82 protein-coding genes, 3 tRNA genes and 2 pseudogenes are annotated in these 97,932 nt (G+C 41.4%); 43 read left to right on the top strand and 44 right to left on the bottom strand.

Annotated features, from left to right (window positions below; translation table 11 throughout):
- On the top strand, positions 1-417 hold a 417-nt coding region (locus tag AC5JL8_RS18075; protein ID WP_495881073.1), incomplete at its 5' end, for a WGxxGxxG-CTERM domain-containing protein.
- A 172-nt stretch (positions 418-589) separates the two neighbouring features.
- Here the strand turns inward: AC5JL8_RS18075 and AC5JL8_RS18080 are convergent.
- The 6 genes from AC5JL8_RS18080 to AC5JL8_RS18105 form a co-directional block, all read right to left on the bottom strand.
- On the bottom strand, positions 590-1,273 hold the full coding sequence (locus AC5JL8_RS18080; RefSeq protein ID WP_495881074.1) for a DUF2834 domain-containing protein: 684 nt from the start codon (positions 1,271-1,273) through the stop codon (positions 590-592).
- Positions 1,274-1,313: 40 nt separating this feature from the next.
- Entirely contained in the window at positions 1,314-2,066 is a 753-nt protein-coding gene (locus AC5JL8_RS18085; RefSeq protein WP_495881075.1) for a DUF4142 domain-containing protein, read from the bottom strand.
- A gap of 915 nt (positions 2,067-2,981) precedes the next feature.
- Positions 2,982-3,989, bottom strand: a complete 1,008-nt coding sequence (gene arsS, locus AC5JL8_RS18090) for an arsenosugar biosynthesis radical SAM (seleno)protein ArsS (protein ID WP_495881076.1) — start codon at positions 3,987-3,989, stop codon at positions 2,982-2,984.
- Between the two features lie 205 nt (positions 3,990-4,194).
- Positions 4,195-5,163 (bottom strand): arsenosugar biosynthesis arsenite methyltransferase ArsM, encoded by a 969-nt coding sequence (gene arsM / locus AC5JL8_RS18095; RefSeq protein WP_495881077.1) that lies wholly within the window; start codon positions 5,161-5,163, stop codon positions 4,195-4,197.
- Positions 5,164-5,314: 151 nt separating this feature from the next.
- Entirely contained in the window at positions 5,315-6,016 is a 702-nt protein-coding gene (locus AC5JL8_RS18100; RefSeq protein ID WP_495881078.1) for a response regulator transcription factor, read from the bottom strand.
- 188 nt (positions 6,017-6,204) lie between these two features.
- The gene (locus AC5JL8_RS18105; RefSeq protein WP_495881079.1) at positions 6,205-6,492 is read right to left on the bottom strand and encodes a Mo-dependent nitrogenase C-terminal domain-containing protein; all 288 of its coding nucleotides are present in this window, start codon (positions 6,490-6,492) and stop codon (positions 6,205-6,207) included.
- A 470-nt stretch (positions 6,493-6,962) separates the two neighbouring features.
- Between AC5JL8_RS18105 and AC5JL8_RS18110 the strand changes: the two genes are divergently transcribed.
- Positions 6,963-7,583: a class I SAM-dependent methyltransferase gene (locus AC5JL8_RS18110; RefSeq protein WP_495881080.1), complete on the top strand. Its 621-nt coding sequence runs from the start codon at positions 6,963-6,965 to the stop codon at positions 7,581-7,583.
- Between the two features lie 326 nt (positions 7,584-7,909).
- Here the strand turns inward: AC5JL8_RS18110 and AC5JL8_RS18115 are convergent, their stop codons facing one another.
- Positions 7,910-8,374 carry a GNAT family N-acetyltransferase gene (locus tag AC5JL8_RS18115; protein ID WP_495881081.1) on the bottom strand — a complete coding sequence of 155 codons (465 nt, stop codon included), beginning with the start codon at positions 8,372-8,374 and terminating at the stop codon, positions 7,910-7,912.
- A 41-nt stretch (positions 8,375-8,415) separates the two neighbouring features.
- Here AC5JL8_RS18115 and AC5JL8_RS18120 point away from each other — a divergent pair, with 41 nt between their 5' ends.
- On the top strand, positions 8,416-8,739 hold the full coding sequence (locus tag AC5JL8_RS18120) for a sensor histidine kinase (RefSeq protein ID WP_495881151.1): 324 nt from the start codon (positions 8,416-8,418) through the stop codon (positions 8,737-8,739).
- Positions 8,740-9,037: 298 nt separating this feature from the next.
- Here the strand turns inward: AC5JL8_RS18120 and AC5JL8_RS18125 are convergent, their stop codons facing one another.
- From AC5JL8_RS18125 to AC5JL8_RS18185, 13 genes are all read right to left on the bottom strand, one after another.
- Positions 9,038-9,841 carry a GNAT family N-acetyltransferase gene (locus AC5JL8_RS18125; RefSeq protein WP_495881082.1) on the bottom strand — a complete coding sequence of 268 codons (804 nt, stop codon included), beginning with the start codon at positions 9,839-9,841 and terminating at the stop codon, positions 9,038-9,040.
- Between the two features lie 585 nt (positions 9,842-10,426).
- Positions 10,427-11,347, bottom strand: coding sequence for an NAD(+) kinase (locus AC5JL8_RS18130; RefSeq protein ID WP_495881083.1), 921 nt, complete (start codon positions 11,345-11,347; stop codon positions 10,427-10,429).
- Between the two features lie 6 nt (positions 11,348-11,353).
- A complete protein-coding gene (gene nuoK / locus AC5JL8_RS18135; RefSeq protein WP_006199065.1) occupies positions 11,354-11,659 on the bottom strand; it encodes an NADH-quinone oxidoreductase subunit NuoK in 306 nt (101 codons plus the stop codon).
- Positions 11,660-11,716: 57 nt separating this feature from the next.
- Complete coding sequence (locus tag AC5JL8_RS18140; protein ID WP_495881084.1) at positions 11,717-12,328, bottom strand: NADH-quinone oxidoreductase subunit J; 612 nt, start codon at positions 12,326-12,328, stop codon at positions 11,717-11,719.
- A 248-nt stretch (positions 12,329-12,576) separates the two neighbouring features.
- On the bottom strand, positions 12,577-13,161 hold the full coding sequence (ndhI, locus tag AC5JL8_RS18145) for an NAD(P)H-quinone oxidoreductase subunit I (protein ID WP_495881085.1): 585 nt from the start codon (positions 13,159-13,161) through the stop codon (positions 12,577-12,579).
- A gap of 185 nt (positions 13,162-13,346) precedes the next feature.
- Positions 13,347-14,465, bottom strand: coding sequence for an NADH-quinone oxidoreductase subunit NuoH (gene nuoH, locus AC5JL8_RS18150; RefSeq protein WP_495881086.1), 1,119 nt, complete (start codon positions 14,463-14,465; stop codon positions 13,347-13,349).
- Positions 14,466-14,900: 435 nt separating this feature from the next.
- Positions 14,901-16,037, bottom strand: coding sequence for a citrate synthase (locus AC5JL8_RS18155; RefSeq protein WP_495881087.1), 1,137 nt, complete (start codon positions 16,035-16,037; stop codon positions 14,901-14,903).
- A 112-nt stretch (positions 16,038-16,149) separates the two neighbouring features.
- Positions 16,150-16,644 carry a phosphohistidine phosphatase SixA gene (gene sixA, locus AC5JL8_RS18160; RefSeq protein WP_495881088.1) on the bottom strand — a complete coding sequence of 165 codons (495 nt, stop codon included), beginning with the start codon at positions 16,642-16,644 and terminating at the stop codon, positions 16,150-16,152.
- Positions 16,645-16,658: 14 nt separating this feature from the next.
- Positions 16,659-16,859, bottom strand: a complete 201-nt coding sequence (locus AC5JL8_RS18165) for a hypothetical protein (protein ID WP_495881089.1) — start codon at positions 16,857-16,859, stop codon at positions 16,659-16,661.
- A 93-nt stretch (positions 16,860-16,952) separates the two neighbouring features.
- Positions 16,953-17,288, bottom strand: coding sequence for an HNH endonuclease (locus tag AC5JL8_RS18170; protein WP_495881090.1), 336 nt, complete (start codon positions 17,286-17,288; stop codon positions 16,953-16,955).
- 147 nt (positions 17,289-17,435) lie between these two features.
- Positions 17,436-18,176, bottom strand: coding sequence for a hypothetical protein (locus tag AC5JL8_RS18175; protein ID WP_495881091.1), 741 nt, complete (start codon positions 18,174-18,176; stop codon positions 17,436-17,438).
- Between the two features lie 387 nt (positions 18,177-18,563).
- Positions 18,564-19,847 carry a DHH family phosphoesterase gene (locus AC5JL8_RS18180; protein ID WP_495881092.1) on the bottom strand — a complete coding sequence of 428 codons (1,284 nt, stop codon included), beginning with the start codon at positions 19,845-19,847 and terminating at the stop codon, positions 18,564-18,566.
- A gap of 867 nt (positions 19,848-20,714) precedes the next feature.
- A complete protein-coding gene (locus tag AC5JL8_RS18185) occupies positions 20,715-21,212 on the bottom strand; it encodes an HNH endonuclease (protein ID WP_495881093.1) in 498 nt (165 codons plus the stop codon).
- A gap of 628 nt (positions 21,213-21,840) precedes the next feature.
- On the opposite strand from AC5JL8_RS18185, the gene alr reads away from it, so the two are divergent.
- From alr to AC5JL8_RS18225, 8 genes are all read left to right on the top strand, one after another.
- Positions 21,841-23,028, top strand: a complete 1,188-nt coding sequence (gene alr / locus AC5JL8_RS18190; protein WP_495881094.1) for an alanine racemase — start codon at positions 21,841-21,843, stop codon at positions 23,026-23,028.
- Between the two features lie 218 nt (positions 23,029-23,246).
- Positions 23,247-23,328, top strand: a tRNA-Leu gene (locus tag AC5JL8_RS18195).
- Between the two features lie 705 nt (positions 23,329-24,033).
- Positions 24,034-25,104, top strand: coding sequence for a response regulator (locus AC5JL8_RS18200; protein WP_495881095.1), 1,071 nt, complete (start codon positions 24,034-24,036; stop codon positions 25,102-25,104).
- Positions 25,105-25,157: 53 nt separating this feature from the next.
- Complete coding sequence (locus tag AC5JL8_RS18205) at positions 25,158-25,535, top strand: response regulator transcription factor (RefSeq protein WP_495881096.1); 378 nt, start codon at positions 25,158-25,160, stop codon at positions 25,533-25,535.
- Positions 25,536-25,540: 5 nt separating this feature from the next.
- On the top strand, positions 25,541-26,038 hold the full coding sequence (locus AC5JL8_RS18210; RefSeq protein ID WP_495881097.1) for a chemotaxis protein CheW: 498 nt from the start codon (positions 25,541-25,543) through the stop codon (positions 26,036-26,038).
- A 61-nt stretch (positions 26,039-26,099) separates the two neighbouring features.
- Positions 26,100-28,940 carry a methyl-accepting chemotaxis protein gene (locus AC5JL8_RS18215; RefSeq protein ID WP_495881098.1) on the top strand — a complete coding sequence of 947 codons (2,841 nt, stop codon included), beginning with the start codon at positions 26,100-26,102 and terminating at the stop codon, positions 28,938-28,940.
- Positions 28,941-29,041: 101 nt separating this feature from the next.
- Positions 29,042-32,125: a hybrid sensor histidine kinase/response regulator gene (locus AC5JL8_RS18220; protein ID WP_495881099.1), complete on the top strand. Its 3,084-nt coding sequence runs from the start codon at positions 29,042-29,044 to the stop codon at positions 32,123-32,125.
- A 472-nt stretch (positions 32,126-32,597) separates the two neighbouring features.
- Positions 32,598-33,218, top strand: coding sequence for a Crp/Fnr family transcriptional regulator (locus AC5JL8_RS18225; RefSeq protein WP_495881152.1), 621 nt, complete (start codon positions 32,598-32,600; stop codon positions 33,216-33,218).
- A 200-nt stretch (positions 33,219-33,418) separates the two neighbouring features.
- Here AC5JL8_RS18225 and AC5JL8_RS18230 read toward each other — a convergent pair whose 3' ends face one another.
- Positions 33,419-33,703, bottom strand: coding sequence for a DUF427 domain-containing protein (locus AC5JL8_RS18230; RefSeq protein WP_495881100.1), 285 nt, complete (start codon positions 33,701-33,703; stop codon positions 33,419-33,421).
- Positions 33,704-33,818: 115 nt separating this feature from the next.
- Between AC5JL8_RS18230 and AC5JL8_RS18235 the strand changes: the two genes are divergently transcribed.
- The 5 genes from AC5JL8_RS18235 (at position 33,819) to AC5JL8_RS18255 (ending at position 40,275) form a co-directional block, all read left to right on the top strand.
- Positions 33,819-34,094: a hypothetical protein gene (locus AC5JL8_RS18235; protein WP_495881101.1), complete on the top strand. Its 276-nt coding sequence runs from the start codon at positions 33,819-33,821 to the stop codon at positions 34,092-34,094.
- 206 nt (positions 34,095-34,300) lie between these two features.
- Positions 34,301-36,463 (top strand): DNA helicase RecQ, encoded by a 2,163-nt coding sequence (recQ, locus tag AC5JL8_RS18240; protein WP_495881102.1) that lies wholly within the window; start codon positions 34,301-34,303, stop codon positions 36,461-36,463.
- 963 nt (positions 36,464-37,426) lie between these two features.
- A complete protein-coding gene (locus tag AC5JL8_RS18245) occupies positions 37,427-37,594 on the top strand; it encodes a hypothetical protein (protein WP_495881103.1) in 168 nt (55 codons plus the stop codon).
- A gap of 217 nt (positions 37,595-37,811) precedes the next feature.
- Positions 37,812-39,788: an AMP-dependent synthetase/ligase gene (locus AC5JL8_RS18250; RefSeq protein WP_495881104.1), complete on the top strand. Its 1,977-nt coding sequence runs from the start codon at positions 37,812-37,814 to the stop codon at positions 39,786-39,788.
- A gap of 37 nt (positions 39,789-39,825) precedes the next feature.
- A complete protein-coding gene (locus AC5JL8_RS18255) occupies positions 39,826-40,275 on the top strand; it encodes a YlqD family protein (protein ID WP_495881105.1) in 450 nt (149 codons plus the stop codon).
- Positions 40,276-40,399: 124 nt separating this feature from the next.
- Here the strand turns inward: AC5JL8_RS18255 and AC5JL8_RS18260 are convergent, their stop codons facing one another.
- Positions 40,400-40,954 carry a hypothetical protein gene (locus AC5JL8_RS18260; RefSeq protein WP_495881106.1) on the bottom strand — a complete coding sequence of 185 codons (555 nt, stop codon included), beginning with the start codon at positions 40,952-40,954 and terminating at the stop codon, positions 40,400-40,402.
- Positions 40,955-41,091: 137 nt separating this feature from the next.
- On the opposite strand from AC5JL8_RS18260, the gene AC5JL8_RS18265 reads away from it, so the two are divergent.
- The 4 genes from AC5JL8_RS18265 to AC5JL8_RS18280 all read left to right on the top strand — a co-directional run bounded on the left by AC5JL8_RS18265 (position 41,092) and on the right by AC5JL8_RS18280 (position 45,510).
- Positions 41,092-41,304 (top strand): hypothetical protein, encoded by a 213-nt coding sequence (locus AC5JL8_RS18265; RefSeq protein ID WP_495881107.1) that lies wholly within the window; start codon positions 41,092-41,094, stop codon positions 41,302-41,304.
- A 164-nt stretch (positions 41,305-41,468) separates the two neighbouring features.
- Positions 41,469-42,785 (top strand): dihydrolipoamide acetyltransferase family protein, encoded by a 1,317-nt coding sequence (locus AC5JL8_RS18270; RefSeq protein ID WP_495881108.1) that lies wholly within the window; start codon positions 41,469-41,471, stop codon positions 42,783-42,785.
- A gap of 220 nt (positions 42,786-43,005) precedes the next feature.
- On the top strand, positions 43,006-44,061 hold the full coding sequence (locus AC5JL8_RS18275) for a patatin-like phospholipase family protein (RefSeq protein ID WP_495881109.1): 1,056 nt from the start codon (positions 43,006-43,008) through the stop codon (positions 44,059-44,061).
- Between the two features lie 267 nt (positions 44,062-44,328).
- Positions 44,329-45,510, top strand: coding sequence for a patatin-like phospholipase family protein (locus AC5JL8_RS18280; protein ID WP_495881110.1), 1,182 nt, complete (start codon positions 44,329-44,331; stop codon positions 45,508-45,510).
- Positions 45,511-45,550: 40 nt separating this feature from the next.
- On the opposite strand, the gene AC5JL8_RS18285 is transcribed toward AC5JL8_RS18280, so the two are convergent.
- Complete coding sequence (locus tag AC5JL8_RS18285) at positions 45,551-46,831, bottom strand: ATP-binding response regulator (RefSeq protein ID WP_495881111.1); 1,281 nt, start codon at positions 46,829-46,831, stop codon at positions 45,551-45,553.
- Positions 46,832-47,890: 1,059 nt separating this feature from the next.
- Complete coding sequence (folB, locus tag AC5JL8_RS18290) at positions 47,891-48,259, bottom strand: dihydroneopterin aldolase (RefSeq protein ID WP_495881112.1); 369 nt, start codon at positions 48,257-48,259, stop codon at positions 47,891-47,893.
- 219 nt (positions 48,260-48,478) lie between these two features.
- Between folB and menD the strand changes: the two genes are divergently transcribed.
- The 3 genes from menD to AC5JL8_RS18305 all read left to right on the top strand — a co-directional run bounded on the left by menD (position 48,479) and on the right by AC5JL8_RS18305 (position 51,591).
- Entirely contained in the window at positions 48,479-50,293 is a 1,815-nt protein-coding gene (menD, locus tag AC5JL8_RS18295; protein WP_495881113.1) for a 2-succinyl-5-enolpyruvyl-6-hydroxy-3-cyclohexene-1-carboxylic-acid synthase, read from the top strand.
- A 181-nt stretch (positions 50,294-50,474) separates the two neighbouring features.
- Positions 50,475-51,086 (top strand): 2OG-Fe(II) oxygenase, encoded by a 612-nt coding sequence (locus AC5JL8_RS18300; protein WP_495881114.1) that lies wholly within the window; start codon positions 50,475-50,477, stop codon positions 51,084-51,086.
- Between the two features lie 136 nt (positions 51,087-51,222).
- Positions 51,223-51,591, top strand: a complete 369-nt coding sequence (locus AC5JL8_RS18305) for a Dethiobiotin synthetase (protein WP_495881115.1) — start codon at positions 51,223-51,225, stop codon at positions 51,589-51,591.
- 206 nt (positions 51,592-51,797) lie between these two features.
- Here AC5JL8_RS18305 and AC5JL8_RS18310 read toward each other — a convergent pair whose 3' ends face one another.
- From AC5JL8_RS18310 to AC5JL8_RS18320, 3 genes are all read right to left on the bottom strand, one after another.
- Positions 51,798-52,409 (bottom strand): hypothetical protein, encoded by a 612-nt coding sequence (locus tag AC5JL8_RS18310; protein ID WP_495881116.1) that lies wholly within the window; start codon positions 52,407-52,409, stop codon positions 51,798-51,800.
- Between the two features lie 283 nt (positions 52,410-52,692).
- Entirely contained in the window at positions 52,693-53,721 is a 1,029-nt protein-coding gene (locus tag AC5JL8_RS18315; protein ID WP_495881117.1) for a zinc-dependent alcohol dehydrogenase, read from the bottom strand.
- A gap of 183 nt (positions 53,722-53,904) precedes the next feature.
- Complete coding sequence (locus AC5JL8_RS18320; protein WP_495881118.1) at positions 53,905-54,090, bottom strand: hypothetical protein; 186 nt, start codon at positions 54,088-54,090, stop codon at positions 53,905-53,907.
- 552 nt (positions 54,091-54,642) lie between these two features.
- On the opposite strand from AC5JL8_RS18320, the gene xth reads away from it, so the two are divergent.
- The 4 genes from xth (at position 54,643) to AC5JL8_RS18340 (ending at position 59,148) form a co-directional block, all read left to right on the top strand.
- Positions 54,643-55,428: an exodeoxyribonuclease III gene (gene xth, locus AC5JL8_RS18325; RefSeq protein ID WP_495881119.1), complete on the top strand. Its 786-nt coding sequence runs from the start codon at positions 54,643-54,645 to the stop codon at positions 55,426-55,428.
- 347 nt (positions 55,429-55,775) lie between these two features.
- Positions 55,776-56,003, top strand: coding sequence for a hypothetical protein (locus AC5JL8_RS18330; protein ID WP_495881120.1), 228 nt, complete (start codon positions 55,776-55,778; stop codon positions 56,001-56,003).
- 600 nt (positions 56,004-56,603) lie between these two features.
- Positions 56,604-57,479 (top strand): SDR family oxidoreductase, encoded by an 876-nt coding sequence (locus AC5JL8_RS18335; protein ID WP_495881121.1) that lies wholly within the window; start codon positions 56,604-56,606, stop codon positions 57,477-57,479.
- A gap of 172 nt (positions 57,480-57,651) precedes the next feature.
- A complete protein-coding gene (locus AC5JL8_RS18340; protein WP_495881122.1) occupies positions 57,652-59,148 on the top strand; it encodes a beta-barrel domain-containing protein in 1,497 nt (498 codons plus the stop codon).
- Between the two features lie 297 nt (positions 59,149-59,445).
- Here the strand turns inward: AC5JL8_RS18340 and AC5JL8_RS18345 are convergent, their stop codons facing one another.
- Complete coding sequence (locus AC5JL8_RS18345) at positions 59,446-60,954, bottom strand: S8 family peptidase (RefSeq protein ID WP_495881123.1); 1,509 nt, start codon at positions 60,952-60,954, stop codon at positions 59,446-59,448.
- A 788-nt stretch (positions 60,955-61,742) separates the two neighbouring features.
- Between AC5JL8_RS18345 and AC5JL8_RS18350 the strand changes: the two genes are divergently transcribed.
- Together AC5JL8_RS18350 and AC5JL8_RS18355 are read left to right on the top strand one after the other, a co-directional pair.
- A complete protein-coding gene (locus tag AC5JL8_RS18350; protein ID WP_495881124.1) occupies positions 61,743-62,501 on the top strand; it encodes a YebC/PmpR family DNA-binding transcriptional regulator in 759 nt (252 codons plus the stop codon).
- 98 nt (positions 62,502-62,599) lie between these two features.
- Positions 62,600-63,247 (top strand): Uma2 family endonuclease, encoded by a 648-nt coding sequence (locus AC5JL8_RS18355; RefSeq protein WP_495881153.1) that lies wholly within the window; start codon positions 62,600-62,602, stop codon positions 63,245-63,247.
- Between the two features lie 42 nt (positions 63,248-63,289).
- Here AC5JL8_RS18355 and metH read toward each other — a convergent pair whose 3' ends face one another.
- Together metH and AC5JL8_RS18365 are read right to left on the bottom strand one after the other, a co-directional pair.
- Entirely contained in the window at positions 63,290-66,832 is a 3,543-nt protein-coding gene (gene metH, locus AC5JL8_RS18360; protein ID WP_495881125.1) for a methionine synthase, read from the bottom strand.
- Between the two features lie 86 nt (positions 66,833-66,918).
- Positions 66,919-67,812 (bottom strand): alpha/beta fold hydrolase, encoded by an 894-nt coding sequence (locus tag AC5JL8_RS18365; RefSeq protein ID WP_495881126.1) that lies wholly within the window; start codon positions 67,810-67,812, stop codon positions 66,919-66,921.
- A gap of 891 nt (positions 67,813-68,703) precedes the next feature.
- Between AC5JL8_RS18365 and AC5JL8_RS18370 the strand changes: the two genes are divergently transcribed.
- From AC5JL8_RS18370 to AC5JL8_RS18385, 4 genes are all read left to right on the top strand, one after another.
- Positions 68,704-69,258 (top strand): thioredoxin family protein, encoded by a 555-nt coding sequence (locus tag AC5JL8_RS18370; protein WP_495881127.1) that lies wholly within the window; start codon positions 68,704-68,706, stop codon positions 69,256-69,258.
- 70 nt (positions 69,259-69,328) lie between these two features.
- A complete protein-coding gene (gene pyrH / locus AC5JL8_RS18375; RefSeq protein ID WP_495881128.1) occupies positions 69,329-70,057 on the top strand; it encodes a UMP kinase in 729 nt (242 codons plus the stop codon).
- Entirely contained in the window at positions 70,044-70,592 is a 549-nt protein-coding gene (gene frr, locus AC5JL8_RS18380) for a ribosome recycling factor (RefSeq protein ID WP_495881129.1), read from the top strand. The genes pyrH and frr overlap by 14 nt, the downstream gene beginning before the upstream one ends.
- Before the next feature lie 186 nt (positions 70,593-70,778).
- On the top strand, positions 70,779-71,900 hold the full coding sequence (locus tag AC5JL8_RS18385; protein WP_495881130.1) for a geranylgeranyl reductase family protein: 1,122 nt from the start codon (positions 70,779-70,781) through the stop codon (positions 71,898-71,900).
- An 18-nt stretch (positions 71,901-71,918) separates the two neighbouring features.
- Here AC5JL8_RS18385 and AC5JL8_RS18390 read toward each other — a convergent pair whose 3' ends face one another.
- A complete protein-coding gene (locus AC5JL8_RS18390; protein ID WP_495881131.1) occupies positions 71,919-72,797 on the bottom strand; it encodes a CPBP family intramembrane glutamic endopeptidase in 879 nt (292 codons plus the stop codon).
- Positions 72,798-72,997: 200 nt separating this feature from the next.
- The gene (locus AC5JL8_RS18395) at positions 72,998-73,438 is read right to left on the bottom strand and encodes an AbrB family transcriptional regulator (RefSeq protein ID WP_495881132.1); all 441 of its coding nucleotides are present in this window, start codon (positions 73,436-73,438) and stop codon (positions 72,998-73,000) included.
- A 1,412-nt stretch (positions 73,439-74,850) separates the two neighbouring features.
- Here AC5JL8_RS18395 and AC5JL8_RS18400 point away from each other — a divergent pair.
- On the top strand, positions 74,851-75,858 hold the full coding sequence (locus tag AC5JL8_RS18400; RefSeq protein ID WP_495881133.1) for a succinate dehydrogenase/fumarate reductase iron-sulfur subunit: 1,008 nt from the start codon (positions 74,851-74,853) through the stop codon (positions 75,856-75,858).
- A 146-nt stretch (positions 75,859-76,004) separates the two neighbouring features.
- Here AC5JL8_RS18400 and AC5JL8_RS18405 read toward each other — a convergent pair whose 3' ends face one another.
- The 4 genes from AC5JL8_RS18405 to psbX all read right to left on the bottom strand — a co-directional run bounded on the left by AC5JL8_RS18405 (position 76,005) and on the right by psbX (position 78,479).
- Positions 76,005-76,529: a TolB family protein gene (locus AC5JL8_RS18405; RefSeq protein WP_495881134.1), complete on the bottom strand. Its 525-nt coding sequence runs from the start codon at positions 76,527-76,529 to the stop codon at positions 76,005-76,007.
- A 74-nt stretch (positions 76,530-76,603) separates the two neighbouring features.
- Positions 76,604-77,173: a TolB family protein gene (locus AC5JL8_RS18410; RefSeq protein WP_495881135.1), complete on the bottom strand. Its 570-nt coding sequence runs from the start codon at positions 77,171-77,173 to the stop codon at positions 76,604-76,606.
- Between the two features lie 30 nt (positions 77,174-77,203).
- A complete protein-coding gene (locus tag AC5JL8_RS18415; protein ID WP_495881136.1) occupies positions 77,204-78,106 on the bottom strand; it encodes a Ycf66 family protein in 903 nt (300 codons plus the stop codon).
- A gap of 253 nt (positions 78,107-78,359) precedes the next feature.
- Complete coding sequence (gene psbX, locus AC5JL8_RS18420) at positions 78,360-78,479, bottom strand: photosystem II reaction center X protein (protein ID WP_086681980.1); 120 nt, start codon at positions 78,477-78,479, stop codon at positions 78,360-78,362.
- A gap of 255 nt (positions 78,480-78,734) precedes the next feature.
- On the opposite strand from psbX, the gene AC5JL8_RS18425 reads away from it, so the two are divergent.
- Positions 78,735-79,028 carry a YggT family protein gene (locus AC5JL8_RS18425; RefSeq protein WP_495881137.1) on the top strand — a complete coding sequence of 98 codons (294 nt, stop codon included), beginning with the start codon at positions 78,735-78,737 and terminating at the stop codon, positions 79,026-79,028.
- An 84-nt stretch (positions 79,029-79,112) separates the two neighbouring features.
- Here the strand turns inward: AC5JL8_RS18425 and accC are convergent, their stop codons facing one another.
- Positions 79,113-80,456, bottom strand: coding sequence for an acetyl-CoA carboxylase biotin carboxylase subunit (gene accC / locus AC5JL8_RS18430; protein WP_495881138.1), 1,344 nt, complete (start codon positions 80,454-80,456; stop codon positions 79,113-79,115).
- A gap of 368 nt (positions 80,457-80,824) precedes the next feature.
- Here accC and AC5JL8_RS18435 point away from each other — a divergent pair.
- The 4 genes from AC5JL8_RS18435 (at position 80,825) to ccsB (ending at position 85,383) form a co-directional block, all read left to right on the top strand.
- Positions 80,825-80,905, top strand: a tRNA-Leu gene (locus tag AC5JL8_RS18435).
- A 190-nt stretch (positions 80,906-81,095) separates the two neighbouring features.
- Positions 81,096-81,719 carry a chorismate lyase gene (locus tag AC5JL8_RS18440; RefSeq protein WP_495881139.1) on the top strand — a complete coding sequence of 208 codons (624 nt, stop codon included), beginning with the start codon at positions 81,096-81,098 and terminating at the stop codon, positions 81,717-81,719.
- A 741-nt stretch (positions 81,720-82,460) separates the two neighbouring features.
- Entirely contained in the window at positions 82,461-84,206 is a 1,746-nt protein-coding gene (locus AC5JL8_RS18445) for a DUF3352 domain-containing protein (protein WP_495881140.1), read from the top strand.
- A gap of 130 nt (positions 84,207-84,336) precedes the next feature.
- Positions 84,337-85,383: a c-type cytochrome biogenesis protein CcsB gene (gene ccsB / locus AC5JL8_RS18450; RefSeq protein ID WP_495881141.1), complete on the top strand. Its 1,047-nt coding sequence runs from the start codon at positions 84,337-84,339 to the stop codon at positions 85,381-85,383.
- A 230-nt stretch (positions 85,384-85,613) separates the two neighbouring features.
- On the opposite strand, the pseudogene AC5JL8_RS18455 reads toward ccsB, so the two are convergent.
- The 3 genes and pseudogenes from AC5JL8_RS18455 to sufR form a co-directional block, all read right to left on the bottom strand.
- Positions 85,614-86,674, bottom strand: a pseudogene (locus AC5JL8_RS18455) (IS630 family transposase).
- Between the two features lie 94 nt (positions 86,675-86,768).
- Positions 86,769-87,029, bottom strand: coding sequence for an NDH complex assembly factor CRR9 (locus AC5JL8_RS18460; protein ID WP_495881142.1), 261 nt, complete (start codon positions 87,027-87,029; stop codon positions 86,769-86,771).
- A gap of 103 nt (positions 87,030-87,132) precedes the next feature.
- Complete coding sequence (gene sufR / locus AC5JL8_RS18465; protein WP_495881143.1) at positions 87,133-87,828, bottom strand: iron-sulfur cluster biosynthesis transcriptional regulator SufR; 696 nt, start codon at positions 87,826-87,828, stop codon at positions 87,133-87,135.
- Positions 87,829-88,071: 243 nt separating this feature from the next.
- On the opposite strand from sufR, the gene sufB reads away from it, so the two are divergent.
- The 4 genes from sufB to AC5JL8_RS18485 all read left to right on the top strand — a co-directional run bounded on the left by sufB (position 88,072) and on the right by AC5JL8_RS18485 (position 93,087).
- Entirely contained in the window at positions 88,072-89,511 is a 1,440-nt protein-coding gene (gene sufB / locus AC5JL8_RS18470; protein ID WP_495881144.1) for a Fe-S cluster assembly protein SufB, read from the top strand.
- A 77-nt stretch (positions 89,512-89,588) separates the two neighbouring features.
- A complete protein-coding gene (sufC, locus tag AC5JL8_RS18475; RefSeq protein ID WP_495881145.1) occupies positions 89,589-90,377 on the top strand; it encodes a Fe-S cluster assembly ATPase SufC in 789 nt (262 codons plus the stop codon).
- Positions 90,377-91,798: a Fe-S cluster assembly protein SufD gene (gene sufD / locus AC5JL8_RS18480; RefSeq protein WP_495881146.1), complete on the top strand. Its 1,422-nt coding sequence runs from the start codon at positions 90,377-90,379 to the stop codon at positions 91,796-91,798. The genes sufC and sufD overlap by 1 nt, the downstream gene beginning before the upstream one ends.
- Positions 91,799-91,818: 20 nt before the next feature.
- Positions 91,819-93,087 (top strand): SufS family cysteine desulfurase, encoded by a 1,269-nt coding sequence (locus AC5JL8_RS18485; protein WP_495881147.1) that lies wholly within the window; start codon positions 91,819-91,821, stop codon positions 93,085-93,087.
- A 333-nt stretch (positions 93,088-93,420) separates the two neighbouring features.
- Here AC5JL8_RS18485 and AC5JL8_RS18490 read toward each other — a convergent pair.
- The 4 genes and pseudogenes from AC5JL8_RS18490 to glyQ form a co-directional block, all read right to left on the bottom strand.
- Positions 93,421-93,505, bottom strand: a tRNA-Ser gene (locus AC5JL8_RS18490).
- A gap of 285 nt (positions 93,506-93,790) precedes the next feature.
- Positions 93,791-96,148: a ComEC/Rec2 family competence protein gene (locus AC5JL8_RS18495; protein WP_495881148.1), complete on the bottom strand. Its 2,358-nt coding sequence runs from the start codon at positions 96,146-96,148 to the stop codon at positions 93,791-93,793.
- A 158-nt stretch (positions 96,149-96,306) separates the two neighbouring features.
- Positions 96,307-96,782 (bottom strand): annotated as a pseudogene (locus tag AC5JL8_RS18500) (DUF4079 domain-containing protein).
- Positions 96,783-96,894: 112 nt separating this feature from the next.
- Positions 96,895-97,800 carry a glycine--tRNA ligase subunit alpha gene (gene glyQ / locus AC5JL8_RS18505; protein ID WP_495881149.1) on the bottom strand — a complete coding sequence of 302 codons (906 nt, stop codon included), beginning with the start codon at positions 97,798-97,800 and terminating at the stop codon, positions 96,895-96,897.
- Between the last annotated feature and the right edge of the window lie 132 nt (positions 97,801-97,932).

A 97,932-nucleotide genomic window follows, 5' to 3' on the forward strand; every position in this document is an offset into this window, starting at 1 on the left:
ACCACAGGTACAACAGGCACAGGTACTGGCACCACAGGTACAACAGGCACAGGTACTGGCACCACAGGTACAACAGGCACAGGTACTGGCACCACAGGTACAACAGGTACAGGTACTGGCACCACAGGTACTGACAGCTTTGGTACTGGTACTACTGGTACTACCGGCACGGGCACTACAGGCACAGGTACCACAGGTACAACAGGTACTGATACTACAGGTACAGGCACCACAGGTACAACTACAGGTGGCACTACATTGCGAGGAACTAACGATGTGAGGGGCGATCGCGGTTCCAGTTGGGGTTGGCTAGGTTTGCTGGGTCTAGCTGGTTTAGCTGGTCTAGTTCCTAATCGTGAACAACCAAAAGCTTATCGTGACCCTAATCAAACAACAGGTTCTGGGTCTAGATATTAAATCGCTGAAGTTTTTTGATTAGCCTCTAGAAATGAGGCGATATTGGCTTGTTACTCCCATCTGCAAAGCCCTCACTGTACAAGTACAAGTGAGGGCTTTACTTATTGAATTATTATTAGTAGGTGCGATCGCCTGTGAAGTTTTAAAATGTACTAAGCCGCCGAAATTTTAATTAAGCATAAGAAGTAACTTTACCTTCGTATTCTTTTTGGGCAGTTTCTGGTAAAGACGGACGCAGGCACAGATAAATTAATGGGCCAAACAAAGGGATAAGCGCTACTGCCCAAAAAATGCGGCTGTCCTTGAGACCTCGACGTGCCATATCATCATCAAATAATGAAGTCACTGGAAATATCAGGCACATTAAACAGAAGTCCAGGCTGATGAGGTGAACAAAAGGCCTAGAAAAAAATTGCTGAACGTAGTCTTCCCAGTTTCCGGCAATTCCTGCATAAGCCAGTAGGCAAATTGTAGCAAATAAAAGGTTAATTCCTGTGCTTCGCTGCTCCAGAATGGAAAGCCACTTATCTTTTTTTCCATAAAATTCTTGATTGGATTTACGGAAAATTAAATAGGGCAAAAGGCAAATTACCCCCGTGAAATTTGACCCAATAAAATAGGGCCAAGCACGAAAGTTTTGCATTCTGCCATCAACAAACATCAGACAAGCATAGATCATAGGCCAGATACCCATCAGCCAGAAAATGGCCAGGATGATGGCATTGATTCTTCCCCATTGGAACGTTAACAGATCTCGTCCCAACGACCATGTATCAGGTTGATCCAATGGAGCTACCGATATGGTGTAGGCGACAAATCCTAACCAAATTAGCCACAGAATGAGTTTTCTGACCATGACCGCAAATTGCATATGCTGTTTAAAACTTTAGTAATAGTTAATGTCTTGCTGTCATCTTTTGAGCCATCTGTAAGTGATCGGCTACAATTGGTTGATTCTGACTTGCAAACGCTCTCAACTGTTGGTCTCTTCCCTGTTGTAAATACCTTTGGTACTCAGCCAGAGTTCTGGCATGAGCTTGAATTTGTCCTTGCATATATGCTTGGTCAAAATTACTACCATATAGTCCAGTCAGTTGCGTTAACAGAGCTTTGTTTTCTGGGCCAATATCTTTCGGTAGAGCGAAATTTTTAGCTTTCGCTATCGGTGCCAATCTTTTGGTGGAATTTGTATGCTCTTCAATCATCCGCCGCGCAAAGTTACGAACAGATTGGTTTCTAGACCGTCGAAGTGCCAACTGACTTGTTTGGATTTCTGTCAGGTCACTTTGCGCTGCCTTAGTCATGAATTCTGTATCCAGCTGTCTCGGTGAAACATTAGGATTTGCGGAGTCTGGAGTAGAAGTCGGATTTGCGGAGCCTGGAGTAGAGGTTGGATTTGCGGAGCCTGGAGTAGAGGTTGGATTTGCGGAGCCTGGAGTAGAAGTTGGATTTGCGGAGCCTGGAGTAGAGGTTGGATTTGCAGCAGGACTAGATGTATTCTGAGCAACAATTAACCGACTGGAACTGTTGGCAAAACCAGAGTTCAAGTTGGCTTGTGCTAGTCCTGGGAAACTGATGAAAGCACTTGCGCTAGCAACGCCGAGAAAGCTGCCGACTAACTTTTTAATTGCCTTTGTCTGATAGAGCATATTTGTTAATACTTGTCTGTTTGAAACTTTAAAGGATGGTTCTGGTGACAAAACAAGCTTGCCTTTAGCGGATATCCTCAACTAAGTATTTTTGTTGAATCGATGACTCGTACTTGACATTGGATATTGAAGGCAGAGTTGATCTGTAATTGCTTCTAATCAAAAAGTTAACTACTATAGTTGGTGTAAAACTTCTGTCGCAGGAATAGCCTCTCCTTCCATCTGCGGAGAGACTTTAAGGCTATAGATAATATCTCTTCAAAACTTGACTGGCTTGCTGAAGGCAGAAATCACAAACTATTTTTTGCTGATATCTGGCAATCTGTCGCTCCGCGTCTATGCTCTTGCATCAGCCTAAAAAAAAAGCCCGTGAAACATAGAGTTCCACGGCTTTTTGTGTGGTGTGAGGAGTTAACTACATATCATCATAAAGTAACTAACGAGTAGCAATGAGCTTGTAACAGTTTTGGTAACAGAATATTTACTGATGACACCACTATAAATTTTTCTAGCAGCCCTCGGAACTTAATCTGTATGCACCAACTTCTGGGGTACCAAAACCAATAACGATGGTATATATCCTCTAAGGTACGCTTATATTTATTTAACAATGTATTAAAAATTAGCCAGGACACTTGCTCTTGTTAGCTTCAAGCCCAAGTTAAATTTTTGATTTTGAATTGCTGTTTTGATATTTAATTTTTGATTACAAAAAAAAACCGTGGAAACTTAGAGGAATCCACGGCTTTTTTGTGTGGTGTGAGGAGACTTAACTAATGTCATCATAAACCTATCTGACAATGAGTGAGACAGGGATAAAAGGTTTTGTAACAAAATTGTTCTTTGATGACATAGAGGCGATCGCGTAGTGCGCGAGCGATCGCACGTCTATTCAAAATTAAAAATTAATAAACTTTACAATAAAGCACCTCCACAGCTAGAACCGCACCCAGCCGTACAACCATAACAATAGGCAGCAGTTTGTACCTCACTAATCAAGTCTAAATTACCGACTTCTAGTAACTTGGCAATTGTCAGGGTTTCACCGTTACGAGTTTTTGCAGGTAGATTCATCATTTGATTAAAGTCGCAATCATAGACATTACCGAGATAGTCGATAGATAACTCATCGCGGCACATTAAATGCTCAACTGTACTAGCATTAAAATGCGATTCTAAAAACTGCAAATAGCTTGTATACAGTTTTTTTCGTTCTAAATGCATTTTAGTTCTGCCAACTGGTAGATTCGTAATAGTGAATAGGTTGTTAAAAACAATGCCAAAATGTTCTTGCAAGAACATTTTGTAATCTCGTTCTAGATTTGTCTGTTCAGGAGCTAAAGAAAATTTTTCAGATTGGGGCAACTGGGGATTATATATCAAGTCCAAAATCAAATCTGGTTGTTGCCCATAGCCAAGCCGATTTAACCATTGCAAAGCTTTGATTGAAGCATCAAAAACACCCGTGCCGCGCATTTTATCTACATTATCTACTAGGTAGCACGGCAGAGAAGCAACTATTCTAAGTTTATGTTTAGCAAAGTATTCAGGTAAATCATCAAATCCTTCTTCAAAATAAATAGTCAAATTTGACCGGACTATCACTTGTTTACCTGTTGCCCTTGCTGCTTCTACAAGTGGTTTAAATCCATAATTCATTTCTGGTGCGCCACCAGTTAAATCCACAATCTTAATTTCAGGAAATCTATGAATTAGCGCAATCAACTGTCCGCAAATTTCTGAAGAAAGTTCTTCTGTACGTTTAGGGCCTGCTTCGACATGGCAGTGTGTACAGGCAAGGTTACAGCGTTTACCTAAATTGATTTGTAAAACATTGATTTCCTTCTTTGTCAAAGAGTAACTTAGTTTATCTTTGAATGGTGTTACTTTTGAATTGGCTGTATTTATGGGTTTAGTCTGCATTGCTTCTTCCTAAAGAAATCCAAATAAATATAAAAATTAGCTTTATGATTATAATCTGAAAAAATATTTAAGTTTTTATAAAAAATCATATGTGGTACAACTAATTTAAATAAACAGTTAATTCGTTCATGCTCAACTGTAGGGTGGGCAATGCCCACCTACGTGATTTCAAAACATAAACTATCAAGAAAACTTGTAATTTAGCTTAACAGCAACCACCACCGTTATAATGCCAAGTCGAATCAGTGATAATTATTTGGGCTGGTTTTAAAACTGCTAGCTTTGCAGCAGTTTTATCACACACGGCTGCGGGTATACCACGCTGCAAAAGATGACCTGCTGAATCATCAAAAAATGGTTCTTTACCAGCATAAATTGCTGTTTTTCCAGTGAATATACAGGCTCCATCTTCAGGTATAGCAACCTTGAAAGAAACCGAATCAAGGCTTTCAAGAAGCAAATTTTCCTCTAAATTATATGTCAATGAATCTAGCAGACGATAAGGGCGGCGAGCACGAATTTCAACTTGGCCAAAGCCAGCATTTACGATCAGTTGAGTATATTCTTTATAGGTGAGTGCGCCTGATAAACACATAGCTCTTAGCCGCTCATCTTGTTGTAGATGTGTAGGAATTGGACGAGTGGCAATGGGATCGCTCATTTGCAATCTTCCGCCTGGTTTTAAGACGCGAAATGCTTCTTTTAAAGCACGATTTAAATCTTCTGGTTCAAATATATTGAAAAGGCAATTTTGTGCCACCACATCTACAGAAGCATCAGCAATCGGTAAGTTAAAGGCGTCGCCTTCTCGAATTTCTACAAAGCTGGTGTCAAACCAGGAATTTTCTTGAGCAGCAATTTCCAGGTTACGTGTAGCGGCTTCTCGCATCGCTTCAACCGGTTCAACGGCAATTACAGCACCTGCACGGCGAGAAAAATAAGCGAATTGTAAAGCTTCTAAGCCACCGCCAACGCCGACATACAGCACGGTAGGTTGGTTTGCCAGTTCGGTGGGATGAACAGTGGTACCACAACCATAGTTCATTTCCTGCATTGGCAAAGGTATTGTTAGTCCAGGTAGTTGCAGGGGTGTACTTTGGACACAACAAAGTCCAACTTGCGGTGTTTGTGCAACTTCGCGGTAGAATTGCGCCGCTGTTTCTAAATAGGTCATTACAATCCTAATGTTGTGTGTTCTTCAGTCTAGCCAACTTTGTGGATCGTAATATAACTAACTCTCCATTGCATGAGTTTTTGTTGAGAACACAAGAACCCCCAAACCCCAGTAAGAAAGGGGAGTTTAGGAGTTTAACGTTAGCTGTAATTTAATCACGCAAGACGTAGCCGACACCGCGGACGGTTTGAAGAAGGGGTTTTTCGTTATTAGCTTCGAGCTTTAAGCGCAAATAGCGAATATAGGCTTCAATGCTATTGGAATCGCCCATGAAGTCATAACCTAAGACTTCTTTTACAATACGATCGCTTGTCACTACCTGCCGCGAATTGATGAGTAAATATTCCAGCAAATCAAATTCTTTGGCAGTTAAATCAATGAGCCTTTGACCCCGATGTACTTCTCGCGTGCGACGATTTAAACTCAGGTCTTCAAATTCTAAGATATCTGCGGCTTGTGTTGCTTTGTTTCTTCGCACCTGGGTATGAGCTTTGGCTAATAATTCTTCGATACTGAAGGGTTTAACTACATAGTCATCAGCATCGGCTTCTAAGCCTGCAACGCGATCGCCTTCGGCAGTGAGCTTCACGCAATCGCTCACTTCATCTTTGATAGTTAATAAAATTATCGGTACTCTATCACCAGTACTTCGTAAGCGGCGGCAAATTTCTATCCCCGATAAATCTGGTAATGTCCAATCTAAGATTACTAAATCTAGATGTAAATTCTGTGCTGCGATGATTGCAGTTAATCCATCGTAGGCAACGCTGACTTGATAGCCTTCATAATTCAGTTCTAATTCTATAAATCGTGCTAATTTGACTTCATCTTCAACCAGTAAGATGTGCGTCATAGATAATGTTGATGATTTCAGCAGAGTATGGTAGGCAGAAACACAGATTAAGAAAATTCTAGATAGGTAATAGCTACTATATAGCTAAACATCTAATGATTTCTACGTTAGCTTAGTATACTTACAATTAAGTAACAATAGTAAATCTGCGGTCACCCATTGCTGCTGCATCACAATATCATGACAATTTAGCAATAGGCTGTGACATCTTCGCCGCATTCATCAGCAAGATAGCATAAAGCTTTAAACCGCAAACTAACAACTTGTTCGTAAAGAGGATTCAATTTACACATTGGAGGAATGTGTAATAGTTTCCGACCAAATATAGTGATATCTCGCTCAAATGGACATTGAGCTGGAATAGCCTTGCACAAGAAATGAGCTAAATGACAGTTATGAATTTCGATTTTGTCCAACCATTCGCGGACTGGGTAGAGTAGATCGTAGTGTAAAAGTATTTGAGTAAAGCAGGCCATACTTTTTCTCCTTGAGCTAAGTTATTTGAGTATTAATTCCTATACATATGTACATTTGGTTATTTAGTTTTATGCAATGATTACAATGTTTGGTTGATTCCAATATCAATGCTGCATTTGGGAAAAGTAAACGAGCTAAATTTAGATTTATTTCTCGTTTCTAGACACATTTAACTACACATTCAAATATTTGCATTCCAGATAATTTGCTTATGCGATCGCCCTTGAGCGCACTGCACTCCGCGCAATCGCCCGTATCGCTATCCTATTTCTTCGCTGCACACTCGGCTGTTTATTAGACGTTTCCTAATGTCGCAATGTTTCTTAACTTACGAGCCTTTATACAGGAGTGTTAGCTTTAGGGTAGATATGAGCAAAGTAAAACGAAATTGCCTGATTAATCAATTGTTGGAGGCGCAGCTTCAATTTTGCTAACTGAGGCGGAAAGTTTAGGATAGCTGCGAAAATTTATGACACGAGACTTTATAAGTAACAAAAAACAAGTTTTTGACCGTTGGGCACCGAGTTATGACTGGCTACTTCCTTCCGTATTTTACCAAACCGTCCACAAACGGCTGTTGGAACACGTCGATTTACCACCTCAACCAAAGGTACTTGACTTAGGCTGTGGTACTGGTCGCCTGCTTGATCGGCTTGCAGCTAAGTTTGCTGATTTGCGTGGTACTGGGTTAGATTTATCTCCTGAGATGTTGCGGGTAGCAAGACAAAAAAACCGCCATCATCCACGTTTAATTTATATTGAGGGTAAAGCTGAGTCTCTTCCCTTTGCCGATGGTCAATTTAATGCTGTTTTCAACAGTATAAGTTTTTTGCACTACTTGGAACCTAAACAGGTTATGAGTGAGGTAGCACGGGTGCTTTCTCCCGGCGGACGCTTCTATTTGGTTGATACAAGTTTGAAAAGTAAGGCAGAATCGCAACTGACGCTGGCTGGTCTTGGCAAAATTAGATTTTATAGTCCTCAAGAACGTGAGAGTTTAGGAGCTTCTGCTGGGTTGGTGTGTGCAGGACACTATTATTTATTAGGCCCTGTCTTGCTGACGATTTTTACTAAACCACCCTTAAGTTGACGCCTGTTGAACTTACATTTCTAGGGCTTACGCAGTGATAACGGAAAAACGAACCGCATAGACGCGGAGCGGTGAGACAGTGCGTTGGTGAGGCAGCGACGGGTACGCAGGGGGTTTCCACGCCACTTGCTACAACGCGGGAAACCCGCGCAACGCAGTGGCTCCCCATGAGCGACTACCGAAAGGGTTAAGCGACTTGTAGACACCCAAAGGGCTTCCCGCACGCAGGGTAGGACACAAAGAACACGAAGTAAAGAGAGTTTCAGAGAAATCCTGCGTAAGTCCTGGTTTTATCTGGATTCTGCTGTCAGAAAAATTTTTTTCGCTTATCTTTCTTGATATTGCATAAACACTACAGGAACTCGAATCAGCTTTTTAGCTAATTCAGACAAGCCAAACTTATTTTTGAGCGATCGCGGTAACTCCTCAAAGGAAATGGGCACAAACCCGAATTGGCTATAAAAGTGTGCCAGTCGCTGTCCCAGACATTCTAGATATAGTGGCTGAGTTGCTGTATGAATTAGATACTGTGTCAAAAAACTAGCCAACCCCCGACCTCGCCAAGCTGGTGTAACCACCAAACTACCGAGTTCTTGTGCTTCTGAAAAGTTACGCAGTTGTCCGCAAGCAACTAAATTTTTATCGCATTCAATCACCCAAAATTGTTCCCAACGTAACTGAGTCGGGTCAAGTTTAGCTGAGAATACCAATAACTTAATTTGCCAGCTATCCGCAGATTTTGCTCTACGCAAAACACATCCAGATGGTAAAAATAAATTGTTTGTTTTCACTATTTTTATTTATATATTTGATACTTTATAAATTTTAAATAATACACGATTTACAAGAACCATTGCACGCTATAGCAGGCTATAGCCAATTGTTTGAACAAGAATATCAAAACCGTTTAGACAAGGCTGCCCAGGAATACTTAGCTTATATTGTGGATGGGGCCGTGCGGATGCGGCAGTTAATTCAAGATTTATTAGCTTATTCCCGTGTTGGTACTCGTGGTCAAGTGTTGTCTTCTATTGACTCTAATGTTGCGCTCAATCAAGCATTAAGTAATTTACAAGTAGCGATCGCCCAAAGCAATGCCATCATTACTCATGACCACTTACCCACTTTACTCGCAGACAAAACCCAACTGGTATAGTTATTTCAAAATTTGATTGGTAACGCCATATTACTATTCAACGTTTAGTTCGTACCATTCGTTCGGAGTAAGTTGGAGATGGCGGCGAAATGGCGCATAAGCAAGCTTTCCTAGAAGTTAAGCAAACTTCTCTTTTATTAACTCTGGGAATAATTTATTAAGTTTGTATCAAAGGCATCAAATCTAGCTTTATGTTTTCGTTAGAAATCCGAATGATAAATTAAACTTCTGAATTTAAGATAAATGCTATTATCAGAAATCAAGTTGCTTAATCAACAAACTATCTAATCAAAACTGCCTACCTTCTTAAAGAAAGTTCCGAATTCCATTTGACAAAATCTTCGATATTCGACATAGTTAAAAAATCAATGGTTTTGAACTGTTTATCAATAGCTGGAAGGCTACATATTTTCGCTCCGATATTTAAGTATGCTTGCAAAATATTAGGAATATTAACATTACAAGCATCGGGACATTGTTGCGCAAGTTCTATAGAGTATTGTGCATTTGGATACACTAAAATGCTAGGATGCATCAAATTATTCTGGCGAAAATAATGATAAGCACAACTACCTAGCCAATAATTCTGCGTTAGTAGTGATGCACAACCAAAAAAATATTTGCTTCCAGTCCAGATAAGATAATTTGCTAGCCCCTCCCATAGTAAAAAAAGTGCTTGGCTGTTGCGATATTTCTTAGCTATACATGCACGTCCAATTTCCACAGACTTCTGAAGTACAGAACCAGGAATCTGATTGAGATTAAAGATGTCAGCTGCATCAAAACCTAAGCCTTGTGAAGCCATGATATAGGTTTGCATCCGATAGGTTCCAATCGCTTTACCAGTCAGTTTGGAAATAAGCATCAAATGATGGCAAATCGCATCAAATCTATCTTGATCCATTTGAGTAAGGCTAGAAGTCGAGAAACCCAGACCAAGTTCAAGATTAAAAACTTCAAAGCGCAAACGGAAGATAGATTCTAATTCTTCTTCAGTCGAGGCAAGGCGTAAGATATAATTTTTGCTTTGAAGAACTGGAAAATCTGTAAATAGTGAAGCAGGACTAAGTAAGTAATCGGTTTGGCGGCAAGAAATTTCCATCTATCTTCCTACTTGGAATGGAGAAAATATCCTAATAGGATTTATGCACGATGCAAATCCAATGAACTCTGTATTAACGTATTAAAGCGCTATTGGCTGGTTTCTATAAAAATCCTTTTACAGACAGTATTGTTTTAATAAATCCTCCTTTAATCTCATGTGAGATTGATGAATTAGGATGAGTCCAAAATCCATCTTTAACTATCTATCCTCTAATGTTCAAATAAAGTTTAAATAATTAGAGAAGTTAGAGATGGTATGCTTTTATTATGAACATGACTTCCGAAAAAAATCTGGTAATAAGATACAAAATTTTGCTCTTATACCAATTTTCCCAAATAGGGTTACAGATACGAAGAAAGGACACACAGATTTAATCTGACTTTCCTGATTACGAATTGGTATTATGCTCTTTTATGGCTAAACCAGTCACAATAGAGGCAGAAAGCCCACGGATTATCCGTGGGCTTGCATAATTTTGCGTTCTAAAATGCAGAAAGTGTAACTTTGGTACTTGGTAAATGGATGATTTTTCAATTATCAGTAACTCTCGGTCAGTAGATTTCAACACCTGACAACTGACAATTAATTTCGATGATTATTACTGTAGCGAACCCTAGTACCTGCCCAAAGTAACTTCTCTCGCAGCGTCTGATAATATGAATTGTTTTCGCGCAAAATAATAAATTTAGCCCGACACTCAGCCATTCGCACATCAACGCGGTGTCCTGGCCAAATCGAAGTAGCTAAAACCCCATCTGTCCACAGCTTGGTACTCAAATCGTAATCCCCCAAAGGCCAAATACTAACCACAGAACCAGGAGGTAAAACGAGCGGACGGCTAGAAAGGCTCATGGCACAAATGGGAGTGATGGTAATTGCTTCCATACCATCGTGCATAATTGGGCCATTGGCAGAGACAGTGTAACCTGTAGAACCTGTGGGAGTCGAAATAATTAATCCATCCCCAACATATTGATCGACTACCTCACCGTCAATTTCCATTTCCAAAATTGAGGTAATCATGCGATCGGCAGAAGCGGGTTTGACACAGAATTCATTCAAAGCAAGGTAGCGTTCAGTCACTGGTTCTAAATTTGAGCCATGACCCTCAAACACTGCCGCTTGCAACATCATCCGCCGCTGAATAGCATAACGATCCTCAAACAGTCGATCCCAAACTTTTTCCGTATCTTGAAACTCTTCCACCGACTCAGTTAAAAACCCCAGATGACCTCCCACATTCACTCCCAGAATGGGGATGCCAGCTGGAGCTAAATGTCTGGCACCAGTTAAAACAGTACCGTCACCGCCAAGTACCAAAGCTAGATCGATTGGTTGACCTACCGAAGCCAAAAAAACCGGGTAAGGGTTATCTTTTGGGCCGCTAGGGCCTATCAAAACCTGGCACTGGCGATTTTCTAGTTGTTTAGCACAGATTTCTGCCCAGCGTTTACTCTGGGCATCTCGTGCTTTATAAGCAATGATTACCTGCTTGAGTTGCACACACAATTACCACTTCAGGAGATTAAACTGCTCCATATCGACGGTATCGCGGTTGCGATAGATGGCTAGCACGATCGCTAAACCCACCGCCGCTTCGGCTGCGGCCACGGTAATCACAAACACGGTGAAAACCTGACCTTTAATTAATGTTGAGTCTAAGAAGTTGGAAAATGCCATTAAATTTAAGTTAACAGCATTGAGCAGCAACTCAATTGACATCAGCACCCGCACGGCGTTGCGGCTGGTAATTAAACCATAAATGCCGATACAGAACAAGGCTGCTGCAAGTAGTAAAAAGTACTGGAGTTGCATGAATCTCTGTATTCCTTCTGAAAAAATTTGGCTTTTTACCTGCAAATGCAGTAGTAATTACTCTTCTGTTTCGCTGCCTGCCGATACTAGTTCTCTGGGGCGTTCTGGCAAAGTCAACACAGTCTGCGGCAGGCCGGAAGGCGTCACTTGGTCTGGTAAATACTCACGACGCGCCAAAATAATTGCTCCCACCATCGCCATTAGCAACAAAATGGAAGCCAGTTCAAAAGGTAGTAGAAAGTCACTAAAGAAATGTTCGCCAATCAAAATTATGGAAGGTTCTATAACCACAGGAGTAGCTGAGTACGCCCAAGGAGTTGCCAAGATCATTGTACTCAAAAGGCCAAATAATCCTATGCTGACTACACCTGTCAATACTTTCCGCAGCCAAGCGCTGGGAAAAGGCGTAAAATCCTGCCGCTTGTTGACCAGCATAATTGCAAACAAGATCAGCACGTTTACTGCCCCAACATAAATCAGCACTTGTGCTGCTGCTACGAAGTCACCATTCAACAACAGGTACATCCCAGCTATGCTGATGAATACACCTCCAAGCAAAAAGGCAGAATAGACGATGCTGGAGGACAGCACTACACCTAGCGCTGCCCCAATCATCATTACAGCCAGTATGCCAAAGGAAACAACCTGTACTCCTTCTGCTAGATTCACTGTTTTTTATCCTCAGTCTGTTGTGAGTCAGTACGGTGAGGCAGTACGGTCTTGGGGTTTCCCCAAGTAGAGTAACTGCCGAACCCATAAGGGTCTTGGGGGTTTCACCCATGAGTAACTGACGTTCCCCGTAGGGGTTCTCGCAGAGTACCCGAAGGGTCAGTCGTCAGTTGTCAGTTGTCAGTTGTCAGTGCTATCTATTATTTTTTGCTACTGATTATTGACCGCTGACCATTTGCTACTATGATTTATTTTTCTGCTGGTTCCACCAGGTCTTCTGGACGTGCACCAGGACGAGGTGCATCGGCACGCAAATCATGGGGTTCCATGACACCCTTGGGCAGGTAAACTAGTTCGCGTAGTGGTGTAACCATTGGGTCATTTGTTACCTTGTAAGGCAGACGTCCCAACGCTACGTTGTCAAAATTCAATTCATGGCGATCGTAAGTGCATAGTTCGTAATCTTCTGTCATCGATAGACAGTTAGTCGGGCAATATTCCACACAGTTACCGCAGAAGATACAAACTCCAAAGTCAATACTATAATGATTGAGCTTTTTCTTCTTGCTGGCTTTGTCGAATTCCCAATCCACTACAGGTAGATTAATTGGGCAAACGCGAACACAAACTTCGCAGGAAATACACTTATCAAACTCAAAGTGAATTCTTCCACGAAATCGTTCACCAGGAATCAGTTTTTCGTAAGGATACTGTACAGTAATCGGACGTCGCCGCATATGGTCAAAAGTGACAGATAATCCTTGACCAATGTAACGGCCGGCTTGCACTGCTTCTTTGGCGTAATCACCAACTTGCTTGAGGAACTTTAGCATTTTGTGTGTCTCTCTCTTTTGTCAGTTGCCAGTTGTGAGTCAGTGCGGTCTTGGGGAGCCACTGCGTTGGACGGGTTTTTTGGCTTCCTCAGTGGCGTGGTTCCCCCCAGGAGCAACTGACGTTACCCGTAGTTTTCATTGGTCATTTGTCAGATTACTAATGACAAATGACAAATGATTAATGACTAACCACCGAAGGCGACGGGAAAGGCTAATTTCAGGGCCGCAGTTAATAGGAGATTAACTAAACCCACCGGTAGCAAAAACTTCCATCCTAAATCTAGCAATTGGTCAATCCGAACCCGTGGTACTGTCCAGCGCAACAGGATGGCAACAAATACTAGTAAGTAGGCTTTGAGTACGGTCATGATAATACCCAAAGAAGCAGTGACTATCTGCAATACAGGATTTGCTTCACTGATTCCCAGCCAACTAGCGATCATATTGATGGGAATGGGAAAATCCCAACCGCCTAGATACAAAATTGCCACCAGCAGGCTAGAAAGTATCAAGTTAACGTAGGAACCCAGGTAGAACAGGCCAAATTTCATCCCCGCATATTCGGTTTGATAACCTGCCACTAATTCTTCTTCCGCTTCAGGTAGGTCAAAGGGCAAGCGTTCACATTCAGCAAGGGCTGCTATCCAAAAGATGAGAAAACCGGCTGGTTGCCGCCAAATGTTCCAGCCCAGGATACCGTAGCCAGATTGCTGATTGACAATATCAACAGTGCTGAGACTGTTAGACATCATAGCGATCGCTAACACGCTCAACGCCAAAGGAATTTCGTAACTGATAGACTGTGCTGCTGCCCGCAAGCCCCCTAAGAGGGAGTATTTATTATTAGAAGCGTAACCAGCCATCAACAACCCAATTGGCTGAATACTAGATAAGGCAATCCATAAGAAGACCCCCATCCCTACATTCGTGATGACGATATTCTGCCCAAACGGGACAATCAAAAATGACAAAAACACCGGAATCACAACAATGATTGGGCCGAGAGTAAATAGCCAGGGGTCAGATTGTGCTGGCACTACATCTTCTTTAAATACAAGCTTCAGACCATCCGCGACCGGCACTAGCAACCCAAAAGGGCCCATGTATTCTGGGCCAATCCGTTGCTGTGCTGCTGCGGAAATTTTCCGCTCAAGCCAAGTGGCAACTAGTACCCCCACGGTTGCCCCAATGAGCATCAGTATCATTGGTAGAGGCATCCAAATAGCTTTGGCTGCATCTGGTGGTAGTCCTAAATCCGTAAGGGATTTAATAAAAGTTCCTTGGAGGTCTATTCCTGAGTTCATGTTTCCGCTCTTTAAGTCAACTGAAGTGTGAAGAATGAAGAATGAAGTGTAAAACTTCAGCCTTCATCCTTTAGCCTTCATCCTTTATCCTTTAATGATGACGCCTGATTGAAGATTTTTTGCGAATTCCCATGCCTAGTATATCGTTGGATGGTTTTGACCCTCCTTAAACAGAACACAAGTTCTACTTATGGAAAGTATCGAGATCCACGATTTAAAACCCCCAGTTACCTGGTGGAAACAAAACTTAGCAAATAAACGTCTCACATCGGAAATGGAAAAGCCATGAGCTTCTGAAGTCTGGAGGCAACATCCATAGATTGTGAACTTGGCAACACAAAACTTTCGCCTTCGTTGTGGCAACGCTTCCATTGTTTACAAGTTTGATGATTTTCCAGGGCTAGGGGCTGGTATCACTAACAACCTAACTGTTAGTTAGCGTTCTTCAATGGGGACATAAGTAATGTCGTGGCGACCGTTGTAAATTTGAGTAGGACGGAAAATCCGGTTTTCTTCCAGTTGTTCTTTCCAGTGGGCTAACCAACCAGCAACACGGGCGATCGCAAATACTGGTGTAAACAAGTCTGTGGGAATACCCATCTTCCTATACACCAAACCGGAATAGAAGTCAACATTAGGATAAATTCCTTTGTGACCAAGTTTTTCCGCTACTACCCGTTCCATCTCTTGGGCAATTTCGTAGTATTTGTCGTCCCCAAATTTGGAAAACAACTGTTCCGCCAAGTTCTGCAAAATGGTGGCTCTGGGGTCTTTTACCTTATAGACACGATGCCCAAAGCCCATAATTTTAGCTTTGCGTTGCAGAAGATCCTCGACATAGGGACGCACATTGTCTACAGAGCCAATGTCTTCTAGCATTTGAATTACTTCTTCATTGGCTCCACCATGTAGTGGCCCCCCTAAGGTTCCCACCGCACTAGCAACGACAGCATAAGGATCTGTTAAGGTAGAAGCCGTCACCCTGGCACTAAAGGTGGAAGCATTCATCGTATGCTCGACATGAAGTATCAAGCAGACATCAAAAATTCGTGCCGCCAAAGCGTCCGGTTCTTTCTCATCGAGCATGTACAGAAAGTTGCCGGAGTAGTCTAAGTCATCGCGTGGGCGTATAGGGTCATTGCCTTTACGCATTAACTGAAACGCCGCCACCATCGTTGGAATGGTTGCTATCAAGCGAACCACTGCATCTCGAATGTAGGCAGGATTATGTAAATCTCGACGCGAGTAAAACAAGCCTAATGCAGCAGCAGAGGCTTGTAGAGCATCCATTGGGTGACCGCTTTCTGGAAAGCATTTCATCATGTCCCGGATGCGATATTTTATTCGCCTGTGGTGGCGAACTTCATCCTCAAATGCTTCCAGTTCTTCTTTGCTTGGCAGTTCACCCCAGATCAACAGATAAGCAGTTTCCAAAAATGTACTTTTTTCTGCTAATTCCTCAATCCGGATGCCGCGATATTCTAGTATTCCTTTTTGCCCGTCAACATAGCTGATACTGGATTGGGCAGCAGGAATACCTTCCAAACCGGGCTTGTATTCGCACACCGACATGGCAACACCATCTGCTTTGTAAAAGATTTGCTCAGGCTAACTTACCAGAAATCGTTATCGCAATAACAGTAACAGTTATAACCTAAGTTCTTTCATAACTGTGAAAAAACCGTTAGAGCAGGTACTTGGGTGGTGTCAACCAAAACATCTGACTACGACCCAGAGGAGAGCCTATTTCTGGTAGTTTTATTCCGATCATACCTGCTTTTTTCAAGACTAAGCTTGCTTTGGCTTCCCCCCAAAGAAGAATTTCTGCCCACTCACTCAAACAAGGCTCATGTCCCACAAGGGCAATTTGGGTATTTTGGGCATAATTTCTTGGCTCTAGCCAGTCTTTCAACCAACTATGAATATTACCATCAGGTGCAAGGTGATTAGATTCCTCCATCTGAGAGCTTAGTCCAGTTTCTCTGAGGATTTCTGCTGTTTGGCGCGCCCGTACTAGGGGACTTGTGACAATCAAATCAAAGTGCAAATCCAGCTGAACGAGTCGTTGGGCAACTTTGTCTGTCTTTTGCCGCCCCTCTTTAGTGAGAACTCGCTCCTCATCTTTGATGCCAGCAGCTCTCTCTTGGGCTATACCATGACGAATTAGATACAGTTCCATCGCACGTGTTAGGCTTACTCATTTTCTCGAACACTACGTACCCAAGCAGTACTATCAGCTAAATCTTGGCAATGTCTACGACGGGCTACGCCTACGCCCCACATCCCAATAAAACTATCATTTATTAAATCAAAATCCGGTAACTCAGAGGCAGGTTCAATTACTGCATATCTTTTCTTTGTGGCAAAAAAGCAATAAACTCCATTACTTGACACTGTGCTTCAGCAGAAGGGATAAAAACTCATTCAATAACTCTTGCTGTGTCATTCTTATGCCTATTAAAAAATGAAAGGGTTTGCGATTGATTTTTAAATATCTTTACACCATTTACACTGCTCGAACCGCTGTTTCAAAAACTGTTGGTTGGGACGGCACATTCCATCTTTTGGAACTCGTAGCTTTATCCCGTCAATTACTCGATATTCAGTTGTTTGGAGAGTAGGCGAAATATATACCGTCATTGTTTCTGGATGGATGGCAATAAGGTTTAAGTCAAATAAAGTATGCAAATCTGCACGTAATAATAAACCATTTGATGGATGATTATTTTCGGTTTCAATGTATAAAATTATGTGAGCAGCTTCGAGCGCGGCCTCAGCATCAAAATTGGTAATTGCACACTTACAAGAATATGCATCCAGCAAAGACTGACGAAACTTTGATTGCCCCTGCCTCCTAGCTATTGATACTGTAATTTTTTGTCGTGCCTCGGCATCGCTCTCAGCACTGAAGAAGTTTTCTTTATCAAGTTTTTCTCTAGCTAGTAATAGTTCATTCGCCTCTGGCGATAGTTAAAGATGCTGCGGCTCTACCGCTGATTTTGGATACTGATATATATCCCTTTTTCTATTTATAATTGATTCCCAATTTTGAATTCTATTAATTGCCTTTCCGTATTTTAAATCAACTTCTAAAGCTAATTTATAAGCATCTATTGCAGCTTGATATTCATTCTTTTGCTTAAAATATTCTCCCTGCTCAAAGAAGATATCAACAAGACTACGTCCTCTTCCTTGCCTTTGTTGTATTAGGGAATGCTTCTCCCATTCTGAATCTAACGAGGAAGCAGCTTTACTATTGAATCTACAACCGCTTCCTCCGAAATTGAAATTTATTCCTTGAAATGGAGGCAAGTTTTTTAAATATTTTTGTTCCAAAGTAAAATCAAAGTCTACAACTGAATCTATCTGTAGGTTAACAGCAAAATATCCATCATAATCGAATATGTATGCTTCACTTAAATTTGTATATTTGCTGCCAAAAAGCCTTGATTGTTTATCTTCTGGTGCAGCTATAACATAACCAGCAGCAATAAAGCCACTAGGTTGATTGCCATTATTGCCACTCCTCTGAAGATAGGCTCTATCTCCAACTTGTATCAATTTGGAATTGCCACAACTCCAGGATGTTCTATAGTAATCACCTGATGAAATTACTGATTTTATTAAGCTAGGCAGCTCTCTATTTTTAATAATTCCTTTTTTACTGTAGTATTCTGCTTCACCATTGCAAAGAAAAACTATAGTTTCCATCAGATACAACATTGAGTAATCATGATCCTCATGATATTAGCTATTTAGTATATAAAAAGTTTGCGTATATTTAACTAATTTGCGAATCACAAAGATTCACCTGGAGTTTCAGAACAATTTGCTGTGTTTCAGGATCTAGATGAAAACCAAGAGCATTTATTCTGGTGCTACCTTGAGAGCCAATATAGTTTCTTCTGGAATAGTCAATGTGAGTTGGTACATAATAATCCATACATTGCTTAATAGTTCAGAGACCAAAAGTAGATAAAACGCCAAGAAATAAATTTCTTGGCTCAAAGCTAAATTCAGTTAAAGCTGAATTATTAACATTTTCTAGTCGTGTTTAATGAACTTTCCCTATCGATGGTCTGAATTTTAATCCAAGGTTTATTCTGACTGAATTGGGTTGTCTTTGGGATTAACCAACCTAAGCAATTTTTGCTTGATTTGGGTATCAAATACTTCCCATTTCATTTTTGCATAAGCCGAATTTTCGTTACCACCAGATAAGAAACCCATTGGAATCTCAAAGCCGCCCGCACTTGTGCGCCCACCGCCAAAAAAGCGCCCTGTACTATCTTGCCCAAAGGCTTCTTTAATGAATTCATCAGGGTCAAGGGTAAGTTTGGTGGTTCTTAGGGAGCCAATAACTACTTCTAGTTCATCATCTTCGTCGTGAACAATACCGTAAACCACGGCAGTGTGAACGTTTTCTTCTGTAACTAAAAAATCTGCCGCTTGGGGGATGGCATCGCGGTCATCGTAACGTAAGTAACCAACACCAGCTATAGAAAAGTTATTTTGCACGATGCGGTTTTTGAGCGCTCGCTCAATCACATCCATCACCCGCTTGGAACGATTCGCTTCTAGAACCGCGTTCAGCAGTTGGGCGTCATAAAATCGACTTAGATAAGCAGCGGCCATAAAATCTTCCTCTTGGGCTTGCATCAGTCGATTTGTATCCGATCGCAAGCCATGCATCAAGGCCGTGGCACATTTAACATGTTGATTGATGCTGCTATCTAGTGTCAGTAATCCCGCCTGTAGGTACTGGGTAAAAATCGTTGCTGTTGCTCGTACATGAGGACGGACATCAACAAACTCTGATTTCAGATCTGCCTGTAAACTGTGATGGTCGATAACTGCTACTAAGGGCATTCCTGCTTGCTGCAATGCTGACAGTAGCTGACTTGTAGTTCCTTGGTTATCAATTAATACAAAACCTTGATAAAATGACAGGTCTTTACCCTTGAGGGTTTGTAGTGTCCAGCGCTGGGCAGGTAAATTAGTGAGCTTAACTAAGGCAATATTCTCTTGGTGGCTTAGAGTACCAGCATAAATAATTTCACATTTAATATCATATTGCTGTGCAATTAACTGGTAAGTCCAAGCACAAGACAGGGCATCAGGGTCAGGAAAATCTTGCAGAATTATCAACTGACGCTCGTGCCGGTGTGCCAGAAGTGTCTTTTGCAGTTCTTCTGACTTTTGAGACGCCAGAGAATTACCACGCTGAAGTATGTAAACACCTCCATCATTTGTTGATGGCGGTATGGAGGTTTTGCTAAGAGGCACTTCAACTGGCATTGTGTCTATTTCAGCATCCTCTTGGTTCGACTCTGTAGTCAATGAAAAACTCTCAAACTGCGTCAAGGAAGGGTTCAATTGCATAGGAAATATTTTTGTAAGCGTGAAGCTCTATTGATTTGTTAAGAAATCTTACAATCAGCAGTTCACTGATTTAGCCACGCATTATAATTTTCGCAAAAATATAGAAACGTGGCACTCTATATCTCGGCCTATTTTTTTCGAGTAAACTAATCAACCATCTGCCGAATTCTACTAAATTACATAATAGAAGGTGGTAATTCTTACACTTGAAATTGTGTAATACATAGCTAATAAATGCAGCTTTTTACTTTCTTTTTCTCTTCAATAGCGAAACAATAGAAAATTCAGTTTAATCTAGTACCTTATAGCTAGCCTAGAAAGGCTCTAAGGTTTTGCGTGTAAAATTTGCAGTTACACGGCTTTCCTATGCCAACTGTGCTGCTAATAATAGATTTTTGGTTCTTTCTTTTTCATTTTTTAAATTTCTACTTGTGTGGTAAAATTTTTATTTCATATTTAACTGTTAATTGTTAAGTTAGACAGCTTTTTAGCTCATAGTCTCATCCTAATAAGTAATGAGCAATTAACAATTATTTTTATTGTTAAGTAAAACTGTTCTTTTATTATCTACTTTAACAATTCTGAAAATTTAACATATGCAATTCAGGTTTTACTCTGCCATGAGATATAATCAAAGATTGGCAATTAATTGATATAGATTTTTTAATGCAGTTCTCCTGGCTTATGCTCTGATAAGCCAGGAGGAAGCATGAGCAAATACACAGCAAGTCATAACTCTGTGTTGAGGCGTGTTAAATCAAGCTGAAGCTTCTGTTGAGACGCAATAAAATACTGTCTTGTTCAGCATCAACTAAGAGCAATTAGAGGTGATAATCTATTGTGTTTTACAGGCTAGAATTTGTAATTTTAAAGTCCTATAACATATTTTTGCCACTCTTGGTGGAGTCCGCTCTTGAGATGCTTGCTAACCTCAAAATAAAGACTGCTGTAAGGTTGACGGGGGGGATGACGCAAAAGCATGTGGGCTTCGTGGGGCGTGCGGTTACCTTTTTTAACATTGCAACGCACACAGGCTGTAACAATATTCTCCCAGGTATCACCCCCGCCGCGCGATCGCGGTATCACATGATCTAACGTTAACTCATCACCGATATAACCGCAGTATTGACAAGTGTGTCCGTCACGGTGCAGGATATTTCGGCGAGTCAGAGGAATTTCTTTGTAGGGAACGCGCACATAATGACGCAACCGAATCACGGTTGGTAATGGAAAATCCGCATAAAGGAATTTACCGTTGTGTTCAACGCGTTCTGCCTTGCCTTTAATTAACAAAACCGCAGCGCGACGCCAGCTCGTTATGTTAAGCGGTTCGTAAGAGGCGTTAAGGACTAAAACCTTACCCATTGATAAGCGCTCAAGGTATTAGTTTTACATATATTAACACAAATATACTCTGATTTGAAGATGAGAATAAATTATACTTTAGCCATATTTACCAATTAAATTATTTAGTGCTGGTTTATCAGCTCTCACAATGTCTACAGGGTAAAAGTCACTTCAATTGACCACTTCTGGTGAGCAGAAGAGGGCAAGAAGACTAGGGGACAAGGGGAAAGAACTATGAATAATTTTTGCCCCTTCCAATTGCTCTATGTCCTCCATCCTGTTCTTGTCAGGGCGGTAACACCCAAGAGTTTCAAGCCCCCTAGATTCATCTGTGGGATCTTCAATTTTGAATGAGTGAATTTTGAATTCCCCGTACCCCTTCGCTTAAGGAAGCTACGCGTAGTCTTGCAGAGAAGGGACTGACCTACAACCTTTGCCAAATCATTAATTCTTCTTTTTCATAGGTAAGACCTATGGGAGATCAATTATCAACAACAATGCTGTAAATTTAGCAAAAATTTGCTATGTAGCGATCTTGTGTCAATTCGAGAGGAAGGGTAGACTTGCAGATTAATCTGATTCAGCTTCTAAGAGGAGAATAAACAGATAATCTGGCAGCCTAGTGGTGTGATAGGAGTGAGTGAAAATGTTAAGCAGCAAACAAATTTCTGGTGTAGCTTCTAATCAAGAGTGTGATACCTATGCCTGGTTTTCTCAACGTGCTTGGGTAGAAATTGATTTAGCCGCGTTGTCGCACAATGTACAGCAGTTGGTAGGATTTTTATCGCCGCGCACTCAGTTGATGGCGGTGGTGAAAGCTGATGCTTATGGACATGGCGCAGTTACAGTCGCTCAAACAGTATTACAATCAGGAGCGAGTTGGCTGGGAGTTGCCACAGTTCCGGAGGGTATTCAATTACGAGAAGCAGGAATTAAAGCTCCAATTTTGATTTTAGGAGCAACTCATACACCAGAACAAATTCACGCGATCGCTCACTGGAAATTACAACCAACACTGTGCAGCCCTAAACAAGCTTTGGTATTTTCCAACACCCTCGAAGCAATTAAGTATACTTCTCCCGTACCTGTACATATTAAATTAGACACAGGAATGTCTCGATTAGGAACGAACTGGCAGCAAACAGGTGAGTTCGTACAGTTAGTGCAGCGTTTGCCACATCTTGCCATTGCCAGCATTTACTCGCATTTGGCAACAGCAGATAGTCCTGACCCCACGGTAATGAAAGAACAGCATAGACGATTTGAGGAGGCGATCGCTCAACTCAAAGCTATGGGAATCAATTCACCATGCTTACACTTGTCAAACTCGGCTGCAACTCTCACTGATTCAGCATTGCACTATGACATGGTACGCGTGGGTTTAGCCGTTTACGGACTCTATCCATCTGCACATTTAGAAAATACGATTAATCTCCACCCAGTTTTACAACTCAAGGCGCGAGTCACTCAAGTAAAAACAATTGCTCCAAATACTGGGGTTAGCTACGGTCATCAATTTATTGCCCCCCACGAACTACGTATAGCCGTCGTGGGTATTGGTTATGCCGATGGTGTCCCCCGTAATCTTTCTAATAAAATGCAAGTATTAATTCGCGGTCAGCGCGTGCCGCAGATCGGAGCAATTACAATGGATCAATTAATGGTGGATGTCAGTGCTATACCCGATATCCAAGAAGGAGAAGTAGTCACCTTGCTAGGGCAACAAGGCAAAGAACAAATCTCCGCTAACGATTGGGCAGAACAATTAAATACTATTTCTTGGGAAATCCTCTGCGGATTCAAGCATCGTTTGCCGCGTGTTGCTATCATGTAGCCGCAATCAAATACAAGCATTTGCAACAGGTGTAGGTAGAGGTAAAACTCTTACACCCTTACACCCAGCCTCAAAGGACAAACTCGGTACGTAAGTCCTAACAAGATGAGAAGAAAAAGGTAAAAAACTGATTTTTTACTTTTTTCTTCATATCCCAAAATTTTGATCCTTCTAGCTATTTCCATAGACAATTTGTTATGCTACGATAGTAGACTGATGCGGATGTGGCGGAATTGGCAGACGCGCTAGATTTAGGTTCTAGTTCCGAAAGGAGTGAAGGTTCAAGTCCTTTCATCCGCACTTTTAAGTGATTGCTGTCTCCACAATTGAGAGCATTTAAAAATATACAGTGACAGATTGTTGTCATTGAGTTAGATTAATTGGTCAAAATGACCAATTAAGCGTCGTTTGATTAACGACGACAAATTCTTGTCACTAAAATAATAAATTTTGTGCTGATGTTTCGTTAAGCAAAGCTCTGGTGCAAGCCACTTGGCAGAAAGCGTGTTTGCATAAATCATTTGCTGGGATGCAACTCAGTATTAACCACATTAAAAATTACACTAATTTATATTTCTTAACAGTAAGTTGACAATTTACTTACTGCTGAAATTGGAAACAGATTTTTCTTGAATTTTTTAAGTATTATTACTTAAATCTAATTTGTTAAATATTGTTAGCTAAACAGTATTTTTACTCTAGGAATATTATAAAGGCTACTTAAAGGCAAACAATAACTTTGAGACTTTATATTTTATTGACTGATTCTTTAATGATGGCCCATAATCCGAGTATTAAGTAGACTAATTCACAACAGCTTACAAATTGACAGAGAGTTTTTCATCTGAAAGCAAGGCTGCACTTAGGTTTCATCATAAATTTAAACAAATAAATTTGTATGCTATGCTACAAGGCACCAACAGCTTATAGCTTGATTGGTATGGTATAAGAGCTTCTGTACAAATTAAGCTTACACGTATTGAATTTAGCTGAAGTAAACGCAAAATGAGCACAACTCCTATAGGTAGCTACAGGTTGTTCCAAAAACTACATCCCATATCACTGTTGGCGCAACTAACCAGCCGACGCGCTACAGGGTGCTTAAGGGTATATACAGGGACGGTTTCTTGGTCGATCTATCTAGAGGACGGTAAACTTACTTATGCCTCTCATTCAGATAAGATTTTTGAACTGCTTGACAGCCATCTGCGGCGTTTAAGTCAGCAAATCCCTACTCTTAACAGCGCTACTCGCGTGCAAATGCGGTTGATGTTTGAAACTAAGAATGATACTCAGTCAATATCAAATGCTGATTACCAAGCTATTTGCTGGTTAGTAGATCAGGATTATATGACCTCACAGCAAGCAGCGATCCTGATAGAGGAATTAGCTAAAGAAGTGCTGGAGTCATTCCTAGCCTTAAAAGAAGGAAGCTATGAATTTAATTCGGAAACTTCTTTAGATGAGTTAACAAAGTTTTGTTGTTTGGATCTGCGCTTGATAGTCGAACATTGTCAAAGGCAATTACGAAGTCGGCAAACTATTCCCCCATCAGTTACGGCTGGTGCAGGTTCCCAAGTTGTCTCTACAACGAAACCAACCCAAACTCAGCCACAGCCTTCAATGAAGGTTGGGCAACAATTACCGAAAACTAATTTTAATCTTCTTGAAGATAGGAATCGCGCCTTTTCTTCGACTCCTGTGAGTAAAAGCATCTATACAATTGCTTGTATTGATGATAGCCAAACCGTATTGAATTCCATCAAGCTTTTTTTGGAAGAAAGCACGTTTTCTGTAGTACTGATTAACGATCCAGTAAAAGCTTTAATGCAAATACTCCGGAGCAAGCCAGACTTAATTTTACTCGATGTTGAAATGCCAAATTTAGACGGTTATGAGCTATGTTCCTTATTGCGGAGGCATTCACAGTTCAAGAATACGCCCATAATTATGGTAACTGGAAGGACAGGATTCATTGATAGAGCTAAAGCCAAAGTAGTTAGAGCATCAGGCTACTTAACGAAGCCTTTTACACAATCAGAATTGCTAAAAATGGTGTTTAAACATATTGGTTAATTTTTACATAGATAAGGTAGTAAACCTCATAAAAATTTTTAGGAGATTTAGTAGTGAGCCTCACTTTGCTTGGCACAATTCTGATTGTTGAAGATTCCCCCAGCGAATTGGAACTAATGAGTTATTATCTCAAAGAAAGTGGCTACAACGTAATTCAAGCAACTGGCGCAAAAGAAGCTCTAGAAAAAGCTTTATTACAACAGCCAGATGTCATCATTACCGATGTAGTTATGCCGGGAATGAGCGGTTTTGAGTTATGTCGCTCATTAAAAAAGAATCCGGTTACACAAAAAGTTCCGATTTTGGTTTGCAGTTCTAAAAATCAAGATATTGACCGTTTATGGGCAATGAGGCAAGGTGCTGCTGCCTATCTAACTAAACCATACACCCGCGATCAGCTCTTGCGTGCTATTAAATCATTGGCAATTTGAATGTAATGAATAATTCAGAAAGTACAGTCTTGTCTAAATCTAATCAAAATAACTTGGGAGATGGTTATCTCAAGTTTCAGTTAAATCAAAATACGGCTGCTGTTTTATCAATGAGGTATACACAAGAGGCGATTATTGTGCCTGTGGAGTCTGTAACCTCAATACCAAATATGCCAGCTTGTATACTCGGATTAACAAACTGGCGGAGTCGGATTATTTGGGTAATTGATTTGCCAGTGATGCTGAATTTAGAATCTTTAGATAATAGACTCCGCCAGTATAATGTCATTGTTGTTCGGGTGGAATCATTGCTTTTGGGGTTAGTTGTGCAAGAAATAAAAGGTACAACTAAGATTATGCCTGATGATATTCATTCTCCTATCGGACAAGTGGCATCTAGTTTAGTACCTTATTTAGCTGGATGTGTTGTACAACAACAAGAAATATTCCTAGTATTAGATGCACAGGCTATTGTGAATTCTTCTATTCTTTCCAGCAATTAGGGTGTAATACTAAAAAGACAAATTTTTAGGTTTTTATTCGCCTATACAGGGGAATTACTTTATGTTAAATAAGATTGATACAGCTATGAATAGTGACGCTAAAAGTAGTGATGCCCAAGAGCAGGCATCTTTGATTTCATCTCATAAAGGTACTGAAAATATAGGACAGCCAACGAGTATACCTATTAATAAAACTGTTGATAATTCGGGGAATGCTTTGTTTACCTATTTAAAGCGGCTGCGCTTGGGTACGAAAGCAACAGTCTTATCTATCATTATTGGTACAATACCAGTGTTGGGAGTTGGCGCGATCGCCTATAGTTCCGCTAGCCAATCTCTAACTAAGCAAATTACCAAATCCCAAGAAACAGAAGCAATTAGCTTAACTGATAAAATCAACCGTTTCATGTTGGAACGGTATGGAGATATTCAAATAATCTCGAATCTGCCATTTCTGGTAAATCCCAGAATCAGAAGGTCGATGTCTTCTGACGAAAAACAAGCAGAACTAAAGCGCATTGTAGAAACTTACAAAGTCTACGATAGTATTTTAGTACTAGACCTAGATGGCGACCTTTTGGTTAGCACTACACCAGAAACTGTTGCTAATTACAAAGACAGCGAATATTTTCAAGCCGTCCTCAAAAAAGATACTGCGATCATTACTCAACCACACGCATCAGGATTTACGAATTCACTTAATATTTACACGGCTGCGCCTGTCAAAGATAGCGTCACAGGTCAAACGATTGCAGTGGTAGCAGCGCGGATACCTACAAAATCTTTAGAAGAGGTGATTAAAAACTATGCAACCAATGGACATCAATACAATTTAATTGATGAATCTGGGAAATTATTTTTAGCGACGCAAAAGAATCAAGTTGGTAGAGATGCCAAAAAAGATTTTCCGGGTTTAGATAAACGAATAGCAGCAAAAAAAATAGATAGTTTCATTACTGTTAACCAAATCGGTAAAAAAGCTCAATTGTTAAGCTACGTACCTTCAAGACGAGTAGAAGGTTTACCAGATTTGAAATGGGGCATCGTTTATGCCACTAATACAGATATTATATTTGCACCGCAAAGACACTTACTGTGGACGATCGCAATTGGAAGTGCAGTCATCGCATTGATTGTAGCGGCGATCGCAGCTTGGTTAGCGAAACATGCCACAAAGCCAATTTTGCACGCCACTGAAGCAGTAAGCAAACTTGGTGAAGGTCAACTCAAGACTCGTCTAGAGGTACAAAGAGAAGACGAATTAGGCATACTAAGTGTAAATATTAACCAGATGGCCGAGCAATTGCAGGTTTTGCTGCAAGAAAAAGAACTCGAAACGCAAAGAGCGAAATTACTTGCAGATATAACGTTGCGGATGCGGAAGATCCTCAAAATTGAAGAGATTTACAAAACAGTAGTTAAAGAAGTTCAGCAAACTTTAAAAACAGACCGGGTAATCGTTTATCAACTCAATCCAGAAACTAAAGATGGGATAGTTGTTGCCGAATCTGTGGCTGGTAGCTGGGCGAAAATGATCAAAGTGAAGATTGACGATCCTTGTTTTGGGAAATCCTGTCAAGAATTTTATCAACAAAGGCAAGTCCGAGCGATCGCTAACATTGACGAAGAAGCAAGTCTTTCTAATGCAGCTTCTGACATTAAAATGTTGGAGCAATTTGGAGTCAAAGCAACTTTAATCGCTCCAATTTTCATTCAAGAGCAACTTGTCGGCTTATTAATCGCTCATCATTGTGATAGTCCGCGGACTTGGCAACAGCCAGAAATTGAGTTTTTGAAACAGATTACAACTCAAGTCGGTTATGCCGTAGAGCAAGCAAAGCTGATCGAAGAAATAGAGAAAGCCAAAAATAGCGCGCAACAAGACACACAAGAAGAACGACGACAAAAAGAAACACTGCAAACGCAACTATTAGAATTACTCAGCGATGTCGAAGGAGCAGCTAGAGGTGATTTAACAGTACGCGCTGATGTCACAGCTGGAGAAATTGGTACTGTTGCTGACTTTTTTAACTCCATTGTTGAAAGCTTACGAGATATCGTTACCCAAGTCAAACAGGCTGCTACTCAAGTAAATACTGCGATCGGTTCTAACGAAGGAGCGATCCGCGAGCTAGCAGAAGAAGCGCTAATGCAAGCTGCCGAAATCAACCGGACTTTGGATGCGGTTGACGAAATGACACATTCAATTCAAGCTGTAGCCGAAAGCGCCCAACAAGCTGCAATAATTGCCAACCATGCTGCCCACACTGCCACCAAGAGTGGACAAGCGATGGATTTGACAGTGCAAAACATTCTTTGTTTGCGGGAAACCGTTGGCGAAACTGCTAAGAAAGTGAAGCGTTTAGGAGAATCTTCGCAACAAATTTCTCGTGTAGTATCTTTAATTAACCAAATCGCCGTGCAAACCAACTTGCTAGCCATCAACGCTGGCATTGAAGCGGCGCGTGCGGGTGAAGAAGGTCAAGGATTTGCCGTAGTTGCCGAAGAAGTCGGCGAATTAGCAGTTCGCAGTGCAGCAGCAACTCAAGAAATTGAACAACTTGTTGAAAACATTCAACGAGAAACGAGCGAAGTGGTGCAGGCAATGGAAGTGGGAACTACCCAGGTAGTGGAAGGCACCCGAATTGTAGAAGATGCTAAACAAAGCCTGAGTCAGATTTTGGACGTTTCGCGCCAAATAGACGAACTAGTGCAATCAATTTCCATTGCGACTACATCTCAGGTACAAACATCCCAAACTGTCAGCAACTTGATGAAAGAAATTGTTGCCGTGTCCCAGCGCACCAGCGATTCTTCCCACCGAGTTTCTGAATCTCTACAACAAACTGTCGAGATTTCCCAAGAATTGCAGGAGACTGTCGGCACATTCAAGGTCAGTTAATTCTTGAGTCAATAGACACGTAGAGTAGGACAAACGACAAATTAACGTCTACAACATAAAAATGCTGTATTCGCTCAATAATTTCATAACTCACCAAAACCATGTCACAGGACAAAGAATTGGAAATCCAGATGCAATTTCTGGAAGAAGCCACTGATTATCTAAATACTCTAGAAGGGGTATTGTTGGAAATCGACACAAGTGACCGCATCGATTTAGACAAAATCAATGGGGCACTCCGAGCCGCCCACTCGATTAAAGGTGGTGCGGGGATGATGGGCTTTCGGACACTTAGTGATTTAGCGCACCGTCTGGAAGATTCTTTTAAAGTTTTAAAAACCCGAAAAAACTCGCTAGAGATTGACACTCAGTTGCAAAGTTTACTGCTATCTGGTGTTGACTGGCTGCGTCAGATAGTGCAGCTGCACTCAGAAGGAAATATTATTGAACAGCAATGGTTAGTAACTTTTTGTTACCCAGTTTTTGATGAGTTGCATGAACGTTTAGGCGACCCCTCCCCGGAAGACGTAACAACCATGCTCTCGCCAGAAGATGGGCAAGATATTATACCTTTGCTGTTTGAAACAGAAGTAGAAGGATGTTTGCAGCGCCTAGAATCTTTGTTGGCAGATAGCGAACAGCCTTGTTTGCATGAAGAAGTTACGGTCATGGCAGCGGAATTGGCTGGTTTGGGTGAAATGCTTCAGTTAACAGCTTTTACCCAGCTTTGTGAGTCAATAACGCACCACTTAGGAACTGCTACTCCCAATGAAGTTGTCGTAATTTCCCAGTTGGCACTACAAACATGGCGGCGATCGCAAGCTTTAGTGTTGACAAATCAAATCGATAACTTGCCTACAGAAATTAAATTGGGTGATGTTGCAAACACCACAGCAGCGATTGCGCGGAGCGCAGCGCCAGAGGCGATCGCAGAACTCGCTACAGATGAGGGTGCAATGCACCTGAGAGAAATAGATATAACCTCCAGGGAAGCTTGGGTATCAGCAGAAAATGACGAACCTTGGCCAGAAGATGAAAATGATCAACCGTGGCCCGAAGATGAAATCGTTTCACCTCATTTAGAATCTTTAAATGTAGAGTTTGGCGATCATCTCGCTGCTCAAGTGAATTTCTCTGAGCCAAACATAATAGCTGCGCGAGAAATTTCTGCCTCAGATTATAGATTTGTTGAACGCAAAGCCGAGTCAAATGGTAACGGCAAAGACCGAGAAATTCCTGAAAATACAGTTCGAGTTCCCAGTAAGCAACTTGAGCAAATTAATGATTTATTTGGGGAACTGATTATTCAGCGAAATGGGCTGAATTTACAACTAGAAAGATTACGCAAACTCGCTCGCAATCTTAGCAAACGTGTACAAAGTCTTGAACGAGAAAATCAGGAACTACGTACAGCATACGACAAAATTACTACTCAAAATGTCGTGTCATCTGGGTTGACATTACTAAGCGATGATAGCCATCACACACAAGGTATAGAAACTCAGTTTGATGCCTTAGAAATGGATCGCTATAGCGTATTAAACCTGCTGTCGCAGGAAGTTATGGAAACCATTGTGCAAGTGCAAGAAGTTGCAACTGATGTTCAACTCAGCGTTGATGATACCGATCAAATTGCTCGCAAGCTCAACAAAACATCGAAGCAGTTGCAGACCAAGCTGACGCAAATCAGGATGCGTCCTCTATCCGATTTAGTCGAGCGTTTTCCGCGAGCCTTGCGCGACTTGAATGTAGAATATGGCAAAAATGTCCAGTTAAAAGTTGAAGGTGGCAACACCTTGATTGAACGCAGCATCTTGGAGGCATTGAACGATCCTTTAATGCACTTGTTAAGGAATGCCTTCGATCATGGTATCGAAAATCCAGCTACTAGGCGTTCTCTGGGTAAACCAGAACAAGGACTGATTGAAATTAAAGCTACTCACAAAGGCAATCGCACAATCATTAGTATTAGTGATGATGGTCGGGGTATTTCTCTGAAGAAAATTCGCGATCGCGCCTTAGCTATGGGGTTAGATGCTTCTCTGATCACTACTGCAAGTGATGAAGAACTGTTATCACTCATTTTTGAACCAGGGTTTAGCACTTCCGAGCAAGTAACGGCATTATCCGGTCGCGGTGTCGGTATGGATATAGTCCGTAATAACCTCAAACTGGTGCGGGGAGATATTAAAGTTGATACCGAACTAGGAGTTGGCACTACTTTTACTTTGTCAGTACCGTTTACACTTTCAGTAGCACGAGTGCTGTTAGTAGAAAGCAACAGAATGCTATTAGCATTCCCCACAGATGTAGTTTCCGAAATCTTTTTACTGCATAACGAACAAGTGTTTGCGATCGCAGGTAGCGAAGTAATCAATTGGCAAGGCACGATGTTGCCATTGATTCGCCTTGGCAGCTACTTAGAGTTTAACGGGCCGCGCTACGATACCCCAGAGTTAGAAACTCCACCAGCAATTAATGCCAGCAGTGTGTTAGTAGTCAAAAGCGGTAATCAGCCGGTGGCGGTGCAAATAGACCGTTGTTGGGGTGAGCAAGAAGTTGCTATTCGCCAAATCGAAGGTAATATACCGCTACCGCATGGCTTTAATAATTGCACGATTCTCGGTGATGGTCGCGTAGTCGCACTAGTTAATACCAATGAATTATTGTACTGGATTGCCACTAATCAGCGCACTCCTAAAAATCATCAATTACCATCGACTCGGTTAAAAACAGCGTTTTTGAACTCCCATGATAGCAAACCGTCAGTGGCGGCTCCTTCTACCCAGAAAAACACGATTTTAATTATTGATGATTCAATTAATGTTCGGCGCTTCTTAGCTTTAACTCTGGAAAAAGGAGGTTATCAAGTAGAACAAGCTAAGGACGGTCAAGACGCCTTAGAAAAACTTGAGAGTGGCTTGAAAGTTCAAGCGGTAATTTGCGATATTGAAATGCCTCGTCTAGATGGTTACGGCTTCTTAGGGCGTGTAAAAACTCACGATGATATGAAGAATATACCAGTTGCTATGCTAACCTCTCGTAGTAGCGATAAACATCGACAACTAGCAATTCAATTGGGTGCAAGAGCCTACTTCTCTAAACCTTATAACGAGCAAGAATTACTCCGAACTCTGGAGGATATAATTTTTTCTGCAACTGGGAAAGTCGCATCTAATAATTAAATTCGTAAAAGAATTACTGAATCACAAATAAACACAAATAAATCTGTAATTCATCCCAATAAAAACCGCTCATGTATAGGACTAGTATTTGATTTTTGGAAGACCAGTATGGTGGGCATTGCCCACCCCTACACTGACAGCAGTTTTCATGTATTTGAACTACATCTGTCGTCAGGACATAGCATTGCCGTGTGCCTACAGCTTGGTCTATTTATTACCTGAAAATGGGTGTAAGCTTCAAGGCTACGGAATTTTTTCAAAAATCAAACCGGATTTTTATAGAAAAGCATATTTTATTGGTTTCTGTGTCAGAAATAACCATAAAATAATTATCGTTATACCCACTATTCCAATGGTGACACATAGATGATATGAGTGTTAAATCTCGCTTGGCTGCTGTGATTGCAAGTATTAAATAATTCTAAGCCTATCCTTGCATCTACACCATTTTCATCTACCAAATCTTTATATGATGTATACCACAAATGTGTATTATGACTCTGCCTTTAAAGAACAGATAGCATATCGTTTATTTAGTAGGCGCGAAATGATACCACCACGTAATGACATAGTGTGGCGAATCGAACGCGGTGCGGTTCGCACTTTAACCTCTGGTGATGATGGGACATTTATTACTCTCGGTTACTGGGGTACTGGAGATTTAATTGGTTCTCCCTTGTCAAAAATCAAGCCTTATCAAATTGAATGTCTGACTAATGTAGAAGTGAGTATTGTGCCACCTCATCTTTGGTATCAAGATGTCAACGCTTTACTGTCGCACATTCAACAAGCTGAGAAACTTTTAAGTATAGTACATTGTAAACCGGTGTCTTCGCGTTTGTGGCAATTTTTGGTGTGGTTAAGCGAGAAATTCGGCCGTGATGTAGAAGAGGGTAAACTAATAGACCTAAATGCCACTCATCAGGAATTGGCAGAAGTATTAAATACAACAAGAGTAACTATAACTCGCCTTCTACAGCAGTTTGAAGAAGAAGGAAAACTGTTACGTCAAAAACGCCAAATAATTTTGCGATCGCCCGTATACTGCCAAGCCTATTCTAAAAGAACAGGCTTCCTTAAAGCAGAGCTTTGAGGCAACCGCACGGAGTGCAGTTGGGCGGTAGGGCGCGCTACGCGATCGCCAAATAGATGAATCAAAAAATTTTTTATCAATTTTTGAGGTGGTTGATATAATTCAACCGCCTCAAAAATTAGTAAGAATAACTTTGTTAAATCTGAGCCATTACCCTAAACATTAAACTATTTCAGGGATTATGCTTAGATTAACTCTTATTAAGCCTCAACTTTTACACCTCGCCAAAAGGCAATATAGCCTTCTATATTCTTAGCTTTCTCCTTGGCGCTGGGATAGTACCAAGCAGCATCTTGATTAACTTGTCCATTAACTTCGAGACTGTAGTAACTGGCAACACCTTTCCAAGGACAAGTGGTGTGAGTATTACTTTCCTTAAAATACTCTTTGTTAATGGCATCAGCCGGAAAATAGTGGTTGCCTTCCACAACTACGGTGTTATCGCTTTCGGCTAAAACAGCTCCATTCCAAATTGCTTTCGGCATAAGTGATTTTGTGAATAAACTTTACACATAATATTTTGACACTTCCAAAGCTTACAGCACATTTGACAGTTCAAAATGAACTCTACTGTCAGGGCATAGTAAACACACCCTGACGTTGAAAAGTCAGCAGAAGGCTGCAAGACTCAGACGCCCAGCTACAGAACAAGGTTTTGAAATTAACGTTTATGTTCCCTTACGGTTGGTGGAACGCAAACAGCAGCAGCGCCGACAGCTAGATGAATATCGAGACAGAGAAAATGTCTATGAGTTAACCCAAGAAGTTATTGTCAAAAGCTATGAACATAACGCATTTCTCAAAGAAGTAATTGCACAACAGCCAGCCGGAAACAATAAGCATATTGCTATCTCGGCGTTGCGTATCTCTTCTTGATATTCAGCAGGAATTTCGATTGTGCCGTTGTTGACTTTGGCGTTAAAGTGTTTGTTTGTAGCCATTGGTTACAACCAAATTTTATGGGTTGGCGGTAGTTATGCCTGCACATATTTTAATTCACGCCCAGACCCAGTGAAGATTTTGTGCTTTTATAATCTTGGTATCAACTACCTACGCAGAAAGCAGCCAAAAAAGCGATCGCCATGCTTCAGTATCCCAATCTCGAACAAGCGCTAAAATATCACTTCGGTTACGACCGATTCCGCCCTGGACAACGGCAAATTATTGAAGATGCGCTGCAAAATCGAGATTTAATGGTTGTGATGCCTACAGGTGGCGGTAAATCTTTGTGTTTTCAGTTACCTGCACTGTTGAAAAAAGGTTTAACTGTGGTGGTGTCGCCACTGATCGCTTTGATGCAAGACCAAGTGGAAGCACTGCGAAATAATAATATTAGCGCCACATTTCTTAATAGCAGTCTCAACTCTTACAAAGTGCGATCGCGGGAAGAAGCGATCCTCAACGGTAGAGTCAAATTACTTTACGTCGCCCCAGAACGTCTTTTAAGTGAGAGATTTCTGCCGTTTCTCGATTTAGTCAATCACCAAGTCGGCATTTCTACTTTTGCCATTGACGAAGCGCACTGTGTTTCTGAGTGGGGACACGACTTTCGCCCAGAATACCGTCAACTAAAGTCAGTACGCAAACGCTATCCTCAAGTACCTACTGTTGCCCTCACCGCTACAGCAACCGATCGCGTCCGTAGTGATATCATTCAACAACTAGGGTTAAAGCAACCAAGTATCCACATTGCCAGCTTTAACCGCCAAAACCTTTATTATGAAATCCGTTCTAAGTCGAAGTATGCTTACGCTGAATTGTTGGAACTAATCCGAGAAACGGAAGGTTCAGCAATTATTTATTGCTTGACTCGTAAAAAAGTTGATGAACTAACTTTTAAATTGCAAAACGATAAAATTGCTGTTTTGCCTTATCATGCTGGATTAAGTGATGAAGAACGCAGCAAAAATCAAACTCGATTTATTCGTGATGATGTGCGTGTCATCGTAGCAACTATTGCCTTTGGTATGGGAATTAATAAGCCAGATGTGCGCTTAGTGGTTCACTTTGATTTACCACGTAACATCGAGAGTTATTATCAAGAATCAGGCAGGGCGGGTAGAGATGGAGAACCATCGCGTTGTACACTTTTTTTCAATTTCAGTGATATTAAAACCATTGAATGGAGTATTAACCAAAAAACTGATCCGCAAGAACAGTTAATTGCTAAACAACAACTGCGGCAGATGATAGATTATGCTGAAGGTACAGACTGTCGGCGCACGATTCAGCTTGGTTATTTTGGAGAACGTTTTCCGGGTAATTGCGGTAACTGTGACAATTGCCGTTATCCCAAACCGATGCAAGATTGGACAATAGAAGCCATGAAGTTTTTATCTTGTGTGGCGCGTTGTAAAGAAAGATTTGGGATGCTGCATATTATTGATGTGTTGCGGGGGGCAAAAAATCAGAAAATTACTCAAAACGAACACGACAAGCTTTCTACCTACGGCATTGGTAAAGATAAAACCGTAGATGAATGGCGAATGCTGGGGCGATCGCTTTTACATCAAGGATTGCTAGAACAAACCAGCGATGGATATTCTGTGTTGAAACTTAACGCCTTAAGTTGGGAAGTGATGCGGCGACAGCGTACCGTTTCTTTGGCTGTTCCTGCGGTACAAAAGATTAGTTGGGAAGAGGGAAGTGAAAAAGCTGCTGAGGTAGAAATACTATTGCAGAGGTTGCGATCGCTCCGCAAACAATTAGCAGATGAACAGTCTGTACCACCTTACGTTGTCTTTCAGGATTCTACCCTAAAATTAATGGCCCAGGTTCAACCTAAATCTCTCACTGAATTTGGTAAACTTTCTGGCGTCGGTAGTCACAAACTCTCGCAGTATGGCGAAAAGTTTCTTGCCGAAATTCGCGCCTATCGTCAAGAACAAGGTCTGATAGATCCACAAGATAATTCTAAACCTGTTATTGGTCTTGGCTTACCTTCTGACACTGAGCTATTAACATTTCAGTTACATAAACAAGGTTTAAGTATTCCTGAAATTGCCCAAAAACGTAATATTCGCCCTACTACAATTATTCGTCACCTTACAGATTTAATTGAAAAAAATCAGCCCGTAGATTTAAATCAGTTGGTTCCTTTAGAACGTCAGAAAAAAATCTGGCAAGTTTTGGAAGTTTTGGGTGATATATCTCTTACCCCAATCCGCGAACAGTTGGGAGAGAGTTACACCTATGATGAAATTCGCTTAGTTAGGGGAAAGTGGCGGCGCGAGAATCGTAAGTAGAAAGCACAGAGAGGGCAAAAGGGGAAATATTCTTTTTAAACTTCTAAATTAAAAAACTTGCTGTACAAAAATTTTATATTTCAGTCGAGGGAGGAAGGTAAAGATTATAGTTGCATTTTTTGCTGTTGTGACTCTCCCTCAAAAGCGATCGCCTTCCCAAAGCAGACTGTATTGCATTTAAATTAAGATGATGCTTGAGTATGAGTGCAAGCTGGCAATAAAAATGCAGTTAGAAATAACGCAAAGGATGAATTTTGAAGCTTTATTTCTTTCTGCTGTCTTGCGCTAGCCGCAACTCTCCTACACACAACCAGATTCTACTAAAGTCTATTAGGGATAACTGGGGATTTCGGAACTAGACTCTTGCGCTTGAACGGGAAGCGGGGAGGGTTCAGTGTTTTTGGTTTTTGCTGCCCAAATCATAGATAACAACTTAGGAAACGCAAGGCAGGCAACAGTATTTAGCAGGGTTAATAATATACCATCTATGAGTCTCATAGATTATCGCCTCCTTAAATGGATAATTTTTAGTTCTATTTCTTATTTTCAAGCAAAATGCGTATTTTCCACTACTTTTTAAAGTTTGGATTTCTTCTAGTTAATATAAGCTATATCAATATATTTAATTTAGCTGCTCAAAATAGGAAAACACGTAGGTTGAAGCTTTAACCAGCAACAGGCAATTATAAATTTTTATTAACACTAGTGGATTATGCTTACTTTCTATGTATTAGCGATCTAATTTCCACAATTTACTGTTATTAAAGGAAGTACGTAGACCTAGATTGCTCTAAATTCCTTCAATATCCAAAATACCAATTTAAGAAACTCAAATTGGTATTGGTATGCCCAAATAGCCGTCAACTCGGAGAACATTTACCACAAAAATCAGGGCTGAATTTACAAAATTCACTACCTGTCAAACTATAAACTGTGCAATAAGGAAAGCTGGTTATTTTTACTGTGGCTGTTTTTGCAGTTGAATTATTCGACGATGATTTAGTAACTTTGCCTTTAGCAGTCAGAACAATAGATAGAAGCTTAGGGAAAGCTAGGCAAGCAGCAGTGTTGATAAAAGTCAGTAATGCAGCGTCATGTAAAGCCATAGGTAATCACCGCCTGGAAAAATAGGTGGTCACTATTGTTAGCTACAAGCACAGTTTATGCCATTGCATTAATTACAATACAATTCATTACTTTTAGCTTATAGAAATTAATCTTATCATAAATTTTTGTAAATAATAAATTTTAGTTTTCTGAAAATGTTATACGCAAAAGGCATTGTGTATATTGAAGACATTTATTATCAGTTGAAAAAACACCTCATTTACTATTCAGGTAATGTGTTATGTCAAAAACTCAACTTCGTTCTACTTATTTATCTAACATTAGTGAGCGAGAACGCTTGGCATTAAAGCGTTTGGCAGATTATACACAAATTGATGCATTGCCAGAAATTTGGCCATTAGCAGCAAAGCAATTCGGTAATACTGTTGCTTTATATAACCCTCATGCTCAACCAGAAGTAGTCATTACTTATACGCAGCTATTAGAGCAAATTCAAAAATTTGCGGCTGGGTTACAGGCTTTAGGGATTAAAGCTGGCGATCGCATCTCCTTGATTTCCGATAATAGTCCCCGATGGTTTATTGCAGATCAAGGTATTATGACTGCTGGAGCAGTTGACGCGGTGCGTAGCTCCCAAGCAGAAAGAGAAGAATTGCTGTTTATTGTGGCGAATAGTGGCAGTACAGCGCTGGTAGTTGAGGATTTAAAAACTTTCAATAAACTACAAGATCGTCTCAACGATCTACCAGTTGAATTGATAATTTTACTTTCAGATGAAGCACCACCACAAGACACACCTCTAAAGGTGCTGAACTTTTCACAATTGATAGAAGTTGGCGCAAACAATACTCTTGTACCAGTTAAACAAAATTACGAAACTCTAGCAACGCTGATTTATACTTCTGGTACTACGGGTAAACCCAAGGGTGTAATGCTCACTCATGGAAATTTAATGCACCAATTGCTCACTATGGGGACAGTAGTGCAGCCAAAAGTGGGTGATGTTGCCCTTAGTATCCTCCCAAGTTGGCATAGCTATGAAAGGACAGTAGAGTATTTCTTGCTTTCTCAAGGTTGCGGGCAAGTTTACACTAACTTGCGCTCTGTCAAACGGGATTTAAAAGAAATTAAACCCCATTACATGGTAGCTGTACCCCGCTTGTGGGAATCAATTTATGAAGGAGCGCAAAAGCAATTTCGTGAACAACCAGCAAACAAACTACGCCTGATTAAGTTTTTACTAGACACTAGTGAGAGATATATTAAAGCACGGCGAATTGCCGAAGGGCTGAGTTTAGATAATCTTGATGCTTCCGCTACTGAGCGATTAGCAGCTAGGATACAAGCATCCGCCTTGTTACCCCTGCACATCTTAGGAGAAAAACTTGTTTATGCCAAAGTCCGAGAAGCCACCGGAGGACAAATTAAGTATGTAATTAGCGGTGGCGGTGCGCTTCCCAAGCACATAGATATGTTTTTTGAAATTATTGGTGTAGAGATTTTGCAAGGTTACGGTTTAACAGAAACCTCTCCTGTTACTAACGTGCGGCGTCCTTGGCACAATGTCCGAGGTTCATCTGGCCCAACACTACCTGCCACAGAAGTTAAAATTGTAAATCCAGAGACTCGCCAACCTTTGCCAGTGGGAGAGCGAGGCTTGGTATTATTGAGGGGGCCACAAGTTATGCAAGGCTATTACCAAAATCCAGAAGCGACGGCGAAAGCCATTGATGCTGAAGGCTGGTTTGATAGTGGCGATTTAGGTTGGTTAACACCTCAAAATGACTTGGTGCTCACTGGCAGAGCTAAGGATACGATTGTATTAACCAATGGGGAAAATATCGAGCCGCAGCCGATAGAAGACGCATGTTTGCGATCGCCCTACATCGATCAAATCATGCTTGTCGGACAAGATCAGCGTAGTATCGGTGCATTAATTGTCCCCAATATCGAAGCCTTAGAAAAATGGGCTGAGACTCAGAACGTCGACTTGAGTAGACCAAATGAGATTGTTTCCGCTTCACCCAGTCCAAAAATTGACCTGGAGAGTAAAATGATCCAGGATTTATTTCGCAAAGAGTTGAATCGGGAAGTGCAAAATCGTCCAGGCTATCGACTGGATGACCGTATTGGCCCATTCAAACTCATTTTAGAGCCGTTTTCTATTGAAAATGGTCTAATGACACAAACGCTAAAAATCCGGCGTCATGTCGTTGCCGAACGCTACCGCGATATTATTGACGGCATGTTTGTTTAATAATTCCACCTGCAAACGATAGAGTGAACGTGAATTTATGGATGTCTCCAAACCTCAAATGCTTTTGAAACGCATTGTTAATGTCAGAGTCATTGTTACTCCTCTGTGGAAAGAGGAAATACAACAGCAGTTGCAAGCGCAGATTAATCAAACCGATCAGCAATTGCAACAGCTGGACGTTGAAGGACAAAGAGCGATTGCTGCAATTCAAAAGCAGAGTCTACAACCACCAGGACCTCAGACTCTCCAACAAATCGACAATATTCAACTTCAAGTCAATCAAAAGAAAAGCGAACTACTAGAACAGAAAAATCAATTTCTGCAAAACCTTCAGCAAGTACAGTTTCTAGAGTTGGATCAAGAAGTAAACCAATTCCAAATGGAAGGTTTTTTTAAGATTGAAATAGGTGATAACCTGATCAGCAAAACTCAAGTTGAAATCGTTCTGCGCGATGGTGTTGTAGAAGAAATTCGTGGCGATGTCTAACTACATCTAACTAAGGTGAATGGTTTACAGTTATCAGTCATCCGTTGGGCTGTGGCTAATAACTCAGGTATCTACTGACCATTCTTAGCATTATTGTTTCAAGCCCCTAGATTTATGGGGATTCTTAATTTTGAGTTTTGAATTCCCCCATCAGGGGTTGGCATCTTTGAGTTGATTTTTTTTCAGGGCGGTTCCCAGTCCAACATTGCACTTGGGAACCAGCCCAAACGATTTGCCAGACTGGAGGTGAACTAACTAAAAGCGATCGCCCAAAGGTTGTCATTTCAACTCGATATTTAACTGCACCAACTAAATCATCAGTTCGCTTGATTTGTGTAATCGTTACCAAAGCTTGATTGCGTTGTGGATAAACTACCTCGACTTTGCGTGTTCCTTCCACTGATGCTTGCTCATCAAAGGCATTTAGGGCAAGGGTAGCAGGATCGCTACCTTGGAGAGTAGAGTTAATATCTTCAAGAGGTATGGTTTTATAATAGGAACGCTCTGGATAAGTCTCTATATTTTGAGACATCTGAGTTGCTGCTATCTGCTGTGATTGCCCATTTGTATTTTCAACAATTGGTGCAGATGTTTGATGTTGAGCCATATAAACTCCAGCACCAGCAGTAGTAAAGATACTTAGTATCAAAATCAAAAATAATTTCCACTTCACTGACATAAAATTGCTAACAAGTGAATTATTAATTGTGAATTTTAAATTGGATTTAAACCACTAAGCTTTTATCCTTTGATTGTGAGTACCGTCCGTATCTTTGTGAGCGGTAATAAGCAAGATAAATTTATATAACAATCTCCTTGACTGGTCAAAATTGGTTGTGGCTGTTGACTAACAGTACTCAACGCCCGCTATTTAATATTGACGAACCATTAAAGATTGCTATATATGTAGACATTTACCTCGTGATTAGGTTCCTGGGGCGATCGCGCCATCAATTAGTAAAAGGGCCTGGGGGCTGGAAAAAAGCAGGAGAGACAAGGGGACAAGGGGACAAGGGGAAAGAACCATGATTAACTCTTGCTCCTTGTCCCCCCATCCCCCATGCTCCTTGTCTTCTTTATCCAATGCCCAGTCCCAATCAAAAATATCGGCTCTAAAATTCTCCTGCCAAGATACAATTCGATCTGGTGAAAGCTGTTAAAGTCCATAAATTCATTGATTCTGAAACCACCCTATGAGCATTTACGAAGTATTTATGCCGGCGCTGAGTTCCACCATGACCGAAGGCAAAATTGTTTCTTGGGTGAAATCGCCAGGCGATAAAGTAGAAAAAGGCGAAACAGTGGTGGTTGTCGAGTCAGACAAGGCAGATATGGATGTGGAATCCTTTTATGAAGGATATCTTGCCCACATCTTAGTGCAAGCTGGTGACAGTGCGAATGTGGGAGCCGCGATCGCCTTCATCGCAGAAACAGAAGCCGAAATCGAAACCGCCAAGTCTGCTGCTAATTCAGGTAGCGCTGCTACCCCTGCTACCACCTCTCCCGAACCAATTGCTGCCACCGTCTCAGCCGAAACACCAGCCTTAGCGTCTCAAAATGGAAATAACCATCGAGAAGGACGCCTCGTCGTTTCACCCCGCGCCCGCAAGTTAGCCAAAGAGCTAAAAGTTGATTTAAATACCCTCAAAGGCAGTGGCCCCTATGGTCGCATTGTCGCCGAAGATGTAGAAGCGGCTGCCAATCAAGGTAAGCAACCCGCTACCACACCAACTGCACCGCCACCATCTGCGCCCACATTCACCCCATCTGCACCGTCACCATCTCGCACACCTGCACCCGCACCCGCACCCATCCCTGTGGCTAGCAGTGCTGCTCCTGGACAGGTAGTAGCTTTAACTACTTTCCAAAATGCAGTTGTACGGAATATGGTAGCTAGCCTAGTTGTACCAGTTTTCCGTGTAAGTTACACAATTACCACTGATGGGTTAGATAAGCTTTATAAGCAGATTAAGTCCAAAGGAGTGACAATGACAGCGCTACTGGCAAAAGCCGTGGCGGTGACATTGCAAAAACACCCATTAATAAATGCCAGCTACTCAGACCAAGGAATCGTATATCCTTCTGGCATTAACATTGCCGTAGCTGTGGCGATGGATGATGGCGGCTTGATTACACCTGTATTGCAGAATGCAGACATGGTAGATATTTATTCTCTATCACGCACTTGGAAGTCTTTAGTAGACCGCGCGAGGACAAAACAACTGCAACCTGAAGAATACAACAGTGGCACTTTTACCCTGTCAAATTTGGGGATGTTTGGCGTAGATACATTTGACGCGATTTTACCACCTGGACAAGGTTCAATTCTGGCGATCGGTGCATCCCGCCCACAAGTCGTAGCAACAACTGACGGATTGTTTGGTGTACGTCAACAAATGCAAGTGACTATTACCTCAGATCATCGCATTATTTACGGTGCTAATGCTGCTGCATTCTTGCAAGATTTGGCAAAACTGATTGAGACTAATCCTCAATCTTTGACACTGTAAATTAAAAGTACTTAATAAAAGAAAGTTAAGTTTGGGACTTGGAGTCGGCTAAACTCCAAGTCTTTGTGTTTTGTGAAGCTATATTTAAGTAGAAACACTGTGTGAGCAATATTAAATTAAACTATAATATCCTATCAAAGCATCCTACAAGAACTTGTATTAGTTAATAGTTTAGATAGTAGAACATAATAGTATTCCAGAGAATTCTGCCAAGAAGTATATGCCTTACAAATATAAAGTTTTATCAATCGATGGCGGCGGTATTAGAGGAATTATTCCGGCAATAATTCTCGACGAAATTGAAAAGCGTACAAAAAAGCCAACTTGCCAACTATTTGACTTAATTGCTGGTACTTCCACAGGAGGTATTTTAGCAGCCGCACTCACTAAACCAGATTCCCAAAATATTAATCAACCTCAGTTTCAAGCTAAAGATATCATCGATTTATATCGAAAAAATGGAGAACGCATCTTTTTTGAGCCATCTGCAATGCGCTTACTAAAAATTGACGACATTGTAAGGGCAAAATATTCTTCAAAGGGTAGAAACGAAGTTTTAACAGAATTTTTGGGAGACACTCTGTTACAGGATGCGCTAACTGAACTTTTCATCACCAGCTATGATATTGAGCTACGCACGCCTATATTTTTTACTAATAATGTGAAAAATCAAAAATTAGGCGATAACTTCCGTAAGCTATGCGAAGGCTACACCCTAAAACAAGCAGCAATGGCAACATCTGCGGCTCCGACTTATTTTCAGCCTTATAAAATTGAAACAATCGATCCAACTAATGCGGGTTATTATGCGTTAATTGATGGTAGTGTCTTTGCTAACAACCCCACCTCCCTGGCTATTATGGAAGCTATCATCTCTTCTAAAAAACCAGATCCACAAATACCTAATAAACAACCGCTAACCTTAGACGATATATTGGTAGTTTCCTTGGGTACAGGTTCTCTCACTCGTAAATACCATTACGAGAAAGCAGAAAATTGGGGACTCATTCAATGGGTTGAGCCATTAGTAAATATTACTTTTGACGCTAATAGTGAATCAGTAGCTTGTCAGCTAGAACAATTGTTGCCAAAAGCTGAGAGTATTCCCAAACAATATTATCGCTTTCAGGGACAACTGAATGAAGCTAACGATGATATGGATGACACCAACCCTAAAAATATTGAGAGACTAGAAAAACTAGCACAAAACATTATTCAACAGAGTAATTCGGAATTAAATCAATTGTGCGAGCAGCTTACACAACAGGATAAATAAGAGTAGAAAAAAGCAGTCATAAGCTCAGTGATATTTTATAAAAGATATTAATTGTATCTTTTAATGTAACATAAGAGTTAGGAAAATAACAATTAGCTTTTATTCCATGCTTAATGCAGATAAATATAAATTAATTTTTTCATTTGGAATTATATTGAATTGAATTCAAATAAATTTTCTGAATATTTTTATCTTTGAATCATATTCATCGCAGACTAATCTTAATGTATACTGCCTAACAAATAAACGCAGAAAATTCGGAGGAATATGGTTTTTCGGATTTTAAGCTTGGATGGTGGGGGTATCCGGGGGGTTGTCGCGGCAAGCATTCTAGCGGCTATTGAGCAGCAAATTGATCAACCTTTGAACGAGTACTTTGACTTAATTGCAGGAACTTCTACTGGGTCAATATTAGCCAGTGCTATTGCCATAGGACGTAGTAGTCAAGAAATTTTGGATTTATATAAGCAAAAAAGCTCAATTATATTTCCTTATAGAAGTCGTTTTTCGCTAAAACGCTTACCTTTACTTCTGAGGTATGGTTTGTCTGCTCCCAAGTTTTCTGATACTGGTTTAATCCAAGTACTCAAAGAAGCTTTTGGTGATACCGGACTATTTGATATTACTGGGCCAAGATTATTAGTTCCCTCGTATGATACCATTAGCCGCGAACCAATTATATTTAAAAGCTGGCGGCAAGATAAAAACTATGGCAATGTTCCTTTATGGGAGGTGTGTGTTTGTTCTGCTTCGGCCCCAACTTATTTTCCAGCACATAAACTCGATAAAATAATCGATGGCATAACTCAAACAGCAACTACAAATAGTATCACTTTAGATGAGGATGCATCCTCACTTGATAATATATATCAAGATCTAAAAATTATGATCACTAGGGGTATAGGCACGGGTCAAACCCGCACCATCAAAAAGTATGTAGGGTTCAATCGAATAGCTCTATTAGATACACCTTGGGAAACAATACCTGAACAAGGTTCTACATACTTCATTAAATCTATATACTCTGCAATTGATGGCGGTGTTGCTGCTAACAACCCCTCTAGCTGTGCTGTTGCCGAAGCTCTAAGATTAGGCTATCCAGTTGATGAGATTACTGTATTATCAATTGGAACTGGCCAACAGACGCGGATCATACCATTTAAAAAAGCTCAAGGATGGGGACTAATAGAATGGGCACAGCCGTTCATTGGTATATTACTTGATGGCTCATCAAGCATTTATGAGTATATCACTAAGGAGATAATTCATAATCGTGTTTTACGGTTGCAATTTAGACTCGATAGAAGCTTGACTGGCAAACCTTTGAGTGATGATCTTGATAATGTCAGCCAAGAGAATATTAGTAATTTGATAGAAGCAGCAGAGACTTATATTCAACAGCCGGCAGTGCAAGCGGATTTGCAGAAATTTTTACGGATTAATCAATAGCTATTAGTTAAACCGATATGCCTGCTACTAAGTAGCTTAATTAAAAGACACCGTAACGAGCTTTTCCTTGACGTTTAGCGCGGTACATGGCAATATCAGCATCCCGCAACAAGTTTTGTGGCTCTTCATAACCACGGCCACTCAAAGCGATTCCAATGCTGGCTGAAGGAAATATCTGATTTCCATTGACGTTAAGTGGTAATCCTAGTGTCTCTTGAATACGTTTGGCGACATTTGTAGCATCCGTAACGTCTTTGATGTCTTCTAACAGTACAGCAAACTCATCGCCGCCAAATCTAGCTACAGTATCACCACTGCGTAAACATGACTCTAAGCGTCTAGCGATCGCTACTAAAAAATCATCCCCGATTCCATGCCCAAAGCGATCGTTAATTGCTTTAAAGCCATCTAAATCTAAAAATAAAACTGCAAAATTATAATCGTTTCTACGTCTGCTACGTTCAATTGTTTGTTTTAAGCGATCTAAAAACAAAACTCGATTGGGCAATGCTGTTAGTGAATCATGACAGGCATTACGCAGCAACTCTGCTTCTGTCTGTTTACGTTCAGTAATATCTTGCAGAACTAAAACGGCACCACTGATATTACCATCAACATCTCGAATCGGTGCAACACTATCTCCAATGGGAATTCTTTTACCATCTTTGGCCAGCAGGGTACAGTTATCGGGTAAATTCACAACCTCACCTGCTTGCATTGCTTGTGTAGCTAAATTTTCAATTGCTTCATCCATATCTTTGCCAATTAAGCTTACAACTTCTGCTAAATCTTTACCATAAGCTTCATCTTGTTGCCAACCTGTCAGTGCTTCTGCTAATGGATTCATCATCTGGATACGGCCATTGGCATGTGTCACAACTACTGCACAGCCCATACTGTTAATAATTGCTGTTAGCCTTTGTTTTTCTTCTTGCCATTTCTGGCTCATTCGGTGCTTGTAAAGAGCCATTTCTACGGCAAAATGTAAGTCTTTTTCGGCACATGGTTTAGCAATATAACTAAAAGGCTCACTTAGTTGCTTTTTATGTATTTTTATATCTTCTGAATACTCCGTTAAGTATAAAACAGGTATGTGGAAATGGTTCTGAATAATATCTACGACCTGTTCACCATTAATTTCCCCTGCCAAGCAAATATCAATTAATACTAAATGGGGATTCGTTTCTGCTAGTTTTTTTATTGCATCTTCACCAGATGCAGTAATTTCGGCAACAGAATATCCTAACTTTTGTAAACTATTTTTTATATCTAAAGCTAGGACTTTTTCATCCTCAACAACTAGGATTTTTGGGGCGAACATATTAGACTAACCTGTTTGCTAAGGTTCAGATTTTGTTTTCAGTCTCAACTCATTCTGAAAATCAATAATCCTATAATAATCAATCTTTAATTTAATATACTAGTGTAATTGCTTGACTAAAATACTAACTAAGTTATTAATCACCATGTTTTTTATACACTGATACAGTTAATATACGGTTATTTAGACAATGTTTGGTCTTTAGATGTACATTGCCATACAATTGCAAGCAACTAAAGATTTTTTCTAAAAAGCAACTTAACTTTATTATGAAAAACATAAGTATCGGTAAGTCTTGTATAAACTAAAAAATCATTTATACCAACTTGAAAAAAGAATCTGACAAATACAAGCCTGGAAACCCAGATAAAATCAGGCTTTCGTAATTTTGAATTGCTATTACTTATTAATAAAGTTACAACAACGATAGTATTTTAGAGACCATACCAGAAAAATTCAAGTTTTTACAAGCGTTCCGCGAATTGAATTTTAATTTTAAGTAAGCGGGTGCAATTAAATATTAAATGCGCCAGCGAAGTAAAGCAATTGTAAAGGTTGGCGATTCTTTACTCTACTTATTTACGCTTGTAATGACAAACTATCTTATATTCATTTAGACAGATATACTTAGCGTATTGTTAATACATTTATTTTATATAGCGGTTCTCACTTGAGTTAGCTACAGGTAAAAGTAATTAACCACAGATAAACACAGATAGATTTGTACCTCAGACGACTGGTCAACCCTATAAGTAGTTTTATATTACTAATATAAATTGTATTTATATTAGCCCGGAAATTTACATAAAAAAGTATAAACATATACTTAATTAGGAATTTATATTGGGAATAAAATTAATTAAATGTTTCTAATAAATATTAAATTTTGAAATTTTGTTATAACAAATAATTACTTTTTTTTACAAACTTTGGAAGGGATAGTGAGATAACTTTGCTATAGGAGAGATAAAAAGATAGGGAGAATGATTCTTAAATACTTACTCCCCCTAGCTCCTATTGCTTATATATATTTTTTGGTTGAAAAATCAGGTTAGTGCTTTAGATGTTGGGCTTAGTTCTTGACAATTCAATGCTAATTTTGCCGCCAAAATCTGGAATGGGTGCGGCGGGTTTGCTGAGAATGACTTGGATTTTTGTAGCACGATCGCACTGTTGGAGAATAGAGTCTGCGATCGCGCCAGCTAATCGTTCCACCAAAGCAAACTTCGATGTCTTTACCAGATTTTTTACCAAGCTAATGACACTGCGATAATCTATAGTGTCTGCGATCGCATCAGTTCTTGCAGCAGTAGAAAGATCCAGCCATAACATTACATCCACCTCAAACCATTGCCCTAGCACCTGTTCTTCAGGTAGATACCCCGTGTAACCATAGCAGCGAATTCCCGTTAAATGAATGCAGTCCATAACACTGGGCCAGCGAATTTTGCATTTTGGATTTTAACGTTAGTGCTGAGTTATTGGGCATGGAGCATTGGGCATTGGGAATTGAGGACAAGGAGAAGCTTATTGCCTATTGCTTATTGCCTGTTACTCAGCACTTATGACTCAGAACTCTAAAAATATGTAAAAATGCTATTCGGCGTTGGAAACCAGCGCTGCTAACTTATAGCTCTGTTTGCTGGAATGCCGATCGCCTGTAGCAATGTTAATCAACTTTGGGGTTATATTTTAACCGAGACACTAAAGCGCCTGGGACTGACTTGTGCTGTGATTTGTCCCGGTTCACGCTCTACACCCCTAGCAATCGCCTTTGTCCAACAACAACCAGATATTGAAGCGATTTCTATTCTTGATGAACGCTCTGCCGCTTTTTTTGCTTTGGGACAAGCAAAGGCTAGCGGTCGTCCTGTAGTACTTGTTTGTACCTCTGGTACAGCAGGGGCGAACTTTTACCCAGCGGTCATCGAAGCTAGAGAAAGTCGCGTACCCCTGTTGGTGTTAACTGCTGATAGACCGCCAGAATTGCGAGATTGCCACTCTGGGCAAACTATAGATCAGTTGAAATTATATGGTACTTACCCAAACTGGCAAACAGAGTTAGCTTTACCCTCCCCAGATATGGGAATGCTAACTTATCTGCGGCAAACAATAATTCACGCTTGGGAGAAATCGCAAACTCCTACAGCAGGGCCAGTACATCTAAATATTCCCTTCCGTGACCCCTTAGCACCGATTTCTGATGGAACTGATTTCAGCTATTTGGACTCACAGTTTCACCCAGAAGACTTTTTTGCAGGAGTCACAAACTCCATACTATTCCCCAATCTCTATTCCCCCTTCGGGTTCGCAGTCGCTCATGGGGGAAACCCCCAAGACCGCGCTGTCTCACCAATCCCCATTCCCCTAGAATGGCAGCAATGCGATCGCGGAATTATCATCGCAGGTGTTGCCCAACCACAGCAACCGCAAAATTATTGTCAGGCGATCGCGCAACTTTCCCAGACCCTCAAATGGCCAGTGTTAGCAGAGGGACTCTCCCCAGTTAGAAATTATGGCGACCTCAACCCTCATTTAATTTCTACCTACGACCAGATTTTGCGAAATCCGCAACTAGCAAAACAGCTAGCACCCGAAATGGTGATTCAAGTAGGAGAAATGCCTACAAGTAAAGAACTGCGTACTTGGATAAATAACACACAACCACGACGTTGGGTAATTGACCCTAGTGATCAAAACTTCGACCCACTGCATGGGAGGACGATTCATTTGCGTGTTTCGGTGGAACAGCTTGCAACGGTGCAGGGGACAGAACTTATTACCAATTCATCAGCTTCTGATTATCTCCAACTGTGGTGTACTGCTGAAGCTAAAGTCAGGAAAGCTGTTGACCAAACTCTGGCGACAATGGAAGAGTTATTTGAAGGTAAAGCCGCCTGGTTGCTTTCCCAAACTTTACCGCCGGGAACACCACTATTTATCGCTAACAGTATGCCTGTGCGGGATGTGGAATTTTTTTGGAAACCGAATAATTTAGGAGTGCGATCGCATTTTAACCGGGGTGCAAATGGCATTGACGGTACATTATCCACAGCTTTAGGAATTGCCCACCGCCATCAAAGTAGCGTGATGTTAACAGGAGATTTAGCTCTGTTGCATGACACAAATGGTTTTTTAATCAGAAATAAGTTTGTTGGACATCTGACAATTTTGTTAATCAACAACAATGGCGGTGGTATTTTTGAAATGTTACCCATTGCCAAATTTGACCCACCATTTGAAGAGTTTTTTGGCACTCCCCAAAATATTGATTTCGCCCAACTGTGCGCCACTTATAGTGTAGAGCATGAATTAATTACTTCTTGGCAGCAGTTGCAACAAAGATTAAACCCACTTCCAGACAAGGGAATTAGGGTTTTAGAGTTGCGGACACATCGTAAACATGATGCCAAATGGCGACAGGAGAATTTGCGAAACTTTACCGTAAATATTGTAATTTAACTCTCCCGTTAGGTGTTGCTGGATAGCAAAATGAAATATAGCGATTAGGTAAAGCGCTGTGGTATTTGGCTTAAAGAGCATTTAACACTCTTAAATCAACAGATAATATATAGCATCCGACGCGAACGGAATATCGTTTTCGCAGTTAATTACTATTGATATATCGCTTTCCACACTCATTGTGAAACATTATCAACTACAAGCCAACGCTTTCCCCAGCGATTATCTAAATAACTTATGGGGGGAAATCCATGCTTGCTCTTACTTTGCGATCAACAACCTCAACCGCGATTTTGTCGGTACTAAAGGATTTTCTGTAGTATTCCAGCGATCGCACATAGCAAAGGTAGAACAGCAATTCCCCTACTTCAAATCTTATATGGATTTGGCTCTCCAGCCTAACTGTAACGCTTTTTACCTCAATCCTTTATTGCTCGAAGAAGGCTCCCGTGTCGATCCGCACATTGATCGCTCTCTGCGTTCGTACTGCAAAACCGTTGAACCGCCTGCGGTTGTGAGTGTTCTTTATGTCCGAGTACCTCAAGACATGGAGGGGGGAGAACTGGTACTCAAGTCGCACAAACGCCAACTTGGGCAAATTAAGCCGCAAATGAACACCTTACTTTACTTCCAGGGTGATTTAACTCATTCCGTCAACGCCGTGAAAACACCAGGGAATCGATTGAGCTTAGTATGCGAACAGTATACTTTGAGTGAAGCTGAACTCCAAGAAATTCCACCATTTACAGTGGAGTCAAGAGTTGCTCAATCTACAACAAAAAAACGCAAATAAAAATACGTATTTAGTGCTGCCAATTGGTAATAAATAAACGATAGTAGAATTGATAACTACTGATTATCAAAAAATCAAAGCAGTAATCCTAAACTAAGTATTACTACTGAGACATAATCTAGGGTAAGCTTGATAAATGAACTACGACACAGCTCGCAAAATCCTTATAGACCAGACATTAACAACCGAGAACAATCCAGATGCCCTGTTAATACGTATGAAGCAGGGAAAACCACCTGTTCCTGGTCAGATCACCTCGATTTTGTTGGCGTTGAAAGTGGCGTTTGAAGCCTTAAAAGAAGCCCAAACTCTAGATAGAGAACTAGCATTTGCCCTTTTTCAGTTAAGCATCAAGGCTCAACAACTATATGCAGCGGGGCGCAAAGCTGGCATTGAATGGCCACCGCTGCTGAAGGAAGATTTACTACGAATTTCTTTAGCATCTGAAAGTATCTTTTCCGGTGCATGGCAAACTCCACCATCTGGAGGATTAGGAAGTCTTTAGGAAAGCTGGAGTGTCGAGTTCTTCAAAGTGCTGAGTTGGGAGTGCTGAGTGCTGAGTAGGAAGTGGGGGGTGCTGAGTGCTGAGTATAATTTTCTCCAATGCTCAATGCCCACTGCCCAATGCCCTATGCCCAGTCCCCAGTCCCCTTGTTCCTTTTTCATGTGCAGTGAGTCGGCGCTGTCTCACCACTTCAGCTGGTTTGAAACTTAACGATTTCGCAGTTCTGCTTCTAACTTGTCTAAATCACTTTTGAGCAAAATCGTCATTTGACCAGTGAAAGCTTTACCAGTCTTGGGTTGGGCGACTTCTACCCAGTAAGCATAGCGATCGCCTACACGCAATTCTCCTTGTAAAGCTTCTCTAATCGGAGTTTTAGCAAAACGGGCTGAGTTGATTGCACTCTGGTTAGGATACTTATAAAGCAGCTGTGCATTATTAAAGTCTTGATAGATATCTAAGCCATAAATTACGCGTAAGGCTTCCTGGAAGCGCTGAAATGTCATCCCGTTAACAGCATCATACATAGTAATGCGCTCACTACGGATTTTGCTGCGGTCTTTAGCAAATGCCACCTTACCAGGAGGCAATACTGATGCTAGAAAAGTGAATCGCTGGGCAGCAGTATCACTTTTTTGCACAAACAATTTCTCTCCATTATTGGGGCGTAGTGTAGAATGTGCTTTGATCCAAGTCTCTACTTCTTCTGTTTTTTGCCCAGGTAAAGCATTCGCTGTAGAATCAAAAACCATACCCATCGAAAACCAGGGCAATAGAGAAAAAGGCAGAATCAAAAAACTAAGCAAAGGTTTTTTTAGCATTTTCTATTCAGGACTTATATGGAAATTTCCCCGTTAGCTGATAACAATAGGGATGTATCCATAGTTTTCCCGTTTTTCATGAAGATTATTTCATTTCATTACGGCGGGGCTATAGCGAGTGTTGTACAGCAGTTTTTATGTATTTAGGCCATGCTCTTGTATTTCTCTGTGCGCGACGCCAGTTGCTACAACGCGGGGAACCCGCGCAACGCACTGGCTCCTCTGCGCCTCTGCGTGAAATAAAAAAAGATGTGGTTTATTTACCTGAAAATAGCTGTAATTTTTAAGCTGTCAGCGCTACCTTAATTACCTTTCGTGCCTTCATGTCATAAAATACTTGTTCTAAATCTTTTAGGGGGCGATGTTCGCTGATCAGTAACTCTAAAGGAAGTTTACGGCTAGCTATAAATGATAGGGCGGCTCGCACATACTGCGGAGTGTTGTGAAACACACCCTTGAGAGTTACTTCGCTGTAGTGTAACTGTTCTGTATTAACGGTAATAGTTGTATCTCGTGGACAGCCACCAAATAAATTGACAGTTGCACCGGGACGGGCACAAGCGATCGCACTTTCCCAAACACTAGGTATCCCGGTTGCTTCAATCACCACATCTGCACCCCATCCTTGTGTCAGTTCTTTCACGACACCAGGAATATCGGGGTTTTGATGATAATTAAAAGTTTTAGCTGCACCTAATTTTTTGCCAATTTCTAGCCTGTGGTCATTACCTCCCCACAGCCACACCTCAGCTTTAGCATCAACAGCCAAAGCCGCTACAAACATTAATCCAATCGCCCCATCACCCAAAACAACTACCCGGTCTTGGGCTTTGATATTAGAACGCCCTACCCCATGCAACACACAAGCTAAAGGTTCAGTCATCGCTGCCAATGCAAAAGGCAACTCATCGGGAATTCGCAACAAGTTATGTTGTACTATCGGCGCGGGAATTTTTAAGTATTCTGCAAATGTGCCATTGTTCCATGTCAAATTGGGGCACAATGAATACTCTTGCCGTTGACAAAAAAAACAGTTCATGCACGGAGCAGAATTATTCGCTACGACGCGATCGCCTACTTGCCAGTCTGTAACACCTGCGCCCACTGCCACAATTTGCCCTGCTGCTTCGTGTCCAAACAATGTCGGCGGTGTTAGCATTCTGGCGTGACCGCCACGACGCCAAACTTTCAAATCTGTACCACAAGTTGTAGCAGCCCCCACTTGGATCACTACTTCCCCAGTACCTGGAGTTGGGTCAGAGACTTTTTCTAAACGTAAATCTTCTTGACCGTAAAGTAAGGCTGCTAACACAGCTTTTGACCTAGAATTAATTACTCCACCTGATTTTATCAGGTGAAGTAATGAAAACGTCAGCAGTCAACCTTTCCAGAAAACAAAATCCCCTACGGCAAGCCGCCCAGAGGAATTCTACAAAAACCTTCTATATTTATTTTGAAGTGTTTTTAAACGGTAGTTGATTTCTACCGTGCTGCATTAAGAATTGACTGTTGGTTGGGGAAGCACTCCCGTGTTCCGGGTTTCCATATTAGGCAGACGATTGAGAGTTATTAGCGGAACTTCTTGCCGACAAGATAGACAAAACCAATAAACTTCGCTATGTCGAACATGACGCAGGAGGGAACCGCCGCAACATGGACAGGTGTTGGTTCGCATACTCATACCGATGTCCTCCTTTAAAAAAGTAGTTATTTAAAACGGGCAAAAAAGAAAAAAGGGACGAAAAACTCGTTAATTAAAATTCTGATTTCTGCCGCATGAATGTGCCCATTCAAGTCTATGCGATCTTTAATAATTTGTTTGTAGATCGTTTCGTGACCATTAACCATTTGGGTAACGCTAAACTTACTAACACCCACTAACACCCAAAAGTCCAATATCGGTTAACCGTACTCTCAAAATACCGCAAACAAATTTCAGAGCATCGCATTAGTAATTGCCACCGGGCAGCTACAATGCTTAAGGTTATAATTTACTACTGGCTCCTTTCATCTATCTTGGGGATCATAAGTAATTCGTCTATTTTGTAACTTAACCTACTAATCAACAAATTTTGTAGCTGAGAATACTAAATTTTGATGTGGGATCAATTAATTCTAAAACCGATTTCATGAAAAGCCCTAAACGTCTAGATATTCAATAAATATTAAATAAAAATAAAATCTTCTTGATTAAGTTGATTAAGTATTAATTAATTTAACTAAATATTGACTAATGAAAATCGCAACTTGGAACGTTAATTCGATTCGCACTCGCCTAGAGCAAGTTATTGATTGGTTAAATCAGAATCCAGTTGATGTGCTGTGCTTGCAAGAAACGAAAGTTATGGATAGCGACTTTCCGCGATCGCCCTTTGAAGAATTAGGATATCACCTTTATTTATCAGGACAAAAGGCCTACAACGGCGTAGCCTTAATTAGCCGTCAACCGCTATTAGATGTCAGTACTGGTTTTACCTCGATTGTCCCCACTATCCCACCAGAATGGGATGAGCAAAAGCGGGTGATTACGGGTGTTATTGATAGTATTCGGATTGTTAATCTTTATGTCCCCAATGGTGCAGCCGTAGGAACCGAGAAATACGTTTACAAACTCCGTTGGTTGACAGTGCTAAAAGAGTATTTGCGATCGCTCCTACAATTACAACCTGCAATCTGTGTATGTGGAGACTTCAACATTGCTTTAGAAGCTAAAGATATTCACGAGCAAGTTAGTCTTAACAATCACATTATGGCCTCTGAAGCAGAGCGCCAAGCCCTAAGAGATATACTAGCACTGGGATTTGCCGATGCCTTTCGTAAATTCACCCAAGAAGGCGGAAATTACAGTTGGTGGGATTATCGCGCCGCAGCCTTTCGGCGTAACTTAGGTTGGCGAATTGACCACCATTATCTAACACCAGTTTTGTACGAGCGCGCTAAAAGCTGCATCATTGATGTCGCCCCCAGAAAATTGCCCCAACCCAGCGACCATACACCAGTAGTTGTGGAATTGGAGTAAAGGCACAACAATGTTCCTTACCCGTGTACTAATCAGCCTTAGAGGTTGTTTGAAAAGTAGTTGGCTGTGATTTTAAACACTTATTGATCCCCCCTACCCCCCTTAAAAAGGGAGGAAAACTTCTTAAAGTCCACGGCAGTTGCTACAACGGGGGGAACCCCCGCAACGCACTGCCTCCTCTTTTTAAGGGGGATTTAGGGGGATCTAAAACGTTTTGCTACCAACAAGAGAACTTTTAAAACATCGTCTTACATAATTTCGGCAAATCTCCGATGGCTTTTGTTAGCCAAGAATAGTTTTTATGAGTGAGTTAGCAAACAGGAGAATTGAGAAAGCATTTAAGCCAAATGAATAAGCATTTAGGCATTTTGCTTGCGGAAAACACCAAAATGAGTGCGCGATCTACCAAAATGAGAAAGTATTTAGGCATTTTGATAAAGCAATATGCCTTTTTGCTTGCGGAAAACACCAAAATGAGAAAGCATTTAGACAAAATGATAAAGCAAAATGCCTTTTTGCTTATTAAATCGAGTTTATTATGTTTTTGTGATGAAGTTACAAGTAATTCTCTTTGATGTTGAGCGCTATTCGCCCTCATCCTAGAAGGGTTTTGCTCACAAACAAAGCCCGTGAAGGCAGGGTAATTAAGCCCATTGTTATAGAGACATGGTATAAGATGAAAAAGTATCGAATTCTTAAAAGATAGCAACACTGTCGATGAGCAAATCTGTATCTTTTCAGCTCATGATGAGGTTTATTGAGAAATTAAGGGAAGGCGATCGCTAGAAAAAATTAAATGTGATGCCATCCTGGGGAGAACATTAGAAGAGTGCGCTGCAAGATATCGGGGATTTTGCAAAAAATACCGCCCACAGGCAAAGCCACACAAAAGAAACCATATTCCCTGCATCTATTAAGTAGGGCTAGGATTGCCCAACTACGTGTATTTCAAAACTCAAATGGAATTTCTATAGCTTTTCAACTATTAAGATAGATAAAGCGTGGCTTATTCGGATAGTTAGCCTAAGGATATGTTGAATATGGTTATTAAGTATACAAGTATGCTCATAGTGAAATAGCTGATTTCAGGTTCAAGCATTAATCAACGAGTTTTGAGCATATACCTAGCTCTTCGAGAACGCTAAAGACTGAAAGTATTCATATTAGGTCATTATATGATTTTAGTCACTGGAGCAACGGGAGGAATTGGTCGCAGAGTTGTGCGACTTTTACGCCAACAGGAGAAACTAGTGCGGGCATTTGTCCGCCTTAACTCACATTACGGCGAATTAGAACACAGAGGATCGGAAATCTTCATCGGTGATTTACGACAGCAAGAAGATATCCAAAAAGCTTGTCGGGGCGTTCAATATATTATTAGCGCTCACGGTTCTGATGGCGATGCTTTATCCCTCGACTACCGCGCCAATGTTGAACTCATTGACCAAGCAAAAGCTAATGGAGTACAACATTTTGTATTCATTTCTGTACTAGGTGCTGACCGGGGGTATGAAGATGCTCCTGTATTCAAAGCCAAACGGGCCGTTGAGCGATATCTAGAAGCTAGTGGCTTGAATTACACTATTTTACGCCCAGCTGGATTAGCATCGAACTTGCTACCATTGGCAGAACGGTTTCGTGAAACAGGGTTGTATCTGCTCATCGGCGATCCCAAAAACCGTACTTCAATTGTGAGTACAGATGATTTGGCAAGAATAGTGGTGGATTCCTTGACAACTGAAGGCGCTCGCAACCAGACTTTACCAGTAGGGGGGCCAAAGATTTTATCGCGTGGAGAAATTCCCAAAATTTTTGGTCGCATCTTCAACAAAGAGCCTTTAGTGATTAACCCGCCACTGTTTGCCGTCGATGGTTTTCGGGGTGCATTGGGTTTAATTAATCCCCAAACACAACAAGCGTTGGGAACCTTTCGTACTTTGCTCGCCAATGAATTTTTCTGCACAAAAGATGAAGTAGCCAATTTAGAGAGGATTTTTAACTTTCAATTGGAAACATTAGAAACTTTTGTGCGGCGCTATTTAGCAGTTTGATGTAGAGATTAGGGACTGGGGACTGGGGACTGGGGACAAGGGGAGGGGGAGACAAGGGGACAAGGGCAAAGAACTATGAATAACTCTCCTTGTCCCCCCATCCCCCATGCTCCTTGTCCTCTTCACCCAATGCCCAATCCCCGATGCCCAATGCCCAATAAACTAAAATTCTATGAAATTTTCTCTCGTTGCGGATGCTATTCAAGCGCGTCAGACAAAACAGCGATTCGCTAAACCAGACGAACAATTGTCCTATGAATTGGGTAAGGCGGTACAGGAATTGCCACCGCTTTATACCAGATTGTTAGCGGGAACGATCAGCTTAATAGTATTTGGAGCGATCGCCTGGGCGCATTTTTCAGAAATAGATGAAGTAGCAACAGCACCAGGAGAATTAATTGCTTCTTCACAAGTACGACCAGTAACATCCCTTGGTGGTGGAAAAATTCTTACAATCAAGGTCAAAGAAGGCGATCGCGTCACTAAAGATCAAGTATTGATTCAACGAGATCCCGACTTGCAACAAACTGATGTTAATCGTCTTGCCAAAACTACTAAGTTGATTCAAGAAGACTTGCAACGTTTAGATGCCGAACGCACCGGAGTTAAAACTACTGGTACTAAACTACAAGATGAACTTTTAAACTCGCGTCTTGCGGACTACCAAGCACGTCAAGCAGTTGCAGAAGCAGAAGCCAACCGCCAACAGGCACTTATAGCTCAAGCGAAAGTGCGTCAAACTCGGTTGCAAGAAAACTTAGCTAGCGCTAAAACTAGCCTTGGCAATGCCAAAACTAACCTTGCCAACGCAGAAAGTATTAGCCTGAAAGTGCAAGAAAATTTGGCGATCGCTAAAAAAAGGGAACAAAGCCTACGTACCTTAATTACTCCTGGTGCTATCCCTAGAGTCGATTACCTGGAAGCGCAAGAAAGATTAAATCGTGCCAATACAGAAATTACTAGGGCTAAAGATGAGGCGACTAACGCCCGTAATAGAATCACAGAGGTTCAAGATAGAGTAACATCCCTAGAAAAAGATATTGCCGCCCAAACCCAAGAAATTCGCCAAGCTGAACAAGCATATCAAGCCGCTCGTAATCAAGCACAGCGTTTAGCATCAGAACGTCAAAGTGAAATTTTGACTCAAATGAACAAGCGCAAAGAAGAATTAGCTAACGTTTCTGGTCAGTTAGAGCAGGCTAGAAAGCAAGAAGAAGGAGAAACTATTAAAGCTCCCGTTGCAGGCACAATCTACAAAATCAAAGCCACTAAGGGGCCAGTACAAGCGGGTGAAGAACTACTGTCAATTTTGCCGGAGGGGGAACAGATGCTTTTAGAAGTAAAAGTTCTCAACCGCGATATTGGTTTTATTCGTGAGGGAATGAGAGCAAAAGTAAAAATGGCGACTTTCCCTTTTCAAGAATTTGGGATCATAGATGGTACAGTTGTGCAAGTTAGCCCAAATGCAATTGCTGATAAAGAATTAGGCTTAGTTTTTCCCACCAGAATTAAACTAAATAAACATACCGTAAATGTCCGGGGTCAAGAAGTTGCATTTACTCCTGGTATGACAGCAAACGGCGAAATTGTTACTCGTAAAAAGTCAATTTTGACCTTCATTATGGAACCGGTGACCCGGCGGTTTAGCGAAGCGTTTTCTGTAAGGTAAGTTTAGGGGAGCGATCGCTTTTTTACATGAAAGGCGATCGCTTATTTATCGCAACTTTCAAAGCAGCAAGTATTAAAGCTTATTCTATTAATAATGAACCAAAATAAAAAACTTTTGTAGTAAAAAATTTAGTCCTCAATATAAAGACTAAAGCAATTACTACAAACTTTTTAATTATGTCCATGCAACCGGACATGATACCGAGTTGCATTCAAAGATAGTAAATTAGGGCAGCAGAGGAGCAGGGGAGCAGAGGTGAGGAAATCCAAATTTGTCTGATCGCAACATAGTATGAGATTAGATGTTAACAAACCATCTGCGAAGGTCATCCATTTGCTTCTGGAATTGAGTCAGCATCTTTCCCAAATCAGCAAACTGGTCATTGCTAAGGCTGTTGTAAGTATTATTGTCTAGATTGCTTTCGTAGTAACGGAATTGTGAGGAAATATTTAAATTCCCAAATTGGCCACTAGTTTCCGGTTTCGAGATAGCGTCTAAGCTCAAATTTATACTATTACTCTCGGTTATAGGGCTAGTGCTGAAGCTAGAGGTGGTAACTTTTGCACTATTTTCTGCCATATCTGCAACGATTTGACCTACTAGCGAGTCTACACGGAAGCTACTATTTGCACTTGGTGTACTATTTCCTGCTGTCTGTGTAATTATCTGACGCACTTGGGAATCAGTCAGATTACGGTTAGCACTAAGCATTAGAGCTACTACCCCAGCAACGTGGGGAGCTGCCATAGATGTGCCGCTATAATTACCATACTGATCACCTGGTAGTGTTGATTCAATATCAACTCCTGGCGCTGTTACGTAGGCGAGTTGACTGATTCCTGGTTGGTTAGAGAAGTCAGCCATGTTATTATTTCGATCCACTGCGCCAACAGCGATTCCCCACTTATCTGCATAGCTAGCTGGATAGGATAATATTGGCAAACCATTATTACCGGCTGCCATCACGACAACTACACCTTTCTTACTGGCATATTCAATAGCTGATGCTAAAGAACTGTTAGGAAAATCGCTACCTAGACTGAGATTAATTACATTAGCTCCTTGATTCACGGCATAGTAAATGCCATTAGTAATAGAAGTAATGGAACCTGCACCAGAATCACTAAGAACTTTGAGGGGCATAATTTTGGCACCATAAGCAATGCCAGTAACACCTAAGCCATTATTTTCCCCAGCAATAGTGCCAGAAACATGAGTACCATGACCATTTTTATCTAAAACTTCGTTGGTTGTATCAATAAAATTCCAACCGCGGGCATCATCAATGTAACCATTACCATCATCATCTACACCATTACCAACAATCTCTTTGGTATTAGTCCAGATATTGTTCCTCAAATCTGTATGGTTATAGTCCACCCCAGTATCTAAAACAGCGACAACAACATCCTGACCTGTATATCCTTTTGCCCAGGCTTCTGGAGCTTTAACAAGGTCAGCTGCCCAATTATTTCCACCCAAATCAGCAACATCAGCAAAAGTATTCTGACCAATAGCTTTAGCAACTCCTGCTGCTGCATTCACTAAGCCATAGCCAGAGGTGGATTTATATTCAAGTGCGCTAACACTAGAATTAGTAGCATCACCGAGAATTTTTGAGCCACTAGTATTGAATTGTTGCACATGACCATCATCTACCTTGGGTTCATTTAGGGTAGCTTTAAAGCTACTACGACCGCTAAGATTGAAGCTGTAATCATCCTTGGTAGAAAAGTTATCTAATGAGGAAGTATGAGCAACATTTAGCCCGTTATCAGCAATCGATTTTCTATTAGTATAATCCATGACTTTAGGTAATTTCTCCTCAAAGATATCAATCTTTTGTTGACAGCCTAAACTGTTAAAACCTCTAGATCTAAAAGGCTTTAATCACAAACAATTTCCCTTTGCCAATAATTACTATAAAAATTAATTGTAAAATGACAACTTAATCACAAACAGCATTAGCAAAATTGTGAATGTAGTTAAAAATTATTTTGGCTATTAGACATCTTGCATAAGTCTGTGTTGTGGATAACGAACTAGAGATGCACATAGATAAACACCAATATTAATCTGTGTGCAGTTGCGTTTATACGTAGTTTATTTTATTTTTATTTTTATTTTTGTAATAGTTTTATTAGCTTGATAAAGTAACGAATAATCAAAGAAGCATCTGTAGCCTTCAGCGCAAGATTTGACTTGGCTAATATCAGGTTATATCATCTACAAATTCATTAAAAATTATTAATTTAACAAAGATATGCTAATTTTGAGTTATGAATGCAATTTGAAATTAATCACTTAAAAATAAAATCCAAACGTTGCTGAGTTACTTTAAATGATTCGGCTGCTGAGCTTTCACCTAACAATACAGATTCAATTGTCCGCCCTAAATTGCCATAAGTCGGAGTGTAGCCAGTAAAAAGAGGACGCGATCGCTACAACTTTGCTACATTGCTCAAGCGTTGCCCAATTATCTTAAGTTAGGATTTTCAGCAGCACAGGTTGATAATTAAATAATTGTGCCTTTGCATCTAAGCAAAAGCTAGGTATATCCTAATCTTTGAACAGAGCGTTAATTATTTCAGGTTATGGCAGGTCATAGTAAATGGGCAAATATTAAGCGTCAGAAGGCGGTAGTGGATGCAAAAAGGGGAAAAACCTTTACCCAACTGTCGCGGGCGATTATTGTTGCTGCTAGAAGCGGTATCCCAGATCCAGCAGGAAATTTTCAACTGCGTACAGCAATTGATAAGGCTAAGGCGGCGGGGATTCCCAATGATAATATTGAACGGGCGATCGCTAAAGGTGCAGGCACATTTGGCTCGGATAACTCTAGCCTAGAAGCTATTCGTTACGAAGGATATGGCCCTGGTGGTGTAGCGATTTTAATTGAAGCCCTCACAGATAACCGCAATCGCACTGCTGCGGACTTACGTGCAGCCTTTAGTAAAAATGGTGGTAATCTCGGTGAAACAGGTTGCGTTAGCTGGATGTTTGACCAAAAAGGCGTTTGTGTGGTGCAAGGAGTGGTTGATGAAGACCAGCTTTTAGAAGCATCCCTAGAAGGCGGTGCTGAGTCTTATGAAATGGCCGAGGATGAGATGGCTGAAGTGTTTAGCGAGGTAGAAAATTTAGAAACCCTCAATAAAACGCTAAAGGAAAAAGGCTTTAAGGTAACTGATGCCGAATTACGCTGGATTCCTAGTAATAATATTGAAGTTACCGATCCAGATCAGGCGCGATCGCTGTTTAAATTAATTGACACATTAGAAGGATTAGATGACGTTCAAAATGTTACATCTAACTTTGAAATGGCAGAACATCTTATGGCTCTAAGTATAGTTTAATAGAGTATTTTTCGTTTGCTTTGGATACCATGCTAATTAAAACAAACCCGAAAATTTCATAGAAATTACAAACCCATGAACTATTGGGAGTTGAGATGATGTTGTTGGAATTAAAGCGCATCCATGTTCCACCAGGACAAAGAGTGCTGCTAAAAGATGTAACCTGGCAAGAATTGGAAACAATTCTGGAAGAATTAGGCGATCGCCGTGCAGCAAGGATTGCTTATGATAAGGGAATACTGGAGATTATGGCTCCACTACCAGAACACGAATATGACAAAGAAATTATTGGCGATTTAGTTAAGGCTTTGCTGGAAGAGCTAGATATTGAGTTCCTCAGCCTTGGTTCTACGACTTTCAAAAATCAATTGATGGCTCAAGGAATAGAACCCGACCAGTGTTTCTATATAAAAAACGAAGCCAGGATTCGTGGTAAGAAGCGACTAGATTTAACTGTAGATCCTCCTCCATATTTAGCTTTAGAAGTTGATATCACTTCTCGCACTCATCCTAATATTTATGAAGCGCTAAAAGTTCCAGAACTTTGGCGATTTGAAAGAGGAAAGTTGCAAATTAATGTCCTGCAAGATGGTCATTATTTAGATTTACAAGAAAGCTTAAATTTTCCTAAGTTACCGCTAGTCGGCGTGATTCCCCAATATCTTGAGCAAAGTAGAACAGCAGGTAGGAATACTACACTCAAAGCCTTTCGCCTTTGGGTGCAACAGCAGATACAGCAGCAATAACCAATTCCCCTCCTCGCTTACACAAGGAGGGGAGGCGGGATGCTACGCGCTAAAGTATTTTGCTAATGGGTGATAGGCAATAATCGCCGTTGTAGATTGTTCTGGATAAAGCTGTTCACTTTCATCCATATACAGATTAATTCTGTCAGTTCCCAACAACGCTAGTTGCTTGTATTGATCCTGAATATTTGGACAAGCCGGATAGCCAAAACTATACCGCGAACCACGGTAACGCTGTGCCAATATATCCCGGATATTATCTGGTTCCTCAGCGGTAAAACCTAATTCCCGGCGAATCCTAGCGTGTGTCCACTCTGCCAGTGCTTCTGCTACTTGCACTGCTAAACCGTGAAAATACAGGTAATCAGTGTATTGATTATCTGCAAATAACTTTTGAGCAAACTCCGTTGCGATATCTCCTACAGTCACCGCCTGCATCGGGAAGACATCAATTATCCCCGATTCCTTGGGTGCAAAGAAATCTGCAATACACAGCCTCCTCAAAGACTTCTGTCTGGGAAACTCAAACTTCGCAACTTCCTTCGCGTCTAAGCGATTTGTTTCATAAATATGCAAAGTATTCCCCTCAGCCTGACAAGGGAAATATCCATAAATCACCTGGGGATGCAACAGATTCTCCCCAATAATCCGCTGTTTCCAACTTTCCAGAATCGGATAAACCTTATCAGCCAAGAAAGCCTGATATTCTTCCTTAGATTGCTCCTTTGGCTTGCGGAATTGCCATTGTCCAGCAATTAAGGCTTGTAAATCCAAATGCCAGAATAGTTCCTCTAAAGAAATATCACCAGGCTGTAACAACTGCGTTCCCCAGAAAGGCGGCGTCGGACGTTCAATATCTACCGCTACAGCTTCGGAACGTCTGGTATCTACTTTAGTGCTGAGTTCTGAGTGCTGAGTCTTGAGTGCAGATTCTTCAGTAATAACTTCTGATTTTTTGTCAGCGATTTCTGGTTCATCAGTTTCTACTTCATTCAAAAATCCTTGCAAATCATCCCAGTTACCAGTAACCTTCGCTGGCATTAGTTTATCCATGAAATGCAAGTCAGAAAAGGCATCTTTGCCATAAACAACTTTACCTTTGTAGCTATTTTGGCAATCTTGATAGACAAATTTGGGAGTCAGAGCCGCACCACCTAAAATCACAGGGACGGTAATTCCCTTTTCGTTGAAAATCTCCAAATTCTCTTTCATGAAAGCGGTGGATTTTACCAGCAAACCACTCATAGCAATACAATCAGGTTTGTACTGTTCGTAAGCCTGAATAATATTTTCTACTGATTGTTTAATTCCTAAGTTGATCACTTTGTAGCCGTTGTTGGACAAAATGATATCAACTAAGTTTTTACCAATGTCGTGAACATCACCTTTGACAGTGGCAATAATCACGGTTCCTTTGCCATTATTGCCTGATTCTGACTTTTCCATGAACGGTTCGAGGTAGGCTACTGCGGCTTTCATAGTCTCCGCAGATTGCAATACAAAAGGAAGTTGCATTTGTCCCGAACCAAATAACTCACCCACAACTTTCATGCCATCCAGCAGAAAGGTGTTAATAATTTCCAAGGGAGGATATATTTCTAAGGCTTTTGTTAGCTGTGTTTCTAGACCAATGCGTTCGCCGTCGATAATATGACGTTTGAGGCGTTCTTCGATGGGGAGGCTTTCATCAACACCTTTGTTACGTTTTGTCGTTACCTCTGCAAAAACTGTGGTTAGTTCTCCTAACGGGTCGTACACGCAGGCATTACCTTCAAACTTCCGTTGATCATAAATCAACTGACGACAAATTTCTTGATGGCGCGCTTCAATTTTGGAAAGTGGTAAAATCTTGCTGGCACTGACAATGGCTGCATCCATTCCCGCCGTCATCGCCTCGTGTAAAAACGTCGAGTTAAGCACGATTCGTGAAGCTGGATTCAAACCAAAAGAAATATTGGAAACACCCAAAATTACATGACATCCTGGTAATTCTTGGCGAATCCGTCGAATTGCTTCAATGGTAGCTTTGCCGTTTTCTCTATCTTCTTCAATCCCTGTAGAAATTGGTAAAGCTAAGGTATCAAAAAATATCTCTGTGGGGGGGATACCATATTCTACAGCTTGACGATAGGCACGTTGGGCGATCGCAAATTTTCTCTCGGCAGTTCGTGCCATTCCCTCTTCGTCTATTGTGCCAATTACTACGCCTGCACCGTATTTCTTCGCTAACTCTAACACCTTCAAGAAACGCGGTTCACCGTCTTCGTAGTTGGTTGAATTAAGTAAGCATTTTCCACCAGCGACTTTTAAACCCGCCTCCATTTTTTCCCATTCGGTGGAGTCGAGCATCAAAGGCAATGTAACATTATTGACTATGCGCGAAACGAGTTCGTGCATATCCCGTACACCATCACGCCCTACGTAATCGACGTTAACATCAAGAACATGAGCGCCTTCTTTCACCTGGGATCTCGCCATTGAAACAAGTCCATCCCAATCTTCTGCATTCAGCAATTCGCGGCACTTCTTGGAACCACTGGCGTTGAGGCGTTCCCCCACAATCAGAAAAGAATTATCTTGAACATAAGGCTGAGTGCTGTAAATTGATGCTGCTGCTGGTTCTAAACTAGGTTGTCTAACTTTGGGCTTCAGGTCTTTGGCAATTTCTGCTAATTGTTGAATGTGTTCTGGACGTGTCCCACAGCAACCCCCAATCACTTGGACACCTAAATCTTCAACAAAGTGCATCAGCGCCATCCGTAATTCCGTCGGTGTTAAACGGTAGTGTGCTTGACCGCCGACGTTTTCAGGTAAACCTGCATTAGGAATACAGGAAACTGTGAAAGGTGAATGTTCTGCCAGATATTTAATATGTGGCTTCATCAAGTCTGGGCCTGTAGCACAGTTGAGACCGAGAATATCAATTGAGAAAGGTTCCAAAATTGTTAATACGGCACTAATTTCGGTTCCTACCAGCATCGTGCCCATACTTTCCATTGTCACCGATACCATCAACGGACGGCGATCGCCTTTTTTGGCAAAGACTTCTTCAATTCCATTCAGCGCCGCTTTAATTTGCAGCACATCTTGACAAGTCTCGACTATGAAAATATCAACGCCACCATCCCATAGTGCTTCTGCTTGTTCTGCAAAAGCAATTTTCATGGTATCAAAGTCAATATGCCCCAAGGTAGGGAGTTTAGTTGTAGGGCCAATGGAACCCGCTACAAACCGGGGTTTTTCTGGCGTGGAGAATTCCGCAGCCACACGCTTTGCTAATTCGGCTGCTGTTTTGTTGAGGTAGTATGTTTTGTCTGCCAAGTCATATTCTGCCAACACAATCGAAGTAGCGCCAAAGGTATCCGTTTCAATCACATCTGCACCAGCTGCGAGAAAGTCACGGTGAACCTTGGCGACAGCTTCCGGGTTAGTGTGGATTAGGTATTCGTTACAACCTTCATATTGCGGGCCTCCAAAATCATCAGCAGTGAGGTTTTGCGTTTGCAAGTTGGTTCCCATTGCACCGTCAAAGACGATAACCGGGCGTTCCGGGCTATGTAAGCGTTCAAGGAAAGAATGAGTCATATTTTCCGCAAGGAAATTATTTAGTCGTGTGATATTAGACTTAAACTATTATTTTCTAAAATTTGCAAATTTTTGGCAGACTGAATTTAATGTTGCGATCGCTGCCATATCCAATCTTGTAAAATCGGATTGACTAATTCAGGTGCTTCATCTTGGGGGCAATGTCCCACCCCTTCCAAGGGAATAAACTTTTGTACTTGAGGGTAATTAGCTAATTCTCTACCTAAATCTACTGGTTCCCAAGGATCAGCTGTTCCCCATATAATAATTGCTGGACAAGGTAGCAAAGGTAAAAGGTCTTCAGGTAAAGGCCCTGTGGAATAAGCAGTAAAGGCAAGAAACACAGCTACCGCACCAGGGTCACTAGCTGGTGCAGTCAGAATGTCTACTAACTCGTCTGTCACAGCCGCAGAATTAGCATAGGCTTGCAGCAGAATCTTCCGTACTGTTTTTGGTTTAGCAACTTGATTAAAAAAGAAGTTGCCAATTGATTTAATAGATAATAAACGCTGAAGTAGAGGCGCTCCAAAGCGACGAGACCAAGGTAAAGTTGCCCGTTTGCGATCGTGTAGTAGTCTTAAAGAACAGTTGAGTAATGCTACTCCTAGAGCAATCTCTGGGTTACTCACTGCCGCTTGCATGACCACAATACAGCCAATAGAATTACCCACTAAAAAGGCGGGTTCACCTACCACTTCACGACAAAAATCTGCTACCTGCTGTCCCCAAGTCTCAAGTGTATAAGCAATTTTTTCACCCGGTTTAGGTTTAGCTGAACTGCCAAAGCCAATCAAATCAATCGCATAAACACGGCAATTTTCTGCTAGCACAGGGATATTTTGCCGCCAATGCCACCACGATGCCCCAAAGCCATGCACCAGAACAACTGCTGGCCCAGAGGTTCCTTGGGTTTGATAGCAGATGGGGAAACCTTGCCAAATCCAAGTTTTTGTTGAGATTGATGCAGTTTTAAAACTCATTATAGGCAGTTTTATGAAAGATGAATTTATGAAACAAGGTTACAAATACAAGCCTTAGACATGATTTTTTTTGTTTTAAGAGCTTTATCTGAGGTAAATATTACCTATCATCCGAGCCTTGATAAATATCCACATTACATTCAATGGTTATTTTGTTCGTTAGCATATTACGATGAAAAATTTAACCACAATATTACTAAAATTTTAAAAGCATATATTAGATAAAACCTTGACAAATGAATTTGTTAATAGTAAAAATTGACACTAATGTCATTTATACATAAAAAATGTGTATAATAAATCACTATAATTAGCTCAAGCAGCAGATTGTAGAAATGGGTTGACCTAAAGTACAAATTAATATTTGTAAACTTTGTAAAGAATAAATTAACTTAGTTGAAAAAACGACTCATTGAAAATGCCTGGAAAGGTTAACTTATAAACATTTTGAGTTTTGACTTCTACGTTCAGCGTAGGGATGAGCGTAGAGTAGCGGTAGTAATAGCTTAACAAGCCCAAGAAATTGCTCAAGAGCTAGGTTTTAGATGAAGAACAATCAACTCTTATTCATACTGAAAACACATTTTTGAGTTTGAATTTGGATTGCGTTGTTCTTGCCTTATGTCTTGATATTCACATCCTAGAGGGGGTTTGAACTGGTCTAGCTCCCTAAATTTTTAAAGTAGGTGCGTGAAATTTACTATACCGCAAGCAATATGATGGATTTAATACACTTAACAGTTTCGGTAGTTTCACAATTCACGGCAGCAAAATTGGTTTATAAAATTGTGGGATATCAAGGGTCTGCCAAGGAAGGGGTAATTTGCAACTAGAAAGTAACGCTAAATTTGATGAGATTTTTTTGTTGCTAGTTCCTTCGAGCCGAATAAGATGACTACACTAGAAAGAATTGATACTCCCGTAGGCAGCTATGCACCGGACTTTGAACTGCCAGGAGTTGACAACCAAGTACACCATCTCAGCCGTTATTTAAATAAGTTCCGTGCAGTTGGTGTTATTTTCATGTCCAACTACTGTCCTTACGTAGAGCTATATTTAGACAGACTGAAAAATATTCAAGCGGAATTTACACAAGTAGATTGTACACTGATTGGTATAAATGGTAGTGAAGCTATTGGGCACCCGACAGAACGCTTTGAAAAAATGAAAGCGTTTGCCCAGGTTCATCAGCTAAACTTTCCTTATCTATGGGATTCCACTCAAGATGTTACCCGTAGTTTTGGTGCAAGTAAAACACCAATGGCTTTCTTAATAGATAATGATGGTATAGTCCGCTACAAAGGTAAAATTGATGATCATCCTCAAAACCCATCAGCAGTAAGAGAAAATTATCTGATCAAGGCGATCGCTTCTCTATTAAAAGGACAAAAAATATACCCGTTTGAAACTGAAGCAGTAGGCACTTCATTTATCTGGCGTATCTAGACACAGATAGTCACTGTACTGCTATCTTAAATTGGAGGCAATTGCAACTTTTTCGATAAAGCGTAACTTCATGGGAACGAATTACCGACGGGTTTTACTTAAACTGAGCGGTGAAGCCTTAATGGGCAACATGGGCTATGGTATTGATCCAGAAGTGGTTAAAGAAATAGCACAAGAAGTAGGAGAAGTGGTAGCCACTGGCGTTCAGATCGCGATCGTGGTTGGCGGCGGTAATATTTTTCGTGGCGTCAAAGCGGCCTCGGCGGGGATGGACCGGGCGACCGCTGACTATATCGGGATGATTGCCACGGTAATGAATGCCATGACGCTGCAAGATTCGCTAGAACGGATAGGAGTACAGACGCGAGTGCAAACTGCGATCGCTATGCAAGAATTAGCGGAACCTTACATTCGTCGTCGTGCCATCCGTCATCTTGAGAAAGGGCGGGTAGTAATTTTTGGTGCTGGTTCGGGAAATCCCTTCTTTACTACCGACACTACTGCGGCATTAAGAGCCGCAGAAATTGATGCCGAAGTGATTTTTAAAGCCACCAAGGTAGACGGAGTATACGATGCTGACCCTCATGTCTATCCTGATGCCAAACGCTACACCAGTCTCACTTACGCACACGTTTTGGCTCAAGATTTGCGAGTAATGGATAGTACTGCGATAGCCTTGTGTAAAGAAAATAATATCCCAATTCTTGTTTTTGACTTAACGGGACGAGGTAATATCCACCGAGCAGTCATGGGAGAATCCATCGGTACCCTTGTGGGAGGTTCTTGTGAAATTAGATGAAGCTAAAACTACAATGCAAAAGACTGTTGAGGCAACTCAACGAGCTTTTAACACGATTCGCACTGGTCGCGCCAATGCGAGTCTACTAGATAAGGTATTGGTGGACTACTACGGTTCACCTACCGGACTGAAATCGCTGGCAAACATTACTACACCAGATGCTTCGACGATCCTCATTCAGCCTTATGATCGTAGTAGCTTGAATATAGTCGAAAAGGCAATTTCCCTGTCAGATGTGGGTTTAACCCCCAGCAACGATGGTTCTGTAATTCGGTTAAATATCCCGCCTTTGACGAGCGATCGCCGCAAAGAACTAGTCAAAATTGCTGCTAAGTATGCCGAAGAAGGTCGTGTTGGTATTCGCAATATTCGCCGCGATGCCCTAGACTCAATTCGCAAGCAGGAAAAAAATGCTGAGATTTCTGAAGACGAAGCACGGGATCAGCAAGACAAACTACAAAAATTAACAAACACATACACTGCCAGAATAGATGAATTATTGGCAGAAAAAGAAAAAGACATTTCAACTGTCTAAAATTTGTAGTTGCTATCCACGCTTGCTACCCTGACCAAATGTAAGTAAGGGTTCTAGTAAGCGGCAATTACCTTAATTCATAGCAGAACCTGTAGTTTCAGGTAAAATAACAGCTAAAGGCTAAGAGTTGATGAATTTTTCAGCATTCACACTTTTAGCCTTTAAATTTTACAAAAATTTAGTTGAATGTACGATTGCATCATCGTCGGTGCCGGGCCATCTGGTGGAACAGCCGCATATCATTTAGCCAAGCAAGGCCGCTCAGTATTGATTTTAGAAAAAGAATCCCTACCAAGATACAAACCTTGTGGTGGTGGTGTATCGCCTGCGATCGCCCAATGGTTCGACTTTGATTTTAGCCCAGCGATTTCTGTAAAGGTAGACTCTCTTCGCTTCACTTGGAATTTGGAAGATCCTGTAGAAGCAAAAATTGGGCTGAAAGAACCGATTTGGATGGTGCGGCGAGATGTTTTTGACCATTTCTTAGTTCAGCAAGCTCAGAAACAAGGGGCTGAACTGCAAGATAATACAGAAGTAACTGGCATTGAGTTTAAAGGGGACTTTTGGCAAGTCAACACAGCCAACGGCCCAGTTACAGGTCGCTACTTAATCGCAGCTGATGGAGCCAAAGGATCGATGGCAAAATGGCTTGGCTTCAAAGACCGCAAACGCCGTTTAGCAGGAGCCTTAGAGGTAGAAGTTCCCGCTAATGTGAAGAACAAATCTACAATTCATTTCGAGTTTGGCTTAGTTAAAAACGGCTATATTTGGAATTTTCCCAAGGCTGAAGGTTATTCCATTGGCGTTGGTACGTTTATTGGTGGCGAACCCCAGGACTTTAAGAAAATTCTAGATGAGTACGCCCAATCCTTTAATGTTGATATCAAAACTAGCAAACAATATGGTTATCCTCTTTGCTTGTGGGATGGTCATCAAAAGCTACACACCCAAAATGCTGTTTTGGTTGGGGAAGCAGCTTGTGTAGTCGATCCAATGACAGCAGAAGGTATTCGCCCCTCAATTTTTAGTGGTTTGGTAGCAGCAGGAGCCATTAATGAGGCTCTTTCTGGTGACATCAACGCTTTAGAACAATATACCAATGCCATCAATGAACAATGGGGTACGGATATGGCTTGGGCAAAAAAATTAGCTGGAGCTTACTATCGCTTTCCGAAAATTGGTTACAAAGTTGGTGTCAAGCGCCCCTCTAGTGCCCAAATTATGGGTAAAATCCTATGTGGCGAATTGCGCTATGGTGATGTTGTTGATCGCGCCCTCAAGCGTTTAATTCCTGGTTTTGGAGGCTAGTGGTTCAGCGTTATGAGTTTAATAATTAACCGATACTCCAAAATATTTAGAAAACAACCAAAGAATTAACCCAGCCAATATTACACATATAATCCCTGCTAACCCAGCTAGGGGTTTTTTGTTCTTACCCGTATACCACTCAGATACTTTACCTGTGTAAGTAATTAGTTCTGCTGTGTCTAAAGTAGCGATCGCCCATACCCACCCAGCGTGAAGTCCCCAAGCTATACCCAAACTACCACCATCAGCAAACCTTGCCACTACCAGTACCATTCCCATGAGCCATAGGCCGGGAAGTTGTGGTATGGTTTCTCGTTGCTCCCAAACTAAATGTAAAACGGCAAAAATCAAACTAGAAATTATCGCTGCTACCCAAACAGGGTAATTCCGCTCTAATTCGGTAAATAGAAAACCTCGAAAAATTAACTCTTCTATGCCCCCGACTAACAACGCTATCAATAAAATAGGTGGCAATGTGGGTAATAATAACTTGAAGTTTGACTTTTGAAGAGAACACCAACCCAGCCCAAATTGCCCACTAAAAACAATAGCTAGACTCAGCACTCCTAAGCTGAAGCCCAAACTTAACGAACCTAGAATTGAAACACTCCCTACCAAGCCATAATCTGAGAAAGATTTATTAGTTAGTCGAAGAAATACCCAGAGAATTAGGGGCGCTAGTAAGTAGAGAGACATCAGTAAAGGAATTTTCTGCTCTGGCTGCAAAGTTTTGCCGGGTTGCCATTTGATGGCGATCGCAGTTACAACTGCCACTGGTAACCAGCATCCTATCCAGGCAATGAAAAAAGCCATCACTACAACTATTACTGGTGCATCTTGTAGAAATGCCAGTATATTGTTGGTTAATGGCTCAAACAATGTTATCAAAATAGGCATAAAAAACACGACTAAATTCTTGCAACAATAGATTTCTTGCTTCTTGATCAAGACTCTACTAAAATTAGCTTCTTATGCAAGAGGCCTAATCGTATTTTTTGAGGTAATACAATTATTAAACTATATTTGCCAGTAGGTTGTAACGATAGAGATAAGTTATTAAGCATTCGCCTTCAACTTATCCCTATCATTAAAAAATCCTACTCTTCCTCTTCTAAATCTTCTTCATCCACGTCATCAGAATCCAAATCTATCTGGGATAATTTTTTGTCACTTTCACCGAGTTGAATCAGGTGAATATGCTTGTACCCCAGTCTAATTTCAAATTCATCACCAGGCTTTAAGCCCATTGCTTTGGTGTATGTAGCACCAATCACAATTTGACCGTTTTGATGCACACTAACCCGATATGTCGGTTCACGACCACGACCATCTTTGGGTGCTTCTGGACTTAGAGGAATTCCCCTAGCAGATAGCAAAGCGTCATAAAAATCGGTGAGATTAACACGAACTTGGTTATTCTTGGTAACAGTGTAATAGCCGCACTGCTTGGCTCTTTCTCGGCGTGGTAAATTGGAAAGCTCTTTTACTTTAGCAAGCAATGCTTTTCCGGTTAATGGTGCGGTTGCGGTTTCAGTCATTATGCTCAAAATTTCCTTACTTTCTCCAAACTAATAAACGATATAGCTTTGTGCCAGTATTTAGCTTTTTAGCATCTGCACAGAGCTACTTTGATCCCTAAACTCAAGGTAATTTCCTGCTTATAGGGGAACCACAAGGGTCTCTATTATGTTTGTTCGCAACATATTAGAGATCATGGTGATCACAGGTATGAATTTTGGTGGTTTTACGCCACTTTTAACCATGATTCGCCAACGAAAATAAAATTATTTTTTCTTTTGGCGTTATTGCAGCGGTGTATCTTTAAGCCACCTTTACAAGGTATATGGGTGCTAGTACAAATTAGTCGTAGACCCAAGAAATTGCAGGTTATTCATTTTCAGTGCTTACCTTTCTAGTCTTTGAGTTGTAGGGGTTACCCTACTATTCCTCTTAAGCTATGGATAGCATAGTATTTGAATAGGGTCATACAGGTATATACCCTTTCCTCCTGCTAGTAGAGACGTGAATTTTCGTGTCTCTACATTACGAATAAACAAAGCAGTAGTAGCCGCGCTTATACGGCTATTGATCCTGATTTTGTTACTGCGTAATTTTATATTAAATACTAGCATGGACTAATAATAGCAAAATTGTTGTTTTATTTTGAATTAAAATTGCTGGTAAATTTTTATCGAAATTTCTGGGCTTGGCGAAGTAAAAAGCAATAAGGATTTTCGTAGCGCGTTATTGAGGTTGTGAGTATTGCAGCAGTGCTTTTATAAAAATTTATCTAATTTAGACGGGTAGTTTTGACAAGCGGCTTAAATCCAAGATTTGCTTGATTCACAGCAGACAAATTGCTGTGAGGATTTTGCTCTCTTGTTTATACCCATAGCGTAAAAAGTGGTCAGAGGATTGTGTACGTCTATCTTTGGTAAGAAGAAATTTATCTACATCTGCCTAGTGCTTTATTCTCAGTACTAAATGTTCATTATTGGTTTAACACTTCTACACAACTAAAAATTTTTCACATCGTAAGCCTTTAAGCTATGCTTCTAGGCAGTATTGACTGCTGTTGACATAAATATGTAGTGCTAACCTAAGGAGGATTTATTTTACTTACTTTTGTTATGCAGGGGAAAAGCACAAGTCCTTCTGATGGTTAACTCTTTCTCACCTAATACTGCCAAACAGAGCAATTAAATGTAAAGTAGTAAATACTTTTTTGGTGTAGGGTCTATAGTTAAGAGACAAATTTAGCCTATTCTCCACAACTAAAATTTTAATGGCTATCCTGAAACTAGAATCCCTAGCTGTTTAATTATCAATCTATATAACAGCTAGCCTAGAATAAAGGGAAACAAGAGTATAGCTCATTTTTCAGAGTAACCTGCCGTTAGTCAAGATTTTTCAGGCGAATATAGTAATTTTAAAATTTTGGTTGGTAGCAATGGAAGTTATTTTTAAGGTCATTCGACAGCAACAAAATTCCTCCCCTGTTGTGCAAGCTTACCGTTTGGACGTAGAACCTGGTAATACAATCTTGGATTGTCTTAATCGGATTAAGTGGGAACAAGATGGAACTTTGGCGTTTCGCAAAAATTGTCGTAATACTATTTGTGGTAGCTGCGCTATGCGAATCAATGGGCGATCGGCTTTAGCTTGTAAGGAAAACGTTGGCAGTGAAATTGCCAGATTACAAAAGATCCCATCATCAAAAACTGAAGCAAATGTCATTTCAGAAATCACGATCGCCCCATTGGGTAATATGCCCGTGATTAAGGATTTAGTGGTGGATATGAACAGTTTTTGGAATAATTTAGAGGCGGTTAGTCCTTATGTGAGTACGGCAGCACGACAAGTTCCAGAAAGAGAATTTCTGCAAACACCAGAAGAGCGATCGCGCCTCGATCAAACTGGTAACTGTATTATGTGTGGAGCTTGCTATTCTGAGTGCAATGCTCGTGAAGTTAATCCAGATTTTGTTGGCCCCCATGCCCTTGCCAAAGCTTATCGCATGGTAGCAGATTCCCGTGATCGCCAAACTGAAACTCGCTTAGAAAACTACAACGAAGGTACTAAAGGAGTTTGGGGTTGCACTCGTTGTCTTTACTGTGATTCAGTTTGTCCCATGGAGGTAGCACCACTAGAGCAAATCACCAAAATTAAACAAGAAATTCTCTCGCACAAACAAGCTAGCGACAGTCGTTCAATTCGTCACCGTAAAGTATTAATAGAACTTGTCAAACAAGGCGGTTGGATTGATGAACGTCAATTTGGGTTACAAGTCGTTGGTAATTATTTTCGAGACCTAAAAGGATTGCTTAGTCTCGCACCTCTTGGTTTGCGGATGATATCCAAAGGTAAATTTCCACTTTCCTTTGAATCTTCCGAAGGAACTCAACAAGTGCGATCGCTTATTGAATCTGTACAAGAAGTAATTGGGGATAAGGATTAGGAACTGGGGATTAGGGACTGGGGAGAAGAGAACATTTTCAACTAAACATTCATGTAATAAATTACACGACGAGGACATGAAAATATTTCTTTCTCTGTCCCTCTCTCTGCCCCTCTGCTCCCCAGCCCCCAGCCCCCATCCACCCCTTACCTGGGGTCTTGAGGTATATTCAATGGTCTTCCAGAACGGTTATAGACTAAAATATCCCACTGCCCATTATTAGTAGATTCAAAGGCAATTCTACTGCCATCAGCGCTAATAATGGGGTTGCGAACTTCTGCTTGCAGGTTAGTAGTTAAATCGCGCGATTGGCGTGTTTCCCGGTCGTACAGAAAAATAGCCGATCGCCCTAAACGACTAGCTGCAAAAACTACATAACGACCATCATCAGAAACGCTAGGATGTGAAGCGATCGTATCCAAGGCATTTAAACCAGGTAAATCCACTAAATTACTAGTGACCCGATCAAACAGATAAACATCTTGGCTGCCTCGTCTATCAGTAGTAAAAACAATATATCTTCCAGAAATTTGCGGATTTGATTCTGAACCTAGACTGTTGAGACTCCGACCCCCAGGATCAAAGGGATAACTTACAATACGCGGATAGCCAAAACAGCTACTTAACAAACTTGAGCAAGCAAATACAGATATAAAAATAGAGCGTTTCATATATTTAGTTTTAGTTATTAGTTAATCGTAAATATTCCAATAACTAATAATTTATAATTTTTTTATATCTCCACCTACGGCCCGCTAGGGGGTGAAGCCACAGTTGCACCATTAGGAATATCTAACTCAATATTTGGCCCCCGGTCTAGTACTTCAACATCCCACTGACCACGACTGGCTGTTTCAAATACAACATAACGTCCGTCTGGACTGATACCAGGGTTTCTCACCCAACCACGATAAACGGGGGTGATGACTTGTGACTGTTGCGTAGCGCGATCGTAAAGCGCCACAACTGGTCTACCTTGATCGCTGGTCAGATAAGCAATATAACGTCCTGTATAGCTCAGGCTAGGACTTTCGGCAATTGTTTCAGGTCGGTTTAAGCCAGGTGTGCGAATAAAACCTTGCGTCTCTAAGTCGTACACTAACAACTGGTGACTACCATTACGATTAGAGACAAATGCTAAAAAGCGCCCATTTCCACTTAAAGTAGGTTGCTCCTCAGTGTAACGACTGTTGAGGGACGTAGGGCCAATAGGAATATCGCTGGAACTACAAGCTACAAGCGCACTGGCCAAGCTAAAAATCAGGCTCCAATGAAGCGGTCTTTGGAGCCAAAATCTAGGCGTAAATTTTTTCACCTCACCTGTTTTCCGTCACCCCTAACTGTTTTAAATGTCATCAAAATTGGTCGAATTATCAGAATTGTCATCTGGCCGTTCGAGCGGTTTGTATTCTACATAATCAGTTGGTATCGCTTCATCATCGTCAAGCTGTCTGCGAGGCACTGAGTCACTGGGTGAGCGGCGTCTCCTTGGTCTAGGGGTGACCTCTTCATCACGGCTTTCTGGACGTTGCGGCCCGTTATTACTACGGCGAGAAGATTTTCTGGCTTCTTCTCCCGAACTGTCCCAATCATTGACTTCTCTGGGAGTGGAACCCCAATCTTCTTCAACCCTTTCAGAAGAGCGGCTCACTGTACGCCCAGAATTACGCCGCCGTCCTTTATCTCCTGGTTCCTGCCTTTCTCCCCCATTGCGGCGTTCTGAACGACGGGGAGGTTGATCCTCGTAGTAATCATCACGAGAAGAGCGCTCATCCCTGCTAGCCCGAATCCGAGGACGCACGGGGCGTTCCTCCTCTTCATAAGGCAATGGATCTAATTCTGCACCCACCTCAGCTTGATATTCCCGCCGCCTATCATAAGAATAATTTTTGCTGACTGGGCGATCCTCGTCGACAATCGGAGTATTGCGCTTGGCTTGCTGAGTAGCGATACTACGCAGGCGAATACTTTCAACTGCAAAAAACACAGTTGTACCAACCAAAAGTAGCTGACCAAATTGCAAAATCGGGTCTAGTCGCCAACCTTGAAAGATCAGAATAAAGCCACAAAGTAAGCCTACCGCCGCAAAAAAGATATCTTGATCTCGTGACAGCTCTGGACGCACAGTCCGCAGAAAATACAGTGCTGCCCCAGCCACAGCCAGGAAAATTCCTAGAATACTGGCTGAGTTCGTCCCAAAATTTACCTGAGCCAGAATACTGGCTGAGTCCAGCCCAAAATTTATCATTGCTGTTTTCCCAATATCAAATCTATGTTAGCGAGTCAAAATTAAAATCACTACTGTAATTAGGCACAATATATAGAAGCTTCAAAGCATTTGGCAAAGAAGCTCTGAAGCTGTTTACCACAAGCTAAAAAAAGCGTATGTCTGTCAGCTAAGTATACCTTGTTCACCTTGGAAGGAATTGCTGCTTTTGAAGCAACTAGGTAAATAGCTGACAGACAATCGTTTATGAGAGTCAAGCTGACTCCCACAAGCACTATGAACGCTGGATTTTATCTTTTTGGCTAATGAAAATCAAACCAACTGTCGCAGGAATAACGACAATCACAGCACCCCAAAAAAGGCTCCAAAGGAAATTTGCTAAAGCAGGCGTCATAGTTCTCAACCTTTTTTTACACACTTCATCATAATTCTAATAGTGTATTACTTTCTTGAGAAGCCTCTAATTATGAGCTACGTAACGCCAACTGACCTCACAAATTATTGAGTTAATTGCGATCGCCTATTTGCTTTTGCATCCACAAGAGGAAATGACAACATTTAGTTAAAATTATAGAGAGTGCTTTACAAAGCTTAAAATCTTGGACTTTCGCCTAAATTTTTCTGTGTTCACAGATACTACTTCAAACCGATGACTGGTGTTAACCTAACTACTTGGATTCTCAATCCCGTACTGGGATTGATGATATTTCTATTCATTTTCCGCATTATTCTCACTTGGTATCCTCAAGTGGATCTCAATCGTTTGCCAATGAATTTAATAGCTTGGCCCACTGAACCATTTTTAGTACTGTTGCGAAAGTTAGTACCACCCATAGGAGGAGTAGATATTACTCCCATTATTTGGGTTGGTATCTTCAGTTTGCTACGAGAGATTCTGCTAGGTCAGCAAGGATTACTGACTATGTTGTCTCGTGTAAATTAGGAATTTGAGATTGGGTATTAGGTACTGGGTATTAGGCGTTGGGTGTTGGAAGAATCTAACCCCTAGTACCCAGTTCCAAGCCTCTTAACTGTTCAACTCCTGCACAAAATTGGTGTAAACATTCCCCTCTAAAAACTGCGGAGTTTCCATAATTCTTTGATGAAATCCTATAGTCGTAGGTAGTCCAGTGATGGCACACTCCCGCAATGCCCGTTTCATGCGGTTAATGGCAGTAGGACGATCTGGCCCCCAAACAATTAACTTGCCGATCAGAGAGTCGTAGTAGGGAGGAATTTGGTAATCAGTGTAGACATGAGAATCAATTCGGACACCAGGGCCACCTGGAGGAAGATAGCCACTGATACGTCCTGGAGAAGGGCGGAAGTCGTGGTCGGGATCTTCGGCGTTGATGCGGCATTCGATCGCATGACCTTGTAAAACTACTTGGTCTTGAGTCAGCTTGAGCTTTTCCCCTTGGGCAATTCGGATTTGTTCGACAACCAAGTCTACCCCAGTAATCATCTCTGTCACAGGATGCTCAACTTGAATCCGGGTATTCATTTCCATAAAGTAGAATTTACCGGATCTATCTAGGAGAAATTCGATTGTACCCGCCCCAGTGTAGTTAATAAATTGAGCAGCTTTTACCGCAGCTTGCCCCATTTTATCTCGCAACTCTGAGTCGAGCGCAGGGCTAGGGGCTTCTTCTAAAAGTTTTTGATTTCGGCGCTGAATCGAACAATCCCTTTCGCCCAAATGGATAACGTTGCCGTAATTATCCGCCAAAATTTGAAATTCAATGTGGCGTGGACGCTCAATAAATTTTTCTATGTAAACGCCAGAATTGCCAAAGGCAGCACCCGCTTCTCCTTGAGCAGCTAGAAAAAGTTTGATGAATTCGCTTTCAGAACGCACCAAACGCATACCCCTTCCACCGCCACCCGCTGTGGCTTTAATCATGACTGGATAGCCAATATCCTTGGCAAGTGCTAATCCTTCTTGATCGGACTCTACCAACCCCTCACTACCTGGTACTGTAGGTACTCCAGCCTTTTGCATGGTTTCTTTGGCTGTAGATTTATCCCCCATCAAACGTATAGCTTCAGGAGTTGGGCCAATAAAGGCAATGTGATGGTCGGCACAGATTTCTGCAAATCGGGCATTTTCTGCTAAAAAACCATAACCAGGATGAATAGCGCTGGCATTACGTGTCAAGGCGGCAGCAATAATATTTGGAATATTCAAATAACTTTTACTGCTAGCAGGTTCGCCAATGCAAACCGCTTCATCAGCAAGTTGGACATGTAAAGCATTACGGTCAACAGTAGAGTGAACCGCAACTGTCGCAATTCCCATTTCTTCACAGGCGCGGAGAATGCGAAGGGCGATTTCTCCCCGATTAGCAATTAATATTTTGTCAAACTTCATTTTCGAGCTTCGATATCAGTACCAGTAGATTGACATTCTCTCCCATTCAACTTGCAACAATGCTTTCGCCTTATTTCAAATTATGACAGGAGATTTCCAAGCCTCGTCCTGAGAAGAGTGTAGAAACCCTTGGGCGGCTTCCCAAAGGATAGGATTTGGCTGAAAGTGCCTACGGGTTTTAACTAGACTAACAATATTGCTGCTGTTAATCTCTTTGTTTTACCCAAATAGGCTTTTGCAAAGGCAAAGTGTGCCCTATTTTGGCTATATCCTTTTTAATATCTCCCGTGAAGTGACTATATTTCTGTCAGTCTGGTATCCACTTGCAGAAAATTTATGCTATATTTTATGTTTAGTTGAATAAACGTGCGGATGTGGCGGAATTGGTATACGCGCACGCTTGAGGTGCGTGTGGCTTTGCCTTGCGAGTTCGAGTCTCGCCATCCGCATTTTTTAGTGTTCATGACCCACATGGCTGGTAAGTCGATTTACTTCACGCCCTGAATAATTCTAAATTGGGGGTAATGGTAAAGCATGGGTGTGTCGCAGTCAGAAATTCTTTATATTTCCTCTCATTTTACTGTTGGGAAGCCTATTTTTTATGCTTTTATAGAAATAGGTGAAGTTTTGTAAAGAACATTGACTGTAACTTTTACGCCGACAAACAACTTATCATTGCCAGCAGCGTGGCATCGCCTGACTCCAATTTGGCAAGGTGGGGAGGACGTAATCAAACAAAGTTTACCTCACTCTCATCTGGCACCAACTTGGCAAATGCTTCTTTTGGGCGATGGTTCACCAACACGGCACTTAGAATTGCTCACAGGCGAGCCTACAGAAGTAGATGTCATTGATATGTCATTAATTGGCATGGACTTAGATGCTGCTCCTGATTTAATTCAAGCTGTTCCAGGCCCGCGGTTGCGGCGGCAAGTTTGGCTGCGTACTGCTTCTGGTCAGCGATTGGCATATGCTACTTCTTGGTGGGAGGCCAGTCATGTAGATGAGTATTTGCAAAATCGTTCATTACCGATTTGGGCAAGTTTGGCTCGTCTGCGTACAGAGTTATATCGTGATGTCCAAGGAATTTACTATGGCTACTCATCTGCTTTAGAGTCAGGCTTTGACGTGTCTGGGCCTTTTTGGGGTCGCCACTATTTGTTTTGGCATCATGGACAGCCTTTGACATTAATATATGAAGTTTTCTCGCCTTACTTAACTAAATATTTAGGGCCTACGCAGTTAGGCATTATCACTCAGTAAAAAGCTCAATTAATCGTCCTTAATTATGGCCTTTTTTCTGTAGATGCAAATTTAGTGTGGCCAAAATTTGGTTGTTAATTTAGCTAATTTTCCTAAAAATAAATTAATAAAATTTACAATTTTTTATATAAGTTGAAGAAAGTAGTCACTTGATTCAGCACGTATCTGGGCAAATGAAGGCTTATTTAAGCCAAAATTTCTGCTTTCATAATAATTATTGAGATTTTTGACTGCTTGAAGAAAAATAGAAATTTTTACGTAAATGTTAACAACTATTTTCATTAAGATGATGCAATTTGAGAAAGTTGTTAACTCTCAACAAAATGAAAATTTCCGTTTTCCACTTAATGCTAAAGCTTGGAAGTTAATTGAGCAGGGTCATAGTCAAAGCGACAGATAGAATTTATGCGAACTGAGTGTCTTGTGTTCTACTGATGACTTGCAGCTTTGACAAGTTAGTTATATTCTCAGATCGCTTAGAATCAAAGCTTTACTTTTGGAGACTTCTCGACTGCGGAAAATATTTCTAGGGATTGTCCTGCGAAATCAATCCGAATGTGTTAACAAAGATGATTAACCACCAAAACAAAGCTTTTGAAAGGTAGGGAAAGTTTATTACCGAAGGGTAATCAACTTCTGGGGTGGATTAATTGATGTAATTAGCTGTCCTAGAGAATGGAAACCTTTTGGTTTACTTGACTAATAAAGTAATGAGTTCGCAAGTATGAGGTATAGGCTTCAATGACACTGCCTGTTGCGTCTATTCCGATGAAGAAAATAAAGAAACCGTCTCTGGTGCTGACGCTTTCGTCTGCTGCGTTATTGATTGGTGGGGGAAGTGCCGCATATTGGTTATTAACCCAAGGGCAACTATTTTCCAAAGATTTACCAGTAGGTGCAACTATTATTCCTAGAGATGCCCTGTTCGCGGTTTCCCTAACGACAGATCCTAAACAATGGCAGAAATTGCGGGAGTTTGGGACAAAAGAAAGCCAAGCAGAACTGGATAAAAATTTAGTAAAGTTGCGCGATCGCTTTTTAACTAATAATGGTTACGACTTCCAGAAAGATATTCAACCTTGGGTTGGCAACGAAATTACAATCGCAATTCTAGCACCCCAAGTAAATCAATCCATATCTAAACCAGTAGCCACCTATGGGGATATTGCTAGCATTCAGCAGTCGATGGTAATGGTTTTACCGGTAAAGAATCCAGAACAAGCTAAAAGTATTTTGGCACAACCCAAAACGCTTAAACAAAGCAAATGGATTGACCGCACATATCAAGGTTTTGCCATCAAACAAACTGATGGAGTATCTGGAAATAACCTCTCAGCAACATTACTGGATGGGCGTTTTCTAGTCATCACCGATAATCCCAAAGCTACAGAACGAGCAATCGATGCCTACAAAAATAAAGCATCATTAGCAACAGCTGGAGGTTTTGCGAATAATTTTCCTAAAATCTCCAATTATCAACCTTTTGCTCAGTTTTATGTGAATGTACCAACAGCTGCTAAGATAGCCGCTACTGCTCCAAACCGTCATTTACCCGCCCAAGTTTTGGCTCAACTTCAAAATAATCAAGGATTAGCGGGAACAATTACTTTAGAACCAGAAGGAATACATTTAAAGGGTGTTTCTTGGCTCAACCCTAATAGCCAACGCGTTTTAGGGGTGGAAAATAAAGCTGGGAAAATGCAAAGTCGCGTCCCAGCAGAAACTTTGATGATGCTTTCCGGCGGCAACTTAAAGCGGTCGTGGGGAGAGTATGTTTTGACATCCCAAGGAAATCCCCTTTCGCCAATCACACCAGAACAACTGCGAGGTGGTGTGAAATCCTTGACAAATCTGGATTTAGATCGGGATTTGCTCAGTTGGATGAAAGGCGAGTTTTCTGTGTCAGTGATTCCGAATAGCCCGAAACAAGGTTCAACAGAGAATTTTCGTGCTGGGTTACTGTTTATGGTAAAGGCAAGCGATCGCCCATCAGCTGAAGCATCATTAAAACAGCTCGATGATGTGATGAAAAATCAATATCAATTCCAAATTCAACCGGGGACAGTGGCAGGTAAATCGGTCATTAACTGGATTGCGCCTTTTGGCACCTTAACCGCTACCCACGGCTGGTTAGATGGAGATGTCGCTTTTTTAGCAGTGGGCGCTCCAATTACAGATAAAATTGTTCCCAGACCCAATAATACATTAGCTAGTACACTCGCCTTCCAACAAACAGTTCCCACAGAACCCAATCCGACAAACGGTCAATTTTTCTTGGATGTCGAACGAACTGCCAAAAATTTTCCTCTACCACCTCTGTTCCCCAATCAACAAACTATCCTCGCCGCAACGCGTTCAATTGGAGTCACAACTGCTGTCAGCGACAGTCGCAGTACCCGCTATGACATTTTTGTAGCGCTGAAAAAAGCTGAATCCTCAGCCTCCTTGCCCAGTCCTGTGCCTACTATGGGAACTGCGTCTCCATAAGGCTATTAAAGATAAGACGTATCTCACGTTTAAGCAATAGTAAAAAACCTATGACCCAATAACCTCTAAGCAGATAGGATCAAAACAGTCAGAATCGATATTTTAACGAATCTACTGGGGAGAAAACTTTATGAATCTGGTTGTACTCCAGAACTGGCTGGACAATGCCTCCTTTGCCGTTTTGTTTTTCACCATGCTGGTGTATTGGGCAGGGGCGGCTTTTCCGAATCTGCCGACAATTGCCGCTTTGGGGACAGCTGGAATGGCGATCGCAAATTTGTGCATAGCTACTTTGTTAGGGGCACGATGGATAGAAGCTGGCTATTTCCCACTGAGCAATTTGTATGAATCCTTGTTTTTCTTGGCTTGGGGAATTACCAGTATTCATCTGATTGCTGAGAATAGTAGCCGCAGCCGCTTAGTAGGAGTGGTAACTGCACCTGTGGCCATGGGGATTACTGCTTTTGCTGCCCTGACGTTACCATCAACAATGCAAGCGTCAGAACCGTTAGTACCTGCGCTGAAGTCGAATTGGCTGATGATGCACGTCAGTGTGATGATGTTGAGTTATGCTGCTTTGATGGTGGGTTCTCTGCTTGCGATCGCTTTTCTGATTGTCACTCGCGGCAATAACATCCAACTACAAGGCAGTTCTGTAGGTACTGGTGGCTATCGCAGTAATGGCTATCGCTTGCACAAAGCTGGTGAATTGGTTTCTCAACCACAAATACCTACTGCGGACAACAATGGTTTTGCTCGTAGTGAGCGCAATAATAACGGCAACGGTAACACTGCTGTTTTGGGAGCAGTAATAACAGCCCCAATCGTAAATTCTGAACCCCTTTCACCCCAGCGCCTTAGCCTGGCAGAAACCTTAGATAACATCAGCTATCGCATCATTGGGCTGGGATTTCCTCTACTGACAATTGGTATTATTGCGGGTGCTGTTTGGGCTAACGAAGCTTGGGGTTCCTATTGGAGTTGGGATCCTAAAGAAACCTGGGCGTTAATTACTTGGTTAGTTTTCGCCGCCTACCTTCATGCCAGAATTACTCGCGGTTGGCAAGGGCGTCGTCCGGCAATTTTAGCTGCCAGTGGCTTTGTGGTTGTTTGGGTTTGCTATCTTGGTGTAAATCTTTTAGGTAAAGGTTTGCATTCTTACGGTTGGTTTTTCTGAGAAACATATCCCTTTCTCCCCTGGCGGAGGAGGGGAAAATCAATCGTTATTTTGAAAGTTTTCACTTTTTACCTTAATAAGAAAATATTGTGGTTGCCAGTCAAATCCGAAAACTATAATTGATTTGTTGCAAAAATCCGAATAAAAGTAAAAGGAAACACAGGTAAATATCTGTGTTCATCTGTGTTTATCTGTGGTTTTATATAAGAAATATAGATTTATATAAGTAGCTAGGCGGAATTAAATATAAAACGCTCTAGGACATATCCACCTTTAATACTTCGGGCTTCCATACCGTCAATAATTGCCATAGCCAAATCATAGTTGTTATCAAACATCTGTCCAGCAAGTTCATGAGCTTTGAGTTGATGCCATTGCTCCTCAATTCGGTTCATTTGAGAACAATAGGCGGGCAGGAAGAAGATAAACAATCCCTGGGATTGCCACTTATCCCATTGATGACGTGAAAGCCGACTGGTATGCAATGAACTGTTATCGTGAACAACCACAGTTATGCGGTCAGTTTCAGCCAAGGTTTGAGCCGCCTTGGTAGCAGCCCAATTCATCACCTCTATGTAACGTTCAGTTTTGAAACCACCTTGAACTAAGGCGTACTCGAAACTCAACTCAGGCTGCCATAGTCCCAAGATACTGATGCGACCAGTACGACTGCCCACTTGTGCCATCTGCTTTTGGCTGCCAATTCGACTGTAACTATAACTGACTGGACTCCAACGACAACATCCAGATTCGTCTAGATATTTTAATTCCAGGTAGCCATCTACTGCTGCTTGCTTGAGGGTATCAAGGTCTGCTTGCTTGACTATTCGTTTTAATGGGTCTTGTTTTCCTTGATGAGTATGGCGTGTGCGCTTCCATCGCCACCCCTTTTTTTGAGCAATCGTCTCAAACGGTCTGGACTAAGTTGCACTTGACGAACTTGCGATAATTTTTCCGATAACTGCATACTGTTATAAGTACGATTTTCCGTCTCTAAGCACTGCTCTAAGTACATCAAGTCTGCCTCTTGCCATTTGCGCTTTGCAAAACGCCCTGGCATCTCCCACAGTCCCCCTAACCCTTGATTTTCCCACCGTCGCAGTGTTGATCTGACTGTATGTTCATGACACGAAAAAATTTTGGCTATTTCTGGTACATTCCACCCTTGGGCATTCAGCCTGATCATGTGTGCGCGATCACGTGTCCTTTGAGCCACCGTTGTTGCTTGACGCAATTGTGCTAACGTCAAGTCTTCCGCTTCTGTTAAGACTACTCTTAATCGGGCAGGCATTCAGTTACACCCTGAATCTGACAATCCTATTGCTATCTTATAATTAATTGCAACCAGCTACTTAATAGGTCTAAATCTGTATTAACCCAAAGCTTCACCACTTCAAATATGAAGCTTCAATTCCCTGCTCTAGCCTAATTTTGCTATCTTTTTCAAACCAGGAAATTACTTGTGGTGTTGTTAAATCTTCAATAGCAACATCGTATTCTTGGGCAATGTGCTTCAACAGCTTAAGTGATGAAATTGTTAACCGCGTTAAAAATTTCTCTGAGGAAGATAGTAAAGCAGCGTCTACCTTTGCTGACTCTTCTAAACTTAGAAATTGTGCTGACGGTTGCTGTGGTGGTAAATCCATAAATTCTTTCTAAAATTGATTGATTCGTAGTTAATAACTAATTGGTAAACTCCATTACCACTTAAGCTCTTACCCTTATCCTAAAATGTATTTCAAAAGTAATTTATTCTTGAAGCTGTTGTTTTCGAGCTTGTACCAAATAGCCGCAACGATGTTCGCCATCGATAATCCAGTGGGTGCGCTCCACTGTACAATCTGGTAGAACGGCGGCAAACATTTCTAATTCATGACCACAGATACTGGGAAAAGACTCGGCAACATTAGAAATAGCGCAATGATGTTCCATTAAGATAAAGCGATCGCCGTCTGAAGAGTCATGGGAATCTACAGGATGACACTCCGCCATGAAACCTTCAGCTTTTCTTAATTCGACTAAATTGGCTACACGTTCTTGCAGCGAACCCTTACCTAAGCGATCGCGGTATTCTTGTGCTTTGCGCTCCCACTGTTTTTGTAAAATGGATTTAACTTGGTCATGCCCTACCGTTTCTGCTAAAGTATCCAGCAGCGAAACGGCAAAATCCCCGTAACCATCGCCAAAACGTTCACTCGCTGTCCGATGCAGGCGATGGCGTCCTAGAGAACTCAATTGATAAACGTGCTGTGGTCGCCCCATTCCCGCTTGCATCGCCGTTGAATATAAAATTAGCTCTTCCGCCTCCAAATCCTTAAGATGGCGACGAATTGCTTGGGGACTAATATCTAAGATTTCAGCTAGCTCAAAAGCCGTTGCTTGTGAGTGTTTCAGGAGATATTCCAGAATATCTTGCTTCGTTGAGGACTGGTGGGTAGTCGCCATCTTCTCTGCCAGACGTTCCGCGAACGTCCCAAAAATTTCTTTGAAAATTTGACTTTAACAACATTGTTGTTGTTAATCTAGCGTAAAATGAAGATAAGTTAAACAACATAGTAGTTGTTTTAGTCTCGATCCTTATTTTAACAGGCGTGTAACCACTCTGTAACGAGATATGGAAATCGGCTAAAACCAAGCCCGTCTCCCATCCTCAAGAGAGATTTCAACGAACACGAGAGATTATTACCGATGAGCGCCACTGTCAAAACCTTAGTCAACCAACCCTACAAGTACGGCTTTATCACCGATATTGAGGCCGACACTATTCCGCGTGGACTAAACGAGGACGTTATCCGCTTGATCTCCGCGAAGAAGAACGAGCCGGAATTCATGCTGGAGTTTCGCCTCAGAGCGTATCGCCAGTGGCAGAAAATGACAGAACCAACTTGGCCAAATGTCAAATATCCGCCAATAAATTATCAGGATATCATCTACTATTCAGCGCCGAAACAAAAAAAACAAAAGCTGGAAAGTTTAGATGAAGTAGATCCCACCTTGCTCGAAACCTTCGAGAAATTAGGTATATCCCTGTCGGAACAAAAGCGACTGGCAAATGTCGCCGTTGATGCAATTTTCGATAGCGTTTCTGTCGCCACTACTTTTAAAGAAAAGCTAGCTAAAGACGGCGTAATCTTCTGCTCAATTTCTGAAGCCTTGCAAGAACACCCAGAATTAGTGAAAAAATATCTGGGTAGCGTCGTTCCCGTAGCAGATAATTATTTTGCCGCTCTGAATGCTGCTGTATTTAGTGATGGTTCCTTCGTCTACATTCCTAAAGGTGTGAAATGTCCAATGGAACTGTCTACTTATTTCCGCATCAACTCTGGCGATACCGGACAGTTTGAGCGAACTTTAATTGTTGCTGAAGAAGGCAGTTACGTTTCCTATTTAGAAGGTTGTACCGCGCCGATGTACGATAGCAACCAGCTACACGCTGCTGTCGTAGAACTTGTTGCCTTTGACAACGCTGAGATTAAATACTCCACCGTGCAAAACTGGTATGCTGGAGATGCCAACGGCAAAGGTGGTATTTACAACTTCGTTACCAAGCGCGGTTTGTGCCAGGGCGTAAATTCCAAGATTTCCTGGACTCAAGTAGAAACAGGTTCAGCAATTACTTGGAAATATCCTAGCTGCGTATTGGTGGGCGATAACTCTGTGGGTGAATTTTACTCAGTCGCGCTGACAAATAATATGCAGCAAGCCGACACCGGCACTAAAATGATTCATATTGGTAAAAATACCCGCAGTACAATTATTTCTAAAGGAATCTCCGCAGGTAATTCGAGCAACAGCTATCGGGGTTTAGTGAAAGTTAACCCGAAAGCCCAAGGTGCAAGAAATTATTCTCAGTGCGACTCCATGCTGATTGGGGATAATGCTCATGCGAACACTTTCCCCTATATCCAGGTACAAAATAACAGTGCCAAGGTAGAACATGAAGCTTCCACTTCCAAAATTGGGGAAGATCAGTTGTTTTACTTCGCCCAACGGGGCATTTCCGCAGAAGATGCAATTTCAATGATGATTAGCGGCTTCTGCAAGGATGTGTTCAATCAGCTGCCGATGGAATTTGCAGTCGAAGCTGATAAACTTTTGAGCCTGAAGTTGGAAGGTAGTGTTGGGTAACGCTTGTAGTTAGCACTTTAGTAGTGGAAAAGGCGATAAATCGCCTACTACAAACTAAAAGAGAAGGGAGAGAGAACATGATTATTCAAAATAGTGAAGTTGTGCTGTCAGTCAAGGATCTGACGGCTACAGTTAATGGAACACCGATTCTCAAGGGTGTGAATCTGGAAGTCCGTTCTGGTGAAATTCATGCGATTATGGGGCCGAATGGTTCTGGTAAGAGTACCTTTTCTAAGGTGTTAGCAGGACATCCAGCATACGAGGTGACTGGTGGCGAGGTAATTTTCCAAGGACAAAATCTGCTGGAGTTGGAACCAGAGGAACGAGCAAGAGCAGGTGTATTTTTAGCATTTCAGTATCCTCTAGAAATTCCCGGTGTCAGCAATTTAGATTTCTTGCGGGTGGCATACAATTCTCGCCGCAAAGCACAGGGTTTAGAAGAAATAGATACTTTTGATTTTGATGATCTGATCGAAGAAAAGCTGGAAGTTGTGAAGATGAATCCTGCTTTTCTCAGTCGGAGTTTGAACGAAGGGTTTTCTGGTGGTGAGAAAAAGCGCAATGAAATTCTGCAAATGGCGCTGCTAGAACCGAAGTTAGCAATTCTGGATGAAACAGATTCTGGGTTAGATATTGATGCGCTGAAAATTGTAGCGAACGGGGTTAACCAACTGGCAAATCCAGAAAATGCCACGATTATGATTACCCACTACCAGCGGTTACTCAACTATATTGAGCCAGACTATGTGCATGTGATGGCGCACGGGCGAATTCTCACCAGTGGTGGTAAGGAACTAGCACTAAAATTGGAGTCTCGCGGTTATGAATGGGTACTGGAAGAGGCAGCAGTTGAGGTGGGTGTGTAATGACTATTCAAGTTTCTCCCAGTCCAATTCCTAACTCAGATGCCGTCAATTTGACATCTACTCTGCTTGATAGAGATGCTTATCTAACTGAGCTATTAAATCAGATCACTGCATCAACAGCAGAGGGATGGCTACAGGAATTACGCCAAAGTGCTGTTAATTGGGTACGTCACTCTACTATCCCCACAACTCGTGAGGAAGAATGGCGCTTTACAGATTTGTCGGCATTGCGAAAAGTGCAATTTCAGGTAGAAAGGCAATTAATCTCTACTGAGATCTCTTCGCTGACTCTGCCAGAAGCTGCTAAAAGTCGTTTGGTGTTTGTTAACGGTGTATATGCGCCGGATTTATCCTCAATTGCAGATTTGCCACCTGGTGTTGTGGTAAGCAATTTGACAGGGTTATCTATATCTGAGCAAGAGCAGATACAGCAGTATTTAGCCCAAGCTGAGGGAGCGCAGGAAGTTTTTACCGCTCTCAATACTGCTGGAATATCTGATGTAGCAGTGGTATGGATAGCAAAAAATGTAGTGGTTGAAACACCAATTCATCTGCTATTTGTTGCGGTTGCTGGTGAGACATCAATTATTTCGCAGCCTCGTTGTTTGGTGGTAGCGGAAAGTGGTTCGCAAGTAACTTTGGTAGAGGAGTATACGAACCGCAGAGAGAAGTTGCGTGCGGGGGTTCCCTCTGTTGAGCAAACTTCGGTGGGCGCAGAGAACACAGAGAAAGAGGCGGTTTACTTTACTAATGCAGTTACGGAAATCTGGGTTGGTGAAAATGCCCAGGTGAATCACACTAGAATTGAGCGGGAAGGTTTAGAGGCTTTTCATATTGGGAAAACTGCGATCGCTCAAGCTCGTGATAGTCGATATACCTGTAATGCGGTTACCTTTGGCGGAAAGCTGTCACGGCATAATTTAGAGATTTTGCAAACTGGTGAGCAAACCGAAACGATACTCAATGGTTTGACAATAATTTATGGCAACCAGTTAGCTGATACTCACAGTGCGATCGCATTGAATCATCCATATAGTAAAAGTGAGCAATTGCATAAGTGTATCGTAGGCGATCGCGCCCATGCAGTGTTTAATGGCAAAGTTTTTGTTCCTAAACCTGCACAGCTAACAGATGCAGCCCAATTAAATCGGAATTTGCTTTTATCATCCAAAGCGAGAGTTGATACCAAACCCCAATTGGAAATTACCGCAGATAACGTTAAGTGCGCTCACGGTGCTACTGTTAGCCAGTTGGAGGATGATGAAATATTTTATCTGCAAAGTCGGGGAATTGATGAAAACGCCGCTCGTAATTTGTTGATTAATGCTTTTGCTGCTGAAATCATCAATAAAATACCAGTTGCTTCCCTGCGAGAAATCCTTTTAAACACAGTCAATAGTCTCAAGACGACTAATGACTAATGACTAATAAATAATTACCAATGACTTTTACTTCTACCAAAACCCTTGCCGATCAAGTCCGCTCTGATTTCCCGATTTTACGTCAGGAAGTCAACGGTAAACCCTTAGTTTACCTCGATAATGCTGCTACTTCCCAAAAACCTCTGCTGGTGCTTAATGCCTTGCGAGATTATTACGAGCAGTATAATGCCAACGTGCATCGGGGCGCTCATATTCTCAGTGCTAGAGCTACCGATGCTTATGAAGGCGCGCGAGATAAAGTAGCAAAATTCATTAATGCTGCATCACGCCAAGAAATCATCTACACCCGCAACGCGAGTGAGGCGATAAACTTGGTAGCTTATAGCTGGGGAATGAACAATTTACAGGCGGGAGATGAGATTATCCTGTCGGTAATGGAACACCACAGTAATATAGTTCCTTGGCAATTTGTGGCACAAAAGACGGGTGCAGTCCTCAAATTCGTTGAACTGACACCAGAACAAACATTTGATTTAGAACAGTTTAAAACACTAATTTCTGATAAAACTAAATTAGTGTCATTAGTTCATGTTTCTAACACTTTGGGTTGTATTAACCCAGTAGAAGAAATTGCGGCGATCGCTCACAGATACGGTGCGAAATTCTTAGTTGATGCTTGCCAAAGCGTCCCTCATATGCCTATTGATGTGCAACAAATAGACTGCGATTGGTTAGTAGCCTCCGGTCATAAAATGTGTGCCCCAACTGGGATAGGCTTTTTGTATGGCAAGTTAGGAATATTAGAATCAATGCCACCATTTTTTGGTGGTGGTGAGATGATTGCTGAGGTATTTTTAGATCATTCTACTTATGCAGAACTACCCCATAAATTTGAAGCGGGTACACCTGCAATTGGCGAGGCGATCGCTCTTGGTGCAGCAGTAGATTATCTTACAAATATTGGCATGGATAAAATCTATGCCTATGAAGCAGAATTAACAGCTTATTTGTTTCAACAATTAGAGCAAATTCCGCAAATTCAAATCTATGGCCCCAAGCCGGATGCTAAAGGTAGAGGTAGAGCTGCTTTAGCAGCATTTACAGCAGCAGATGTCCATGCCAACGACTTATCTACATTATTAGATCAAGAAGGTGTTGCCATCCGATCAGGACATCATTGCACTCATCCATTACACCGCTACTTAAATCTGCCAGCAACCGCACGGGCAAGCCTATCATTCTACAATACCAAAGAGGAAATCGATATTTTTATCAAAGCATTGAAGGATACTCTTGACTTTTTTGCTGGGATATTTGGTGAAAATTAGACAATCTTCAGAGATAAATTGTGCCAATTATTAGCATATTGTGTAGCTAATAGTTGGCACAATTTATCTGAATAATGTACAGAATTAGCTCAAATGCAATACAATGATTTTACTTTAGATAGGCTTAGTAAAAAGTTTGATTTAACTATAGCCGATAAAATTTCAGTTCCCCTTTCCATAAGTTCCCAAAATTTATTATTTATAAATTAAATAGTAATTGTCTCCATTGATTTTAACCATGCGTTTGTAGCCTCTTGTTCAGTAGTTGGCCTGTAGGAATTCTGAACCAACTCTTAACCTATTCAGCAATGTCAAATCTCAAACTCCTTAAAACGGAGAGGGGGGGATTCGAACCCCCGTTGAGTTTCCCCAAAACGCATTTCGAGTGCGTCACCATCAACCACTCGGACACCTCTCCAGCTATGCATTCACAGATTGGACTATCTATTTTGTGTCCAAATACTGTGAATTTTAGGAAATGCCATTTCATATCCCAGGCAATTATAGCATTACAAGACATAGAGCGTTCACCTTAAGGGAACTCCAAAAAATAAATTATTCAAATTTCTGGACTCAACACGACTGTTCCTCCCTCTGCGTACCCGTAGGATTCACTTGCTCCCTGCTCCTTTACCCTAAACGCGATGGGATATTTTTTTATTTGGAAGTCTCTAATAAAACTTGCAATTAACAGCAACGCCATTTATAGCACAGAAGACTTGCTTTCTGTAGCCTGGACAAAAGTTTCAAATTCTCCGTTAGGTGTCCATTGGATAGCTCCATCTCGCGCCGTAAAGAAAAGTTTCGTCTGGCTTTTGCTGAGTTCAGCTAAAACTTTTGGCTCAATCTCGGTAGAGGAAGCGATCGCCACTTGTGGTTGTAGCGCTAACACTAAAGCTTTTAAGGATTCAGGGGGACACCATAGCACTTGTGGACGAGGTAAATTCCCAGCTTTAACTAGCTGTTCTATCTCCTTAGACTTGAGATTACCTACTAATAGCCAATTCACACCTTGAATTTGTAATTGTAAAATCGGTAGTTGGTCGTTAATTAATTGAGCAACTACAGAACCAGCAGTTATGACTTGACCCAATGCCAAAGGTTGATAGATTCCTTGAGACTTTTGTATTTCCTGTTGAATTAGCTGAGTTCCAATAATATTTTCTTGCTTTGGTGGATATCCATAAAAATTTTTGATTGGTAAACGTTGGATCACTTCCAGCCAACCATTGCTGTCATTATCAGGAAACTCACTTGCGATCGCCCAATCGATTTGATTTACACCTTGTTGTTGCAAAAACGGTAATATTGTGAAGCGTCCTGTACTTTCGTCTCCACTATTAATCAAGGTAACAGTTCCTCGATCTTGAATCACCACAACAGGTTCTGCGTTTGCAGCCAATACCGTTACCCTAAATAAGCTACTAGCAGAATGCCAAACAGGGACAATTACCAAACCTATTGCAATTACACTAGCAAACCACCAGCGTTGCTGCCACCAACGCACCAGTAAAACTAATACAATTAGTGCATAAATTGCCAGCATCTGCCAAGTAGATATGCTGCCAACAGCAACAGAGTTTCCTGGTAAATGGCTAAAAAATTCTACTAGCTTAATTAGCCAATCAGTGGGGTAATGCAGAATTCCAGCTAAAAAGCTTCCCGCCTCAGGCCAAATTAATGCTGCGATCGCACTGATAATTCCACCTATACTAATTACAGAAATAAATGGAGTGCTAATAATATTAAGAATTAAGCTATAAGATGGCACAACTCCAAAGACGAACAGTTGTAGAGGTAGAGTCCAAATCGTAGCAGCCAGGGGAACAGCAATCAAAGAAGCGATCGCAGGTGGTAACCAACCCAAGCGTTGAATTACTGGTGGTACTGTCACAATTAATCCCAGCGTTGCTAAAAAACTTAGTTGAAAACCTAAGTCCCAAATCCATAGAGGATTAAACAACAATATTAAAGTCGCCGCCAGCAACAGTGAGCCTAACTGTTTTACCTTCCTTTTTAAAGCCAGTCCGACTAATGCGGCAAAACCCATAATTACGGCTCTCAGCACCGCAGGTTGAAAACCCGTTAAACTCAGGAAAACAATTAAACCTAACAAGCCAAGAATAAATTGAGTCCCCTTTTTTGCACGCCTTGTTAGCTGTAGGATCACACTTAAAATCAACGAAGTCTGAAACCCAGAAGCCGCTAAAGCATGAGCCAATCCAGCCTGCACAAACAAATCGCGGATATCGTAAGGTAAATCAACAGCTTTGCTTCCTAAAACCATTGCACTGACAAGTGGGCCTTCGGGGACACCTAACCAACGAACTTGCGATCGCACAATTCGTTCCCGAACTTGCCACCATCCCCATTTACGTTCTTCATCCAGAAGATTTACCTGTCTGCCAATCAAACCAGCAAATGTTGCCTCTTGTTTAAGAAACTTCTGAAAATCGAAAGCACCAGGATTAGAAGCCGCTTTTGGTTTGTATAAAACCCCGGTTACATCAATTTGTTGGCCTGGATATAAGCCAGTAGCCTGAAGTACAGGTACTGTCACATACAACTTACCTGTTACTCCTTTAGTGAAACCTGCTGGACCATTGTCCTTCTTGACCTCACCTAGTTGAGTCGCTTCCAACCAAAATTGTCCTCGCTGGCTGCGCGTCAAGCGGGGTTTAGTTTCCACTTCACCACGAACAATCACAAGTTGTTCTTGATTACTACTATTTACAGACGGGACAAATCTACTAATGTCTTTTGCTCCTGGTTCTGGCACTCGCAATTGAAAATAAAAAGTAGCCAGTAGTCCCACGACACCAGCAGCTAGCCATACTCTGGGATGAGGAGTAATTTGCCAAAAACTATATATTGGCTTAGTCTTCGTTTCAGCACTTTCTGGTTTTTGAGAAACTTGCCGTGGATTGGAATAACGTCTTCTAGACAAAACTGCTCCTACTATCCCCAAGGCTAAAACCCACGCACCACCCCAGGTAACTGCTGTAAATACTAATCCTAGAATGTAGCCAAGACAGATAATTACACTACTAGCCTGAATCATGAAACTTCGTATAAAAGAATTTGCTGACTATAATAATGAAGCCCGCATCTGCGGGCTTTGTTTATAGAGCCGGCCACTAGTTGGAATGGCACAGGCTTTATTAATAAAGTTAGTAACCTCCAGTCTGAAGGGGTTAAGCAACTTTTGCAATACCTGTATCAAAAAGATGTGCCCAACTTGCACCCTAGCACAGCATGGAAAAACAAAATACAAAGTGCTGTATTGCCTACATAAGCATGAACAGCACGTAATATCGCTTTGTTCCCAGCAAACCCACTTAGGGAAATTGCACCATTAATCAGTAAAAGTAACAGCACAATAGATCCTGTAAAAAAATGGGGGCTTTCTAGAACTGGTTGATGCTGCATCACTAAGGACAAAACCCCTCCTGTATAACCAGCTGCCATGAACAGAAATAGCCACGGTGCTAATTTACGATGGTCACTCCGACTTTTAATTGCAGCATCTTTATCCTCAACCAGTCTTCCCCGCCAACCAGCCCCACAAAGCTAGCCATCACAAATACAACAATCGCCATTATCAACGGATGTCCCCAATGGACAACTGGATAGGGAAGTCCAAAAGAACGAAACCAAGCAGCGATTGGTTCTAATAACTCGCTCCAATTCACTATTTCTCACACACCATCACTATTTGCCGTAGGACATAATACGTAACTCCCTTTTTTAGGGATGTTAGCGGGATCTAGTCAAGTCATATTTATCCTTAGTGCCAGTCCCTACTGTTCAACTTACGGCATTCTTGAGCAATGGGAAACCTAACTTCTCCCTTTGCTCAACATATAAATTAGCCACTTTTCTTGCCAAATGCCGGATTCTGGCAATGTAGCGAGTCCGTTCTGTAACTGAAATTACGCCTCGCGCATCCAACAAATTGAAAGTATGCGAACACTTAATTACATAGTCTAGGCTGGGTAAAACCAATCTTCGCTCTGTCAATTGTGTAGCTTCCTGCTCATACAAATTAAACAGTGTCAGCAACATTTCTGGATTTGACGCTTCAAAATTGTAAGTACACTGTTCAATTTCTGCCTGGAGGAACACATCACCATAAGTAATATCGTCTGTCCACTGGATCTTAGTAATTGCTTCCACTTGCTGGAGATACATCGCTAATCGTTCCAGCCCATAGGTAATCTCAATCGATACAGGACGACAGTCAATCCCCCCACACTGTTGAAAGTAAGTAAATTGGGTAATTTCCATCCCATCTAACCAGACTTCCCAACCAGTACCCCAAGCTCCCACCGTCGCATCTTCCCAGTTATCCTCTACGAAGCGAATATCGTGGTCTTCAGGACGAATACCTAACGCCCTCAATGAATCGAGATAAATTTCTTGGATGTTATCAGGCGAAGGTTTAATCAGAACTTGATACTGGTAATAGTATTGAAAGCGATTAGGGTTTTCGCCGTAGCGTCCGTCTGTAGGGCGGCGGCACGGTTCAACATACGCAACAGCCCAAGGTTCTGGCCCTAGTGCTCTTAAAAAAGTATGGGGGTTCTTGGTGCCTGCTCCTTTCTCAATGTCATAAGGTTGGGCAATTAGACAACCGCGTTGACCGCCAGGTCTCTGTGAAAGAGACTCGCCCCAGAACTGATGCAATATAGCTATTACCGACTGAAAATTCACGCTCTACCCTTCCTTAGTCAACACAGTGCCATACACCATTCTTGCCTACAACCCTGCACTGTGAGCAGTTTTAGCCGGCTTCAAAAAAAACTTGAAAAAATTTGGTCAAAAGAGTTGACAGTCTTAAGTAGG

This window comes from Mojavia sp., from assembly GCF_059505145.1.

Bases quoted from the DNA above. Each gene is read 5' to 3' on its own strand.
- AC5JL8_RS18080 (WP_495881074.1), bottom strand. From the start codon at position 1,273: ATGGTCAGAAAACTCATTCTGTGGCTAATTTGGTTAGGATTTGTCGCC.
- AC5JL8_RS18085 (WP_495881075.1), bottom strand. From the start codon at position 2,066: ATGCTCTATCAGACAAAGGCAATTAAAAAGTTAGTCGGCAGCTTTCTC.
- arsS (WP_495881076.1), bottom strand. From the start codon at position 3,989: ATGCAGACTAAACCCATAAATACAGCCAATTCAAAAGTAACACCATTC.
- arsM (WP_495881077.1), bottom strand. From the start codon at position 5,163: ATGACCTATTTAGAAACAGCGGCGCAATTCTACCGCGAAGTTGCACAA.
- AC5JL8_RS18100 (WP_495881078.1), bottom strand. From the start codon at position 6,016: ATGACGCACATCTTACTGGTTGAAGATGAAGTCAAATTAGCACGATTT.
- AC5JL8_RS18105 (WP_495881079.1), bottom strand. From the start codon at position 6,492: ATGGCCTGCTTTACTCAAATACTTTTACACTACGATCTACTCTACCCA.
- AC5JL8_RS18110 (WP_495881080.1), top strand. From the start codon at position 6,963: ATGACACGAGACTTTATAAGTAACAAAAAACAAGTTTTTGACCGTTGG.
- AC5JL8_RS18125 (WP_495881082.1), bottom strand. From the start codon at position 9,841: ATGGAAATTTCTTGCCGCCAAACCGATTACTTACTTAGTCCTGCTTCA.
- nuoK (WP_006199065.1), bottom strand. From the start codon at position 11,659: ATGCAACTCCAGTACTTTTTACTACTTGCAGCAGCCTTGTTCTGTATC.
- ndhI (WP_495881085.1), bottom strand. From the start codon at position 13,161: ATGCTAAAGTTCCTCAAGCAAGTTGGTGATTACGCCAAAGAAGCAGTG.
- nuoH (WP_495881086.1), bottom strand. From the start codon at position 14,465: ATGAACTCAGGAATAGACCTCCAAGGAACTTTTATTAAATCCCTTACG.
- AC5JL8_RS18155 (WP_495881087.1), bottom strand. From the start codon at position 16,037: ATGTCGGTGTGCGAATACAAGCCCGGTTTGGAAGGTATTCCTGCTGCC.
- sixA (WP_495881088.1), bottom strand. From the start codon at position 16,644: ATGGAACTGTATCTAATTCGTCATGGTATAGCCCAAGAGAGAGCTGCT.
- AC5JL8_RS18175 (WP_495881091.1), bottom strand. From the start codon at position 18,176: ATGGAAACTATAGTTTTTCTTTGCAATGGTGAAGCAGAATACTACAGT.
- AC5JL8_RS18180 (WP_495881092.1), bottom strand. From the start codon at position 19,847: ATGCAATTGAACCCTTCCTTGACGCAGTTTGAGAGTTTTTCATTGACT.
- AC5JL8_RS18185 (WP_495881093.1), bottom strand. From the start codon at position 21,212: ATGGGTAAGGTTTTAGTCCTTAACGCCTCTTACGAACCGCTTAACATA.
- alr (WP_495881094.1), top strand. From the start codon at position 21,841: ATGTTAAGCAGCAAACAAATTTCTGGTGTAGCTTCTAATCAAGAGTGT.
- AC5JL8_RS18200 (WP_495881095.1), top strand. From the start codon at position 24,034: ATGAGCACAACTCCTATAGGTAGCTACAGGTTGTTCCAAAAACTACAT.
- AC5JL8_RS18210 (WP_495881097.1), top strand. From the start codon at position 25,541: ATGAATAATTCAGAAAGTACAGTCTTGTCTAAATCTAATCAAAATAAC.
- AC5JL8_RS18215 (WP_495881098.1), top strand. From the start codon at position 26,100: ATGTTAAATAAGATTGATACAGCTATGAATAGTGACGCTAAAAGTAGT.
- AC5JL8_RS18220 (WP_495881099.1), top strand. From the start codon at position 29,042: ATGTCACAGGACAAAGAATTGGAAATCCAGATGCAATTTCTGGAAGAA.
- AC5JL8_RS18225 (WP_495881152.1), top strand. From the start codon at position 32,598: ATGTATACCACAAATGTGTATTATGACTCTGCCTTTAAAGAACAGATA.
- AC5JL8_RS18230 (WP_495881100.1), bottom strand. From the start codon at position 33,703: ATGCCGAAAGCAATTTGGAATGGAGCTGTTTTAGCCGAAAGCGATAAC.
- recQ (WP_495881102.1), top strand. From the start codon at position 34,301: ATGCTTCAGTATCCCAATCTCGAACAAGCGCTAAAATATCACTTCGGT.
- AC5JL8_RS18250 (WP_495881104.1), top strand. From the start codon at position 37,812: ATGTCAAAAACTCAACTTCGTTCTACTTATTTATCTAACATTAGTGAG.
- AC5JL8_RS18255 (WP_495881105.1), top strand. From the start codon at position 39,826: ATGGATGTCTCCAAACCTCAAATGCTTTTGAAACGCATTGTTAATGTC.
- AC5JL8_RS18260 (WP_495881106.1), bottom strand. From the start codon at position 40,954: ATGTCAGTGAAGTGGAAATTATTTTTGATTTTGATACTAAGTATCTTT.
- AC5JL8_RS18270 (WP_495881108.1), top strand. From the start codon at position 41,469: ATGAGCATTTACGAAGTATTTATGCCGGCGCTGAGTTCCACCATGACC.
- AC5JL8_RS18275 (WP_495881109.1), top strand. From the start codon at position 43,006: ATGCCTTACAAATATAAAGTTTTATCAATCGATGGCGGCGGTATTAGA.
- AC5JL8_RS18280 (WP_495881110.1), top strand. From the start codon at position 44,329: ATGGTTTTTCGGATTTTAAGCTTGGATGGTGGGGGTATCCGGGGGGTT.
- AC5JL8_RS18285 (WP_495881111.1), bottom strand. From the start codon at position 46,831: ATGTTCGCCCCAAAAATCCTAGTTGTTGAGGATGAAAAAGTCCTAGCT.
- folB (WP_495881112.1), bottom strand. From the start codon at position 48,259: ATGGACTGCATTCATTTAACGGGAATTCGCTGCTATGGTTACACGGGG.
- menD (WP_495881113.1), top strand. From the start codon at position 48,479: ATGCCGATCGCCTGTAGCAATGTTAATCAACTTTGGGGTTATATTTTA.
- AC5JL8_RS18305 (WP_495881115.1), top strand. From the start codon at position 51,223: ATGAACTACGACACAGCTCGCAAAATCCTTATAGACCAGACATTAACA.
- AC5JL8_RS18310 (WP_495881116.1), bottom strand. From the start codon at position 52,409: ATGCTAAAAAAACCTTTGCTTAGTTTTTTGATTCTGCCTTTTTCTCTA.
- AC5JL8_RS18320 (WP_495881118.1), bottom strand. From the start codon at position 54,090: ATGAGTATGCGAACCAACACCTGTCCATGTTGCGGCGGTTCCCTCCTG.
- xth (WP_495881119.1), top strand. From the start codon at position 54,643: ATGAAAATCGCAACTTGGAACGTTAATTCGATTCGCACTCGCCTAGAG.
- AC5JL8_RS18330 (WP_495881120.1), top strand. From the start codon at position 55,776: ATGAATAAGCATTTAGGCATTTTGCTTGCGGAAAACACCAAAATGAGT.
- AC5JL8_RS18335 (WP_495881121.1), top strand. From the start codon at position 56,604: ATGATTTTAGTCACTGGAGCAACGGGAGGAATTGGTCGCAGAGTTGTG.
- AC5JL8_RS18340 (WP_495881122.1), top strand. From the start codon at position 57,652: ATGAAATTTTCTCTCGTTGCGGATGCTATTCAAGCGCGTCAGACAAAA.
- AC5JL8_RS18345 (WP_495881123.1), bottom strand. From the start codon at position 60,954: ATGGATTATACTAATAGAAAATCGATTGCTGATAACGGGCTAAATGTT.
- AC5JL8_RS18350 (WP_495881124.1), top strand. From the start codon at position 61,743: ATGGCAGGTCATAGTAAATGGGCAAATATTAAGCGTCAGAAGGCGGTA.
- AC5JL8_RS18355 (WP_495881153.1), top strand. From the start codon at position 62,600: ATGTTGTTGGAATTAAAGCGCATCCATGTTCCACCAGGACAAAGAGTG.
- metH (WP_495881125.1), bottom strand. From the start codon at position 66,832: ATGACTCATTCTTTCCTTGAACGCTTACATAGCCCGGAACGCCCGGTT.
- AC5JL8_RS18365 (WP_495881126.1), bottom strand. From the start codon at position 67,812: ATGAGTTTTAAAACTGCATCAATCTCAACAAAAACTTGGATTTGGCAA.
- AC5JL8_RS18370 (WP_495881127.1), top strand. From the start codon at position 68,704: ATGACTACACTAGAAAGAATTGATACTCCCGTAGGCAGCTATGCACCG.
- pyrH (WP_495881128.1), top strand. From the start codon at position 69,329: ATGGGAACGAATTACCGACGGGTTTTACTTAAACTGAGCGGTGAAGCC.
- AC5JL8_RS18385 (WP_495881130.1), top strand. From the start codon at position 70,779: ATGTACGATTGCATCATCGTCGGTGCCGGGCCATCTGGTGGAACAGCC.
- AC5JL8_RS18390 (WP_495881131.1), bottom strand. From the start codon at position 72,797: ATGCCTATTTTGATAACATTGTTTGAGCCATTAACCAACAATATACTG.
- AC5JL8_RS18395 (WP_495881132.1), bottom strand. From the start codon at position 73,438: ATGACTGAAACCGCAACCGCACCATTAACCGGAAAAGCATTGCTTGCT.
- AC5JL8_RS18400 (WP_495881133.1), top strand. From the start codon at position 74,851: ATGGAAGTTATTTTTAAGGTCATTCGACAGCAACAAAATTCCTCCCCT.
- AC5JL8_RS18405 (WP_495881134.1), bottom strand. From the start codon at position 76,529: ATGAAACGCTCTATTTTTATATCTGTATTTGCTTGCTCAAGTTTGTTA.
- AC5JL8_RS18415 (WP_495881136.1), bottom strand. From the start codon at position 78,106: ATGATAAATTTTGGGCTGGACTCAGCCAGTATTCTGGCTCAGGTAAAT.
- psbX (WP_086681980.1), bottom strand. From the start codon at position 78,479: ATGACGCCTGCTTTAGCAAATTTCCTTTGGAGCCTTTTTTGGGGTGCT.
- AC5JL8_RS18425 (WP_495881137.1), top strand. From the start codon at position 78,735: ATGACTGGTGTTAACCTAACTACTTGGATTCTCAATCCCGTACTGGGA.
- accC (WP_495881138.1), bottom strand. From the start codon at position 80,456: ATGAAGTTTGACAAAATATTAATTGCTAATCGGGGAGAAATCGCCCTT.
- AC5JL8_RS18445 (WP_495881140.1), top strand. From the start codon at position 82,461: ATGACACTGCCTGTTGCGTCTATTCCGATGAAGAAAATAAAGAAACCG.
- ccsB (WP_495881141.1), top strand. From the start codon at position 84,337: ATGAATCTGGTTGTACTCCAGAACTGGCTGGACAATGCCTCCTTTGCC.
- AC5JL8_RS18460 (WP_495881142.1), bottom strand. From the start codon at position 87,029: ATGGATTTACCACCACAGCAACCGTCAGCACAATTTCTAAGTTTAGAA.
- sufR (WP_495881143.1), bottom strand. From the start codon at position 87,828: ATGGCGACTACCCACCAGTCCTCAACGAAGCAAGATATTCTGGAATAT.
- sufB (WP_495881144.1), top strand. From the start codon at position 88,072: ATGAGCGCCACTGTCAAAACCTTAGTCAACCAACCCTACAAGTACGGC.
- sufC (WP_495881145.1), top strand. From the start codon at position 89,589: ATGATTATTCAAAATAGTGAAGTTGTGCTGTCAGTCAAGGATCTGACG.
- sufD (WP_495881146.1), top strand. From the start codon at position 90,377: ATGACTATTCAAGTTTCTCCCAGTCCAATTCCTAACTCAGATGCCGTC.
- AC5JL8_RS18485 (WP_495881147.1), top strand. From the start codon at position 91,819: ATGACTTTTACTTCTACCAAAACCCTTGCCGATCAAGTCCGCTCTGAT.
- AC5JL8_RS18495 (WP_495881148.1), bottom strand. From the start codon at position 96,148: ATGATTCAGGCTAGTAGTGTAATTATCTGTCTTGGCTACATTCTAGGA.